At 63.9% G+C, this 114,918-nt stretch carries 94 protein-coding genes, 1 tRNA gene, 1 other RNA gene, 9 pseudogenes and 1 riboswitch (2 of these 106 only partly in view); of the genes and pseudogenes, 51 read left to right on the forward strand and 54 right to left on the reverse strand.

The annotated features are described in order from the left end of the window. The 6 genes from QNO18_RS14775 to QNO18_RS14800 all read left to right on the forward strand — a co-directional run. Positions 1–645, forward strand: partial view of a bifunctional sugar-binding transcriptional regulator/dihydroxyacetone kinase subunit DhaK gene (locus QNO18_RS14775; protein WP_283178284.1) — the end only. Its footprint begins 1,404 nt before the window's first position; 645 of the gene's 2,049 nt are visible here — the last part of the coding sequence; its start codon lies beyond the left edge, outside the window; it ends in the stop codon at positions 643–645. A gap of 166 nt (positions 646–811) precedes the next feature. Next, positions 812–1,795: an ABC transporter permease gene (locus QNO18_RS14780; RefSeq protein ID WP_092898255.1), complete on the forward strand. Its 984-nt coding sequence runs from the start codon at positions 812–814 to the stop codon at positions 1,793–1,795. A 77-nt stretch (positions 1,796–1,872) separates the two neighbouring features. Then, positions 1,873–2,874 (forward strand): substrate-binding domain-containing protein, encoded by a 1,002-nt coding sequence (locus QNO18_RS14785; RefSeq protein WP_283178285.1) that lies wholly within the window; start codon positions 1,873–1,875, stop codon positions 2,872–2,874. Positions 2,875–2,956: 82 nt separating this feature from the next. Then, the gene (locus QNO18_RS14790) at positions 2,957–4,549 is read left to right on the forward strand and encodes a sugar ABC transporter ATP-binding protein (RefSeq protein WP_283178286.1); all 1,593 of its coding nucleotides are present in this window, start codon (positions 2,957–2,959) and stop codon (positions 4,547–4,549) included. Beyond that, on the forward strand, positions 4,546–5,565 hold the full coding sequence (locus QNO18_RS14795) for an ABC transporter permease (RefSeq protein ID WP_283178287.1): 1,020 nt from the start codon (positions 4,546–4,548) through the stop codon (positions 5,563–5,565). The genes QNO18_RS14790 and QNO18_RS14795 overlap by 4 nt, the downstream gene beginning before the upstream one ends. Before the next feature lie 38 nt (positions 5,566–5,603). Beyond that, positions 5,604–6,548, forward strand: coding sequence for a sugar kinase (locus QNO18_RS14800; protein ID WP_283178288.1), 945 nt, complete (start codon positions 5,604–5,606; stop codon positions 6,546–6,548). An 81-nt stretch (positions 6,549–6,629) separates the two neighbouring features. Here QNO18_RS14800 and QNO18_RS14805 read toward each other — a convergent pair whose 3' ends face one another. Further along, positions 6,630–7,610, reverse strand: a complete 981-nt coding sequence (locus QNO18_RS14805) for a sugar-binding transcriptional regulator (RefSeq protein ID WP_283178289.1) — start codon at positions 7,608–7,610, stop codon at positions 6,630–6,632. 162 nt (positions 7,611–7,772) lie between these two features. Here QNO18_RS14805 and QNO18_RS14810 point away from each other — a divergent pair, with 162 nt between their 5' ends. Continuing rightward, positions 7,773–9,821: a bifunctional aldolase/short-chain dehydrogenase gene (locus QNO18_RS14810; RefSeq protein ID WP_283178290.1), complete on the forward strand. Its 2,049-nt coding sequence runs from the start codon at positions 7,773–7,775 to the stop codon at positions 9,819–9,821. Positions 9,822–10,140: 319 nt separating this feature from the next. Here the strand turns inward: QNO18_RS14810 and bluB are convergent, their stop codons facing one another. Then, positions 10,141–10,911: a 5,6-dimethylbenzimidazole synthase gene (gene bluB, locus QNO18_RS14815; protein WP_283178291.1), complete on the reverse strand. Its 771-nt coding sequence runs from the start codon at positions 10,909–10,911 to the stop codon at positions 10,141–10,143. A 49-nt stretch (positions 10,912–10,960) separates the two neighbouring features. Beyond that, positions 10,961–11,144, reverse strand: a riboswitch (cobalamin riboswitch). A gap of 351 nt (positions 11,145–11,495) precedes the next feature. Here bluB and QNO18_RS14820 point away from each other — a divergent pair. Further along, positions 11,496–11,897 (forward strand): polymer-forming cytoskeletal protein, encoded by a 402-nt coding sequence (locus tag QNO18_RS14820; protein ID WP_283178292.1) that lies wholly within the window; start codon positions 11,496–11,498, stop codon positions 11,895–11,897. Between the two features lie 89 nt (positions 11,898–11,986). On the opposite strand, the gene QNO18_RS14825 is transcribed toward QNO18_RS14820, so the two are convergent. Next, positions 11,987–12,415, reverse strand: a complete 429-nt coding sequence (locus tag QNO18_RS14825; protein ID WP_283178293.1) for a DUF1489 domain-containing protein — start codon at positions 12,413–12,415, stop codon at positions 11,987–11,989. A gap of 262 nt (positions 12,416–12,677) precedes the next feature. Between QNO18_RS14825 and QNO18_RS14830 the strand changes: the two are divergent. After that, a pseudogene (locus tag QNO18_RS14830) lies at positions 12,678–14,904 on the forward strand (adenosylcobalamin-dependent ribonucleoside-diphosphate reductase). Positions 14,905–14,913: 9 nt separating this feature from the next. Here the strand turns inward: QNO18_RS14830 and QNO18_RS14835 are convergent. Beyond that, complete coding sequence (locus QNO18_RS14835; RefSeq protein WP_283178294.1) at positions 14,914–15,771, reverse strand: YoaK family protein; 858 nt, start codon at positions 15,769–15,771, stop codon at positions 14,914–14,916. Between the two features lie 133 nt (positions 15,772–15,904). Then, positions 15,905–16,260, reverse strand: a transfer-messenger RNA (tmRNA) gene (gene ssrA / locus QNO18_RS14840). Between the two features lie 320 nt (positions 16,261–16,580). On the opposite strand from ssrA, the gene QNO18_RS14845 reads away from it, so the two are divergent. The 5 genes from QNO18_RS14845 (at position 16,581) to QNO18_RS14865 (ending at position 19,898) form a co-directional block, all read left to right on the forward strand. Beyond that, entirely contained in the window at positions 16,581–17,177 is a 597-nt protein-coding gene (locus QNO18_RS14845; RefSeq protein ID WP_283178295.1) for a TetR/AcrR family transcriptional regulator, read from the forward strand. Between the two features lie 100 nt (positions 17,178–17,277). Next, on the forward strand, positions 17,278–17,520 hold the full coding sequence (locus tag QNO18_RS14850) for an SMR family transporter (protein ID WP_349293865.1): 243 nt from the start codon (positions 17,278–17,280) through the stop codon (positions 17,518–17,520). 81 nt (positions 17,521–17,601) lie between these two features. After that, complete coding sequence (ppk2, locus tag QNO18_RS14855; RefSeq protein ID WP_283178296.1) at positions 17,602–18,510, forward strand: polyphosphate kinase 2; 909 nt, start codon at positions 17,602–17,604, stop codon at positions 18,508–18,510. Between the two features lie 243 nt (positions 18,511–18,753). Further along, the gene (locus QNO18_RS14860; RefSeq protein ID WP_283178297.1) at positions 18,754–19,131 is read left to right on the forward strand and encodes a DUF1428 domain-containing protein; all 378 of its coding nucleotides are present in this window, start codon (positions 18,754–18,756) and stop codon (positions 19,129–19,131) included. Between the two features lie 11 nt (positions 19,132–19,142). Continuing rightward, positions 19,143–19,898, forward strand: a complete 756-nt coding sequence (locus QNO18_RS14865) for a VOC family protein (RefSeq protein WP_283178298.1) — start codon at positions 19,143–19,145, stop codon at positions 19,896–19,898. Between the two features lie 4 nt (positions 19,899–19,902). On the opposite strand, the pseudogene QNO18_RS14870 reads toward QNO18_RS14865, so the two are convergent. From QNO18_RS14870 to QNO18_RS14890, 5 genes and pseudogenes are all read right to left on the reverse strand, one after another. Then, positions 19,903–20,475 (reverse strand): annotated as a pseudogene (locus tag QNO18_RS14870) (transposase); the annotation flags it as partial. Positions 20,476–20,746: 271 nt separating this feature from the next. Continuing rightward, positions 20,747–21,202, reverse strand: coding sequence for a transposase (locus tag QNO18_RS14875; RefSeq protein ID WP_283178299.1), 456 nt, complete (start codon positions 21,200–21,202; stop codon positions 20,747–20,749). 503 nt (positions 21,203–21,705) lie between these two features. After that, positions 21,706–21,986 (reverse strand): annotated as a pseudogene (locus QNO18_RS14880) (transposase); the annotation flags it as partial. A 338-nt stretch (positions 21,987–22,324) separates the two neighbouring features. Continuing rightward, complete coding sequence (locus QNO18_RS14885; RefSeq protein ID WP_283178300.1) at positions 22,325–24,313, reverse strand: OmpA family protein; 1,989 nt, start codon at positions 24,311–24,313, stop codon at positions 22,325–22,327. Between the two features lie 171 nt (positions 24,314–24,484). After that, positions 24,485–25,411, reverse strand: coding sequence for a LysR family transcriptional regulator (locus QNO18_RS14890; protein WP_283178301.1), 927 nt, complete (start codon positions 25,409–25,411; stop codon positions 24,485–24,487). A gap of 94 nt (positions 25,412–25,505) precedes the next feature. Here QNO18_RS14890 and QNO18_RS14895 point away from each other — a divergent pair. The 3 genes and pseudogenes from QNO18_RS14895 (at position 25,506) to QNO18_RS14905 (ending at position 27,992) form a co-directional block, all read left to right on the forward strand. Further along, positions 25,506–26,737: pseudogene (locus QNO18_RS14895) on the forward strand (acyl-CoA dehydrogenase). A 320-nt stretch (positions 26,738–27,057) separates the two neighbouring features. Then, positions 27,058–27,456: a hypothetical protein gene (locus tag QNO18_RS14900; RefSeq protein ID WP_283178302.1), complete on the forward strand. Its 399-nt coding sequence runs from the start codon at positions 27,058–27,060 to the stop codon at positions 27,454–27,456. Positions 27,457–27,479: 23 nt separating this feature from the next. After that, a complete protein-coding gene (locus tag QNO18_RS14905; protein ID WP_283178303.1) occupies positions 27,480–27,992 on the forward strand; it encodes a hypothetical protein in 513 nt (170 codons plus the stop codon). A gap of 67 nt (positions 27,993–28,059) precedes the next feature. Here QNO18_RS14905 and QNO18_RS14910 read toward each other — a convergent pair whose 3' ends face one another. Then, positions 28,060–28,467, reverse strand: coding sequence for a lysozyme inhibitor LprI family protein (locus QNO18_RS14910; protein WP_283178304.1), 408 nt, complete (start codon positions 28,465–28,467; stop codon positions 28,060–28,062). Beyond that, positions 28,464–28,784 (reverse strand): GFA family protein, encoded by a 321-nt coding sequence (locus QNO18_RS14915; protein ID WP_283178305.1) that lies wholly within the window; start codon positions 28,782–28,784, stop codon positions 28,464–28,466. Before QNO18_RS14915 ends, QNO18_RS14910 begins: the two co-directional genes overlap by 4 nt. 116 nt (positions 28,785–28,900) lie before the next feature. On the opposite strand from QNO18_RS14915, the gene pyrC reads away from it, so the two are divergent. The 14 genes from pyrC (at position 28,901) to QNO18_RS14985 (ending at position 42,842) form a co-directional block, all read left to right on the forward strand. Then, positions 28,901–29,944, forward strand: a complete 1,044-nt coding sequence (gene pyrC / locus QNO18_RS14920; RefSeq protein ID WP_283178306.1) for a dihydroorotase — start codon at positions 28,901–28,903, stop codon at positions 29,942–29,944. A 102-nt stretch (positions 29,945–30,046) separates the two neighbouring features. Further along, positions 30,047–30,724, forward strand: coding sequence for an orotate phosphoribosyltransferase (locus QNO18_RS14925; RefSeq protein ID WP_092898310.1), 678 nt, complete (start codon positions 30,047–30,049; stop codon positions 30,722–30,724). A gap of 264 nt (positions 30,725–30,988) precedes the next feature. After that, positions 30,989–32,494 carry a replicative DNA helicase gene (locus tag QNO18_RS14930; protein ID WP_198835610.1) on the forward strand — a complete coding sequence of 502 codons (1,506 nt, stop codon included), beginning with the start codon at positions 30,989–30,991 and terminating at the stop codon, positions 32,492–32,494. Between the two features lie 177 nt (positions 32,495–32,671). Further along, positions 32,672–33,721, forward strand: coding sequence for an alanine racemase (alr, locus tag QNO18_RS14935; protein ID WP_283178307.1), 1,050 nt, complete (start codon positions 32,672–32,674; stop codon positions 33,719–33,721). Positions 33,722–33,726: 5 nt separating this feature from the next. After that, positions 33,727–34,518 carry an ABC transporter permease gene (locus tag QNO18_RS14940; RefSeq protein ID WP_283178308.1) on the forward strand — a complete coding sequence of 264 codons (792 nt, stop codon included), beginning with the start codon at positions 33,727–33,729 and terminating at the stop codon, positions 34,516–34,518. Continuing rightward, positions 34,515–35,261, forward strand: a complete 747-nt coding sequence (locus QNO18_RS14945) for an ATP-binding cassette domain-containing protein (RefSeq protein ID WP_283178309.1) — start codon at positions 34,515–34,517, stop codon at positions 35,259–35,261. Before QNO18_RS14940 ends, QNO18_RS14945 begins: the two co-directional genes overlap by 4 nt. A gap of 7 nt (positions 35,262–35,268) precedes the next feature. Beyond that, entirely contained in the window at positions 35,269–35,646 is a 378-nt protein-coding gene (locus QNO18_RS14950) for a hypothetical protein (RefSeq protein ID WP_092898318.1), read from the forward strand. A gap of 156 nt (positions 35,647–35,802) precedes the next feature. Continuing rightward, positions 35,803–36,639 (forward strand): DNA repair protein, encoded by an 837-nt coding sequence (locus QNO18_RS14955; RefSeq protein ID WP_283178310.1) that lies wholly within the window; start codon positions 35,803–35,805, stop codon positions 36,637–36,639. A gap of 143 nt (positions 36,640–36,782) precedes the next feature. Further along, positions 36,783–37,232 carry a paraquat-inducible protein A gene (locus QNO18_RS14960; protein WP_283178311.1) on the forward strand — a complete coding sequence of 150 codons (450 nt, stop codon included), beginning with the start codon at positions 36,783–36,785 and terminating at the stop codon, positions 37,230–37,232. A gap of 81 nt (positions 37,233–37,313) precedes the next feature. Then, complete coding sequence (locus QNO18_RS14965; protein WP_283178813.1) at positions 37,314–38,225, forward strand: LLM class flavin-dependent oxidoreductase; 912 nt, start codon at positions 37,314–37,316, stop codon at positions 38,223–38,225. Positions 38,226–38,410: 185 nt separating this feature from the next. Continuing rightward, a complete protein-coding gene (radA, locus tag QNO18_RS14970; protein WP_283178312.1) occupies positions 38,411–39,769 on the forward strand; it encodes a DNA repair protein RadA in 1,359 nt (452 codons plus the stop codon). Between the two features lie 25 nt (positions 39,770–39,794). Next, positions 39,795–40,454 carry a CvpA family protein gene (locus tag QNO18_RS14975; RefSeq protein WP_283178313.1) on the forward strand — a complete coding sequence of 220 codons (660 nt, stop codon included), beginning with the start codon at positions 39,795–39,797 and terminating at the stop codon, positions 40,452–40,454. A gap of 121 nt (positions 40,455–40,575) precedes the next feature. Beyond that, positions 40,576–42,051, forward strand: a complete 1,476-nt coding sequence (gene purF, locus QNO18_RS14980; protein WP_283178314.1) for an amidophosphoribosyltransferase — start codon at positions 40,576–40,578, stop codon at positions 42,049–42,051. A 131-nt stretch (positions 42,052–42,182) separates the two neighbouring features. Further along, the gene (locus QNO18_RS14985; protein ID WP_283178315.1) at positions 42,183–42,842 is read left to right on the forward strand and encodes an SDR family oxidoreductase; all 660 of its coding nucleotides are present in this window, start codon (positions 42,183–42,185) and stop codon (positions 42,840–42,842) included. Here QNO18_RS14985 and QNO18_RS14990 read toward each other — a convergent pair. Continuing rightward, positions 42,835–44,324, reverse strand: a pseudogene (locus QNO18_RS14990) (PLP-dependent aminotransferase family protein). The gene QNO18_RS14985 and the pseudogene QNO18_RS14990 overlap by 8 nt on opposite strands. Before the next feature lie 2,480 nt (positions 44,325–46,804). Here QNO18_RS14990 and QNO18_RS14995 point away from each other — a divergent pair. Both QNO18_RS14995 and QNO18_RS15000 read left to right on the forward strand, forming a co-directional pair. After that, positions 46,805–48,025: pseudogene (locus QNO18_RS14995) on the forward strand (aldehyde dehydrogenase family protein). A gap of 47 nt (positions 48,026–48,072) precedes the next feature. After that, complete coding sequence (locus QNO18_RS15000) at positions 48,073–48,801, forward strand: GMC family oxidoreductase N-terminal domain-containing protein (RefSeq protein WP_283178316.1); 729 nt, start codon at positions 48,073–48,075, stop codon at positions 48,799–48,801. A 1,693-nt stretch (positions 48,802–50,494) separates the two neighbouring features. Here QNO18_RS15000 and QNO18_RS15005 read toward each other — a convergent pair. The 6 genes from QNO18_RS15005 to QNO18_RS15030 are packed head-to-tail and all read right to left on the reverse strand — an operon-like array spanning position 50,495 to position 55,955. Next, complete coding sequence (locus QNO18_RS15005) at positions 50,495–51,628, reverse strand: substrate-binding domain-containing protein (RefSeq protein ID WP_283178317.1); 1,134 nt, start codon at positions 51,626–51,628, stop codon at positions 50,495–50,497. 35 nt (positions 51,629–51,663) lie between these two features. Beyond that, positions 51,664–51,813: a hypothetical protein gene (locus QNO18_RS15010; protein ID WP_283178318.1), complete on the reverse strand. Its 150-nt coding sequence runs from the start codon at positions 51,811–51,813 to the stop codon at positions 51,664–51,666. Next, positions 51,765–52,640 carry an ABC transporter permease gene (locus QNO18_RS15015; RefSeq protein ID WP_283178319.1) on the reverse strand — a complete coding sequence of 292 codons (876 nt, stop codon included), beginning with the start codon at positions 52,638–52,640 and terminating at the stop codon, positions 51,765–51,767. The genes QNO18_RS15010 and QNO18_RS15015 overlap by 49 nt, the downstream gene beginning before the upstream one ends. Then, positions 52,637–53,593 (reverse strand): ABC transporter permease, encoded by a 957-nt coding sequence (locus QNO18_RS15020; RefSeq protein WP_283178320.1) that lies wholly within the window; start codon positions 53,591–53,593, stop codon positions 52,637–52,639. The genes QNO18_RS15015 and QNO18_RS15020 overlap by 4 nt, the downstream gene beginning before the upstream one ends. 2 nt (positions 53,594–53,595) lie before the next feature. After that, on the reverse strand, positions 53,596–55,095 hold the full coding sequence (locus QNO18_RS15025) for a sugar ABC transporter ATP-binding protein (RefSeq protein WP_283178321.1): 1,500 nt from the start codon (positions 55,093–55,095) through the stop codon (positions 53,596–53,598). Next, a complete protein-coding gene (locus QNO18_RS15030) occupies positions 55,092–55,955 on the reverse strand; it encodes a sugar phosphate isomerase/epimerase (protein ID WP_283178322.1) in 864 nt (287 codons plus the stop codon). Before QNO18_RS15030 ends, QNO18_RS15025 begins: the two co-directional genes overlap by 4 nt. Positions 55,956–56,066: 111 nt before the next feature. Here QNO18_RS15030 and QNO18_RS15035 point away from each other — a divergent pair, with 111 nt between their 5' ends. Beyond that, complete coding sequence (locus QNO18_RS15035; RefSeq protein WP_283178323.1) at positions 56,067–57,110, forward strand: AraC family transcriptional regulator; 1,044 nt, start codon at positions 56,067–56,069, stop codon at positions 57,108–57,110. 345 nt (positions 57,111–57,455) lie between these two features. Here the strand turns inward: QNO18_RS15035 and QNO18_RS15040 are convergent, their stop codons facing one another. Then, entirely contained in the window at positions 57,456–58,712 is a 1,257-nt protein-coding gene (locus tag QNO18_RS15040) for an MFS transporter (protein ID WP_283178324.1), read from the reverse strand. 207 nt (positions 58,713–58,919) lie between these two features. On the opposite strand from QNO18_RS15040, the gene QNO18_RS15045 reads away from it, so the two are divergent. Further along, entirely contained in the window at positions 58,920–59,393 is a 474-nt protein-coding gene (locus QNO18_RS15045; protein WP_283178325.1) for a carboxymuconolactone decarboxylase family protein, read from the forward strand. Next, positions 59,383–60,237, forward strand: coding sequence for a sigma-70 family RNA polymerase sigma factor (locus QNO18_RS15050; RefSeq protein ID WP_283178326.1), 855 nt, complete (start codon positions 59,383–59,385; stop codon positions 60,235–60,237). Before QNO18_RS15045 ends, QNO18_RS15050 begins: the two co-directional genes overlap by 11 nt. Before the next feature lie 30 nt (positions 60,238–60,267). Here the strand turns inward: QNO18_RS15050 and QNO18_RS15055 are convergent, their stop codons facing one another. Next, positions 60,268–61,275 (reverse strand): NAD(P)-dependent alcohol dehydrogenase, encoded by a 1,008-nt coding sequence (locus tag QNO18_RS15055; RefSeq protein ID WP_283178327.1) that lies wholly within the window; start codon positions 61,273–61,275, stop codon positions 60,268–60,270. A 139-nt stretch (positions 61,276–61,414) separates the two neighbouring features. Here QNO18_RS15055 and QNO18_RS15060 point away from each other — a divergent pair, with 139 nt between their 5' ends. After that, positions 61,415–61,765 carry a helix-turn-helix domain-containing protein gene (locus tag QNO18_RS15060; RefSeq protein WP_283178328.1) on the forward strand — a complete coding sequence of 117 codons (351 nt, stop codon included), beginning with the start codon at positions 61,415–61,417 and terminating at the stop codon, positions 61,763–61,765. Between the two features lie 43 nt (positions 61,766–61,808). Here the strand turns inward: QNO18_RS15060 and QNO18_RS15065 are convergent. The 6 genes and pseudogenes from QNO18_RS15065 to tam all read right to left on the reverse strand — a co-directional run. Beyond that, a pseudogene (locus QNO18_RS15065) lies at positions 61,809–62,906 on the reverse strand (IS3 family transposase); the annotation flags it as partial. A gap of 532 nt (positions 62,907–63,438) precedes the next feature. Further along, a complete protein-coding gene (locus QNO18_RS15070; RefSeq protein WP_198835528.1) occupies positions 63,439–64,098 on the reverse strand; it encodes a GntR family transcriptional regulator in 660 nt (219 codons plus the stop codon). Between the two features lie 210 nt (positions 64,099–64,308). After that, positions 64,309–65,232, reverse strand: coding sequence for an NUDIX domain-containing protein (locus QNO18_RS15075; RefSeq protein WP_283178329.1), 924 nt, complete (start codon positions 65,230–65,232; stop codon positions 64,309–64,311). Next, positions 65,208–65,654 carry a TrgA family protein gene (locus tag QNO18_RS15080; protein ID WP_283178330.1) on the reverse strand — a complete coding sequence of 149 codons (447 nt, stop codon included), beginning with the start codon at positions 65,652–65,654 and terminating at the stop codon, positions 65,208–65,210. Before QNO18_RS15080 ends, QNO18_RS15075 begins: the two co-directional genes overlap by 25 nt. 210 nt (positions 65,655–65,864) lie before the next feature. Beyond that, positions 65,865–67,097 (reverse strand): aminotransferase class V-fold PLP-dependent enzyme, encoded by a 1,233-nt coding sequence (locus QNO18_RS15085; protein WP_283178331.1) that lies wholly within the window; start codon positions 67,095–67,097, stop codon positions 65,865–65,867. 300 nt (positions 67,098–67,397) lie between these two features. Then, positions 67,398–68,195, reverse strand: coding sequence for a trans-aconitate 2-methyltransferase (tam, locus tag QNO18_RS15090; protein WP_283178332.1), 798 nt, complete (start codon positions 68,193–68,195; stop codon positions 67,398–67,400). A gap of 270 nt (positions 68,196–68,465) precedes the next feature. On the opposite strand from tam, the gene QNO18_RS15095 reads away from it, so the two are divergent. Continuing rightward, positions 68,466–69,518, forward strand: a complete 1,053-nt coding sequence (locus QNO18_RS15095; RefSeq protein WP_283178333.1) for an extracellular solute-binding protein — start codon at positions 68,466–68,468, stop codon at positions 69,516–69,518. 1,116 nt (positions 69,519–70,634) lie between these two features. Here QNO18_RS15095 and QNO18_RS15100 read toward each other — a convergent pair. Continuing rightward, on the reverse strand, positions 70,635–71,108 hold the full coding sequence (locus QNO18_RS15100; protein WP_283178334.1) for an Hsp20 family protein: 474 nt from the start codon (positions 71,106–71,108) through the stop codon (positions 70,635–70,637). A 202-nt stretch (positions 71,109–71,310) separates the two neighbouring features. Beyond that, positions 71,311–72,282, reverse strand: coding sequence for a trypsin-like serine protease (locus QNO18_RS15105; protein ID WP_283178335.1), 972 nt, complete (start codon positions 72,280–72,282; stop codon positions 71,311–71,313). A gap of 245 nt (positions 72,283–72,527) precedes the next feature. On the opposite strand from QNO18_RS15105, the gene QNO18_RS15110 reads away from it, so the two are divergent. The 6 genes and pseudogenes from QNO18_RS15110 (at position 72,528) to QNO18_RS15135 (ending at position 78,625) form a co-directional block, all read left to right on the forward strand. Next, complete coding sequence (locus QNO18_RS15110; RefSeq protein WP_198835536.1) at positions 72,528–73,415, forward strand: LysR family transcriptional regulator; 888 nt, start codon at positions 72,528–72,530, stop codon at positions 73,413–73,415. 230 nt (positions 73,416–73,645) lie between these two features. After that, positions 73,646–74,635 (forward strand): FAD-dependent oxidoreductase, encoded by a 990-nt coding sequence (locus tag QNO18_RS15115; protein ID WP_283178336.1) that lies wholly within the window; start codon positions 73,646–73,648, stop codon positions 74,633–74,635. 241 nt (positions 74,636–74,876) lie between these two features. After that, positions 74,877–75,356, forward strand: coding sequence for a YbaN family protein (locus QNO18_RS15120; protein ID WP_283178337.1), 480 nt, complete (start codon positions 74,877–74,879; stop codon positions 75,354–75,356). 96 nt (positions 75,357–75,452) lie between these two features. Further along, positions 75,453–76,658, forward strand: coding sequence for an efflux RND transporter periplasmic adaptor subunit (locus tag QNO18_RS15125; protein WP_283178338.1), 1,206 nt, complete (start codon positions 75,453–75,455; stop codon positions 76,656–76,658). 136 nt (positions 76,659–76,794) lie between these two features. Continuing rightward, positions 76,795–77,145 (forward strand): annotated as a pseudogene (locus QNO18_RS15130) (ATP-binding cassette domain-containing protein); the annotation flags it as partial. Between the two features lie 313 nt (positions 77,146–77,458). Beyond that, entirely contained in the window at positions 77,459–78,625 is a 1,167-nt protein-coding gene (locus QNO18_RS15135; protein WP_283178339.1) for an ABC transporter permease, read from the forward strand. A 210-nt stretch (positions 78,626–78,835) separates the two neighbouring features. Here QNO18_RS15135 and bfr read toward each other — a convergent pair whose 3' ends face one another. The 8 genes from bfr to QNO18_RS15175 form a co-directional block, all read right to left on the reverse strand. Continuing rightward, entirely contained in the window at positions 78,836–79,321 is a 486-nt protein-coding gene (gene bfr / locus QNO18_RS15140; RefSeq protein WP_283178340.1) for a bacterioferritin, read from the reverse strand. A 151-nt stretch (positions 79,322–79,472) separates the two neighbouring features. Continuing rightward, positions 79,473–79,730: a (2Fe-2S)-binding protein gene (locus QNO18_RS15145; RefSeq protein WP_198835542.1), complete on the reverse strand. Its 258-nt coding sequence runs from the start codon at positions 79,728–79,730 to the stop codon at positions 79,473–79,475. 18 nt (positions 79,731–79,748) lie between these two features. Further along, on the reverse strand, positions 79,749–80,990 hold the full coding sequence (locus QNO18_RS15150) for an imelysin family protein (protein WP_283178814.1): 1,242 nt from the start codon (positions 80,988–80,990) through the stop codon (positions 79,749–79,751). A 481-nt stretch (positions 80,991–81,471) separates the two neighbouring features. Beyond that, complete coding sequence (locus QNO18_RS15155) at positions 81,472–82,050, reverse strand: ATP-binding cassette domain-containing protein (protein WP_283178341.1); 579 nt, start codon at positions 82,048–82,050, stop codon at positions 81,472–81,474. After that, on the reverse strand, positions 82,044–83,054 hold the full coding sequence (locus QNO18_RS15160) for an ATP-binding cassette domain-containing protein (protein WP_283178342.1): 1,011 nt from the start codon (positions 83,052–83,054) through the stop codon (positions 82,044–82,046). Before QNO18_RS15160 ends, QNO18_RS15155 begins: the two co-directional genes overlap by 7 nt. Before the next feature lie 217 nt (positions 83,055–83,271). Next, on the reverse strand, positions 83,272–83,826 hold the full coding sequence (locus QNO18_RS15165; protein ID WP_198838873.1) for a hypothetical protein: 555 nt from the start codon (positions 83,824–83,826) through the stop codon (positions 83,272–83,274). Between the two features lie 109 nt (positions 83,827–83,935). Next, positions 83,936–85,864 (reverse strand): acyl-CoA synthetase, encoded by a 1,929-nt coding sequence (locus tag QNO18_RS15170; RefSeq protein WP_283178343.1) that lies wholly within the window; start codon positions 85,862–85,864, stop codon positions 83,936–83,938. 146 nt (positions 85,865–86,010) lie between these two features. Further along, positions 86,011–87,825, reverse strand: coding sequence for an ABC transporter transmembrane domain-containing protein (locus QNO18_RS15175; protein ID WP_283178344.1), 1,815 nt, complete (start codon positions 87,823–87,825; stop codon positions 86,011–86,013). A gap of 356 nt (positions 87,826–88,181) precedes the next feature. Here QNO18_RS15175 and QNO18_RS15180 point away from each other — a divergent pair, with 356 nt between their 5' ends. The 6 genes from QNO18_RS15180 (at position 88,182) to QNO18_RS15205 (ending at position 93,108) form a co-directional block, all read left to right on the forward strand. Then, positions 88,182–89,060 carry an alpha/beta hydrolase gene (locus QNO18_RS15180; protein ID WP_283178345.1) on the forward strand — a complete coding sequence of 293 codons (879 nt, stop codon included), beginning with the start codon at positions 88,182–88,184 and terminating at the stop codon, positions 89,058–89,060. Further along, a complete protein-coding gene (locus QNO18_RS15185; protein ID WP_283178346.1) occupies positions 89,057–90,016 on the forward strand; it encodes a threonine/serine dehydratase in 960 nt (319 codons plus the stop codon). The genes QNO18_RS15180 and QNO18_RS15185 overlap by 4 nt, the downstream gene beginning before the upstream one ends. Before the next feature lie 63 nt (positions 90,017–90,079). Beyond that, entirely contained in the window at positions 90,080–90,865 is a 786-nt protein-coding gene (locus QNO18_RS15190) for an alpha/beta fold hydrolase (protein WP_283178347.1), read from the forward strand. Next, positions 90,858–91,553: an alpha/beta fold hydrolase gene (locus QNO18_RS15195; protein WP_283178348.1), complete on the forward strand. Its 696-nt coding sequence runs from the start codon at positions 90,858–90,860 to the stop codon at positions 91,551–91,553. The genes QNO18_RS15190 and QNO18_RS15195 overlap by 8 nt, the downstream gene beginning before the upstream one ends. Positions 91,554–91,685: 132 nt before the next feature. Next, entirely contained in the window at positions 91,686–92,921 is a 1,236-nt protein-coding gene (locus QNO18_RS15200) for a mandelate racemase/muconate lactonizing enzyme family protein (protein WP_283178349.1), read from the forward strand. A 112-nt stretch (positions 92,922–93,033) separates the two neighbouring features. Further along, positions 93,034–93,108: transfer RNA gene (locus QNO18_RS15205), tRNA-Gly, on the forward strand. A gap of 164 nt (positions 93,109–93,272) precedes the next feature. Here QNO18_RS15205 and QNO18_RS15210 read toward each other — a convergent pair. The 3 genes from QNO18_RS15210 to QNO18_RS15220 all read right to left on the reverse strand — a co-directional run bounded on the left by QNO18_RS15210 (position 93,273) and on the right by QNO18_RS15220 (position 95,893). Continuing rightward, positions 93,273–93,926 carry a methionine ABC transporter permease gene (locus QNO18_RS15210; RefSeq protein WP_283178815.1) on the reverse strand — a complete coding sequence of 218 codons (654 nt, stop codon included), beginning with the start codon at positions 93,924–93,926 and terminating at the stop codon, positions 93,273–93,275. A 19-nt stretch (positions 93,927–93,945) separates the two neighbouring features. Beyond that, positions 93,946–95,007 carry an ATP-binding cassette domain-containing protein gene (locus QNO18_RS15215; protein ID WP_283178350.1) on the reverse strand — a complete coding sequence of 354 codons (1,062 nt, stop codon included), beginning with the start codon at positions 95,005–95,007 and terminating at the stop codon, positions 93,946–93,948. A gap of 76 nt (positions 95,008–95,083) precedes the next feature. Continuing rightward, positions 95,084–95,893 (reverse strand): MetQ/NlpA family ABC transporter substrate-binding protein, encoded by an 810-nt coding sequence (locus tag QNO18_RS15220; protein WP_283178351.1) that lies wholly within the window; start codon positions 95,891–95,893, stop codon positions 95,084–95,086. 277 nt (positions 95,894–96,170) lie between these two features. On the opposite strand from QNO18_RS15220, the gene QNO18_RS15225 reads away from it, so the two are divergent. After that, positions 96,171–96,524: a DMT family protein gene (locus tag QNO18_RS15225; protein ID WP_092898379.1), complete on the forward strand. Its 354-nt coding sequence runs from the start codon at positions 96,171–96,173 to the stop codon at positions 96,522–96,524. 106 nt (positions 96,525–96,630) lie between these two features. Here the strand turns inward: QNO18_RS15225 and QNO18_RS15230 are convergent, their stop codons facing one another. The 14 genes and pseudogenes from QNO18_RS15230 to QNO18_RS15295 form a co-directional block, all read right to left on the reverse strand. Continuing rightward, positions 96,631–99,645 (reverse strand): ribonuclease E/G, encoded by a 3,015-nt coding sequence (locus QNO18_RS15230; protein ID WP_283178352.1) that lies wholly within the window; start codon positions 99,643–99,645, stop codon positions 96,631–96,633. 569 nt (positions 99,646–100,214) lie between these two features. Then, positions 100,215–101,543: a sigma-54 dependent transcriptional regulator gene (locus QNO18_RS15235; protein WP_092901798.1), complete on the reverse strand. Its 1,329-nt coding sequence runs from the start codon at positions 101,541–101,543 to the stop codon at positions 100,215–100,217. A 7-nt stretch (positions 101,544–101,550) separates the two neighbouring features. Further along, positions 101,551–103,326 (reverse strand): ATP-binding protein, encoded by a 1,776-nt coding sequence (locus QNO18_RS15240; RefSeq protein WP_283178353.1) that lies wholly within the window; start codon positions 103,324–103,326, stop codon positions 101,551–101,553. Positions 103,327–103,372: 46 nt separating this feature from the next. Next, complete coding sequence (purQ, locus tag QNO18_RS15245; protein WP_283178354.1) at positions 103,373–104,041, reverse strand: phosphoribosylformylglycinamidine synthase subunit PurQ; 669 nt, start codon at positions 104,039–104,041, stop codon at positions 103,373–103,375. A gap of 360 nt (positions 104,042–104,401) precedes the next feature. Then, the gene (gene recN, locus QNO18_RS15250) at positions 104,402–106,045 is read right to left on the reverse strand and encodes a DNA repair protein RecN (protein ID WP_283178355.1); all 1,644 of its coding nucleotides are present in this window, start codon (positions 106,043–106,045) and stop codon (positions 104,402–104,404) included. Positions 106,046–106,110: 65 nt separating this feature from the next. Next, positions 106,111–106,971: an outer membrane protein assembly factor BamD gene (locus tag QNO18_RS15255; protein ID WP_198838888.1), complete on the reverse strand. Its 861-nt coding sequence runs from the start codon at positions 106,969–106,971 to the stop codon at positions 106,111–106,113. A gap of 245 nt (positions 106,972–107,216) precedes the next feature. Continuing rightward, on the reverse strand, positions 107,217–108,161 hold the full coding sequence (gene lpxC / locus QNO18_RS15260) for a UDP-3-O-acyl-N-acetylglucosamine deacetylase (RefSeq protein WP_283178356.1): 945 nt from the start codon (positions 108,159–108,161) through the stop codon (positions 107,217–107,219). A gap of 242 nt (positions 108,162–108,403) precedes the next feature. Then, positions 108,404–110,212 carry a cell division protein FtsZ gene (gene ftsZ / locus QNO18_RS15265; RefSeq protein WP_283178357.1) on the reverse strand — a complete coding sequence of 603 codons (1,809 nt, stop codon included), beginning with the start codon at positions 110,210–110,212 and terminating at the stop codon, positions 108,404–108,406. Between the two features lie 260 nt (positions 110,213–110,472). Then, positions 110,473–111,807, reverse strand: coding sequence for a cell division protein FtsA (gene ftsA / locus QNO18_RS15270; RefSeq protein WP_283178358.1), 1,335 nt, complete (start codon positions 111,805–111,807; stop codon positions 110,473–110,475). Further along, positions 111,804–112,289 (reverse strand): cell division protein FtsQ/DivIB, encoded by a 486-nt coding sequence (locus QNO18_RS15275; RefSeq protein ID WP_283178359.1) that lies wholly within the window; start codon positions 112,287–112,289, stop codon positions 111,804–111,806. Before QNO18_RS15275 ends, ftsA begins: the two co-directional genes overlap by 4 nt. Next, positions 112,274–112,768 (reverse strand): hypothetical protein, encoded by a 495-nt coding sequence (locus QNO18_RS15280; RefSeq protein WP_283178360.1) that lies wholly within the window; start codon positions 112,766–112,768, stop codon positions 112,274–112,276. The genes QNO18_RS15275 and QNO18_RS15280 overlap by 16 nt, the downstream gene beginning before the upstream one ends. Further along, a pseudogene (locus tag QNO18_RS15285) lies at positions 112,756–113,672 on the reverse strand (D-alanine--D-alanine ligase). The gene QNO18_RS15280 and the pseudogene QNO18_RS15285 overlap by 13 nt, the downstream one beginning before the upstream one ends. A gap of 102 nt (positions 113,673–113,774) precedes the next feature. Next, positions 113,775–114,707, reverse strand: a complete 933-nt coding sequence (murB, locus tag QNO18_RS15290; protein ID WP_283178361.1) for a UDP-N-acetylmuramate dehydrogenase — start codon at positions 114,705–114,707, stop codon at positions 113,775–113,777. A gap of 67 nt (positions 114,708–114,774) precedes the next feature. Continuing rightward, positions 114,775–114,918: the 3' portion of a hypothetical protein gene (locus QNO18_RS15295; protein ID WP_283178362.1), read on the reverse strand. Its footprint extends 234 nt past the window's final position; 144 of the gene's 378 nt are visible here — the last part of the coding sequence; the start codon falls outside the window, past its right edge — the gene reads right to left on this strand; it ends in the stop codon at positions 114,775–114,777.

The following is a 114,918-nucleotide window of genomic DNA, read 5'->3' on the forward strand; positions in this document are numbered from 1 at the left end:
GCCGGCGGCATCCCGGTGCGCCAGATCATCACCACCGATGACATCGCCTCGTCAGAACCCGACAGCCGTGGCTCGCGCCGGGGCGTTGCGGGCAATGTCTTTGTCTTCCGCATCGCGGGCGCTGCCGCCGATCTTGGCGCCTCGCTTGAGGCCTGCGAGGCGGTGACGCGGCGCGCGGCGCAGCGTGTCTATACGATGGGCCTCGCGCTGGAACCCGCCCGCCTGCCCGATACCGGTCGCCCCGGCTACGAGCTGGGCGCGGATGAGATGGAGATCGGCGTCGGTGTCCATGGCGAGCCCGGGGTGGAGCGGCAGCGGCTGGTCTCTGCCGATGATGCCGCCGATCTGCTGCTGGACCGGATCCTTGCCGAAATGGTGCCCGCGCGCGGTGACCGGGTGGCGGTGCTGGTCAATTCGCTGGGCGGGACGCCCGCGATGGAGCTTTACATTCTCACCCGCCGCATCCGGCAGCGCCTGACGGCGCATGGCATCACGGTCAGCCACATGCTGGTCGGCCCCTATTACACCTCGCTGGATATGGCGGGCGTCTCGCTCTCGGTCCTGCATCTCGATGATGAGCTGGCGGCGCTGATGGATCATCCCTGTGACGCGCCGGCGCTGATGAGCAAAGGGGGCCGCGCATGACCCGCTGCCCCGCCGGAAACCAGACCAGAAAACAGGCCACACAACAGGCCACACAACAGGCCCATGACATACGACAGCAAGCATTGACATTTGTCACGGGCCAGTGTCGATATACAGAACCGGATCAGGGCGCGCCGTCTGCCCCTGCCCCGGCGGGAGGAAGACTGTGATCAAGACCGCTGACCGCCAGACCGTGTTTCTGGCCCTGATCAATGTGATTGTGCTGGTGGCAGGCGCCCTGCTGGCCGGGGCGAATTTCGTTGACAGCTATAATCTGCAGGTGATGGCCGCGCAGGTGCCGGAACTGGGCCTGCTGGCGCTTGGCGTCGCGCTGGCGATGATTTCCGGCAATGGCGGCATCGACCTTTCCGGGATCGCACTGGCGAACCTTGCCGGCATCACCGCCTTTCTGGTCGCAAGCCGCATCCTGCCCCCGGGTGATGCGCCGATGGCCTTCTCCTGGACCTTCGCCGGGATCGCGCTTTGCGTGGGTCTGGCCGGTGGACTGATCAACGGGCTGATGATTGCCTATACCGGGCTCACGCCGCTGATCGCCACGCTCGGCACCCAGCTTCTGTTCACCGGGATCGCGGTCTGGCTGACCAATGGCTCTTCCGTCAGCCTTGGCTATATCCCGCCGCTGGATGATTTCGGCAATCTGCCGGTGCTGGGTGTGCCGCTGTGTTTCGCGCTGTTCGTGCTGATCGCCGGGCTGATCGGCTATCTGCTGCGCTTCACCCCCTTCGGCGTCAAGCTGATGCTGCTGGGATCGAACGAGAAAGCCGCGCGATATGGCGGTATCCCGGTGAAGCGGATGATCGTCATCACCTATGCGATCTGCGGCATCCTCGCCTCGGTTGCGGGCATCGTGATCGCCTCGCGCGCCGGTTCGGTAAAATGGGATTACGGCAGCTCTTACGTGCTGATCGCCATCCTGATCGCGGTCTTGGGCGGGGTTAAGCCCGAAGGCGGATATGGCCGCGTCCTGTGCGTGCTGCTCGCCGCCACCGCATTGCAGATGCTGTCGAGCCTTTTCAACTTCCTCGGCATCTCAAATTTTTTCCGCGATCTGGCCTGGGGGGTGCTGCTTCTGGCGCTGCTGGCCTCGGCGCGGGTGAATCTGTCGTACTGGTTCCGACCAGCGCGATAACGGATGCGGCGCCGGCCCCGCAGGGCAGGCCGGATCGCTGCAAGACAAATGCCCCTGAAAACCGGAGGAGGACTACCATGAAAACACTCGCGAAACTGGCCGGAAGCGCCATGATCGCCGGTGCGATGGTCGCAGGCGCGGCCATGGCCCAGGACAAGCAGTCGATCACCACCGTGGTCAAGATCACCGGCGAAGGCTGGTTCGTGCGGATGGATGAAGGTGTGAAAGCCTTTGCCGCCGATCACGCCGATATTGACGCGGTTCAGGTCGGACCGGCTCAGGCCGATGCCGCACAACAGGCCCGCATCATCGAAGATCTCGTGGCCAAAGGCGTCTCGGCCATCGCGGTCGTGCCGATGGACCCGGCCGCTCTTGAAGGCGTGCTGCGGCGTGCCCAGGCCCGTGGCATCAAAGTCATCGCGCATGAAGGCGACAGCATCGTCAGCGCCGATGCCGATATCGAAGCCTTCGACAACGCAGCCTTCGGCCGCAAGATCAATGACGGCCTTGCGGAATGCATGGGCGGTGAAGGCAAATGGACGAGCTTTGTCGGCTCGCTCGGCAGCCTGACCCATAATATCTGGGCCGATGCCGGTGCTGAAAGCGCCGCCGCAAACCACCCGGGCATGGAGCTGGTCGCCGCCAAGAACGAGTCGTTCAACGACGCGAACAAGGCCTATGACAAAGCAAAAGAAATCCTGCGCGCCTATCCGGATATCAAGGGCTTCCAGGGTTCTTCCGCCATCGACGTGATCGGCATCGGCCGCGCCGTCGAAGAGGCCGGCCTTGTCGGCAAGGTCTGCGTCTATGGCCTCGGCCTTCCGAAAGACACCGGCCCCTATCTCGAATCCGGTGCGGTCAACCGCATCTACTTCTGGGATCCGAAAGACGCGGGCTATGTCATGAATGTCGTCGCTGCCAAAGTGCTGGCAGGCGAGGAAATCGCGGATGGCGCCGATCTCGGCGTGCCTGGCTATAACGCCGTCACCGTGACGCAGGGCCCTGGCAAGGGCATCATCATCCAGGGCGCTGCCTGGGTCGATGTCGGCAAGGACGAATACAAGAACTACCCGTTCTGATCTGCCTTCCCTGACCGGACAACCAGGCGAAGGCGCGGCATTCTGCCCGCGCCTTCGCATCCACAAGCTGAGGACGACCGCGATGCAATCGCAGCCAGGCCAGACCAACCAATCCACCGGCCAGAAGCCCTTTCTGGAAATCCGCAACCTGCGGAAGTCCTTCGGCGGCGTGCAGGCGCTGAAAGATGTCAGCCTCACGCTGGAGGCGGGCCAGATCTATCATCTGATGGGCGAGAATGGCTGCGGCAAATCCACCCTGATCAAGATCGTCTCGGGCGCGCAGAACGCGACCTCGGGGCAGATTTTCATTGATGGCGAGGCCACCGGCCCGCTGGCAGGCGATATCGGTGCCATCGGCGCGCTGAAGGCAGGGATCGAGACCGTCTATCAGGATCTCTCCCTGCTGCCGAACCTGTCGGTGGCAGAAAATATCGCGCTGACCGGCCAGCTGGTCGCAGCAGGCGGGCGTCTGGCGCGGCGGCTGAAACGGGCAGAACTGTTCGCCACCGCCGCCAAAGCGCTGGCCGAGGTGCATCTGCCGACCGACGCCGCCTTCCTGACGCGCCGCACCGATACTTTGCCGCTCGCGACCCGCCAGCTCGTGGCCATTGCCCGCGCCATCGCGGCCTCGGCGCGGCTGGTCATCATGGACGAGCCGACCACCTCGCTGACCCGGCAAGAGGTCGAGAACCTGCTTTCCGTGGTGCGCCGCCTTCTTGACCAGGGCGTGACAGTGCTCTTCGTGACCCATAAGCTCGACGAGGTGAAATCGCTGGGCGGGCACGCGATCATCATGCGCGACGGCCTGAAAGTGGCGGAACGCGAGGTCGCCACCACCAATAAAGCCGAAATCAGTCAGCTGATGACCGGACGCGAGATTTCCGAGGCCCGCTACCGGACCGAACCGAAAATCGGCGAGGGGCTGCTGGAGGTCGAGAACCTCACACAGACAAACGCCTTCCGGAATCTGTCGCTGAGCCTGCGCAAGGGCGAGATCCTCGGCATCACCGGGCTTCTCGATTCCGGCCGCAATGAACTTGCGCTGGCGCTGTCGGGCGTGCGCCCGGCGAGCAGCGGCGCAATCCGGCTGGAAGGCAAATCCGTCTGGCCGAAAAACCCGGGCGAGGCGATCCGGGACGGCATCGGCTATGTTCCCGAAGACCGCCTGACCGAAGGGCTGTTTCTGGAAAAACCGATCCAGGACAATGTGACCCTGCCGGTTCTTGACCGGCTGAAAAACGCAATCGGCATGATCAGCCCGAAACGCGCGCGCAAACTGGCGGAAGACCAGATTGCCGACCTCCAGGTCGTGGCACCGAATGTCGCGGCCCCGGTGCAGTCGCTCTCGGGCGGCAATCAGCAGCGCGTGCTGATCGGGCGCTGGCTGACGATCGAACCTCGCCTTCTGATCCTCCACGGCCCGACCGTGGGCGTCGATGTCGGGTCGAAAGACACCATCTTCCGCATCATCCAGCGCCTTGCGGATGAGGGGATGGGCGTCATCATCATTTCGGATGACCTGCCCGAGCTTTTGCAGAATTGCGACCGGATCGCCGTGATGCGCCAGGGCGCGATTGCCGCAACCTATGACGCGGCGACCACCAGCGAAGATCGCCTCTATCAGACAATGGCCGGCGCAGCGCCCGCCGTCACAGACCTGGAAATGCCAGCATGACCGACGTCCCCGCTTCCGCCGCAACCCCGGGTCTGCCCGCGCGCATCTGGGATCTGATGGGCCGCCGGCCCGAGCTCTTCACCCTTGCCCTGATCGTGGTCACGGTGATCGGCGTGGCCATTGCAAACCCGAATTTCTTCGCGATGAACAATGTCTTCGACATCCTGCGTGCCTCGGTGGTGCGGGGGATCTTTGCGATGGGCGTCCTTGTGGTGCTGGCCGCAGGCGGCATTGACGTCTCCTTCACCGCCATCGCAGCCTTTGTAATGTATTCGCTGACCATGCTGGTCACGAATATCTTCCCGGGAATGCCGCTTTGGGTGATCCTGCCGCTGGCGGCCCTGGGCGGCGCGGTCTTTGGCGTGATCAACGGGCTTTTGGTGCATTCCCTGCGCGCGCCCTCGCTGATCGTCACCATCGGCACGCAATATATCATCCGCTCGGCGCTGCTGACCTTTGTCGGGACGGCCCTGTTCATGAACCTGCCCGCCTCGATGGAGGCCTTCGGCAAGGCCTCCCTCATCACCTGGACCGGCGGGACCGGGGTGATCTCGACCCTGCCTGCGACCGTGCTGGTGCTGGTCGTGGTCGCTTTCGCCACCTGGTTCATCCTTGAGCGCACCCTGATGGGCCGCGCGATCTTTGCCTCGGGCGGCAATCCGGGGATTGCGGAACGCCTTGGCTTCAATCTCTTCCATATCCGGCTGTTTGTTTTCGGCTGGGCGGGGCTGCTGGCTGGTATCGCGGGCATCGTGCATGTCGCCTCGAACCGTCTTGCAAATCCTTTTGACCTGGCCGGGATGGAGCTTGAAATCATCGCGGCCGTGGTGCTTGGCGGCGCGCGGATCACCGGCGGCTCGGGCACCGTGATCGGCACGCTGCTCGGTGTGCTCCTGATCACGCTGGTGAGCAATGTTCTGGTCTTCGTGGGCATCCCCTCGACGCTGCAGCTTGCCATTGTCGGCATCTTCATCCTGATCGCCGGCACCATTTTCGCGCTGCGCCAACGCAACTGAGCAAGGCGCGGCTGATTAACCTTCCGGGAGGAACCACCATGAGCCATGATGTTTCGGTCATCGGCCTTTATATCCTTGACGTGCTGGGGCGGCCGGTCGATGCGATCCCGCCGGGCGGCTCTGTCGCCTTTATCGACGAAATCCGCCTGACCGTGGCCGGTACCGCCGGCGGTACCGTGGTCGATCTGGCGAAACACGGGCTGAACTGCCTTGCGGTTGGTGCGGTTGGTGATGACGAAAAGGCCGATTTCGTGCTGGCGACGCTGGCGCGGTTCGGGGTCGACACGAGCCAGATGCAGCGCCTTGCGGACGTCCCGACCTCGGCCTCGATCCTGAACATCCGCCGGAATGGCGAGCGCCCTGCCCTGCATCAGCGCGGTGCGTCAGATCATTTCGACATCATCCCCGAAACGCTGGATGCGGTGCTGGCAGCCCCGATCATCCATCTCGGCGGCACCGGTCTTCTGGCGAAACTCGATGGGGAGCCGAGCGCGAAGCTTCTGGCTGAGGCCAAGCGGCGCGGGCGGACGACCACCTTTGACCTCCTTGGCGCCGATGAGAATACGATCAACCTCGTCGCGCCGCTCTTCCCGCATATCGACTATTTCATGCCCTCGGTCGAAGAGGCCCAGGCGATTTCCGGCGCGACGACGGTCGAGGCCGCGGGGCGCTTCTTCCTCGATCGCGGGGTGAAACAATGCGTCTTTACGCTTGGCGGGGATGGCGTCTGTTTCATGGATAACAAGGGCGCCGTCGTACGCCAGCCGGCATTTGAGATCGAAGTGGTCGATACCACCGGCTGCGGCGATGCCTTCGACGCGGGCTTCATCACGGCACTGCATCATAAAATGGATCTGAAAACCGCGCTCAATTTCGCCCAGGCGACGGCGGCGCTGGTGGCGACCGGGCTCGGGTCAGATGCGGGTGTGCAGTCGTTCGACCATACGCTTGAGTTCATGAATACAGCGAAGATCAAAGGCTGAATGCCCTTTGCCGAACCGCCGGAGGGGTGTTGCATCCCTCCGGACCTCTCCTTGTGTGATTTTATCGGGCGAAAGAAAGCGTCAGGGGGTCTGTGCCAGCAGGCCCGCGGCTGTTTCGGTATCGGTTACCAGATGGCTGACATAGCCGCCCTTCAAAGTGGCGCGCAGCGCGGCGATCTTTCCCGGGCCACCTGCGACGCAGACCCGGCGGGGGATGGCGCGCAGCTCTTCAAGTTCGATCCCCATCATACGGCTGTCAAAATCACGGCGGATCTGCTGCCCTTCGGCATCGAGGAAACGGCAGATCAGCACCGCTTCGGCGCCATCTGCGGCATAGGCGTCGATCTCATCCGTGCCGGCGATGCCGGCAACCCGCATCGTGCTGTCCGGCCCGAGAGCGCCGAGACCGAAGACGATGGTGCGCGCTTTGCGGATCAGCGCGAATTGCTCGGAAAGTGCCGGCTCCTCCCGCAAGGCGGTGCAGAGCGCGGCGCTCGACAGCACCGCCGGTGCATGCATCACCATGCTCAGCGCGCCGAGATTGCGCGCCATGATCGCCGTGCAGAGCTCGGCCGAGAAATCACGCCGCCCCATGGCCGCGCCGGTGACCTGGACCACGCTCAGCCCCTCGACGGGCTGCGAGATCGCATCGGCCACCGCCAGCACCGTGCGACCCCAGGAGATGCAAAGCGTCTCACCCGGGGTCAGCATCCGCTCAAGCTGCCGCGCCCCGGCGGCGCCAAGGGCTGCAAGTCGCGTCGCCGCATCGTCTCCGGGCTGCACCGGCACCACCAGCGCCTCTTCGAGGCCAAAGCGCGCGGCGAGGGCCAGCGACAGCGAATGCCGCGCCATAACGCCCGCATCCATGCTGATCCGCACCGCGCCGCGTTCGCGCGCTTCCTGGAGATAATTGACCACGCTGGCACGCGAGACGCCGAGCCGCGCGGCGATATCGCTCTGGTTCAGGCTTTCCTCATAATAGAGCCAGGCCGCCCAGATCACGATATCGTCGAATTCTGCCGGCACGGCCCCCCGCCCGCGTATCTGCGCCTCTGCCGACATCAGTCCCCCTGCCCGTCACGCCCAGTCATGCCATCAGCTTTGCCACGAAACCCAGGCCTTGGCGAGGCTTTCACCGATCTCTTTCGTACTCGCATTGACATTTGACACCAATAACTGTCATTTGACATCAACTCAGACCTGAATGTCCAAGGAGAAGATCCGATGCAATCCCTGTGGTCCGATGCGGATTTCGAGAAAACCGTTGCCGCCTATGTCGCGGCCGGCGTGAACCGCGATGTGGCGATCCGCACCTGGACGACGCGGCTGCTGGGCCAGGTGCCGCAGCTGGTGCTGCATGGCGGCGGCAATACATCGGTGAAAACCGTGATCAATGACCATGACGGCACGCCGGTCGAGGTGCTCTGCGTCAAGGGGTCGGGCTGGGATATGGGCCAGATCGAACCGGCAGGCCTGCCGGCGCTGCGTCTGGCCGAGCTGAAGGCGATGGTGAATTACGAGACGCTGTCGGATGACGATATGGTCATGCTGCAGCGCCGCCTGTTGCTGGATCCGGCCTCGCCCAACCCTTCGGTCGAGGCGATCCTGCATGCGATCCTGCCCTTCCGCCATGTCGATCACACCCATGCCAATGCGATCGTCGCGCTGACCAATCAGCCGAATGGCGAGGCACTGATCCGCGCGCTTTACCCCGAATATATCGTCATTCCCTATGTGATGCCGGGCTTTGACCTCTCGAAGGTCTGCCTCAGGGCCTTTAATGAACGCCCCGATGCGCCCGGGATGATCCTGATCAAACACGGGATCTTCACCTGGTCCGACGATCCGCGTGTCGCCTATGAGGCGATGATCGAGGCGATCACCCGCGCCGAAAACCGCATCGCAGAGGGCAATCCGAAACCCTTCGGCACCGCGCCGGTGCTGGGCGGGCTTGCAGACGCGGCAGAGATCGCGCCGATCCTGCGCGGCGCCATCGCATTGCCGGGCGCGCAGGAAGGCCTGCCCCGCCGCTTTGTGATCGAACATCGCGTGACCCAGGATATCCTGGACTTCTGCGGCGCGGAGAATGTCGAAAGCCTGACCCGGCGTGGCAATGCGACACCGGAACATGTCATCCATATCAAGCGCTTCGGCCTGGCACTGCCCGCGCCAAAAGCGGGTGATCTGAAGGCCTGGGCGGCGCTGGTCCGCGAGAAGATCGCGGGCTATATCGCGGATTACACCGATTATTTCACCCGCAACAATGCGCGCGCGGGCGGCATCAAGACCATGCTCGACCCGATGCCCCGCGTCTTCTACGTCGAAGGCGTCGGTGTCTTTGCCGCTGGTCCGACTGCGAAAGCCGCCCGGATCGGGGCCGATGTCGCCGAGGCGACGATCCAGGTGATCCGGGGTGCCGAAGGGATCGACGCTTTCGAGGCTCTGCCCGAGGAAGACCTTTTTGATCTGGAATACTGGTCGCTGGAACAGGTGAAGCTGAAAAAAGTCGCCGAAAAGCCGCTGACCCGCCAGGTTGCGGTGATCACGGGGGGCGCCGGTGGTCTGGGCCTTGCCATGGCCGAGGCCCTGCGCGCGGAAGGCGCCGAGATTGCGCTGCTTGATATCGACGGCGCGAAGGCCTCCGAAGCGGCAAAACGGCTGGGCGGCATCGGCATCGGTTGCGATCTGACCGATGCGACGGCGGTGGATGCGGCGATTGCGCAGGTGTCGCTGCGCTTTGGCGGCGTTGATATCCTCGTCTCGAATGCCGGGGCGGCCTGGCAGGGCGCGCTTCTCGACGTGTCGGATGCCGATTTCCGCGCTGCCTTCGAGCTGAATTTCTGGGGTCACCACTATGTTGCCCGCGCGGTGGTGCGGGTGATGCAGGCCCAGGGCACCGGCGGCGCGCTCTTGTTCAACGTCTCGAAACAGGCGGTGAACCCGGGTCCGGACTTCGGCCCCTATGGCACGTCGAAAGCCGCCCTGATGGCCTTGATGAAGCAATATGCGGTGGAACATGCGGCGGATGGCATCACCTCGAATGCGGTCAATCCGGACCGGATCCGCACCGGGCTGATGACCGACCAGATGATCGAAGAGCGCGCCCGCGCCCGGGGCGTCACGCCCGAGGTCTATATGCGCGGCAACCTGCTGCATCGCGAAGTCACGGCAGAAGATGTGGCCCAGGCCGCGCTAGCATTGATCCGGGCGCGCACCTCGACCGGGGCAGTGTTCACCGTCGATGGCGGCAATACCGCCGCGATGCTGCGCTGAGCCAGCCCGACCTGCCCTTTGGCCTGACGCCGGCGGCACGATGTCGCCGGCGCCTTCGTCTGTGCCACACCTGCGGTCCCCCGGGCCGCAGGACAAGCACCGCCGGGACAGGCCGTCCCTCAGCTGCTGCCTGAACCGGATCAAGTCCGGTCGCAGACCGGGCCACTGTGCGGGAAGCAATGTTATCCTTTTTATCCTTCTGTGGCTGACGGGCCGTCATTCTCCCGATCACTGGTCATTGCCAGCCTTCGCCGCGACAACGGCTCTGCCCGTGGCGGCGGCCTGTTCCGGCCTTGCGCGGGACGGCAGCGGCAGATCCTCAGCGGCCCTGCCAGCGGTCGGCGAAGACCATGTCTTCCAGCCGGTGACGCTGCCCCCAGCCCCGGACCTCGAGCTCAGGCCGGTCATAGAGGTCGCGCACATGACCAAGGCACAGGAGCGCCACCGGCACCACATCATCGGGCAGATGCAGGATGCGCTTCAGATCACTTTCGCGGAAGATGCTGACCCAGCCGACGCCGATCCCCTCGGCCCGCGCGGCGAGCCAGAGGTTCTGCACCGCGCAAACTGTGGAATAGAGGTCGGTCGCGGCATCATGGGTGCGCCCCAGCACCACCGGACCGCCACGTGTGCGATCACAGGTGACGCAGAGGCAAAGCGGCGCCTCAGAGATCCCCTGGAGCTTGAGCTGCGAATAAAGCGCGCGCCGCCCCTCGCCGAACATCGCCGCCGCCTCGGCATTGGCGGCCTCGAAAGCGGCACGGATATCGCTGCGTACACCAGGATCGCGGATCAGGATAAAATTCCACGGCTGAGAGAGCCCGACGGAAGGCGCGGCATGGGCCGCCGCCAGGAGGCGGAGCAGCAGATCCTCGCTGAGCGGATCGGGCAGGAACTGGCCCCGCACATCGCGCCGCTCAAAGATCGCGCGGTAGACGGCGGCGCGTTCCTCTGCCGAAAAGGCAGCGGCGGTGCCGGGCGCGCGCAGGTCAGGCCCGGAAGTGCCCGGATCTGAGCCAAGTGGACCGGAAGGGAGCTGTTCGGCAGGAGCGTGATCGCAACGGGCCGCGAGCGGCAGTTCTATCGGCATGACATTTCCCCTGTCAGGCAAACCGGCGCCCCTGCTGCCGTCCGCGCAGCCGGGGCCGTTCTGGTCTGGCCGGTCTTCTGGCTCGGTTTCATCCCGAAACGGCGCCTTCCCGGCCAAAGCCAGTGGCATCTGCCGCCCGGTCCGCAAAAGCGGTCCACCTTACAGCGTTGGGCACGCGGCGGATTTGCACCGCCTTCCCGATTATCCCTCCGGCCAGGGGCGGCACAGGGTCAGCGCCCTTGCCCGGGCCGGAGAGCACCAGACAGCGTCACTATCAGAGAAGTCCGGCCAGAACGCAACCGCGCCGCCCCCTGATTCGCAGCGACAGGATGCGCCTTGCGATCCGCCCCCGGCCGGCATCGCCGCCCGCACCAGACAGGAGGCCCCGCCCCCAAAGAGCGCGTCTCTCTGTTTCATGCGCCTTTTCACCGGCTTTAGGATGCCGGACGCCGCCCCGTCCCGTCGTGATCATTAAGTTTCGGCAGAAAACCGGCTTTCCCCGGCCTCTGCGGTCGCAGTCCACTTGACCCTCGCGCCGCAATTCCGCCTTATCGCCCTCGAGACGCTTTCAGAAAGATCCCCCAATGTTCTCGAAAACTGCCGCTCCGAATGGCGAGCCCGGACAGGCTGGCTCCCAGGCGACCACGCCTTCATCCGGCGCCAGCCGCAGCAATGCGACCCGTTCTGTGCTGGGCTCTGACCTGAAGATCACCGGCGAGATCAGCTCGACCGGCGCGCTTGAGGTTCTGGGCGAGGTCGATGGCAATATCACCGCCGACGCGCTGGCGGTCGGGCAGCATGGCCGCATCTCCGGCTCGGTCAGCGCGAAATCGGTCGAGGTGCATGGCCGTCTCGACGGCAAGGTCGACAGCCAGCATTTCATCATGCGCGCCACCGCCCAGGTGACCGCCGATATCACTTACGACACCCTGGTGATCGAGAGCGGTGCCACCATCGAAGGCCGCTTCACCCGCGGTCGCGGCTGATCACCCGCATCTGAAATGGCCGATCTGAACCGGCACCGGTCGGCAGTTCAGAGCGGGGAGTTCAGATCGGGCCAGATGCGCAAAACGCGTCAGCGCAGGCCGATCTCGGCCAAAGCGCGTTCCAGGTCCGGCGGCAGGCTGTCATCGCCGTCCCGGCCCAGCGTCAGGTCGCGCGGCACGTCCTCCGGGCCGATATAGCGCCAGCCCTGAAACGGGCGGCGCGGCGCGGATTCGGTGCGGATGATCTCGCGGTCCATCACGATGGCGCAGCGGCTGATGCCATCACCGGTCTCGACCCGTTCCAGCGCGGTGATGCGCTGCCGGCAGAGGATCACCCCCTTGATCACCCAGTAAAGCGAGCCGCCCGCCAGCACCTCGGCCTCGCGTTTGGGCCACATGCGGGTGACATGCACCGCCTGCCCCGACGGCCAGCGTGCCGCATTTTCTTCTTGCCAGGTCGCAAGATCCCCGATGCTTTCGGCACCGACACAAAGCTTGAGTATATTCACGAATCCCATGGCCGGATCATAGGCGCCTGCCCCGCCGCCGCAAGATTGACCGATGGCCTCCGCCTCCCTATCCTGTGGCTCTGGCCGGATCCGGCGCAAATGCTGGCCCAGTCCTCGCGCCGCTGACGGCCCTCTTTGCCGGAGGGTCTGCACCTTGCCCGATACTGCACCCGATGCTGACGCCGCCGACCGCCTGACCGGCCCCGCTGCTCAGGACGGGTCTGTCGCGCAGGATGGGTTTGCCACCCCCATCGCGGCCCGGATCTGGGATATGAAATACCGGCTGAAGAACGCGGATGGCACACCCATTGACCTGACCGTCGCCGACAGCTGGCGCCGTGTCGCCCGCGCCCTTGCGGTGGACGAGCCTGACCCTGCCGCTGCTGAGGCCCGGTTCATGGCGGCGCTGGAAGGCTTCCGCTTTCTGCCCGCCGGTCGCATCCTGGCCGGGGCCGGCACCGGTCGCGCCGTCACGCTGTTCAACTGTTTCGTCATGGGCACGATCCCCGATTCGATGGAGGGGATTTTTCAGGCCCTGAAAGAGGCCGCACTGACGCTGCAACAGGGCGGCGGCATCGGCTATGATTTCTCGACCATCCGGCCGAAAGGCGCATTGGTGGCGTCTGTGGCGGCGGATGCTTCGGGGCCTTTGTCTTTCATGGATGTCTGGGATGCGATGTGCCGCACCATCATGTCCGCCGGCGCGCGGCGCGGCGCGATGATGGCGACATTGCGCTGCGATCACCCTGATATCCTTGACTTTATCAGTGCCAAACAGGATGCGGCGCGGCTGAGGATGTTCAATCTCTCGGTGCTGATCACCGATGCTTTCATGGCAGCGGTGAACGCGGATCAGAGCTGGGATCTGGTCTTTGGCGGCAGGGTTTATCACAGCCTGCCCGCCCGCGCGCTCTGGGACCGGATCATGCGCGCGACCTATGATTATGCCGAGCCGGGCGTGATCTTCATCGACCGCATCAACCGGATGAACAACCTCCATTATGCCGAGGTGATCAGCGCCACCAACCCTTGCGGCGAACAGCCGCTGCCGCCCTATGGCGCCTGCCTGCTCGGGTCGGTCAACCTCGCAGCCCTGGTGCGGGACCCTTTCACCGAAGCGGCCCGGATCGCGGGTGATGAGCTTGCCGATCTTGTCGCGACCGCCGTGCGGATGCTGGATAATGTGATCGACCAGTCGCGTTTTCCCCTGCCTGAACAAGAGGCCGAGGCGCGGGCCAAGCGGCGGATCGGCCTTGGTGTCACCGGGCTTGCCGATGCGCTTTTGATGTGCGGGCTGCGCTATGGCGCGGATGCGGCGGTGGCCCAGACCGATGCCTGGCTCAAGGCGCTGTCGCGGGCGGCTTACCTCGCCTCGGTCGATCTTGCGAAAGAACGCGGCCCCTTCCCGCTGTTCGAGGCTGAGGCCTTTCTCAGAGGCGGCACCATGGCGGCAATGGACGGGGATATCCTCGACGCCATCCGCAGCCATGGCATCCGCAATGCGCTGGTGACCTCCATCGCGCCCACGGGGACAATCTCGCTTTATGCAGGCAATGTGTCTTCGGGGATCGAGCCGGTCTTTGCCTGGAGCACAAGGCGCAGGGTATTGCAAAAGGATGGCAGCGCGCGCGAGGAGGAGGTCGGGGATTACGCCCTGATGCGCTGGCGCGCGCTCCATGCTGACGCGCCCCTGCCCGCGCATTTCGTGACCGCGCAGGAGCTGGCACCGATGGATCATCTGCGGATGCAGGCGGCGGCGCAGCGCCATATCGACAGCTCGATCTCGAAGACAATCAACTGCCCGGCGGATATCCCGTTCGAGGCCTTCCGCGATGTCTATCTCGCCGCCTGGGATATGGGCTGCAAGGGCTGTACCACTTACCGGCCCAATGCGGTCACAGGATCGGTGCTGAGCGTCGCCCCCGCCCCCGGGGACAGCGAAACGCCCCGGGACGCGCCGCTGCCGCGCCCCGCCACGCTTTCGGGCGAGACCTATAAGATCCGCTGGCCGGGCTCGGAACACGCGCTTTACATCACCGTCAATGATATCGTCTCGGGCGGGCGCCGCCGCCCCTTCGAGGTCTTCATCAACTCGAAAAACATGGAGCATTTCGCCTGGACGGTGGCGCTGACGCGGATGATCTCGGCGGTGTTCCGGCGGGGCGGCGATGTGTCTTTCGTGGTGGGCGAGCTGAAGGCGGTGTTCGACCCGAGGGGGGGCCTGGATTGACGGGCGCTATATCCCCTCGATCCTCGCGGCGATCGGCGGTGTGATCGAACGCCACCTGATTGCGACCGGCTTCATCGCGGGCGAAGGCATGGGGCTGCAATCCGACCCCGGCGCCCTGCCGCCGGCCGAGGCCCCCGGGAGCGGGATGGGAACCAGGGCCGGAGAGCCCGGACTTCAGGCCATCTGCCCCAGTTGCGGATCCTTTGATCTGCGCAGGGAAGAGGGCTGCCTGATATGCCCCAGTTGCGGCTTTTCGCAATGCAGCTGAGGCCCGTCCTCAGCTGCGCCGGCAGCTCCAGAGTGCCGGCAGCGCCATCGCCAGCAACAGGCATCCCAACGGCAGTGAGAACCCGAACCCGATCCGCGCATAACCAAGCGCCCCGGTCACCCCACCCAGAAAGAAGGTGAGAACCAGCTGCGCCATCATCCGCATCCGGTGCCAGTCAACCCTATGGACTGCGTCGGGCGAATGGCGGCGATACAGCGCGCGACCGAGGCCGATGCCGATATCGGTGATCATCGCCGTGGCATGGGTGGCCCGCAGCCTGCCGCCCGAGATCTTGGTCACGGTGGCGTTCTGCATTCCCATGGTGAAACAGAGGCACGCCATGCACCAGAGCCGCCAGGCCGCGCTTTCAAACCAGCCGCCGGTGGCAAACAGCATCAGGCAAACGCCCTGCACCGCCACGCTCACCGCATATTGGCGCCCCGGCAGATGCAGCCGCGCCCAGTGGATCAGGGCCGAACAAAAGGCGGCACCACTGACAAAGGCGCCGATGGCGATCAATGCGACCAGGCAGATCCACCATTCGGCCACCACCAGGTGATCGGCAAGCTGCGACATGTAGCCGGTCACATGCGAGGTATATTGGCCAAGCGCGAAGAACCCGCCCGCATTGGCGGCGCCGGCGGTGAAGGCGATGACCGTGGCCAGCAGCAGATCCGCCCCGGCAGATCGCCGATGCCCAGAATGACCCGCGCCGATTGCAGCGGATGCAGAATATGACGGTGCCGTTTCACAGCAATGCCTTTCGGGAATGCCACACTGGCAATTTGCCCGCCGGGACCGGATCAGGCGCCGGGGCGAGGCCTCATTGCCATAGCGCGGCTGCTCTGGCGGGAAAAGCCTTAGCAATACCGTAACGGATACCGGCGGCCCATGTATGGCGGTATCCGAACGGCGATGATGGTGAAAGCCACCATAATCGCGGTCGCGATGCAGGTCCTTGCGACCTGAGGCACAGGTGATCGGGCCGAAACGGGGGGAAGGTGCAGGTTTCTGTTGCCAGGTACCTGCGAACCCCGCCTTACGCGGCTAAGCGCAAGGACTTAGGTTTGGTATTGAGAGCTGCTTACGCAGCCATCGCCACCGGAGCACTGTTGTCATTGGCAACTGTGATCATGGACCGATAACGGTGGTACCTTACCGAGCGAAAGCTGGCCTCTTTGAACGTCCGTCGATCCTGTTTCGGCCCCACACGCCCGCAATGAACGGGAGATTTGGTGGAGCCGCCGGGTACCGCCCCCGGGTCCGAGCCGCCTATTACAGGTGCGTTTATCGCCATAGTCCGGGTTGCCCCGGACAAGAAGGAATATAGGACCACACCTGACCGGGCGCAAGCGGCGGCAGAGACCGGCGCCATTAAATCCCTAAACCCATCGCTTATGGCCCGGACCTGTTTACGATCCGGACCTTATGCTCCGACATGCGATGACCCGAACTGGCATTCCGGATCTGCCCGACAGCGGTGCCCCGTCCGGCACAGGTGACCGATACTGCAATACAGGGCTTTGCCGGGCGCGCGACAGCGAGCCGCCTGCCTTGCAGCGCGGGCCTGGAGCTTTTCCCGTCTTTTTCAGCCCCGGGTAAAGGCCGAAGACTGCAATGTCGGCAGGCAAGAAACCTGTTGCCGATTACATACCAAGCGGTATGTAATTGCCGGTATGACCGCAGCCCCGCCCTCGCTTCCGCCGCCCTCGCTTTCCCCGGCGTCGTCGCCCCGTCGCCGCCAGCCCGAGATTTTGCGGCGCCGGCTGCTTGATGCGGCGGCGGCGCTGGCGGTCGCAGGCGGGCTCCAGGCGATGACCATCGCGGCGGTGGCCCGGGCCGCCGGGGTGACCAAGGGCGGGCTTTTTCACCATTTCCCCGACAAAGAGGCGCTGATCACCGCGCTGTTGCGCGATCTCCTCGATCATTTCGATGCGGCCATCGACCTCAGTATGGCGGCTGATCCCGAGCCCCAGGGCAGCTTTACCCGCGCCTGGATAGCCGCCACGCTTGACCCGGGGCTGGCGGCTTCGGCGCCGCTGAACGCGGTCCTGCTGATGAATCCCGGGATGCGCAGCCTCTGGTCCGACTGGCTGCGTGCCCGGCTTACGCGCCATGCCGCAACCGATTCCGGCCCCTGGTACGAGATCCTGCGCCACGCGGCGGATGGCTTCTGGCTTGCCGATCTCTGGCAGGTCGAACCCGATCTGCGCCAGCCGATGGCAGACTTATGCGCAAAATTGCTTGACCTGACCCGAAGGAATCCCGGCTGATGAACCCTACGCTGACAACCTATGTCACGCTCCTCCTCGCGGTCTCGCTGGAGGTGATGGCGACCTCGCTTCTGCCCAGACACGGCAATTCACCAAAGCGGTGCCGACCATCCTCATGCTCTGCCTTTATGGCGGCGCCTTTTTCTTCCTGTCGCAGGCGCTCAAGACCCTGCCGGTGGGGATCGCCTATGCGATCTGGTCAGGATTTGGCATCGTACTGATCTCGATGATCGGCTGGATCTGGCTGAAACAGTCGCTTGATCTCGCGGCGGTGATCGGGATTGGGCTTATCCTTGCCGGTGTGCTGGTGATCAACCTGTTTTCCCAGGCCGCTCCGCATTGATTTCCGTCACCAGACCGTCATGCTTCCGTTACGCTGTACTGCCATTGAGATCCCGAACTCCCCTCACGCGCGACGGATGCCATGAACGAACAGACCCCGATGGACTGGCTGGAAGCCGAACTCTCGGATTCCTTCGATGAGGATTATGAGCTTGAGCTGGAAGATGCCGAGTTGTCCGAAGAAATCGCGAAGATCTACAAGAAACGCCACGGGCCGGGGATGGAGCGCAAGGATTACCTGCGCGCGCTGATCCGCCTTCAGGCCGAACTGATCCGACTGCAATCCTGGGTGCAATATCACAAGGAACGCGTGGTCGTGATCTTCGAGGGCCGCGATTCCGCCGGCAAGGGCGGCGCGATCAAGCGGATCACCCAGCGGCTGAACCCGCGCGTGGCGCGCACCGTGGCGCTTCCGGCGCCGTCGGACCGTGAAAAGACCCAATGGTATTTCCAGCGCTATGTGCCGCATCTGCCGGCGGGCGGTGAAATGGTGCTGTTTGACCGATCCTGGTACAACCGTGCCGGGGTCGAGCGGGTGATGGGCTTTGCCTCGGAAGACCAGGTGGAACAGTTCTTCCAGGACGTGCCGGAATTTGAACGGATGCTGGTGCGCTCGGGCATCAAAGTGGTGAAATACTGGTTCTCGATCACCGATGAAGAACAGCAGATGCGCTTTCTGATGCGGATCCATGATCCGATGAAACAATGGAAGCTTTCGCCGATGGATCTGCAAAGCCGCGTGCGGTGGGAGCAATATACCAAGGCGAAGGAAGAAATGCTGGCGCGCACCAATATCCCCGAGGCGCCCTGGTATATTGTCGAGGGCACCGACAAGAAACGCGCGCGGCTGAACTGCATCGACCATCTCCTCGGCCTCTTCCCCTATGAGGATGTGCCGCATGAGGACATCCAGCTGCCCGAACGCGTCTTCAACCCCGATTATGAACGCGCTGTCCTGCCGCCCGAACTCTACGTTCCGCTGAAATACTGAGGCATCTGTTGTTCCGGCGTCTTGCGACGCCGGAATGCCTCCGGCGGGGATATTTAAGGACCGAAAATGCTGGGACATGATGGGGAGCCGCTGAGCCGGGATGATCGGCTGGCGACCAGAGGCGCCCTGCGCGGCGGTCATTTCCCGCCGCTTCTGGCTGCTGTTCGATATTCCATTTGCCTTTCGGGAGGATCAGCCGGAGCATGGTCGGTGACCGCAACCTGAGATCCGGAGGAGCAGATCATGGCAAAGCAGTCTCCCGGCTATATTGATGGCTTTCTGATCCCGGTCCGCAATGAGGATCGCGAGACCTACCGCGCGCATGAGGCGAAATGGTGGGGCGCGTTCAGGGCGCTCGGGGCGCTGACGCTTGTGGCGGGCTGGGGCGATGACGTGCCGCCCGGAAAGCAGACCGACTTTTTGCGCGCTGTAGATCTGCAGGACGGCGAGAGCGTGGTGTTTTGCTGGATGACCTGGCCCGACAAGGCGACCCGTGACAAGGCCTATGCTGCCATGGAGGCGCGGTCAGAAAGCGATCCCGACATGAAGCCCGAAGCCATGCCCTTTGACGGCAAGCGCATGATCTATGGCGGCTTCGTGCCCCTTTTGGTCGAAGAATGAGGATCTGAGCCATGACATTGCAAGGAACCCCCTGCTGGTACGAGCTCTGCACCATGGATACCGGGGCGGCGCGCGGCTTTTATGGCCCGCTGCTGGGCTGGACCTTCCAGGATGCCGGAATGGAGGGGTTTGACTATGGCCTTGCCACCAAAGACGGGGCGATGATTGCCGGGCTGATGACGCCCGACAGCCCGATGCCGGAATTCTGGATGGTCTATTTCGCGGTTGACCACTGCGATCACGTGGTCGCCAAAGCCAAGGCGCTCGGGGCCAATGTGCATCGCGCGCCCGAGGACATCCCCGGCACCGGCCGTTTCGCGATTCTGGCCGATCCTCAGGGCGCCGCCTTTGGCCTGTTGCAGCCCGAAGACGGCACGCCGGGCCATGCCTTTGATCAGGCCAGAACCGGTCATGGCAACTGGCTTGAACTGCATTCTTCGGACCCCGAGGCCGGGTTCCAGTTCTACGCCGCCCTGTTTGGCTGGAGCGCGACCGATGCGATGGATATGGGGCCGGATGGCAAATACCAGCTTTTTGCCCATGATGGTCGTGATATCGGTGGAATGATGGGAATGCTGGGCGTGGAAGGCGCGCCGCCGCACTGGCTGCCCTATTTCGGGGTGCCCGGGATTGATGCGGCAACGGCCGGGGTCACTTCGCTGGGGGGCAAGGTGCTTCATGGCCCTGTCGAAGTGCCGGGCGGTGCCTGGATCACTATGGCAAGCGACCCGCGCGGGGCGGGTTTTGCAGTGGTCGGGCCGCGATGAGGCGTTAGCTCTGCCCTGGCACCGCCTTGGCGGCATAGTTCCACGGCAGGAGATCTTCGACCCGACCTCTGCTTTTGGCGATTGACGATCGCGGTGAGCGTGCCGGCCTGCGAGGCGTATGGATCGACGCCGTTCCTCTTACAGGTGTCGGTCAGCGAGACGCTGACCACCCGGTTTTCGGCGCCGGAGTCGTGACCGGCGAAGTGGGCGTTTTGCGGTGCAGGGCGATGGGGCGGATAGCGCCTTCGAAAGAATTGCTGTCACTCCCTACGCGGCCGTCCTACGCGGCCGTCGGTCAGGAAGCGCCCCCGGCCGTCACGGCACCTGGCGATAGAGGCCAGTGCCACACCGAGGGGCGTTGTGGCAAAAGCGCGGGCGAGGTAATGGCGCAGCCCTGCTTCAGGACGGAGCAGGATCGGGGCGGTGGATCCTGGCGTGCGGTACGGCGGGTGGGGGGATCGCAGCCGCAGTTCGCAGTCTTAATACGGCGCAGAGGTCGCGGATGAGGAGGACATCTTCCTCGGCAATCGGCTCGGGTGCGTGTGAACTAAATCAGCTTTCGCCGGGGCTGGGCCCATGTTCAGATGCCTCAATGAATGTAAGTGATCTTTGATGCCAGAGCATGTGATCGCTTGCCTCGGTGTCTCAGGCCTTCAGATGTGGCTTCAAGTCTCACCGGTCGGCATGGATAGACGCGGGTCTGGTCTAAATCAACAATCAAAACTGTCCGGCTCTCTGGGGAGATGAGGTTAACGGATCCGGATCTTTACGATCATTTACCCTTAGTTTTTATCGATCTTCTCACTGTCTCTGAAGCCCCTTGGCCACTTCCGGCGCCTATGTTATTGCTAGGGGTGCATCACAGGGTTCCGGAAATCCTGCTGCCGCGTCAGCCTGACCCGAGCAGCTCTGGCCATTTTACTGGCGGGCGCTCTGCCGCCCAACAGTTCGGGTTTTCTCTCAAACATGGCCATGAGCCATTTGGTTGTTGTTTTCCTGTATCGCATGGCGGCAGTCACATCGGCCATCTCGCTGATGATCCGCAGCCGTCGAATGTCACGCTGTCCCATGTGCGATATGCGGCCCATGACCTGTTTGCCGCCGGACGACTGCTGTCGAGGCATCATGCCAAAACATGCTGCAAAGTCGCGGCCGCACCGAAAACACTGAGTGTTCGGTGCCAGGGTTTCGATCGCCATGGCAGTGATAGGCCCGATTCCTGCCATTGTCTTAAAACGACGCGCTACGTCCGATTGGTCCGAAACTGATTTCAAACGATGTTCGAAGCCTTCGATCCAGGTCACCAGCTGCTAGATCTGTTCGCGACAGTGGGCTCCTAATCCTCTGATATCCCGAGCCAGGCCCGGGCTTTCATCGCTCGGTGCGTCCTGGAGACACTTCGGATGGTCTGGTGAGGTCGCTGCGACAATGCCGAACACCGCAACATGCGCGCAGGCCACTGATCAGATGTGTGTGCTGGCCGATGATCCATTCGCATGTGCAGAATACCACGGCACGAGTCTGCTGCTCCTGCGTTTTGACCGAAACGGAGCGCAGTGTCGGTCGAGAGGCCGCCGCCACAATGGCATGCGTCATGGGCGTCGTTCCTCTGCCCATTCGCGAACGGGTTCAAATAGATCTGCCCTCTTTTTTCTATCTCGCGAGCCCGGCCATCGGCTGTTGCACAAGGCTCCTTCGCGACAGAGCATTCCGGCTGTTGGGCCAAAAAATGTAAGAGTTGCGAAGGAGATAGCTTTTTGGGTAAGCAACCGATCCGTCCGCGCGTGCATCCGCGCGTCATGGAAGGGGCGCAGGTCGGGCTCTCGGGCTCAATCACTTCTTTGATGCGCGGGCTGAGGCATTGGCGTGGATCGCGGCCATGGCCGGTTCCAGATCTTCGGGAGACAGTTCGAACTGGTCGGGATCGCTCTTCTCCGTCCGACGCCCAAAGGCCGCCCTCCTGAAGGCCGCGACCAGGTTTTCCAAGCGCTCGTTCCGTTCTTCCTTGCGAAGGTTGCGCGCCTCCCTGGCGATCAGCATCGCCTTAAGCGCAGTAATTTCTTCGGGCAGATCAGCGGTCTTCGGCATGGCGCGGGTTCAATCATAGCGGCACTGCCGATGCCCGCCGAAGGCACCGGCCGGGTCATCCTGCCGCAGCCTGCACCGTTCACTTAACGGCTTCGAGAGCCGTGGTCCCGATGGCCTCCCCCTCACACTGTCCATGTAAATCTCCTCAAAGAACGGATTCGCAACGTAGAGATTCAGCCGGAAGACAGGCGCAGAACAGCGTTTACGGTGAGACAGATTTCCAAATCCCTTTTGCGGATCGGATGTAACAAAGACCAAAGCCGCGCTTTCTGTGCGGCTTTGTCATTCAGATCAGGTCTTTATCAGGGCAAGTCAGACCTTTGACCTGCTCGGGCGCCTCAGCCCGCATTGCGCAGCAGCGGTGTGATCAGCCGCACGAGAACCCGGCGATTTGCGCGCTCTGCCGCTTCGGTCCGGATCTTCAGCTCGGCCTCGCCATAGCCCTGCACCACGAGGTTTTCCGGCGGAACGCCGAAATATTCCGTCAGTGCCAGCGCGAGGCTCTCTGCCCGCCGGTCCGACAACAGCAGATTAGAGCTCGCCGAGCCCACTGCGTCGGTATGACCTTCGATCAGGAAGACATGGCCCGGGTTCGATGCCAGCAACTGCTGCATCAGCCGGCCAAGATCGGCAAGCTTCTTCGCCTCGGTCGCATTGATCACCGATGAGCCGGTGTCAAAGGTAATGCTGTCCACCTCGACCGTGGCCGCCAGGGCCCGCACCTGGGGAATGTCACGCACCTGGCGCAGACTGAATTTGCGGCCAAGGCCTTCAACCTCCAGCGCTGCCATTTCCGCCTTCAGCGCCGCGTTCTGGTCCGAGGTCGAGATCACGACCCGGTCCGGGCGCGGCTTGGGCAGCTGCGTCACGATGATCGGCTGTTCCGGCTCCAGATCGTTGATCAGAAGCATCTCCTGGCCATATTGATCATAGGCGGCACGGCGCAGCACCCTGCCCGACGCGTCGCGGATCGTCACCACCTGGGTGCCATCGGCGCGGCTGACCACCGTGCGGGTCGAGCCGTCATTAAAGCTCTCGGTCTGGGTGCGCACGCCGGGACGGCGCAGCACGGCATCGTCATCCTTATAGACCACGTAAGAGCCATCCGCATTCTCGACCACCACCCGGTCGCCGGAATTGCTGACAACGCGGCGTTCATCCTTCTTGCCGCCATTTATGATCGTGCCTACCGCCAGGGCGCCCAGCGCCAGCAACCCGACTTTCTCGAGGTCAGAGAGGCCGGATTTCTTGCCTTTGCCGACCGCGACCGGGGCCGCGGCAAATTCATTGACCGAAGTCCGGGTATTGGCCTCGGTGATGATCGTATCAATCACCGAAACCGGTGCAACACCCGTCCCCGTCGTGGCCCCTTCCCCTGCGCCCGTCGTACCAGTCGCGGTCTCCGTACCTGTTGCCACGCCGGGGACATCGACCCCGCCCGGGACGCCTTCAAGGAAGGAGGCCGCCGCGACGGCGGGCACCGCGAGGACTGTCGCATCCGCGACCGTGCCGGCCCCGGCTTCCGCATCGGTACCCTCACCCGCATCGGCCTGTGCGTCCGGCATTCCAAGAATATCCGCGAGGCTGCTGACCGCCTTCTCTTCCGGCACCGGGGCGTCGATCGCATTGGCGAGGGCTTCGGGCGAGACTTCTGCCGCACCGGCTTCGGTCGGCTCAATCGCATCCGCAACATCCGCCGGCACAGCAGGTTCAGCCGTTTCGCTATCCGAGGTCGCAGCTTCCGATGCTTCGGCTTTCGCTGCCGCAGCGCTGGCGGCTGCGGCTTCGGCCGCTGCCTTGGCTTCCGCCGCCGCCTGAGCTTCCGCCGCTGCCTGAGCCTCCGCTGCCGCCTGAGCTTCCGCCGCTGCCTGAGCCTCCGCTGCCGCCTGAGCTTCCGCCGCTGCCTGAGCCTCCGCTGCCGCCTGAGCTTCCGCCGCTGCCTGAGCTTCCGCCGCTGCCTGAGCCTCCGCTGCCGCCTGAGCCTCCGCCGCTGCCTGAGCCTCCGCTGCTGTCTGAGCTTCCGCCGCTGCCTGAGCTTCCGCTGCCGCCTGAGCCTCCGCTGCTGCCTGAGCTTCCGCCGCTGCCTGAGCTTCCGCCGCTGCCTGAGCTTCCGCCGCTGCCTGCGCCTCCGCTGCCGCCTGAGCTTCCGCCGCTGCCTGAGCCTCCGCTGCTGCCTGAGCCTCCGCTGCTGCCTGAGCTTCCGCTGCGGCCTGAGCTTCTATCTCAGCCTGTGTCTCTGTCTCATTTTCCTGCGCATAGACCGGCAGCGTATGAAACGAGCTCAGCGCGACCGAGAGTGCGGTCGAGGAGATGAGTAATTTGCGCATTGGTCTTCCTCTGAGATCCTGGCCGTGATGCTGACGCCGCGTCCCGGGGTGTTTGCGGGCCTTTTTGCCGGCGCAAGATCCGGGAATCGCGGTGTCTTCAGCCCCTGACCCTGCACCGGACAGGGCGTGCTATGCGATAGCAACGCAGATCCCGGAGCGGGGTTCCGCCTGTCATCGGATATCAGTCGCCCCGGCAACGGCTCCCGGCCCCTCTCCCGCGCCGCCCCCCGCAGCCAGCCAGCGGCGAAACGAGGTGAGCGGCGCGCGTTCCGGGCGCGTGGCGGGCCAGACGAGGTAATAGGCGCCCGAGGCCGCGACCGCGCCACCCCAGGCTGGCACAAGCCGCCCGGAGGCGAGATCCCCCGCCGCAAGAAAGGTCGGCAACAGCGCCACCCCCATGCCATGCACGGCCGCCTGGGCCATGGTGGCGAACTGGTCGAACAGCATCGCGGGCGGGCGCTGACCCGGCAGATCATGGCTGGCGAACCAGCGCCCCCAGTCGCCCATCCGGCTTTCCAGCTGCAAAAGCGGCAGCGCCAGCAGATCCGCCGCCCCGGTCAGCGGGCGTGTGAGCAGCGCAGGCGCCGCAAGCGCAATAACCTCTTCTTCCATGAGTTTCATGTAAGTGACCCCGGGCCAGTCCTCGCGGCCATAGTGGATGGCGGCATCGAAAGAGGTGCCGTCGAAATCAAAGGGCCGGAGCCGGGTCGAGAGGTTCACTGTCACCTCCGGATGCCCCGCCGCAAACCCCGCGAGGCGCGGCGCCAGCCAATGCATGCCAAAGGCCGGCAGGATCGACAGATGCAGCGTGCCGCCCGATGGGTTTGCCCGGAGCGCCAGCGAGGCATCTGACAGCAATTTCATAGCTTTGCGCACCTCTGCCACATAATCTCGCGCGGCCGGTGTCAGAACCAGCCGCTGACGTTCGCGCGCGACAAGGGGGGCGCCCAGCTGCCCTTCAAGCAGCTGGATCTGCCGCGAGACCGCGCCCTGGGTCAACGACAGCTCTGCCGCCGCCGCCGAGGCGGTGCCGAGCCGCTCCAGCGCCTCTAGCGCGGTAAGCGACGCGATGGACGGCAGATAGCGACGCGGCAGCATATGAGTTTTCCTCATGATCCGGTGACAGAGTTTCGATACCCTGGCCGCGCCCTTCCATGCAATATGGCGGCAGATGATTCCGGAGGATCACCCCATGTCAGATGCCAGCAGCACCCGCCCGAAACTGAAAGCCAAGGACGCCCCCGACCTTTCGCGCTTTGACTGGGAGGATCCCTTCCGCCTGGAAGACCAGCTTTCGGAGGAAGAACGCGCCATTCGCGATGCGGCGCGCGCCTATGCCGAAGGCAAGCTGCAGCCCCGCGTGATTGAAGCCTTCCGCAATGAGGAAACCGACCCGTCGATCTTCCGCGAGATGGGCGGGATGGGGCTTCTGGGTGTGACCATCCCCGAGGAATATGGCGGGCTTGGCGCCTCTTACGTATCCTATGGTCTGGTCGCGCGCGAAGTCGAGCGCGTCGACAGCGGCTATCGTTCGATGATGTCAGTGCAGTCGAGCCTCGTCATGTACCGATCTACGCTTACGGGTCGGAAGAGCAGCGCCGGAAATATCTGCCGAAACTGGCCTCGGGTGAATGGATCGGCTGTTTCGGCCTGACCGAACCCGATGCCGGGTCTGACCCCGCAGGGATGAAGACCACCGCGAAGAAAACCGCGAATGGCTATGTCCTCAACGGGTCCAAAATGTGGATCTCGAACGCGCCGATCGCTGATGTTTTCGTGGTCTGGGCGAAATCCGAAGCGCATGGCGGCAAGATCCGCGGCTTCGTGCTCGACAAAGGCAGCAAAGGCCTGACGGCGCCGAAAGTCGGCGGCAAGATCAGCCTTCGCGCCTCGATCACCGGCGAGATCGTGATGGATCAGGTCGAGGTCGGCGAGGATGCGCTGCTGCCGCATGTCGAAGGTCTGAAAGGGCCATTCGGCTGCCTTAACCGCGCGCGCTACGGCATTTCCTGGGGCGTGCTGGGGGCTGCGGAATTCTGCCTCCATGCCTCGCGCCAATATGGGCTGGACCGCAAGCAATTCGGCAAACCCCTTGCCCAGACGCAGCTTTACCAGCTGAAACTGGCGAATATGCTGACGCAGATCAGCCTTGGCCTTCAGGCCAGCCTTCGCGTCGGACGGCTCCTGGATGAGGCCAATGCTGCGCCCGAGATGATCTCGCTGATCAAGCGCAACAATTGCGGCATCGCGCTGGAGGCCGCCCGCCACGCCCGCGACATGCATGGCGGCAATGGCATTTCCGAGGAATTCCAGGTCATCCGCCATATGGTGAACCTTGAAACCGTCAATACATATGAGGGCACGCATGACATCCATGCGCTGATCCTTGGCCGCGCCATCACTGGACTGCAGGCGTTTTTCTGATCCCGGCGCTGCCGCGTCGGTGACATCAAAGGGCGGATCCTGATGGATCTGCCCTTTTCATTTGCCTTTTCCGGCGCGACAGGACCTGCCCTGCGACCTGCGCGCCACATTGCGCATCCGTCCGACAACAGATTGTTCACGAATGCAGAGTTCACATTCCGGCGTGATCCCTTGCAGCAACCGTACCGACTGCCGATACTGGACAGCACGTGGTTCGCTGTGATGCCTGCGGCGTCGCAAGGGCCTGACCCTTCGCCAGACCTGAGCCAGATATCCCGGCCAGACCGGACAAAACACAGTTTAATGCTACAGGAGTGACGATGTCCTTCCCCGACAGTGCCGACAACCTTCCGGCACATCCCGGCACTGAATGGCTGGCTGCGATGGAAAGCGTCGCCGACGAGGATGGCTATCTTGACCCGCTTGGCCCGAACCACTGGGCGTTTTTTGCCGAAACCGGCACGACATTACTGGTCACCTTTGAGCGTGCCGAACAGATCGAGGCCAATGACGGCAATATGCCCGCGGCATGGGATCTCGCGAAACGCAATGGCTGGTCGCTGCTGTGTCTGATCGCGCGCGGCGAGACCTTCTGGCGCGCGCCCGAGGTCTGGGGCTATTTCGACCGCCTCGTCGATGACGCCTTTTTTGACGATTTCGACCAGGTGCTGTTTTACGGCTCGGGCCCGCAGGCTATGCCGCCGCCTCTTATGTCGTAGCGGCCCCCGGGGCCCGGGCGCTTTTGCTGGCGCCGCGCGCCACGCTCGCGCCCGCCATCGCCGGCTGGGACCGCCGTCACCTGGCACAGCGGCGGCTCGATTTCTCCAGCCGCTACGGCTACGCCCCCGACATGACCGAGGGCGCCGACCATGTCTGGCTGATCCATGACCCGCTTTCGCCCGGCGATAACGCCCATGCGGCGCTGTTCCGGCGCAATTGGACAACTATGCTGCACACCCGCTGGGGCGGCGAGCAGCCCGAGCGCAGCATGCCCGCCGGCGTCCTTGATCAGGTGATCCAGGCGGCGATGGCCGGCACCCTGACCCCTGCCGGTTTCGCCGCCCTGTGGCGCGCGCGCCGCCGGTCGCCGGCCTGGGTGCGCTCCCTCCTGACCGCCATTTCGGCCAAGGGCAATCGTCAGCGTCAGATCCGCGTGTTGCGTCAGGTGCTGTCCGAACAGCAGATCCCGCGATTCGAGCGGCGCCTCGCCGCGCTCCTCGCACAGAACGAGCCAGAGGGCACGGCCGAAGACTGAACCACAGACCTCAGAACGGGCAGCTCAGACCGGGCCACCGCATACCCCGGACCACTGCCAAACCCGGTCAGTGCTCGCCATATTCGATCAGCCCTTCGAGGTCTTCGGTCCTCGCCTCGGTCAGCCGCGCCTTGCAGCCATAGACGAGCAGCGGCTCTGCACTGCCGCCGCGCATCGCGTAGCCCTCGGCGGAACAGGCGGCATCGCGATAGGTGATCCAGGCGCGCTGCGCCGCGCGCAGCTCCGCCGGACCGCCCTTCAGCGCCGCAGGCAGATCCGCGTCCCACGCCTGCAACAGCGTCATCGCCTCTTTATAGCGCTGGTTCAGCAGCTCATCCGCCGCCTGCCATTCCGCAGCGGCGCATTCGTTCAGATCCGCCTGCACCATGGCATTCGCGCAATCGGCATCCTGCGCCGCCGCCTGCCCGGCCTGCCCCGCCAGAGCCATCAGAACAATCAGTGCAAATCGTGTCATCGTGAAGCTCCATCCACCAGTTTCGCCCGCGCCGCCAGCGCATGGCCATCTACCCCGTCGAGGCAGCGCGCATTGACCGCCACAATCTCGCTGCCATCCGGCATCGCGCCGAGGGAATAGCTCTGCACCCCGCAGGTCTTACAAAAGTAATGCCGGATGACATGATCATGGAAAAGATATTCCGTGCTGGCACCGGCGCCCTTTTCCAGCGTGAATCCGGCCGCCGAAGCGAACACCAGCACCGCCCCGATCCGGCTGCATCGCGAGCAATTGCAGATCACCGGCGCCTCCAGCGAGACGTCGACACTGTAGCGCACAGCTCCACACTGACATCCGCCCCTATGGCTGGCCATCGGATTCTCTCCTTTACGATCCGTCCCGATCCTGGCGGAAGTCTCTGGCAAAGACACGCGGTTTCGGCTAGCTGCGGGGTATGGAAAACAGCTTTGAGATCCGCCGCCCCGATGACTGGCATCTGCATCTGCGCGATGGCGCGATGCTGGAAGGCGTATTGCCCGAATCTGCGCGCGATTTTGCCCGCGCGATCATCATGCCCAACCTGGTGCCGCCGGTTGTGACCGCGAAAGACGCGCGCGCTTACCGCGACCGCATTCTGAGCGCCCTGCCCGAAGGCATGGCGTTCGAGCCGCTGATGACCCTTTACCTGACCGAGGAAACCGACCCCGCCGATGTGGCGCAGGCGGCGGCTTCGGGGCTGATCAAGGCGGTCAAGCTCTACCCTGCGGGTGCCACGACCAATTCTCACTCCGGCGTGCGGAATTTCGATAAGGTCATGCCAGTGCTTGAGAAAATGGCCGGGATCGGCCTGCCGCTCTGCACCCATGGCGAGGTGACGACGGCCGAGGTCGATATCTTCGACCGCGAGGCGGCATTCATCGACACGGTGCTCGATCCGCTGCGCAGGCGCCTGCCCGGGCTGCGGGTGGTGATGGAACATATCACCACCGAAGAAGGTGTCGCCTATGCGGCAGAGGGCGGAGAGACGCTGGCGGCGACGATCACCACGCATCACCTGATCATCAATCGCAACCATATCCTCGTGGGCGGCATCAAACCGCATTACTATTGCCTGCCGGTCGCCAAGCGCGAGAAACACCGCCAGGCTTTGCGCCGCGCCGCCACTTCGGGCAGCCCGCGCTATTTCCTTGGCACCGATTCCGCGCCACATACCGACGCGCTGAAAGAACATGCCTGCGGCTGCGCCGGCTGCTTCACCGCGACGAATACGATGCCGCTCCTGGCGCATGTCTTCGAAGAAGAAAACGCGCTCGACCGGCTCGAGGCCTTCACCTCGCTGAATGGCCCCGCCTTTTACCGGCTGCCGGTCAATGAGGCGAAACTGCGCCTCGTCAAAGGCGCAGCGCCCACCGCTTTCCCGGAAAAAATCGAGACCGGCGCTGGCCCGGTCACCGTCTTCAACCCCGGCTTTCCCGTCCTTTGGTCGGTCGAAAGCTGATTTCCTCTTGACTTAAATACTCCCGCCGGAGGCGCCTTTCGCCAGCCGGGGAAGCCTCCGGCGGGTGTATTTTCTCAAGAGGACACTGCAAAGGAGCACTGAATGATCCCCGCTGCCTTCCCCTCGAAAGAAGAGATCGCCCGTCTGACCGCCCGCGCCTTCCTTGAGATTGGCGCGGTGCATTTCAACGCGCGCGAACCTTTCACGCTGGCCTCTGGTCTGCCGTCGCCGACCTATATCGATTGCCGCAAGCTGATCTCCTATCCGCGCATCCGCTCGATGCTGATGGATTTCATGGCGGTGACCGTGATGCGCGAGGCCGGGTTCGAGGCCTTCGACAATATCGCAGGCGGCGAGACGGCGGGTATCCCCTTCGCGGCACTGGTGGCCGAGCGGCTCGCCTTGCCGATGACCTATGTGCGCAAGAAGCCGAAAGGCTATGGCCGCAATGCCCGGATTGAAGGCACCATGACCGAGGGGCAGCGCGTGCTGCTGGTCGAAGATCTGACCACCGATGGCGGCTCGAAACTCAGTTTTGTCGATGCAATCCGCGAGACAGGTGCCACCTGTAACCATACGACCGTGATCTTCTATTACGGCATTTTCAAAGAGACCGAGGCGCGGCTGGCCGAACATGGCGTAAGCCTGTCCTGGCTCTGCACCTGGTGGGATATGCTGGCCGAGGCGAAAGCTCAGGGCTCCTTCGACCAGGAAACGCTGGAGGGTGTCGAAGACTTCCTCAACGACCCGCGTGGCTGGCAGGCGGCCCGCGCGAAGTAGAGCGGGAAACCGCCGGGCTGGCCGGGAACCCGGATAATCTTTCGGTATTCCGCCCCCTCGGCCCCGCCGAGGCCCGCATACGAATCGCGAAACCCGTCTTTCCTCCAGACAGGATACGCAAGATATGGTATGCTCAGGCTCAGATACCCCAGGCCACTCTGCCAGAGCCGGCTTATCCTGTCACTTTTCCACAGACCTGTGCAGCGGTTGCTCTGACGCGCCCTGACAGGCTAAAGCTGATCCCTTAATGGGGCGCAGGTGATCATGAACGAAGTCGCGAAAATCCGCAGCGATCTGCCGGCGCCGGCCGTGACCGAGGCGCTGCCGCAGAATATCGAGGCCGAGCAGCAGCTGCTCGGCGCGATCCTCGTCAATAATGACATCTATGACCGCATCGCCAGTGTGGTGAAGACCGAGCATTTCTACGACCCGGTGCATCGCCGGATCTTTGATATCGCCGCCTCGCGGATCCAGAGGAATGCGTTGGCCTCTCCGGTGACCCTGAAGGCGTTTCTCGAAGAGGATGAGGGGCTGAAAGAGCTCGGCGGCGCCGCCTATCTGGTGCGTCTGGCGGGGGCTGCGATCTCGGCTTTTGCCGCCCGCGACTATGCGCAGATGATCTATGATCTGGCGGTGCGGCGTGAGCTGATCCAGCTGGGCAAAGACATCGCCGACCGCGCCGGCAAGGTCGATATCGACTCCGAGCCGCGCGCCCAGATCACCGAGGCCGAACAGAGGCTTTACAAACTGGGCGAGCAGGGCGTGGCCGAGCGCGGCTTTCAGAGCTTCCTCAAGGCCGCAACCGATGCGGTCAATGTGGCGAATGCCGCCTATCAGCGTGGCGGCGGTCTGGCAGGGATTTCGACCGGGCTGGTCGATCTCGACAAGAAGATGGGCGGGCTGCATGAGAGCGACCTGATCATCCTCGCCGGGCGCCCCTCGATGGGAAAAACCTCGCTTGCGACCAATATCGCCTTCAACGTGGCCAAGGCCTATAAGCGCGGCCGCAAGCCCGACGGGCATGAGGGGGCGGTCGAGGGCGGTGTGGTCGGCTTCTTCTCGCTCGAGATGTCGGCCGAGCAGTTGGCGGCGCGGATCCTCTCCGAGGCCTCCGAGGTGCCGTCGGAACAGATCCGGCGCGGCGATATGACCGAGCCCGAGTTCCGCCGCTTTGTCGATGCCGCGAAATCGCTGGAAAGCTGCCCGCTCTACATCGACGACACGCCGGCTTTGCCGATCAGCCAGGTCGCAGCGCGGGCGCGGCGGCTGAAGCGGACGCATGGGCTGGATGTGCTGATGATCGACTACCTGCAGCTTCTGAAGGGCTCGTCGAAAAGCTCAGAGGCGAACCGGGTGCAGGAGGTCTCCGAAATCACGCAAGGCCTGAAAGCCATCGCCAAAGAACTGAACGTGCCGGTGATCGCGCTGTCACAGCTGTCTCGCCAGGTGGAGAGCCGGGAAGACAAGCGGCCGCAGCTCTCTGATCTGCGCGAATCCGGCTCGATCGAGCAGGACGCGGATGTGGTGATGTTCGTCTATCGTGAGGAATATTACAAAGAACGCGAAAAGCCCGGCGATCATGAGCTGGAGAAAATGGCGGCCTGGCAGCAGATCATGGAACAATGCCATGGCAAGGCAGAAGTCATCCTCGGCAAGCAGCGCCACGGGCCGATCGGTTCGGTGGAACTGTCCTTTGAGGGCCGTTTCACCCGCTTTGGCAACCTCGCCCGACCCTGGGATGGCGGCGCCGGCCCGGATGGGGGCTTTTGATGGCTGAGGGCGCAGAGGGGGCTCTGCCCCCTCACCCCCGGGATATTTAAGGACAGATGAAAGACAATGCCGATTTCATCTGTCCTTAAATATCCCCGCCGGAGGCTCCCTGCCTGACCAGAGGCGCCGCGATTTCCCCCTTGACCCCAGATTTCCAGATGCCAGGAAGTTATCCTCATGGCCACATCGTCCCTCACCGTTGATCTCGACGCCATCGCCGCCAACTGGCGCGCGCTGGACCGTCTTTCCGCGCCCGAAGTGCAGACCGCTGCGGTGGTCAAAGCCGATGCTTACGGTCTGGGCGCCGGCAAGGTGGCGCGGGCTTTGGCCTGGGCCGGGGCGCGGCGCTTTTTTGTCGCAGCCGCCGAAGAAGGCGCGGCGGTGCGTCAGGCGCTTGGGCCCGGGCCGCAGATCAACATCCTTTCGGGCCATATGGCCGGCGACACTGAGATGCTCAATGATCTTGAGCTGACACCGATGCTCAACAGCCTTGAGCAGATCACCCGCCATCTGGAGGCGCTGCCGGGCCATCCGTTCGGGGTCCAGCTCGACAGCGGGATGAACCGGCTCGGCGTTGAGCCGGTGGAATGGCAGGCGGTGGCGCCGATCATCATCGAGGCCGGCCCGGCGATGCTGATGAGCCATCTCGCCTGTGCCGATGAGCCGGACCATCCCATGAACCAGGCGCAGCTGGAAGCCTTCCATGAGATGACCGATGGCACCGGCCTGCCGCGCAGCTTTGCCGCCACGGGGGGCATCCTGCTGGGGCCGAAATATCATTTCGACCTGACCCGCGCCGGGATCGGGCTTTATGGCGGGCGGCCGTTCGAAATGGCCGAGCGCGTTGTCACCCTGTCTTTGCCGGTGATCCAGACCCGCGATGTAATGCCCGGCGAAGCGGTTGGCTATGCCGCGTCATGGGAGCCGGAAGTGCCCTCGGTCATCGCCACGGTGGCTGCCGGCTATGCCGACGGCCTGCCGCGCACCCTTTCGAACAATGCGGTCTTGTGGGATGGCGACACGCCCTGCCCGCTGATCGGCCGGGTTTCGATGGATCTGATCACCGTCGATGTCACCCATCTGAAAGAGATCCCGAAAAGCCTCGATATTCTCGGGCCGCATCAGTCGGTGGATGATCTGGCCGATGCGGCCGGCACCATCGGCTATGAGATCCTCACCGGGCTCGGCAAGCGCTACAGCCGCCGTTATCTCGAGACGCGCGGGTGACGGGGATGCTGAACGGACGGCCAGCGGGTTTCCTGGCGGCACTCGGGCGGCCGGTGCTGGAGCTGCTTGCAGCGATCGGGCGGGTGGCGCTATTCGCGATGGTGGCGGTGAGCCATATCTTCCGGCCGCCGTTTTACTGGCGCGAATTCGGCCAGGCGGTGATGCAGATCGGCTGGTTCTCGCTGCCGGTTGTGGGCATGACCGCGATTTTCACCGGCGGCGCTCTGGCGCTTCAGATCTATGCCGGCGGCAACCGTTTCGGGGCCGAGGCCGTGGTGCCGCAAATCGTCGCCATCGGCATGGCGCGCGAGCTTGGCCCGGTCTTAGGCGGGCTGATGGTGGCGGCGCGGGTGGCCTCTTCTATTGCCGCCGAGATCGGGACGATGAAAGTCACCGAACAGATCGATGCGCTGACCACGCTTTCGACCGATCCGATGAAATATCTGACCGTGCCGCGCCTGCTGGCGGCGGTGCTGACGTTGCCGGTGCTGGTCGCGGTCGGCGATTCCATCGGGATCATGGGCGGCTGGCTTGTGGGGGTGACGCGGCTTGATTTCAACTCGGCCACCTATATCAGGAACACCGTCGATTTCCTGCAGGTCTGGGACATCGGCTCGGGCCTTGTGAAGGGCGCGGTCTTTGGCTTCATCGTGGCGCTGATGGGCTGCTGGCATGGGATGAATTCGGGGCGTGGCGCCCAGGGCGTGGGGGCGGCGACCAAATCTGCCGTTGTCTCGGCCTCGGTGCTGATCCTCGCCGCCAATTATCTGCTTACGGAGGCCTTCTTCTCGGCATGATAGAGCTCAGCGGCGTATATAAGGCCTTTGGCAGCAATCAGGTGCTGAACGGCGTCGATCTGAGCATCGCGCGCGGCGAGAGCATGGTGATCATCGGGGGCTCGGGCACCGGCAAATCGGTGATGCTGAAATCGGTGCTGGGGCTGGTGACGCCGGATCGCGGCACGATCACGCTTGACGGCCAGGATGTGGCGCGTCACGAGCGTGACGCCTTTCTGGCGCGGTTCGGGATGCTGTTCCAGGGCGCGGCTTTGTTCGATTCGATGCCGGTCTGGGAGAATGTCGCCTTCCGTCTGCTGCGCGGCAGCCTGAAACGCCCCAAACGCGAGGCACGGGAAATTGCGGTCGAGAAACTGCGCCGCGTGGGCCTCGGACCCCAGGTCGCCGACCTCTTCCCGGCCGAGCTCTCGGGCGGCATGCAAAAGCGCGTCGGCCTCGCCCGCGCCATTGCCGCCAATCCGGAGATCATCTTCTTCGATGAGCCGACCACTGGTCTCGACCCGATCATGTCGGGGGTGATCAATGAGCTGATCCGCGAGATCGTGCGTGAGATGGGCGCGACCGCAATGACAATCACCCATGACATGACCAGCGTGCGCGCCATTGCCGACAAGGTCGCGATGCTGCATGGAGGCATCGTACGCTGGACAGGGTCTGTCACTGAAATGGACCAGACATCAGACCCTTACGTGCAACAGTTCATTCATGGTCGCGCCGAAGGCCCGATCCCTTCCCTGCGCTGAGGCTGTGATGGAAAGCGACTTTCTCAACCGGCTCCTGACGCCGTCGCCAGTGATGCAATGGCTCTTGCTGCTTTTCCCGGCGGTGGTTCTGGTGGCCGGGCTGACGGGGATACGGCGGCGCCATAACGGCGCGTTCCGCCTGACGGGTCTTGCGCTGATCACGCTGGTCTGGCTGGCGCTGCCGCTGCATTTCGCCGATCCGTCGGGCCATGCTGTATCGGTGCTGGTCTCGACCCTGCTATGGGTCTCGGTGCTGGCCGCCTGGGGCGCCCATGTCTGGAACCGCTGGCCCAGCCCGGTCTGGGCACATGGCTGGGTGGTGTCACACCTGGTGACCATCGTGATCGCCTGTCTGGTGGCGCTGGTGCGCGCGCTGTCGCACTGAGCCAAGCACAACCACACCGCGCAGAACGTTGACAGGATGGAAACAGTCCCGGATTTCCACAGGATTCAGTTTCTCACTCACCCGTAAATTCTGGTTTTTCCTTGCAAATTTAAGATGTTCAGCCTTTGCCTGAAAAGGCCGTAACGGGGGTTGGGCATGTTTTCAGATGATCGCGCAGCTTTGCGCAGGGTTTTAGCTGCCGGCCAGGTCTGTGCCCATGCCGCGATTTTCGGGGCCTGCCTGATCCTTATAGGGGCCAGCCTTTTCGCAGCCCTCGGCTGGAGCGCCTGGCCGGAAGTCGCATTGTCGCTGGGTGGCGCGCCGGTTGCCAATGCAGGCATGTGGCTGCAGATCGGCCTGACCGCGCTGTTGGCAATGCTGGTCTTCTGGTTGCCCGCAAACAGCCGCATGGCGCGGCTCGAGGCCGGGCATCGCAGCTTTGCGATGGGCGTCTCAGATGTCGCCCGCGCCTATCGGATGTCGCATGAGACCGACCGCCGCGGGCTCTTCGGTCTGTCTGCGGAATTCGACTCGATCCGCGCGCGGATGGAAGAGCTGCGCCGACACCCCGATTTCGCCGGGCTGGAGCCGGAGCTGCTGCAGCTCGCGGCACAGATGAGCCATGAGACCCGCGCCCTGGCCCAGACCTACTCCGACGCAAAAGTGGCGCGGGCAAAAGGCTTCCTGGAACAGCGCCAGCAGGAAATCGATGCGCTGAACGAGCGGCTGCGGCTCGCGCGCGGCATCTGCGACGAAATGCGCCGCTGGCTTGCCGCTATTGAGGCCGAGGAACACCAGGCCCGGATCCAGCTGAAACGGCTTGAGGCCGATCTGCGCGAGATCCTGCCCGGGCTCGGCTATGCCGTCGATATCGAAGACCGCAACGAGCCCGAAGGCAATGTCGTTCCCCTGCCGAAACCCGGCGCCCTCCGGCCAGATCCCGCAGCCAGACGCCCCTGGCTGATTGAGGAAGCCTCCGGCGGGGATATTTAAGAGACAGATGAAATCAGGGCCGCGCAGTTCCTTTCATCTGTCTCTTAAATATCCCGGGGGGGACCGGCGGAGCCGGGCCGGGGGCAGCGCCCCCTCTTCCGCGCTTCCCTTGACCTCGCGCTGAGCGGATGCAAGCTGCCGCCATGCGTTGGCTCAATCTCTCGCTTCTGGTTCTCTTCCCCATCGCCTGGTTCGCACCGCTGATGCGCGCGGCCCTGCTGCCGCTGTTCGGCATGGATGAGATATCCGTCATCACCGGGCTGCAAACGCTCTGGGGCACGGATCCCGCCCTTGCCTTGCTGGTGACCTTTCTCGCGGTGTTTGCGCCCTATCTCAAAACCATCGGCCTTGCGCTTTTACAGTTTGGCCTGCTTTCCCGCGCCGTGTTGCCGGTGCTGCAGTTCCTTGGCAAGCTGGCCATGGCAGATGTTTTCCTGATCGCGCTCTATATCCTTGTCGCCAAAGGCGCCGGCTGGGTCACGATAGAAACCGCCTGGGGCCTCTGGCTTTTCACCCTTTGCGTGCTTACCTCGATCCTGATCGCCTGGAATGCCGGGCGCATTCCCGGCAAGGAGCGACCTTCAAATGACTGATAATATTCCACTTTCTCTTCTTGATCTCGTCCGGGTGCGCGAGGGTTTGATGCAGCCAATGCGCTGTCCGAGGCCCAGAGTATTGCGACGGTTGCCGACCGCCTGGGCTATAACCGCTACTGGGTGGCCGAGCATCACAATATGGAAAGCATCGCCTCGGCCGCGACCGCAGTGGTGCTGGCCCATGCCGGGCAGCACACAAAGCGGATCCGGATCGGATCGGGCGGCATCATGTTGCCCAATCACTCGCCCTATATCATCGCCGAGCAATTCGGCACGCTGGCCTCGCTTTTCCCCGGCCGCGTCGATCTGGGCCTTGGCCGCGCGCCGGGAACCGATCAGGCGACCTTGCGCGCCATCCGCACCCCGGTCGGAGCCGCAGAGCGCTTCCCACAAGAGGTGATGGAGCTGATGCACTGGTTCGCGCCCGCGGATGAGCCGGGCTATATCCGCGCCTGGCCCGCCGCCGGAACCGAGGTGGATTTCTGGATCCTCGGCTCGTCGGAATTCGGGGCCATGCTCGCGGCAGAGCTGGGCTTGCCCTATGGCTTCGCCTCGCATTTCGCGCCTGATTACCTTGATGAGGCGCTGCATATCTACCGCTCGCGTTTCAAACCCTCGGCGCAACGGAACACGCCCTGGGCCATGGTCGGTGTCAATGTGATCTGCGCCGAGACCTCCGCCGAAGCCCGCCGCCTCTTCACCACCGCTCAGATGAGCTTTACCGGCATCTTCCGCGGCGCACGCGGCCTGTCCCAGCCGCCGATCGACGATATTTCAACCTATTGGAACATCCGCGAGGAAAGCCAGGTCTCCCGTATGCTTGGCTGCGCTGTCGTCGGCACTCCAGATGAGGTCAAAGCCGGGCTGAAGGCCTTGCAACTGCGGACACAGGCCGATGAATTCGTCATCGTCTCCGATATCTGGGACCCTGCGGCCCGCCGGCGCTCGCTGGAACTGACCGCTCAGGCCTGGGGGCTGTCTGCGGCCTGACCGGTCAGCCCGTCTCCTCTGGCACCCCGGCGGAAGCCTCCGGCGGGGATATTTCAGAGACAGAAAATGAGCCTCTCTTCTGCTTTCATTTTCTGTCCCTGAATATCCCGGGGGTGAGGCCCTGAAAGGGCCGAGGGGGCTGGCCCCCTCTTGCCCCCGCCTGCCCCGCCATGCGAGGTCAGAGCATGAGCAAATCCGCCCCCTCTTTCACCTGCACCGCCTGCGGCGCGAGTTCGCGCAAATGGGCCGGACGCTGCGATGCCTGTGGCGCCTGGAATTCGATCATCGAAGAGGCGCCGCTCTCCTCAGGTCCGAAACCGCTGGGCCCCAGGGGCAAGCAGGTCGCGCTGACGGATCTCGCGACAGAAGAAGCACCGCCGCCCCGCGCCACCTCGGGCATATCCGAGCTGGATCTCGTGCTGGGGGGCGGCCTCGTGCCGGCCTCGGCCATTCTGGTCGGCGGCGATCCGGGGATCGGGAAATCGACCCTTCTGTTACAGGCCGCCGCCAGCTTCGCAAAGACCGGGCTGAAATGCATTTATATCTCCGGCGAGGAGGCGGCAGCCCAGGTCCGGATGCGGGCACAGCGCCTTGGCCTTACCGATGCGCCGGTCATGCTTGGCACCGAGACCAGTCTGAGGGACATCCTCACCACGCTGGATGCCGAACGCCCGGGCCTTGCCATCATCGATTCGATCCAGACCATGTGGCTCGACACGGTCGCAGCGGCGCCAGGCTCGGTCTCGCAGGTCCGTGCCGCCGCGCATGAGCTGGTGAACTTCGCAAAACGGTGCGGCGTCGCCATCATCATCGTGGGCCATGTCACCAAAGAGGGCCAGATTGCCGGCCCGCGTGTGGTCGAGCATATGGTTGATACCGTGCTGTATTTCGAAGGCGAGCGCGGCCATCAGTTCCGTATTTTACGCGCCGTCAAGAACCGCTTTGGCGCCTCGGACGAGATCGGCGTTTTCGAGATGACCGGCCGGGGGCTTGCCGAGGTCACCAACCCTTCGGCGCTGTTTCTCGCGAACCGCGATGCGCCCGCACCCGGCTCTGCCGTTTTTGCAGGTATTGAGGGCACAAGGCCGGTCCTGACCGAAATACAGGCCCTTGTCGCGCCCTCGCCTCTGGGCACGCCGCGCCGCACGGTGGTCGGACTTGATTCGGGCAGGCTCTCGACCATCCTCGCCGTGCTGGAGGCGCGCGTCGGTATTCCTTTCACCGGGCTTGATGTTTTCCTCAATGTCGCAGGCGGCATGCGCGTGACCGAGCCCGCCGCCGATCTGGCCGTTGCCGCCGCGCTTTTGTCGGCGCGCGAAGATGTGGCGATCCCGCGTGACATGGTGCTTTTCGGGGAAATCTCGCTCTCGGGCGCGCTGCGCCCGGTATCCCAGACCGAAAACAGGTTGAAAGAAGCGGCGAAACTTGGTTTCACACAGGCGGCACTGCCCAAGGGATCGAAACCCGGCGCGCAGGGTGGGTTGAAACTGCGCGAAATGGCCGATCTCACGGCCTTTACGGGCGAGATGTTCGGGGCGGGCTGAGGCGCGTCCGGCAGGAGAGAGCGGAATGGACAATTTCACCTGGGTCGATGGCGGCGCGGCCCTGATCATCCTGCTCTCGGCGGTTCTCGCCTATTCGCGCGGCCTTGTCCGCGAAGGCATGGCGATTGTCGGCTGGATCGGCGCGGCCATCGTGGCCTTCATCTTCGCGCCCTCGGCCATGCCCATCGTGCGCGAGATCCCGATGGTCGGCCAGTTCCTCGCCGACAGCTGCGAGCTTTCGGTCGTCGCCTCCTTCGCAGCGGTCTTTGCCATAGGGCTGATCGTCGCGGCTTTGTTCACGCCCCTGTTCTCGTCGATTGTGCAGCGCTCGGCGCTTGGCGGCATCGACCAGGCGCTTGGTTTCGTCTTTGGTGTGGCACGCGGCGTGCTGCTCATCGCAGTCGCCTTCATCGTCTATGACCGCGCCCTGGCGAATCATTCGATCACCGCGATCGACAATTCCCGCACCGCCAAGGTCTTCGCAAATTTCCAGGCCTCGATCGACAATGCGATCCCCACCGATGCACCTGGCTGGATCGTGGCACGCTATAATGACCTGACCAATGTATGTTCGGCCGAAACCGCCCAGCCGGTGAGCCCGCCGCCCGCAAATGGTGAAACCGCGCCCGCACAAGACCCGGCAGCGGCGCCCATTCCGGCCCCGGTTCCGGCGCCGGCGCCCTGATCCGCGCCGGCTGTGCATTTGCGCAGCGCCCGACCTGCAACATATGCATGACAACGGGGGGTGACTCTGGCACTCTCAGCGACTACATCAGCCGCGAAGAAGCAGCCGGATCGGAGGCCACATGCGCCGTTTTCCCGCCCACCCGTTTGAACCCCTGAATGACGGGGACAAGCTGAAGGAAGAATGCGGGATTTTCGGGGTCATTGGCCTCGCCGATGCCGCGAATTTCGTGGCGCTCGGGCTGCATGCCCTGCAGCACCGCGGCCAGGAGGCCGGTGGCATCGTCACCTATGAGGCCGAAACCGGGTTCCATTCCGAGCGCCGTTTCGGCTATGTGCGCGACAAATTCACCTCTTCCGCCGTGATGAACCTGCTGCCCGGCGATCTGGGCATCGGCCATGTGCGCTATTCCACCGCCGGATCGAAAGGCACTGCCCAGATTCGTGATGTGCAGCCCTTCTTCGGCGAATTCGCCATTGGAGGCTGCGCCATTGCACATAACGGCAACCTGACCAATGCGGCGCGGCTGAGAAAAGACCTGATCGCGCGCGGCGCCATCTTCCAGTCTTCCTCTGATTCGGAATGCATCATCCATCTGATGGCGCGGTCCCTGCAGAAAACCCAGGCCGAACGTCTGAAAGACGCGCTGCGTCTGGTCGAAGGCGCGTTTTCCGTCATCGCCATGACCCGCACGAAACTGATGGGCGTGCGCGACGCACTTGGCGTGCGCCCGCTGGTGCTTGGCCGCCTGGGCGAGGGCTATGTGCTGGCCTCGGAAACCTGTGCGCTCGACATTATCGGCGCCGAGTTCATCCGCGAGATCGAACCGGGCGAGATGGTCGTGATCGAGAATGGCAAGATCGAAAGCTCGCGCCCCTTCCCGCATGCCAAGGGTCGCTCCTGCATCTTCGAACAGGTCTACTTCTCGCGCCCCGACTCGATCGTCGGCGGCCGATCGGTCTATGAGACCCGCCGCCAGATCGGCGTGGAACTCGCGCTGGAATCTCCGGTAGATGCCGATCTCGTCTGCCCGGTCCCGGATTCAGGCACCCCCGCCGCCATCGGCTTTGCCGCGCAATCGGGCATTCCCTTCGGCCTCGGCATCACCCGCAACCAGTATATGGGCCGCACGTTCATCGAGCCGACCGAGCAGATCCGCAATATGGGTGTGCGCCTCAAGCTCAATGTGAACCGTGCCCTTATCCGCGGCAAACGCGTGATCCTTGTCGACGATTCGGTCGTGCGCGGCACCACCTCGCGCAAGATCAAAGACATGATCATTGACGCAGGCGCGGCCGAAGTTCACTTCCGCATCGCGTCCCCCCCCACCGCCTGGCCCTGTTTCTACGGCGTAGACACGCCCGAGCGCTCGAAGCTTCTCGCCGCCACCATGACCGAAGACGAGATGCGCGACTGGATCGGCGTCGACAGTCTGAAATTCATCTCGCTGGACGGGCTCTACCGCGCGGCAGGCGAGGCCAAAGGCCGCAACAACCGCAGCCCGCAATATTGCGATGCCTGCTTCTCGGGCGAATATCCTGTCATCCCCGCCGACAAGCTGGATGAAGGTTTCGAGATGAAAACCGCCGCCGAATAACGCAGGCAGGACAGAGGCGCGGCCCCCGGCCGCATCCTCGCTGCCCTTTTTCATCTGTCCAGAAATATCCTCTGGGGGTCCGGGGGGCGAAGCGCCCCCGGCTTTCCAGCACCAGCTATCGGAGCCAGCTCATGTCCAGAACAGCCCTTGTGACAGGTGCCTCCCGCGGTCTTGGTGCCGGCCTCGCCGAACAGCTGGCGCTGCGGGGCTGGCATGTCATCGCGGTCGCGCGCACCACCGGCGGGCTGGAAGATCTCGATGACCGGGTCAAAGCCCAGGGCCTGCCCGGTGCGGGCAGCCTGACGCTGGCGCCGATGGACATCACCAATGAAGACGCCATGCGCCACCTGACCGACTCGATCGCCGCCCGCTGGGGCAGCCTCGGCTTCTGGGCCCATACCGCGATCCATGCGACCGCCCTTGCCCCGGCCTCCTCGGTCGATCTGAAAGACCTCGATAAATCCATCGCCACCAATCTGCGCGCGACCTCGCAGCTGATCACCCTGGTCGAGCCGCTGTTGCGCGCGGGCAAGGGCACCGCCCTGATCCCCGATGACCCCTTCCCCGGCACGGCCAATTCCGCCGCTTACGGCGCCACCAAAGCCGCACAGCTGGCGCTCGCCCGTGCCTGGGCGGCCGAGACACAGCGCATCGGCCCGAAAGTCGTGATCGCCGCCCCTGCCCCGATGCCGACCGCGCTTCGTGCCCGCTTCCATCCCGGCGAAGATCGCGCGCCCCTTGCCGACCCGAAGGCCGAGGCCGCGCGCCTCCTCGATCTCGCGCTCAGCTGACCGAAGCCATAGCCCGCGCGATCTTCTGGATCCCTTCGGGGATCCGCGCCGGCTGGATCGAGGAATAAGCCAGCCGGTAGTAATTCCGTGCCACACGTTCCGGGTCGAAAAAGCTCTGCCCCGGCTCGATCAGCACGCCCTCCTTGCGCAGATCCTGCGCCACCCGGGCAGTGTCCACATCCGCGCCCGCGCGCATCCAGAACGAAGATCCGCCATAGCCGCCCTGGCCCGCAATGGTCAGCCCCTCGGCCTGGATCGCCTCTTCCATCCCCTGGCGGCGGCGCCGGAACGCAGACCGCATCCGGTTGATCAGCGCATCATAATGGCCCTCGGCCAGGAAATAGGCGACGGTGCGCTGAATGTGACCCGGCGGATGTTTCAGCGCCATCGACCGCAAAGCCCGCGCCTCGGCGATAAACCCCGGCGGTGCCACCAGATATCCCAGCCGCATCCCCGGGAAGATCGATTTGGAAAACGAGCCCGCATAGATCACCCGCCCCGCCTTGTCCAAAGACTTGAGCGCCGGTGAGACTGGTTTCAGAAAGCTCATCTCGAATTCGTAATCATCTTCGATGATGATGAAATCCTCGCGGCTTGCAGCCTCCAGCAGCTTCAGCCGCCGCTCCAGCGCCATGGTCGCATTGGTCGGCGCCTGATGGGACGGCGTGACATAGACCACATCACCGCGCCGCACCTGACCACCGGGCGCAAAGCCCGCCAAAGGCAACCCGCCCTCATCAACGTCAAGCGAGACCACCTCGGCGCCCGAGACCTCCAGCACCCGGCGGATCCCCTGATAACACGGGTTCTCGATCACCGCGCGATGGCCGCGCGCGGGCTCGCCCAGCAAGATCTCGGTCGCGATCCAGAGCGCGTTCTGCGCCCCCATTGTCAGCAGCACCTCATCCGGCCCCGCTGCGATGCCACGCCGTGGCAGGATCACCCGCAGGACCTGTTCGATCAGCGCAGGATCGTCACGCTCATAGAAATCCGAGGTGAGGGTCGAAAAATCCCGCCGCCCCAGAGCCCGTAACGCGCAGGCCCGCCAGTTCTGATGGTCAAACAGCGTGGGATCGGTCTGGCCATAGATAAAGGGCCAGGGATAGCACTCCCAGTCATCCGGGCGCTCGACACCCTGCATCGCGCGGGTAAAGCGCCCGCCCGAAAACGCATGATAATCAACCTCTTCGGCAGGGCGGGCGGGGCTTGGAAAATCCGGCGCGCGGGGGCATTGTCCGAAACATAATAGCCCGAGCGCCCGCGCGACGTGAGATAATCGGAGGATACCAGGTCGCCATAGGCCAGCGTGACGGTGATGCGCGAGATCCCCAGATGTGCCGCAAGCCCGCGCGAAGAAGGCATCTTCTGCCCCGGCCGGAAACGCCCCGAAAGGATCCCCTCAGTCACCATGGCCCGGATCCGGCTTTGCAGCGTCCCCGCCGCGCCGGACGCCAGAAAGAATGCCTCGACTGGAATCGCCATCTGCCGCCCCTCCGACTGGACCGAAACCCACGACAAGACTGGCCATATACGACACCGGTTACAATGAAAAGCGGCTTGCCCCAGGGGCCAGGGGTGCGAGCGCGCGCGGCCCCCGTCCGCCCGTCCGGCGGCCTCGCCCGGGATGTTCAAGAACAGAAGAAAGGTGCAGCTGATTTGATCGTCGTTAATTTCTGCCGGCGAAGAAGGAATCGGATCGTCTGTAAGCTATTGAAATCACGTCTCCCAGTTCGGCGCATTCAGCCGTTGCGTCATGGCTGCCTGCGTCAGGTGACACAAGGCAGGCATCGCCAGCGGCCATCGCTTCGGCAGTTGCCGATCTGGCCTGGATCGGACGGCTCTCTGCATTCCTCACCCAGACGGAAGCCGCGATCTGCAGAGCCGTACCTCCGATCCATCATAGCGCATCGGCCAGAGCAACCGCCCGCCGGCGTGGATGCGGGTTGGAGGGAAGGACTACCTGCTGACGGACGGCATGGCACATAACCGCCGGCGACCATCGGCCCATCTGACCTCATGGTTGCTGAACAGATCGTTGCGTGGGTCCTCTGACCAAACCAATAGTCACCAAGGGCCGAACAACGTCGAGAGACTGTGTTCTCCGACACAGGTCACGGCGAGGCCGATCTCGGAAATGACATGGCAAGCCTCGTCCACCGGCACGCAGGTTCTCCGGCTGCTGCAATGATGCCCGCCATGATGCCCTGCCACGATTTCAGCGAGGCCCGCGCGCGCGCCGATCCACATCAGTCCCCGGGAAGCCCGCTGCAGCCTGACAACTCGGCCCGCTGGTGGCGCCACAAATGCAGGCACCGGCAGGTTCAGACCAGGGGCGCAGATCAGGGCGTTGGCTTCGCGCCCCCCGCGCCAGGGCCGGTCGCGGCGCTGAAATTCGCAGGATCGCTGTTGGTCCTCAGCGCAGCGCCCCGGTGCCAGGAGATAAGATCGCTCTACTCAGATCGCAAGCAATGCGCCCTGTCAGAAAGCCGGCGAACATGGTGGCCGCAAGGAAGACCAAATCCGTCATATCATCCCTGACCATGATTGCGCCGCGCAGCTCCGGTCCACCGTCTTGCCTGCACTGACCTTAAGGGTGAACCGGATGCCGGGGGGCGCCACCATTTCGGCACCCGCGCAGCTTCGGGGCCGACAGGGGTCGCCCAGATCCACGACGCGGCGCCTGGGGTCCTAAGCAAGGATCAAAACGCCTTCGGCCCGCTTCAGATCCGGTTCGGCGCGGATGACCCTGACACCCCTGTCACCCGCGCGATGGTGAATGCTCCGGGGCCTCATAAAAGATGGTTACAGGGGCACCTTTCCAGGATCCCGGACACGGCATTCAATCATTTCCGTGCAGCCGCGCGGCGCAATTGTGTGGAGATCAGCACAGGCCGCAAGCGCCGCGCTCTCTCCATCATAGGCCTCGTTCCTGCAGCGGCGGTTTTGGTTATCAGGTTTGTCGGCGCGGTCACTTCTAACCCCTCGACACCTGCAACCTGCAGGTTGCGCAGAAGCCCGGCACCATGGATTTCCGAGCACTTTACCCTTACACGGCGCAGATCGCCGAAGGACCCTATCGACGTCTGCATGGAAGGATCACCTTGCCGCCTGTTCGGGAAGATCTCCGTGCTGAGAACGCGGCAACTTGTGGTCGTCGACGGCCGCGCCATGCAAATCCTTGTGCGTATCGACACCACCGATGACGTGAGTTTCTTCAGAATAGGGAGAATGGGCCGCGCAGGCGCAGACCGGACCGCCCGCCCGCTTTGCCGTGCAGCATCTGCGCTCTTTCCGTGACACACCCGACGCATTTCCCGATGCCGCGGCACGCGACCGACCGGCTTCATCGAGGTGCATCTGGCCCGTCCGATCGGGTCGGCCTTTGGCCGCCCGCTGATGGCGGTCTTACGTCGGATGCGGTTACAGACGGCACCACGGAAGCTGGAGGAGAGGCTGCATCATAACCAGTCCCGGCCGACGCTGCGTCACGGGTTCGAACATCAGGTCCGCTTTAGCAATAGTTGCGCGAGGCGTTCGGAACTGTTCCACGCCAGATGCGCAGCGTTCTGCATCAGTTCGATCTGCAAAAGGCTGATGAGCGCCAGAGCGATAGGCTGCGGGGCGATAAGGATACCGGTTAGACCGGAAAATCCCTGCTGCCGTGCCGATAATTGCGGATATTTCTGCCTTAAGACATGTCACATGCTGATCCCGAAGCCCCTGGCATCGCCTGCCTGCGGGAAAAAAGACCAGGAAGACGTAAAAGCCCTGTCAGATGCCTACAAGCAAAGCGCGCTGCGAGAACTCTGTCCGCCGTGGCCGGATCACAACAGCTGAGGTCAGGTATCGCGAAGACCGCTCGCCCCTCGTCGGCGGTCTGATCCCTGAATTGGGCCCCCGGCGCCCGCCGATACGGATCTGGCTTTTACGGCGCCCTGGAAAGCCGCGCCCGGCCGGGAGCTATATCGGCGCAGCCACGCCCGAACAAGCTGCTGAAGATGGTAGACCGGGGAGAGCCCCATGACCCGGAGCTCGCGCTGGTCAAATGCCGGGGCAACGGCTCGCCGTTCCGCGAATGTGTCCATGCCAGTTTGTCGAAAAGGCTGGACCAGATCCGCTATTTCGCCGCCGCGCTGCGGGCCAATAGCGGGAAGTCCTCGGATATAGATGCCACCACGATCGATCCTGGGCTGCATGAACCCGACGGCGTCGCGGGCCGCCTCATTCCCTGGAATGCACCGCGCCTGATGGCCTTAATGAAACTGCGGCCTGCCTGAGAAGTGCGCAATTCCATGATCCTGAAAACAGCAAAAGAGACGCCCTGCGCGATCACCCGTCTGGCCGAGCTGATCGCCACCCTGCCGCCGCCCGCTGTGCTGAACATGGCACAGGACTTTAGGGCCGAGGCAGGGCATGCCCAGGTAATGCATCCGGGCTCAAAGATGTGCCTTCACCACAAGGCCTCGACTGGCAAGACCCTCATGCGCAATGCCGCTGACAACCGGCCCGTGCGGCCCGACCCTGGCGGCAAATCGCCCAATATCTTCATGCCCTCAACCAGGGACAAGGATAACGACCTGCTGCCGAAAGCCGTCGAGGGCTTTCTGATCTACCTCTGCTATCTGGGCGAGGTCTGTGCCTCGCCCGCACGCGCGCTGGTGCATGAGGACATTTATGATGCCTCCATGGCCGAGGTCCGCAAACTGATTGCGCAGATTGGTCCTGGACACCCGTTGGAGATGAGCACCGGCATGGGGGCGATGACCTCGAAAGAGCAATTCGACACGGTTATGGGCTATTTCAGGATCGGCCGGGCCGAAGGCGCTACGGTCGCCCATGACGACGGGATCTACACCATGCCGGGCTGCGAAACCGCTGATTGTATCCAGCCTGCATCCATTAGGGCACTAATGATTAAGCACCTCGCGCGGGGAACTCCTCGGCCCGGTGACCACCGCGATCGCTTCAAGCCTGAGGCCGAGGCGCTGGCCATTGCAAGTGACACCGAACTCGGCCTGACAGCGGGTATCTGGAGCGGCAATTACGACGAGTTCCAGCGCTTCTCCAAAGCCATGCAGGAGGGCAGGATCTGGTGCAACGGCTATTTCCTCAGGCCTGGCCATAGCTCTTTCAGCGGCCACAATCATCGGGCTTCAGCCGCGAGATGCACTAGGTTGCGCTGAGCGGGGCGCGCGGCTGGGATACAGCGCCCCGGCCCCAGACAATGGTGATGGACCCTGGCACCGGCCACAAGCGGGACGACATCGCGTGGTTTATAGGCCATGCCGTTGGGGAGGGCGGGACAACAATCAGCACGACGATCTGGGTCCGACCGCCCCTCTCCGATTTCGATGGCCGGGCCAAGCCCTCGGGTGACGCCGCCCGGTGCTATGACGCCGCGCTGAAAATCTTCCGTGATAAGATCCGAGAACCGGCAGGGCGCGGACAGCCCGTATCGCAGCAAGGGCGGCAGTGCCCTAGGCAGGAAGCAGCGAACCCGCCCACGATTGCTTCTGCATTGCCCGTGGCCGCCGCGAAGCCCGGCCTGCCCGCCATGGTGGATCTGAATGGCGCGCATGAGGTAGGTATCGGCGGCTTTGCCCGTCTGAACCAGATCATCGGCGAAGGACGTTGGGTGAACATTGCGCGGGCCTATCTTTACCGGGTAATCGACCGACCACATATCACCGTGCTGGGAACGCTTCTTGTAACGGGGCTAGTGATCAAGGGCGGCAAGGTCACCGGTATCAGGGCGCTGCGCGATGGCGCGCCCCTCACACGTCGCGCCGCGCGCGAGCTGGTGCTGTCGGCGGGCGCCATCCGCACTCCACAAATCCTGAGGCTGTCCGGGATCGGTGGTCGTGATCATCTGCCGGAAAACGGGAACGGATCTGTCCTGGATGCGCCCGACATGGGCATGAATGTCCACGACCATCTCCTGCATGGCGGCAGTATCTGAGAAAGCTCCGATGCGATGGAGATTGCGAATTCGATCGCCAATGTCTCGGGGTTTTGGAACTTCGATCCGCGCGCCGACCGGCCCGACAAAAACATCGTGCAAAGCGAACGTCCTGTCTGAACCGCATGGAAGGGAATCGAGGGGCTGCGCTTAACACCCGGGCCATCATGGCCACCTGCGTTGTGCCCGGTTAGAGTCGTGCGGCGCTGATCCTGCTCCGCCGACCAATTGCGCGGCGGCATTGCACCTGATGTCCTTACCGCCAGTGACCATATGTGAATCCGGTCGCCCGTTACGGCGAACCTGAGATCTGCCGCGCAGCCCCATGATGGGCCACCTGACACGCCCGTGCCGTCCCACTGTCTTGGCCAGGCGGCATTGACCAGACCCGCCGCCGCCGCCGCAATGGGGCGGCTCTTTGCGCCTGCGATGACCTGACCCGTCCGTCAGGTCGCAGAGACCCACGGGCCCCACGTGAGGCGACAAAGAACCCGTTCCATATTTGGGGATGACGCAGGAACAACCGGAGAAATCTGCTGCAGACGCCCGACATTACCCGCCATGACGGCAATTAATATGCTCAAGGGTCGCAGCATGGCTGAAATCACGATGAAACAGAGCCAGGGACCCGCAGAGAGTATCCACGTCATCCTCTCCTCTGGGCTGATACAGAGATCCCCATGCCGTAAGACTTGTCCAGGGCATCACGACGTGACGCATAGCCCGACGGCAGGCCGGCGGCATCATCAGGCGTCTCTGCCCCCCACTTCCAGGAATGGCGGAAACGGCCCGTGTCCATCGCCGCAACCGAAAAGGAATGGCCCTCTTGCAGGACCTTGTCGCCGAAATGGGTGCCAGAGACCCGGCGCCGGCTCTGCGTCCGGATACCAAGGAACTTTCGGGGCCGCGACGGTTCCAAAACGACTGGCGGGTCCGAAAATCTTGCGGGAAGTCAGACTGACGCCAGAAGCTTGCGACTGCAAATACCGTCCGCGTCCCGGCTGCTATCTCGGCATCTGTAACGGCGTGGCCCACAGTTTTGCCAGACAAAAACGGGCCCATGCTGCGATATCTCACAGGCCGAAATGCGGTCTAGATGTAATCAGTATGAAAGTGGCGTGACGTATGCTGCGGCCAGCCGCGTGGCTTATCGCCGGGGATCAGGCCGGGGATCAGGCCGGACTGATGCTGCATGTGCATGACCCTGACATTCTGTCTCACCCAGCCGGAGAGCTCGTTTTGCCTCTGCACCCGGCGGGATGCGGAACTGCGTGTGATCACGCTGAGACCCCATGCCTGCCTCTGGCGCTGCACTCAGGCCGGTCAGACGCGGGCGCCGGTCCTTCGGAGAGGGACTGTGACGGGGCAAACCATTGCCAGACCAGCGCTTGGGAAAACGCGTTCAGGCCGCTTCGAGCCGCGCTGACACCCGGACCCGAGATCTCTGGCCGGTCACAAACGGCGCCCGCGTGGCGACAGAGCCTTCTGCGGCTCCAGACCAATCGGGGCCGCGGGCTTTTTTGCGGCACTCTTCCAGGCTGGGGTGACCGGCCTGCTCAGGGCCAGTCATGCGCGGGCGCGCGCCTGAGCACCGGAGCCCCCGGCCCCGAGCCGCAATCCGCAGCCCGAGCCGCAGCCGTACGACACTGCCATCCTGGTCCGGAAGGCAGTGTCGCCTGATCAACAGCTTATATCAGTCGCTGCCGCCCCAGCGTGCGGGATAGCCGGGCAGATCCTGGCAGCCGCAGAGGCTGTAATGCAGCGGCGGGAGCTTCTCGTCGATATAGCCATCGCGGGTTTCGGCGGTGATCGCGGGCTGCGGCAGCACCCATTCCGGGCCAGGAACCGGCTTGCCATCAAGAATCTCAAGCGCGGCGATGATCGGGGTCCGCCACTGATACGTCGGATAGGACGGCGCGATCGCGGTCAGATTCTCATCGCGCCATTTGCGCAGGAAATCCTGCTGATCCTCGCCCGAGATCACCGGATAGGGCAGACCGGCATCCTCGAAAGCCTCAAGTGCAGCGGTTGCGGTATCGCCCGCATCCATCCAGATCGCATCGATCTGAATGCCACGGTTCAGATAATCCTCGACCACGGATTTCGTCTTTGCCCGGTCGGAGCCGGTGAATTCAGACCCGACCACATTGAGGCCGGCCTCATCAAAGATGTTCTTTGCCGCCGAATAGCGGGTCTCGAGCACATCGACGCCTGGCACGATGCGGAGCGCCAGAACATTGGCGCCTTTTTCCAGACTGGCCGCGATGAACTCGCCCGAGGAAATCCCGAAACCATAGCCGCCGACCGGGTGGATATAGGTCACCGGCGCGGTGGTATTGACGCCCCGGTCAAAGACCACGACCGGCAGCTTCGTTGCCGCCGCTTCGACCGCCGGGGTCAGGGCCGCGGTCGTATTCGGCGAGACGATCAGCACATCGCATTTGCCGCCCGCCACCAGCGCCTCGATATCGGCGATCTGCTTTTCATCCTTACCCTCGGCATCGACGACGATCAGTTCTTTGATCCTGTCGCCCTGCGCCTCGGCTTCGGCCTGGAAGTTGTGCATCCCCACCACGCGCCAGGGATTGAAGATCCCGGCATTCGAGAAACAGATCGTGGCCGGGCCGTCCTTTTTCCATTTGGCGGTATCGACCATGCTGTCGCCCAGATGCTGGGCCCAGGGCTGGCCTTCGGGGCCTTGCGGGGTCATCGAGAGCTGCGCGCGCTGTCTGGCGAATTCTGCCGGATCGTTGAACTCCTGGGCGCCTGCAGCACTGGCCAGGGCAAACAGCGCCACGGTGGTGGCAAGCATTGCTTTCTTCTGCATTATGTCTCTCCTCCTCATTGGTCCGAAATAAGAACTCAGCTGCGGCGACGGGTTCGCCATGCGGTCAGGCCGACCGCCAGGATCAGGATCAGCCCCTGGATGCTGTCGCGCAGCGCCTGCGGCAGCCCCATCAGGTTCAAAAGCGTGAACAGCGCGAACAGCGACAGCGCCCCCAGATCGCGCACCAGATCGTGCCGCGTCCGCCCAGGAGCATAGCGCCACCGATCACGCAGGCCGCAATCGACTGCAGCTCCAGCCCGGTACCGGCATTGACCGAGACGCCCGAAAAACCACCCAGCAGGATCCCCGCCGTCACCGCCGCCAGCGACGAGATGACAAAGGCGGTGATCCGGGTGCGGGCGACGGGGATGCCCGCCAGTTCGGCCGCGCGCGGGTTGTCGCCCACCGCCAGCGCGCGCTTGCCATATCCCATGCCATGCAGGCCCCACCACAAAAGCGCGCAGACCACGACCAGCACCAGCGCCGCCATCGGCAGCGTGCCGATCAGCGGCACGTCACGCCATTGGAACCGCCCCGGATCACGGAAATTTTCGGGCAGATCACCGCGGGCAGCCCCTCCGGACCAGGCAAGCGCCAGCCCGTTCAGCCAGAGCATCGTGCCAAGCGTCGCGATGATCGAAGGCACTTTCAGATATGCGACAACCAGCCCGTTAAAGAGCCCGATCGCCGCGCCCATCAGGTATAAAAGTGCGATCACACCCCAGGTCGCTCCCGGATCTCCGTTGATCAAAAGCGCCGCCGCCGTGACGGTAAAGGTGACCACCGCCCCCACCGAGAGGTCAAACCCGCCGGTCAGGATCACGTAAATCTGCCCCGAGGCGAGGATCACCAGCGGTGCCGCCCGGCGCAGGAAATTCATGAAAAGCCCGGGTTCCAGATAATTCGGCTGGATCAGCACAATCACCGCATAGAGCCCGAAGAACAGGACAAGGCCTGCATTCACGGCAATCCGTGCCGCCTCTACGCGGGGGGTGTTCGGGGTCTCGCTCATGCCACATGCCCCCTGCCGCGTATTGCATGGACCGCGACCGCCGCGATGATGATAAAGCCGCGCAGCACCTGTTTCAGGAAGGCGTCGATCCCCAGCATGTTGAAGCTCGCGTCGAGGCTGGCGAAGAGAAACACGCCGGCAAGGGTTCCCGCGATACCGCCTTTGCCTCCGGCCAGCAGGGTGCCGCCGATCACCGTCACCGCGATGGATTCGAGATCATAAATGCCGTCGCGGCCCAGCCAGGGCGTGCCCGCCTGCACCCGTGCCGCGAGGTAAAGCCCGGCGAGACCCGCGAAAAGGCTGCAGATCACATGGGCGGTCAGGATGACCCAGCCGGTTCGGATACCTGCCAGCCGCGCGCCTTCGGGGTTGCCGCCCACGGCAAAGATCCGCGCGCCAAGGACCGTGCGGTTCAGCACGAAGGCCATGGCCAGACCAAGACCGAACAGCGCCAGCACCGACCAGGGAATGCCGAAAAGGCTGCCATAGGCAAGGTGCTGAAACGCCGGCGCGACCGAGCCGCCGAGGAGTCCGTAGCCGGCCGAGAGCACGCCTTGCAGGATCAGCCCGGTGCCCAGAGTCGCGATCAGCGGATTGATGCCCCCGAACGCCACCAGCGCGCCATTGACCAGCCCGACCGCCAGCGCAAACCCCAGGCACAGCAGAACCGCAGGTACGATCATCGCCGGATCGCCGCCCATCATCCAGGACGCCAGCACCGCCGTGCCGGAAATCACCGCCGCGACCGACAGGTCGATCGAAGCCACCAGGATCACGAAGGTCTGGCCGATTGCCACCAGCCCGAGCGCCACCATGCGCTGCAAAAGCCCGGTGATCCCCTGAAGGGAAAACTGCGCCATCTCGCCGGTCGCGACAGCCGTTACGACGAAAATCACCAGTGAGATCAGCAAAAGCACCGCAGCCACCGAAAATTGTGGCCTGATCTTCCCCATCTTCATGCCGCCACCCCCAGCGAGAGACGCATGATCTCCTGCTCGCTGGCGCCGCGGGGCAATTCCCCCTGGATCGTGCCGCGATGCATCACGAGAATGCGGTCGGAAATCCCGATCAGCTCGGGCAGATCAGAGGAGACCACGATGATGCCGCGCCCCTGATCGGCGGTGTCGCGCATGGTCTGATAGATCGCCGCCTTGGCCGCGATGTCGATGCCCCGCGTCGGCTCGACGAATAAAAGCACCGCCGGGTCCAGCGCCAGCCAGCGGGCGATGATCGCCTTTTGCTGATTGCCGCCGGACAGCGCGCCGATGTCCTGGCCGTAATGGGCCGCGCGCACATCCATCCGCGAAAGCCCCGCGTCGAGTGCCTCTTTAGCAAAGACCCCTGCCCCGGGCCGGGCCCAGGCGGGCCGCATGGCGCGCAGCGCAAGGGCCGCATTATCGCGCACCGACTGGCGCAGCGTCAGCCCCTCGCGCTTGCGGTCCGCCGGCAGATAGCCCAGCCCCGCCGCAATCACCCGGCGCGGATTGCCCAGCGGCATCGGCTCGCCCGCCAGCCGGGCGGTACCCCCTTCGGGGCGCAGATCGCCTGCAAGCAGCCGCGCCAGCTGGCCCTTGCCGGAATCCTCCAGCCCGGCCACGCCGAGGATCTCGCCCCGCCGCAGGCTCAGGCTGATGCCGGGCAGACCGGCGGCCCGCACATCCTGCAGCTGCAAGACGGTCTCCCCCGGTGCGCTGACCGGGGCGGCAGGGTAAAAGTCCTTCAGATCGCGCCCGACCATGGCCGAAACAATGGCTGGGATCGTGGCCTCCGCCTGCGGACGGGTCCAGACCAGGCGGCCGTCTTTCAGCACCGTCACCCGGTCGCCAATCGCCGCAACCTCAGGCATCCGGTGGGAGATATAGACCAGTGCCACCCCCTGCTCCCGCAGCGCGCGGATCAGATCCAGCAAATGCCGCGCATCGCGGTCGTCCAGCGCGGCGGTCGGCTCGTCCAGCACCAGAATCCGCGCGTCAAGCAGCAGCGCCTTGGCAATCTCGACCAGCTGCTGTTCCGCGATGGAAAGCTCTGCCACGATATCATCCGGGCTGATCCGCGCGCCCACACGCTGCAGCAAAGCCACGGCCCTCCCCCGCATCGCGGCACGGTCAAGCAGCATCCCGGCAAAGCCCTTCCGCACCAGCTCATGCCCCATGAAGATATTCTCGGTCACCGAGCGATGCGGCAGCAGGCTGAGTTCCTGATGGATGATCGCGATCCCGGCCTGCGCCGCCTCACGCGGATGGGCGAGGAGCATCACCGAACCGCCGATACGGATCTCGCCCGCATCGGGACGGTAGCTGCCGCCCAGCACTTTCATCAGCGTGGATTTCCCGGCGCCATTTTCGCCGCAGATCGCATGAACCTCGCCGGGCAGACAGTCGAAGCTCACCGCATCCAGCGCCCTGACGCCGGGGAATTCCTTCGAGATTTCGCGCATTTCAAGGACCGGATTCATGCCGTGAGGCCCTCCCCGGCAAGCGCCCATTCGCGACGGATGAAAGCCGCACTATCGGCAAAAAGCGTATCGAGATCGTCAAACAGATCGCGCCAGACCCGGGTCGCTCCGGCCAGTTCCGGCAAAGCGCGGCCAAAGGCCTCGACCGTCAGCCAGCCGTCATAGTTGCAGCGGCGCAGGGCCTGGAAATGCGCCCGGAACGGCACATGTCCGGTGCCAGGCACGCCGCGGTCATTTTCCGAGACATGGAAGTGGTTGATTTCGCGGTGATACCGCTCATAGGTCGCGGGCGCGTCCTTTTCCTCGATATTGGCGTGGAAGGTGTCGAACATATAGCCGTAATTCGGGTGATCCACCTCGTGGAAGATACGCGAGGCCTCGGCCATGGTGGACATCATATAGCATTCAAAGCGGTTCACCGCCTCGGCGGACACCCTGATGCCGGCGTCGCCCGCATAATCGGCCAGCGCCCGCATGGCGTCCACACAATGGCCGCGCTCGGTGTCGGTCGGGCCAAGGCCGGTAAAGACCCCGACCGGCGAATGCAGCGGGCCTGCGATGATCTCGCCGCCCATCGCATGGGTGCAATCAACGATCCAGCGGTGATGATCGCGGGCCCTGGCGCGAATGGCGGGATCGGGGCTGACCGGGTTCGCCTCGGGCGTGGCCACGGCGGCGGCCCCGGGCGTGATGCCGAGATCGGCAAGGATGCGCCCGATGTCACGATACTGCGCCGGATTTCCCGAAAAAACCGGGATCTCCAGCGCGTCATAGCCATGCGCCTTCAGCCGCGCCAGCTGCGGCGCATGGGCCGGGGTGATCCCGGCCCCGATCACCAGCAGATTGAAGGCAAGCTTCATCGTCAACTCCTCTTCCCGGCAGCCAAGGTGACAGACTTGACAGAAGCTGACTTGCACGGATGATCACTGGTAAAAATCTTAAGTCATATTTCTGCGGGGAGGCGGAACGCCATGAATGAGATCAGCCCGTTCCGGGAGGTGCCGCTTTGCGAAAACCGCCGTCCAACCGTGTTTCGCCAGCCGGATTCGATGATGTATGCCGATAATTGCCGCGAATTGCAGGCCGCCGCGCGCCGGGGCGAATGCGAGCTGCATGCCTGGACCCGTGGCAGCTATCCCGGCACGGGGCTCGGGGATCTTCTGCCCGGGATCTGCACGGTCGGCTTCTGGGATGCCAGGCACAATCAGACCTGGGGCCTCGCGCGGCATTGCAATGAAGGGTTCAAGATTGCCTGGCTGGCCCGCGGGCGGCTGGATCTGGTGGTCGACGACAGAAGTTACGATCTGCGGCAAGGCCAGTTCATCGTGATCCGGCCCTGGCAGCAGCACGCCATCGGCGCGCCGCAAGTCGGTGCCAGTCGCCTCGTATGGATCCTGCTGGATGCCGGTTTGCGCCGCCCGTCCGAGCAATGGCACTGGCCGGGCTGGATGCTGTTTTCCGACGCAGAAGCCCATCACCTTGGCCAGCTTCTGACCCAGAACATGCGGCCGGTCTGGGATGGCAATCCCGACCTCGCGCGCGGGTTTGAGGCCCTGCCGCAGATCCTGACCACCCGCAGCCCCGAAGAAGGCGAAAGCCGGCTGAAGCTTGCGATCAACGCCGTGATGCTGTCCCTGATCGAGCGGATGGCCGCGCAATCTCCGGAACTGGACCCGCAGCTTTCCACATCACAGCATACGGTGGCGATCTTTTTGCGCCGCCTGCCCGATGCTCTGGCCGAAGACTGGACGCTGGATGGCATGGCCGAGGAATGCGGCCTGTCGCGCACCCGCTTTGCCGATCTGTGCCGCCAGCTGACCAACAGGACCCCGCGCCAGTATCTGCAGCATCTGCGGCTGGACCATGCGCGGGGCCTCTTGTCCGGGAACTATCCCGCCAGCGTCACCGATATCGCCTTTGCCTGCGGGTTCAATTCCAGCCAGTATTTCTCGAACGCCTATCGCAAGCGGTTTGGCGAGGCGCCCCGGAATACCGGGCAGGTGGCGGCGCAATGAGGCCGGCCATGTACGCCCGTGTAAGTCCATGTAGACCACGCCTTTGCCGCAATTCTTTTGAAAGGGTCGGCGAGCATTTGCGATGAGCGCTGGTATCTGCCCGTCAGACCAGCCACCGCTGATGTGAGGTCAGGACGGTGACTTTCGCGGCGTCACCACCGATCAGCCTCATGCGGCGACACCCCCTGCAAAGCGTCGCTGTAACGACCAACGGCGCCGGGCCATCGCATCACGCGGTGCCTTCCTTCTGGGGGCGCCGGTCACTTCGTCGGCGAGCCTGCCCCTCCCTTGGGCGCAGATATAGCAGCTGACTGCGGCAAATGGGGCAAATGGGGCAACGGGCCGTCAGCGCCTGCCGGGCTCTGGCGGGACGGCTTTCGCCAGCAGCACGGGTGACAGAAAACCCGCCAGTGCCACCAGTCCGCTGACCACGCCCATCGCCACAAAAAGCCAGCGGATGCCGATCATCTCACCCACCGGCGTGGCGATGGCAAGGCCGACCGGGGCGGCAAGCCCCATCATCGTCGCCATCAGCGACAGGGCGCGGCCCTGCAGATGGTTCGGGACCCGGGTCTGGATCAGGACGGTCAGCGGCGCATTCCCCAGAATGAAGGCCAGGCTGCTGACGACCCAGAACACCACTGCCAGCCAGAGCATCGTCCCCGGCATAAGCGCGGCCAGCGCGAAGGCAAAGCAGGACAGCGCAAACCCCCAGAGGATCCACAGCACCAGCCGTTTCGGAGCCAGCGCGGTTACGATGATGCCGCCAAGGATCATGCCCGCACCGCCCAGACCCTCGATCACCGCGACCTCTGTCGGGCCGCCGCCGAAATGCTCTTTCACCAGCAAGGGCACCAGCGTGAAGGAGGGCATCAGCACCAGAACCACCGCCGTCAGCAAAAGATAGACCCGCCACAACACGGCATCACCCCTCACCAGCGTCACGCCCTCACGGAACTCCGCCCAGAGGCTGCTGCGCTGGTCTTTCCGCATACGGGCCTGCGGGATCGCATAGATCAGCAGCGGCACAATGCCCAGAACGGCGGTGACAACGTCGATGGACAGCGCATAACCGATAGGCATGACGCTGATCGCCAGCGCTCCCAAAGGCGCGGCGGCGATGGTGATGATCCCCATCAGCGTCTGGTTCAGCCCCGCCGCGCGCGGCAAAAAACTGACCGGAACCAGCATTGCCGTGCTCGCCGCCGCCGCCGGCTGCTGAAAGGCCTGCATCGCACTGCGGATGAACATCATGGTGTAGATGTGCCAGAGCTCGATCCGCGCGCTCAGGAACAATGCGATCAGCACCAGCATGCACAGGGCACTGACCAGATCGGCGACGATCATGATCAGGCGGCGACTGTAGCGATCCGCGAGCGTTCCGCCCAGCGGCCCCAGCAATGCCTGCGGCAACAGCGCGACCAACCCCGCCAGGGCCAGCGCCGAGACAGAGCCCGTGCTGTCGGTGATCCACCAGATCAGCACAAATTGCGTCATGGCAGAGCCGATCAGCGAGGCTGCCTGCCCGCCGAAGATCGCCCAGAACCGCCATTCCCAGCCGGGGCCGGGATCGCGGGCGGCGCTCAGACCTGTATCCGTCATGGCTGCGCCCCGCCTGGTCCCGACATAAGCAAACTCCCTCACGGCATTTAGTCAGCAACCCACCGTCGCTGACGCATAACGATGGCTGGGATATCCCGCAGGCGCATCAGGTACCGAAAACCTGATCTCCGGAAAAAATCCTCACTCCATGTCACATTCCGCTATGCTGCCTCGTCATGCAGGTATCTGATCAAAAAGGAGAGACCGATGATACCCCGCATGACCGATTACTTCAAACGCGCCGAAGCCGGGTTCAGGCCGCTCTACGCGCTGGAAGCCGCGCTGAAGTCCGGCCCGCTGGAGGCGCCGCTCCTGCATCTGATCAAACTGCGCGCCAGCCAGATCAACGGCTGCGCCTTTTGCATCCACATGCACACGGCCGAGGCGCTGAGAGACGGCGAGACGTCGCTGCGCCTGCATATGCTGGTCGCATGGCGCGAAAGCCCGCTCTATTCTCCGCGCGAACGCGCAGCCCTCGCCTGGACCGAAGCGCTGACGCTGCTGGCTGAAACCGGGGCGCCGGATGCCGACTGGGAGGCGGTGAAGGCCGCTTTCAACGAAGATGAGCGCGCCTGGCTGTCGATGGCCGTCGCCGCGATCAATATGTGGAACCGGGTGCAGGTCGGCTTCCGCGCCGCCCATCCGACTGAACTGCCCGGCGAACAGAGCCATGCCGCCTGATCGCCACACCGAAATCTTCGAGACGCAGTGGCCCCGGCTGCTGCGTCTTGGCTACCGTATGCTCGGCTCGCGCCATGATGCCGAGGATGTGGTGCAGGAAGCATATCTGCGCTGGCACCACAGCGATCAGGGGGCAGTGCTTGAACCCGCTGCCTGGCTGACCCGGGTGGTGTCGCGCCTCTGCCTTGACCAGATGAAATCCGCCCGCGCCCGGCGCGAGGCCTATCCAGGCACCTGGCTGCCGGAGCCGCTGATCGAGCCGGAGGAGGACGCGATGCGCCCCGACAATCTGACGCTGACCCTGATGATGGCGCTGGAGCGGCTCTCCCCGCTGGAGCGCGCGGCGTTCCTGCTGCATGACGTCTTTGGCCAGCCCCTCGAAGAGATCGCCACCACAATCGGGCGCAGCCCCGCCGCCACGCGCCAGCTGGCAAGCCGGGCACGGGCGCATGTGAAACTCGACCGGCCCCGACAGGAGATCCCACGCGAAAGGCGCGATAGCCTGGCCCGCGCCTTCTTTGACGCCTGCCTGTCGGGCGATGCCGAAAGACTTGGCGCGATGCTGGCAAGCGATGTCAGCGTGCAATCCGACGGCGGCGGCAAGATCCGCGCCTTCGACATCATCCGGGGCAGCGACCGGGTCAGACGGCTGTTCCAGGGCATCACGCGAAAGTTCGGCCCGATCGAGCTGTTGCGGATGGTCAGCATCGACGGATTGCCGGGCTACCTCACCCGCGTCGGCGGCATCTTGCAGACCACCGCGCTGGAATTCGACGGCGAGCGTATCGCCAATATCTATATCACCCGCAACCCCGACAAACTCGACGGGATTGCGCTGCACTGACGGGATACGGCTCCGGTCTCCGGATCTGTCTCACCAGGTCAGGCAGATCTTGCCAAAATGCCGGCCCGCCTGCTGCCAGGCGAAGGCCCCGGCGATCTCTTCCAGCTTCAGGCTGCGGTCAATCACCGGCCGCCAGCTGAACGCCTCCAGCGCGCGGACCATGTCGCGCTGGTCTTCGCGGCTGCCGACGATCAGGCCTTGCAGCTTTTGCTGCCGCGCCATCAGTTCCACCGTCGCCACTTCGCCGGAATACCCGGTCAGCACGCCGATCAGGGCAATATGGCCGCCCACCCGACAGGACCGGATCGACTGGGTCAATGTGGCCGGGCCGCCGACCTCGATCACGATATCCGCGCCGCGCCCGGCTGTGGCTTCCATCACCGCCACGCTCCAGTCGGGGTTTGCGACATAGTCAATGACCGCATCGGCCCCGAGATCGCGCAGACGTTCCGCCTTGGCAGCGTCTGAGGTGGTGGCGATCACCCGTGCGCCCATCGATCTGGCCATTTGCAGCGCGAGGATCGAAACGCCGCCGCTGCCCAAAACCAGCACGGTATCGCCCGCTTTGATCCGGCCATCGACCACCAGCGCCCGCCAGGCGGTCAGGCCCGCCGTGGTCAGCGTCGCCGCTTCGGCATGGCTGTAGCCTTTGGGGGCATGGGTGAAGGCGCTTGCCGGCAGCGTCACGCTTTCGCGGGCAAAGCCATCAATACCATCCCCGGGGACCGTGGCAAAGCTGCCGGGCATGTCACGGCCCGATTGCCACTCGGGAAAGAAGCAGGAGACCACCGCATCGCCCGGCGCGAATTCGGTGACATCTGCGCCAATGGCCGTCACGACGCCCGCGCCATCCGCCATCGGGATCAGGGCGCCATCTGCCTTGCGCGGCCGGGTCACCACCAACAGATCATGGTAATTGAGCGAGCTCGCATGCAGGCGCACGGTGATCTCGCCGACACCCGGCGCGGCAGGTTCGGGCAGATCGACCAGCCGCAGATTCTCAAGGCCGCCCGGAAAGGCAAGCTGTATCGCTTTCATAAAACTCACTCCGGTTTGGGGCGGCCTTTGTGACCCTGCCATTGCCCGACAGACTAAAGCGTTGTAGTCAATTCTCGCAAGAACGCACAAATTTCGCATATACTTACAAAAATGTAAGTTATGGACGACTGAGGGAAAGATGCGCAGGCTGAACAGCAAAAGCGGTTGTGCGGTTGAGGTGACGCTTTCTGTTATGGGCGGCACCTGGAAGCCGATCATCCTGTTCCATCTCTTGCGCGGCCGCATGCGCTTCAGCGATCTGGGGCGGGCGATCCCGTCTGTCACCCAGCGGATGCTGACCCTGCAGCTGCGCGAGCTGGAAGAGGCTGCGATCATCACCCGCACCGTCTATCCCGAGGTACCGCCACGGGTGGAATACGACCTCACGCCCCTTGGCCAGACGCTGGAGCCGATCCTTGTCTCGATGCGGGACTGGGGGCAGACCTACACCGGCGCGGCGCCGGTGTCAGACCCATGCACGACCGCCTGAAAGGTCGGCAGATCCGGGTTTCCTGGCCGCCTGCGCGCCTCATCTTCTGCTGCCGTTTGAACCCGGTGGGCGACAGCATTCCGTTCCTAGCATGCCTGCGCTTTGGTTTGCAGAACATCGCGATGCAATCGAACACGTCCTGGCTGACGTTTTCTGTGGTCCGCTGGGTTCTGCGTCTGATCCGCTCTCGCCTGCGGGATTGAAAAAGCTCCCGGCGACGGCGTTGACGTGACAATTACCGCGGCGGCTCCTGAAAGGCTTGGGATCGTGGGCGCGCTGGAGCGCAGCCAACTCCATGCTGGTGAACTGGCTGCTCTGATCGGACTGGACCTGCACGTTTCCTTGCGGCTTGCGCCGGCAGATGGCCATGAGCAGGGCCTGCAAGACCACATCCGTTGTCTGTCGGCTTGGCATCGAGCAGCCGATCACTCGCCGGGAACAGCAGTCGATGACTACGACAGGGCAGGCAAAGCCCTCCTGAGTTCGGATGCAGGTAATGTCGGTCACGCATGCCCTCTCTGGCGCATCGACATCGAACCTCCGGTCCAGAGTGTTATCGACCACGACCGATGGTTTGCCGCCATACCTGCCGGGACGCCGCTTACAACCGATTTTCGCCTCGATCCCTGCAATCTGTACCAGCCGGGCAACCTGGTTCGGGCAAGTGCTTTCGCCTGCTCAATCAGGGCATTATGAAGCTTGCGATAGCCGTAAACCTTGCCACTCTCGGCCCAAACCTTGTGCAGCAGTTCAGGCTGGCGCCTGTCTTCTCGGGCTCCCACCCTTATCGGAGCCTGTAGCCACGCATAGAACCCGAACATGGCGCGAGCGGAAAACTGCACCCGATGCTCGGCCACAAACGCGTGTCTCACTTTGCATCCCGCGCGAAATACGCGGTGGCTGTTTTTAAGATGTCACGTTCCTCCGACACCCGAACCAGCGCGCGCTTCGGCCGCCTGATCTCAGCGTCTTTCTCTGTCTCGCCCGATGCCGCCTTCGTGAAATTGCGCTTCCATGCACAGAGCGAGTACTTGCTCACCCCAAGCCGCTCTGAGACCTCGCTGACCGGATAGCCCCGCTCGGTGATCTGTACGACCGTATCGGGCTTGAAGTCGTCGCTGAAAGCGCCTGTGCCCGTCATGAGCTCCTTGCCTCAGAAATAGCAAAGAAGGCGTCCACCAACATGGGGCGATTCACATGTTTCCACCTGTGCGGGTCGGGGGGATGCAGATGCACGGGACAAACGCTCCGGGCGGTTCGCTTTTCAGCTATGCATGACGCGCGCCAGTGTCGATATCGAGGCGCTTTATCTCGACTCCGGCCACTCTCCGGGTTCGCCCAGGCCGTCCGCCGCCCCAGGCCTGTGTCACACAGCATGGCGCGCAGACCGTCTGTCGCGGCCTCGAGAATCTGCTATCCCGCGTCGTCTTCGCCTTCGCGGCCCCCACTTCCACCCGACTGCCGAGGCTGCTCGCCGCCTGAGCCTGGCGCGCGGGAAACGGCATATCGCCCATTGAAGCAGCAGAGCGCCATAATCCAGCGGAAGGCGAGGCGAGGAAAACAGTCCGACCGCGGGACTGTTTCAGCGACCGCATAAATTTAAACCCAGGCACACCCACTCCCGACCAGTCCCGGCAGTGACCGCCGCGCAACACCTGGCAAGGCCGCAGGCCTCAGAATGCCCCTTCAGCAAGCGCCAGCCGCACCTGATCCATGCCCTGGCCGATATCCTGCGCAATCGCGGCGGCAAGGGCCTCGGCATTGCCCGCCTCCATCGCCGCCAGCGCCTCGACATGCTGATCCGGCAGCCCTGCCCCTCCAAGCCGCCCCATCACGAGACGCAGGGACGGCCCGGCCCGCAGCCACAGGGATTGCGCGATATCCAGCAGCACCGGCGCATCCGCCGCCTCGTAAAGCGCGAAATGGAAGGCATGGTTGAACCGCAGATAGGCGGCGATATCGCCCTCGCTGATCGCGGTGTTGATGCGGTCGTCCAAAAGCCGCAACCGCCGGATCAGCGCCGGTTCCATCGCCCGCATCGCAAGCCGCGCCAGCTGCGGCTCAATCGCAAAACGCGCCCAGCCCAGCTGATCAAGCACCGATTCCGTCATCTGCGGCACCGAGACCCGACGATTGCCCTGGGGCATCAGCGCGCCTTCGGCCGCGAGCCGCCGGATCGCCTCGCGCACCGGTGTCATGCCGGCGTCAAGTTCGCCGATCAGCCCCTGGATTGTCACCGGCTGCCCCGGCGCCAGCGCGCCAAAGAGGATCATGTCGCGCAGCCGCGAATAGGTGACCTCATGGGTCGGGATCTTGCGGCTATCTGCATCCATCTCGGTCAATCCGGCCCTGAAATCCCCGGCATTGCACCGGAGCCGCACCCATCAACCCACCCCATGGCGGCCTCCCCGGCGACTGAGGCAGAGTTATGACCAGCCGCCAGGCCCGGATCAAGTGTAACAGGCATGAAACCTGAGCCTGCGTGACAAAACACGCAGCTTTCCCGCCCCGGGCGCGGCCCAGATGCCGCCTCGGGCCTCTGGTCAGCCCGCGCCCGCAGCTGCGCGCAAGGCAGGCCGCTGCCGCGCCAGCCAGAGCAGCGACAGGATCAGCGGCGCATTAGCAAGCCGGCCCTCGGTGAGCCAGGCCATCGCGGTGTCAAAGGGGATCACATGGGTGCGGATATCCTCGCCCTCGGTCGCGAGGCCAAAGAGCCCGCCGCTCTCTTCGGGCAGATCCGCAAGCCCCACCAGTGACCAGATATATTCGGTCAGCGCGCCGGGCGACGGGTAATAATCGCTGACATGCAAAAGCTGGCCGATGGTCAGGCCGGCCTCTTCCTGCGCCTCGCGCCGCGCGGCCTCTTCCGGGGTCTCGCCGGCGTCGATGCGGCCCGCGACCGCCTCGATCAGCCATGGTCGCGCCTCGCCTCTGATCCAGGGGCCCATGCGAAACTGTTCCACCAGCAGAACATGATCGCGCAGCGGGTCATAGGGCAGCACCGTCACCGCATCGGTCGCGACAAAGGCCTCGCGGATAAGCCCCCCACTCATGCCCCCGGCAAATTGCCGGTGCCTGAGCCCGGCCCGCGCCACCGCAAAGAAGCTGCGAAACGGGTGGTCCATGCTGTCGGTCTCGACCCGGGCATCTTCGGGGCCATTGGCGCGGGTTTGCCCGGCCGCGCGCAAAGCAGAGGCCGCACAGGACAGCATCGGCCCGCGCAAGGCATAAAGCCGCTCTGCTGACGCGGCCCCCTGCTGCGCCAGGATATCCTGGGCAAGCCGCAGCTCCAGCGCCGGATCGCCGGCCTCTGCGCCGCGGGTGGCCGCCTGCCAGAAGGCGAGACGCGCCTCCCCTGCGGCACCGCCGGGCCCGGCGATCAGATCGCGCAGCCCCGGGCATTTCGCAAAACGGGGATCCCCGCCCGGCAGATCCGCCGCGCTCACCGCCAGCGCCGCCTGGTCCATTCGGCAAGCGGCCCGCCAAAGACCCCCGCCACGATCAGCACGCCCAGCACGCCGACCGTCACCATATCCCGGCCGTTTTCCATCATTTTGGTGAACCAGCCCAGCATGGCATCCATCGGCCCTTCATAGCGCATCTTCATCGAATCGGCGACCATCTGCCGCCCCGAAAACACCATAAGCGCGAAAAACGCCATTACAATCGAGGTCTTGAGCCCCGTGCCGAGAGAATCGGCATAGCTGGACCCAACGCCATTTCCCATGATCTTCCAGCCGCAAATCAGGCCGATCGCTGCCGAAACCCCGCGAAAGACCATGGTGCCGCCAGCCCCTGCATCGGGAAGCGCGGGAATATGAGCATTGGCCGCAAGCCAGCCCATCAGGGCAAACCAGACTGCGGCCACCAGTTTTGCGGATGTCGGCATGTCACTCCTCAGACCCCGGAAGGCCCATCCAGACTGTTTCACTACAGCTGCAAACTCACGCAGAATTTTGTCAATTTGCGGGACGAGTTAAGACAATCTGCGTCAGATCAGCATGCTGCGCGCGAAAAACATCACCGCACAACCGCCCTCTTCCTCATGACCCAAATACTCCGGGGGTCCGGGGGCTGCCCCCCGGCGACCCCGGCTGTCTCAAAGCACCTGATCCAGCGCCCGGATCAGCCGCGCCACATCATCGGCGCTGGTGTAATGCGCCGCTGACAGCCGCAGCACCCCCTTCTCGCGCGCAATCCCAAGCGCCTCCAGCGGCCTGACGGCGTAGAAATCCCCGGCCCAGCAGGCGATCCCGTGTCGGCCAAGCTCTTCCGAGACCGGCTCTGCCGCAGCTGACAGCTCCACCGCCACCGTCGGCGCGCGCCGCGCCGCGTCACGGGGGCCGATCAGCCGCAGGTCGTTGCGCGCGGCAAGATAGTCCAGCAAGGGCTGGATCACCTTTATTTCCTGGGCGCGCATCAGATCATGGACAGCGCGCCCCCGCGCGCCCGCATCGCCGGTGATGCCGTGATGCGCCGCCAGGGCGTCGACATAATCCGCCATGCCCGCACAGGCCGCGACCTGGGCATGGTCTGGCCCGGCGGGCGTATGCCGCTTGTAAAGCGAGCCATGATTGAAGAAATGCCCCTGCCCCGGCAGATCCATCCCGAAAGCCTCGTCCAGCACCATGATCCCCTGATGCGGGCCATAGGTTTTATAGGCGGAAAACAGATAGGCGTCGCAGCCAAGCGCCGGGAAATCCGGGAAACCATGCGGCGCGTAAGACACGCCATCGACCACCACCTTCGCCCCCGCCGCATGGGCCAGCGCAGAGATCGCCGCCACATCATTCACTTCGGCAATCACATTTGAGCAATGCGGAAACGCGACCAGGCGCACCTGCCCATCCGCCAGCAGCGCGCTCAGATCCGCCGGGTCGAGCGAACCGGTTTCCGGATCGAGCCGCCATTCCCGAACCTCGATCCCCTCATCGGCCAGACGCCGCCAGACGCCGCTATTGGCCTCGTGATCCTGGTTCGTCACCACGATCGCGGCCTTCGCATCCCCCTTCAGCCAGGCCCGCACCGCCTGGGCCAGCACATAGGTATTGGCGCTGGTTGACGGGCCGAACGAGACCTGCGCCGGCTTTACCGCCATCATCGCGGCCAGCTTTTCCCGCGCCTCATCCATCTCGGCGCCCGCCGCCTGCCCGCCCGGATAGGGCCCGTAAGGCTGCACCTTGCGGTCATGGTAGAACCGCGTCAGCCGGTCGATCACCTGGATACAGGGATAGCTGCCGCCGGCATTCTCGAAAAACGCATGTGAGGACAGGACCGGCGAGGCAAAGGCCGGAAACTGTTTGCGGGTAAAGTCCAGATCAAGTGCGGTCATCCCATTTCCCCAGTCATTATAATCTCTGTCATTCTGAGCCCGGTCATTCTGGGCCCGGTCGTTATGGGCCCGGTCTTCAGATCTGCGGGAAAAGGGGGCGGCATAAACCTGCGGCCCAGGGCGCGTCCGGTCTCCCGGCCCCCTTTTTCGCAGCAGGTCTTCCAGCCAGAGCCGGCGATGTCTCCCGCCGGCCCAGATCCCGTGTCAGCACATGTTTGCCTCCGGGGGATCGCTGCCGAGATTTATCCGGCGCCTCCTGAAAGACAAGCCCCCTCTTGCGACGGGGGGGAGGAAAGGCGCTCAGGCCCGGGTCGCGACAAAGAAGGCGCGCGGGAAGGGCAAGAGCACACGCCCGCCCCGTTCGGGATAGAACGGCGCAATCCGCGCGCGGAAGGCGTCGAGGAATTCCGCGCGTTCGGCTTCGCTCAATGGCGCGAGCAATGGTCGCAGCGCCGAGCCGAGGAACCATTGCGTCACCGCATCCGTGCCGGTCAGCTCCACCTGGTAGACTGTCCGCCAGATATCAAGCTGCCGGCAGTCCGCGCGCAAAAGCGCGTGCAGCTCCGGGGGGGTCAGAAGCGGCACGCGCCGCGCCCGTGCCGCCGTCAGCCGGTCGGCCCAGCGGGGATCGGCCGAGATTTCGCGCATGGCGATATGGGTCGGCTCGTCAAGATTATCGGGCATCTGCACCGCAAGCACGCCGCCCGGGCTCAGCTGTGCCAGAAGCCGGGGAAAGAGCTGCCGGTGATCCGGGATCCATTGCAGCGACGCATTGGCATAGACCAGATCCTGCGGCCGCGCCGCCGCCCAGGTCGCAATATCCGCCGCCTCGAAATGGCAGTCCGGCAGCGCCGCGCGCGCGGTTCGCAGCATATCCGCATCGGTATCGGTCCCGGTGATCCGCGCCGCGCCGAACCGCGCGCGCAAAAGCGCCGTGGAATTCCCCGGGCCAGAGCCAAGATCGGTCACCTCCTGCGCCGTCTCCAGCGGGACCGCCGCCAGCAGATCGCGGGCCGGGCGCGTGCGCGCATCAAGGAATTTCGAATATTGGCCCGCAGACCATCCGCCTTCCATCGGTTCTGCCCCGGTCACTGCCATTGTCGCCCCCGTTTCTTTTCAGCTCTGGCCCCGTCTCATCGCACGGGGGCCCTCACGCCTGTCTCACGCGGCTACAAATCAGCCGCCCGGAAATCAGCCAGCGGAATTCTTTCCCATATCCGGGACGGCGGAAAGCCGGTTTTGGGTGTCAAAGATGCTTGTGAGAGAATTTCACCTGTCATAGCCTCACAGAGATCACCGGTGCCCGGATCTGCCCCAGGGGGCCAGACTGACGGCACCTGCCTGATATCAACCGCCAGAGGAGTCACGATGACCCGTTGCCTTTCTTACCTTGCCGGAGCCGCTTCGGCCATCGCGATTGCCACCGCAGCGCAGGCCGCCGACCCCGAGCTGACCGTTTTCGACTGGGCTGGCTGGGAAATCGATGGCGCGCTCGCCCCCTATGTCGCGAAAAACGGCCAGAAGCCGACCTACGCGTTCTATGCCGATGACGATGAGGCGTTCCAGAAAGTCTCTTCCGGGTTCAAGGCCGATGTTGTCCACCCCTGCCCCGGCGCCGTGCCGAATTACCGCGAAGCCGGGCTGATCGAGCCCTGGGATACGTCGAAAATCGAGGCTTTCGCCAATATCGACCCGGAATTGCTGGAATCGCATCACATCAAAGATGATGAGGGCGTCTGGTTCATCCCCTATGACTTTGCCTATACGGCCATCGCCTATAACAAAGACAAGGTCTCCGAGGACAAGGTCGCCTCGCTGAATGTTTTCCTCAACCCCGACTTCAAGGGCAAGATCGCGATTTCGGACAATTCCGATGACGCCTGGGCGCTTGGTTTCCTCGCCACCGGCACCGACTCCTGGGATGAGGTGACCGATGAACAGATCGAGAAAGCCGCCGCCTGGCTGCGCGAAGCCGCGCCGAATGTGCGCTCCTGGTGGTCGGATCCGTCGGAACTGGCGCAGCTGATGGCGAGCGGTGAGGTCGAGGTCGCCTGGTCCTGGAATGACCCGGTTGCCATTTTGCAGGCCGATGGTTTCCCGGTGGGCTTCAATCGCGCACCGGCCGAGGGCTCGACCACCTTCTTCTGCGGTTTCGTCAATATGAAGAACGGCCCCGGCAAGGAAGACAAAGTCTATGACTGGGTGAATTCGATGTTCGCGGTCGAAAGCCTGCCGTCGATCATCGAGGCGATCGGCTATGCCAATACCAACAAAGCCGCGACCGATGCCATCGATCCCGAAAGGCTGAAATCCGCCTTCCTCGACCCGGTCGAAACCACGCTGTTCCGCCAGACACCGATGGACCCGGATCTGCGCGCGCGCCTGCTGGAAGAGTTCGAACTGATCAAGATGGGGCTCTGATCTCATACTGACCCGAAAAGCCCCCCCGGCGGAGCGTTCCGCCGGGGGTTTTTCTGTGAGTGGCGGCGTCGCAGGCCAGGGGCCGACCACATCTCCTGCACCCCCGCGCGCCTGCCGCAGACAGCTGTGACAGAGTTTGCGCGGCCCGGGCGGCGTGTTCGCTCTCCCAAAGGCACCGCAAGCTTCCCGGCTCGTTCCGCCCCTGCATTTCCACGGGGCCGCGAAATCGCCGACCTGCCGGTTTCCCCGGATTGCTGCCCTTGTGATGTCTGACCCTCCCGTCTTATGCTCAGACCTATGGGGACGGTCATCGTAAACATTGCCCTGGCCGCCGCGGGCATTGCGCTGGTCATTGCCTGTATTGCGGTGCCCAACCTGATCGTTCTTTGGGCGGCGCTTTATGTGGCGCTTTGGGCAGTTACCCTCTGGATACGCAGGAAGAGATAGGTCCAGCCACCGCAAGAGCACCTTTGCCGGCGCCACGACCTGTCCGGCCTGCGCTTCGGACAGGTGTTGCCTGGCTGCGAGAGCCTTCGTTTTTCGGCCTTCAGGGGCAGGCCAGCCGGAGGCAGGGATTTCCGTAATACCAGCACAGATCCTGAAAGATGCCGGCGCGAAACCGGAGGCCCAACAGGGAGCCTGGACAATCGCTTTGCCTGGAACCCGATTACGAAGGCAGGCATCGAAAAATCTGCCTCGGCAAGCGTCGCCGGTTGAGCGACTTCTTTTGAGCCGCTGACACGCAGCGGGCCAGAAGCTCAAATTTCCGCCATTTCTATTTTATATCAAATAATTACGCATAAATCTCAGTGCTGAAGATAGCGGGTTGTGGCTCTTCGGCCTCTGTCGGTTTCCCAGAGCTGGACCAGGCAAGGTACGGGCTGCGAGACAACTGCGCCTGAACCACCCTGGTGGTGCTGTCCTTGATCTATCATGCGTGGCCGGCGGCACATGCGGCGCCGACAAGAGATTTCAGCCGTCTGCTCTGGCCGTGATACCGACTGTGGCACTCAGATCATCCCTCGCTGTCGTGGGAACCGTATCAGACGAGAAAAGGCGCATCGGTTGCCCGATGCGCCTCTGTCTCTGCCGCATAGTCTCAGGCAGACCGTTGCCTCAGTTCACCTGTTCTGCCCGGGCCTCAAGCGCGGGGGCCTCTGCGCTGACTGGCCCGGCAATCTCGATCCGGCGCGGCTTCATTGCCTCGGGGATCTCGCGCGCGAGGTCGATATGCAGCATGCCAAGCTCATGCGACGCGCCGGTGACGCGGACATGATCGGCCAGCGCGAAGCGGCGCTCAAAAGCGCGGGTCGCGATGCCACGATGCAGGAAGCTGCGGGGGGCCTCATCGGCGGCCTTGCGGGCGGTCACAAACAGGCTGCCGTCGCGCACTTCGACCGTAAGATCCTCGGGGCCGAAACCGGCAACGGCGACCGAGATGCGGTAAGCATCTTCGGCGGTTTTTTCGATATTATAGGGCGGGTAGCCCGGCTGAGCGACATCGGATGTCAGAACCCGGTCCATCAGATCGGCCACACGGTCAAAGCCGACAGTGGCACGGTAAAGCGGTGCGAAATCATAGCTGCGCATGATCATCCTCCTTGGGAAGCGATGCTCTTCGGATCAAACCCTCCCCTCACGGGGCCGGGCATTGGCGCCGGACCCATCATGGCGTCCGGCATGACCCTGATCTGGGAAGCCTGCCCCCCTGCGTCAAGGGGCGCGCTACAGCCGGGCAGAGGTCACATCCGCGTGAGCGCGTAGCTGTGCCGGGAAGGCGCCGCGAGACGCGTTACGGCCGGATGAATTTGGCGCCGCCCTGCCCCATGGTAGTAGCCTGGCCGCCACTGCTGGCCGGGTCCGCAGCTTCCGCCGCAGTCTCTGCCGCCGCCCCGCCACCGCGATTGGCGCCACCGCCTGAGATCACCCGTACCCCCGCCGCCCCGCGCCCGGGCAAATCGAGCCCGAGTTCATCGCGCAGCCGTTGCAGCGGCGCGTCTACCGCGACGGCGAGCGCGACTTTCTCGCCGTTGTAATCCGCCTTGGCCGAGATCACCGCCACGACCTCGGGCCGCCCGTCGCGCAGCGCGAAAACCGGTGCACCCGAGGAGCCGAAATCGATGTCACAGGTCAGGACCAGCGCCGATGTCTCCAGCGCCAGCACGGCACAGTCGCGCTCGATCGAGGGCACTTCCGCGCGGTCCTTCGCATAGGAAACCACGCTGACGGCGGCGTCACGCATCGGGCGCGGGCCGGTGGGGAAAGGCTCAATCTGCGGCAACATGATCGGCTTGTCGAGTTCCAGAAGCGCCAGATCCCAGGCAACGCGGCCCAGATTGTCACTGCCGGAATAAACGTAATCCGGATGTGCGACCGAACGGCGGACGCCGCGATAGGCCTCGGCCCGGCCATTGCGCCAGCCCGCCTGAAAGGTGATCATTTCATCCCTGAGCCTGGCGCCGGTATCTTTGTCAAAGAGGCAATGCGCCGCTGTCAGCACCAGCTGCCGCTCGATCAGCACCCCGGTGCAAAACCCGCGATCCCCCAGCACCAGCTTGCCTACCGGCTGCCAGCCCCGTGCTTCATCGGCCGTCTGCATCCCGATCACTGCCTTCGGATCAGCCGCAGCCGGCGCCGGCAGCAGGATCGGCGCCAGTGCGGCCCCGGCCAAGGCGATAGCGGTCAGTGAAATTCTGGGCTGCGAGAGCGCCAGTCTGCCCGCACCCACCGCCATTGCGACAAAGAAATTCGGCAAACTGATCATTGCTGGTGCAATCGCCCTTTGTATCCATCCGGATCGGCGCGCAGCCGAAGGTGGCGCGCATACTCACCCGGGCAAGCTCCCGCATCATTCTGGTGAATTTGCGGCAAAAGCAACCCAAACTCACGCCCCTCATTGGGCAGGGGAAGATTTCCCTGCATCCTGGCATGTTTACCCCGGAGCCCCCTTGCCTCTTGCGCCAATCCGTAATCATCTGTGCGCTGACGCACAGCCAGCCGGGGAACTTCATGGAAAACTGGGACGAGATCCGCACCGCCTTTCAGGTCGCCCGCCTTGGCACCGTCTCGGGTGCGGCTGAAGTTCTGGGCGTGCATCATGCCACTGTGATCCGCCATATTGATGCGCTGGAAAAACGGCTCGGCACGCGGCTTTTTCAGCGCCATACCCGCGGCTATACGCCGACCGAGGCCGGGCGCGACCTGCTGACCGTCGCCCAGACCACCGAAGAGCAATTTGCCCAGCTCGGCTCGCGCATCAAGGGCCATGGCGAGACGGTGCAGGGCGAGTTCATCATCACCTCGATCGCCGGGCTTTCGGGCCTGCTGGTCCCGGTACTGGCCGATTTCCAGCGCCAGCATCCGGCGGTGATCGTGCGGCTTCTGACCGATATGCGCATCTTCCGGCTGGATTATGGCGAGGCGCATGTGGCGATCCGCGCCGGCGCAGCCCCCGAAGAGCCCGACAATGTCGTCCAGCCGCTGATCCGGATCCGCTACGGGCTTTACGCGTCGAAATCCTATGTCGAGGCCTGGGGCAAACCGGAATCGGAACATGATTTCGCCGGCCACCGCTTTGTCATCGCCGAAAGCGAAGGCAGCCGCGCCGCGTTTTTCCGCTGGCTGCGCGACAAGGTGTCGAACGAACAGCTCACCTTCCGCTCGACCGAGCCGGCGGCCTGGGATGCGGCGCTGGAAGCTGGAATGGGCATCGGGTTCCTGCCCGCCTGGGAGGCCGCAACCCGCCCCGACCTCGTCGAAGTGCTGGCGCCCCGCCCGGAATGGGATTCGCCTTTGTGGATCGTCACCCATGTCGACCTGCACCGCACCCGCAAGGTCCAGGCCTTTGTCGGGCTTTTGAAGGAAAAGGCCCGCAACTGGCCGCAATGCGCCGGGTAATCCGCCTGCCCTGACCCTTGCGGGCCCGGACACGCTTGCGTGACGCAGGCCCGGGCGGCGGGGAGGATCTGGAAACCCGCCCGCCCACATGCGAAGATAGGCGCATGCGTTCAGCCAGTCAGGGCCGCCACAAGCCGCGCGCCCCGCTTTCGCCAGAACGGCAGCGCCGGTCTGCCCCCGAAGGCAGAGCGGAGGCGGCTCAGGGATGGGCCAGAGGCGGGGACAGGACGATGCCGGAACAGGATCAGGACTGCGTGATCGCGGGCGGAGGCCCGGCGGGCATGATGGCGGGGCTCTTGCTGGCCCGCGCCGGTCTGCGGGTGACGGTGATCGAGAAACACCCTGATTTCCTGCATGATTTTCGCGGTGACACCATCCATCCCTCGACCCTGCAAGTGATCGCCGATCTGGGCTGGCTCGAGGAATTTCTGGCTCTGCCGCATCAGAAGGCCCCCGATCTCCATGCTGAGATCGGCGGGCGTCAGGTGACCATCGCCGATTTCCGCAGCCTGAAGACAGATTGCCGTTACATCGCCTTCATGCCGCAATGGAATTTCCTGAATTTCCTCGCCGGAAAAGCCGCCGCCATGCCCGGGTTCACCCTTCGAATGGGGCATTCGGTCACCGGTCTTTTGCGCGACGGCGATAAACCCGGCGATAAAACCTGTGGCCTTACCTGGCAATCGGACAGCGGGACGGGCGAGATCCGCGCGCCGCTCGTGATCGGCGCCGATGGCCGACATTCGGTGATACGGCGCGAGGCGGGGTTTATCGTCACCGATTTCGGCTCGCCGGTGGATGTGGTCTGGCTAAGGCTCTCGCGTCGGGCCGGTGATCCCGCGCCCGCGATGAGCCATGCCGGCCCGGGCCAGGGCCTCGTGCTGATCGACCGTGGCGAATACTGGCAATGCGGCTATGTGATCCGCAAAGGGTCTTATGATGATCTGCAGGCTGCGGGCCTGCCGGCATTTCGTGCGGCACTGGCAGCACTTGCGCGGCTACCGGCCGGGCGGTTTGACGAGATCACCTCCTGGGATCAGATCCATCTTCTGTCGATCCGGATGGACCGCCTGACGCGCTGGTGGGCGCCGGGCGTGCTTTGCATCGGCGACGCCGCGCATGCGATGTCGCCGGTTGGCGGTTTTGGCGTCAATCTCGCGATCCAGGACGCCGTGGCGACAGCGAATATCCTCGCGGCCCCCTGCGCGAGGGGAGGCTGAGCCCGCGCGACCTGGCTCGGGTAGAGGCGCGGCGCCTTTTCCCCACCCGCGCGACGCAAGGCCTGCAAAAGATGATGCGCCGCAAACGACGCCCCGATGGCGCAGCCGTCCCCCGTCCGCCGGGTTTTATCCGCATGATCGCGCGGTGGCCGGTGCTGGCGCGGCTGATGGGGCGCCAGCACCGGCCTCGGTTTCCGTCCGGAACGGATCGCGCCCCTTCCCCTGAAGCCCGGGAGTGCCCATGACCGATAAAAGCCCGCAATCCGGCGAAACCGGCAATCCCCCTGACACCAATGGGTTCAGCAGCGAGAGATTCAGCAGCGAGGCCGGCACCGGCAGCCCGGCCGCCACCAAATCAGTCATCGCCCGCACGCTTTTCCTGGCCCTCGGTCTGTTTCTCACCGGCCTCGGCTTTGTCGGGATCTTTCTGCCGGTGGTGCCGACCGTGCCTTTCCTGATCCTCGCTGCCGCCTGTTTCACCCGCTCTTCGCCCCGGCTGGAGCGCTGGCTGCTGGATCACCGGCATTTCGGCCCGCTTTTGCGCGACTGGCGCGACAAGGGCGCAATCCCGCGCCGCGCGAAATGGATGGCAGCAGGCGGCTGCAGCCTTGGATTCGCCGTGTTCGTCTGGGGCAGCAGCCCCGGCTGGCCGCTGACCCTCGCGGTTGCCGCAATCATGGCTTTGGGCGTGATCTTTGTCTTCACCAGACCCGATGCCTGAACAATAAATCCCGGGCCGGGCCGCGACGGAAGCTTGCGGTGCAAGCGTATAATCCGGCAACAGACGAGCAGCACAAGCAAGCCGGATCACAGCCAGATGCGCAAAATCCTTTGGACCACCCTTATCCTCGCACTTGCCGGCGGCGCGGGCTTTGGCCTGTGGCGGATGCAGGTGAACGAGGGCGCCGCCCAGGCCGCGCCGGTCTCGGAGGCGGTGATCCGCGGCACCTTCCGCAAGACCGTGCTGGCAACCGGCGTGATCGAGGCCGCAAGCCTTGTCTCGGTCGGCGCCCAGGTCGGTGGTCAGATCCAGTCCCTGCCGGTTGAGCTGGGGCAGAAACTCGCCGCCGGAGACCTTGTGGCGCAGATCGATCCTGAGGATCAGAAGACCGACCAGCTGCGCGCCCAGGCCTCGCTGGCGCAGATCCGTGCCCAGATCGCGGCCCAGGAGGCCAGTATCGAAGAGGCCCGCCTCGCGCTCGACCGTCAGCGCGAGCTGAACAGCCGCAAGCTCGCCACCACCCAGACGCTTGAGGCCAGCGAGGCGCAGTTCAAGGTCGCCGAAGCCAATCTCGCGGCGCTGAAAGCCAGCGAATCCCAGGCCGAACTTGCCGTTCAGGCCGCGAATATAGCGCTGGAACGCACAAGGATCACCGCGCCCTCTGACGGTACGGTCGTGGCCCTGGTCGCGCGCGAAGGGCAGACGATCAACGCCAACCAATCCAGCCCGACGCTGATTAAACTGGCCGAACTCGACCGCATGATCATCAAGGTCGATATTTCCGAGGCCGACGTGATCGCGGTTCATGCCGGCCAAAAGGCAAGTTTCACCCTGTCGGGCGCGCCCGATATGCGCTTTGACGCGGTCCTGCGCGATATCGAGCCGGCGCCGGCCTCGATTGCAACCTCCGATGAGGTCGATACCAGCTCGGCGATCTATTACCGCGCCATTCTCGAAGTGCCGAATCCGAAAGGCATCCTCAGGATCGGCATGACCGCCGAAGTGGTGATCGTGATGGAAGAGATCCCCGATGCGCTGATCGTGCCGACCGCCGCGGTGATCTCGGGGCGGAGCAGCGGGAGTAAGCTGCGGGTGCTGGACCCGGCCACCGGCGCGGTCGAGATCCGCGATGTCGAGACCGGGGCCGCCACCGCCAGCCAGACCGTGATCCTCTCCGGGATCGGCGAAGGCGAGCGCATCGTGACCGCCGGTCCTGGCGCCATGCCGCGTGGGGCGGGCCAGCAACCGGGTCAGACCGGCCGGATGCCGGGGACACCGAGGCCCTCGGGCGGGCTGTTCTGAGGCCGGGCAGATGAGTGATCCCGTCAAAAGCGGCCCGCCGCTGATTGAATTGCGCGGCATCAGCCGCAGCTTCACCAGCGGCGGCGAGAGCCTCACCGTGCTGCAAGATGTCAGCCTGACCATCCATGCCGGCGAGATGGTGGCGATTGTCGGCACCTCCGGTTCGGGAAAGTCGACGCTGATGAACGTCATCGGCTGTCTCGACCGGCCAAATACAGGCAGCTACCACTATAACGGCATCGATGTGACTGCCCTGCCCGAAGAAGGCCGCGCCCGGCTGCGCCGTCTGCATTTCGGATTTATATTCCAGCGCTATCAGTTGCTTGCTGACCTCGATGCCAGCGGCAATGTCGAAGTTCCCTCGATCTATGCCGGCCGCCCTGCCCGTGAGCGGTCCCATCGCGCGAAAGAACTGCTCACGCGGCTTGGCCTTGGCGAGCGCAGCGACCACCGCCCGTCAGAGCTTTCGGGCGGCCAGCAGCAACGCGTCTCGGTCGCGCGCGCGCTGATGAATGGCGGCGAGGTGATACTCGCGGATGAGCCGACCGGCGCGCTCGACAACCGCTCCGGCAAGGATCTGCTGGCGCTGCTCGATGAGCTGAATGCGCGCGGCCATACGATCATCATCGTCACCCATGACCGCGATGTCGCCGCCCGCGCCGGGCGGGTGATCGAGATCTCGGATGGCACGATCCTCTCGGACAGCGGCCCCGCCCCTGTGACCGGCACCACGCCCGACCCGCGCCGCCCGAGAAAACCGGCCCCTCGCCCGGGCCGGCCGGCTGCGCGATGCTTTCACCATGGCACTGCGCTCGCTCAATGCGCATCGGCTGCGCAGCTTTCTGACCATGCTCGGCATCATCATCGGCATCGCTTCGGTCGTGTCGGTGGTGGCGCTTGGCACCGGATCGCGCGAACAGGTGCTGGAAAATATCGCCTCGCTCGGCACTTCGACCATCACCGTGCGCCCCGGCACCGGTTTTGGCGACCGCAATGCGAGGCGGATCAACACGCTGATCGACACTGATGCGACGGTGCTGGCTGGCGAACCCTATACCGCCTCGGCCTCACCCGAGATCTCCACCACGGAAAATGTGACGCGCAGCGCGGTAACAGCGAGCCTCTCCGTGCGCGGTGTCGGTGCGGGGTATTTCGATGTCGGCGGGTTTTCGGTGGCCAGCGGGCAGCTTCTGACCCAGATTGCGATAGACAGCCGCGCTCAGGTCGGCGTGCTCGACAGTGATGCGCGCAACGCCTTCTTTGCCGCAAGCGAGGATCCGATCGGCAAAGTCCTGTTGATCGGACGGGTGCCGATTGAGGTGATCGGTGTGGTCAGCGCCTCCGGCCAGAGCTTTGGCCCCTCAACGCCGCGGATTTTCCTGCCCTATACGACGGTCAGCCAGCGCATCACCGGCCAGAACCGGGTGGATTCGATCACTGTCCGCGTGCACGACGATGCAGATATGGCCGAGGCCGAAGCGGGGATCACCCGGCTCCTGACCCAGCGCCATGGCAAGGAAGATTTCTTCCTCACCAATTCCGATACGATCCGCGAGAATCTGACCGCCACCAACCGGACACTGACGCTCCTGATCTCGTCGATCGCCGTGATCTCGCTGATCGTCGGCGGCATTGGCGTGATGAACATCATGCTGGTCTCGGTGACCGAACGAACCCGCGAGATCGGCGTCCGCCTCGCAGTGGGGGCAAGGCGCTCCGACATCATCGCGCAGTTCCTGATCGAAGCGGTGCTGGTCTGCTTCATCGGCGGCGTGCTGGGCGTCGCCCTCGCCCTTGGTGGCGGCTGGCTTGCGGGCCAGATCGGCCAGGAAATCCGGCTGAGCTATTCCACGCTCACCATCATCGCAGCCTTTCTGTCCTCAACGACGATCGGCATCGTTTTTGGCTATCTGCCGGCGCGCGCGGCTTCGAAACTCGACCCGGTGGTGGCGCTGGCACGGGAATGATCCGCGCGCCGCTCCCTGCCCGGCTGCAGAAGCCTCCGGCGGGGATATTTAAGGACAGAAAATAATCCTCTCTCTCATTTTCTGTCTCAAAATATCCCGGGGGTGAGCGGCAAAGCCGCGAGGGGGCTGGCCCCCTCCTTCCCCAAAACCAAAAGAGCCGCAGCAGATTTCCCCGCCACGGCACTTCAAAGTCACAGTTTCAAGCCGCGCTTATTCGGCTTCATTCGCCGGCGAGGCGTTCAGCAGGCCGTAATTCTTGTCGCCCAGTTCTTTGAACAGACCCAGCTGGGTTTCGATGAAGTCGATATGGCCTTCCTCATCCTGGATCAACTCGTCAAACAGCGCGCGGCTGACATAATCACCGGCTTCGTCGCAATAGCGGCGCGCCTCGATATAGAGATCGCGGGCGCCATGTTCTGCGGCAAGGTCCGCCTCGAGGATCTCTTTCACATTCTGGCCGATCCGCAGGCTGTCAAGCTTTTGCAGATTCGGGTGGCCTTCGAGAAAGATGATGCGGGTGATGAACTTATCCGCATGTTGCATCTCTTCGATCGACTCGGCCCGCGCCTTGGCGGCCAGTTTGCCATAGCCCCAGTCGTCGAGCAGGCGGTAATGCAGCCAGTACTGGCTCACCGCGGTCAGCTCGGAGCGCAGGCCGGCATTGAGATATTCGATGACTTTCTTGTCGCCCTTCATGGCAAACCCCAATCGTTGCGCGGGCGCAGGGCCCGGCTTGCTACGGATGGGCAGAAGGTAAATCGACCCGACGCCGCTGTCTATGGGGGAGAGAAACTTTTTAGAATAATTCTAAATCTGACAAAAACGCCCGGAAAAATTCTGGTTTTTCTCAGCCGAGGCGGCGCGCGCGCATCGGTTTCAGCATTGGAACGGCCGGTCTCGCCGGATCTCCGGCCACACCAAAGCTCTCGCAGCTGCGCATCGTATCAAGGAAGACCGGCATGCAACCGCCACAATCCGCCTTCTTGCCAAGCGCGTGATAGACCTTGCCCGGGGTGATGATGGTCGAAGGATCCGCCGCCCGCATCCAGTCCACGGCGGCGCGGATCTCATGGTCGGAGATGCTCATGCAATGACAGACGATCATGGCGGCGGTTCTCTCAGCTTACTGGAAGACGGCGTTGGGGTTGTCGAGGCTGTCGGACCCCTCGAAATCGATCTTCGATAGGCCCAGCACGGAAACTGCGCGTTCGATCGAGGCGGTCTGGGTCACCAGCGCATTGACCGCGCCCATGATCAGTTTCTCGCCCTTTTCATTGCCGGCCTCCAGCATCTGGTCATAGGCGAAGCCTTCCTCGGCGGCGGTTTTGATCGCATTCAGCGCCGCGACCGAGCTGTCCAGTTCGGCCTTCAGCTGGGTATCGACGGCCGCATCCCTCGCTGCCAGCAGTTCCGACACGGACGGGCCGGTCAGTTTCGTGCCATCAATGCGGGTATATTCGCCGAGATAGACATTCCTGATGCCCAGCCCGTCATAATAATGGCTGTTATGGGTATTGTCGGAGAAGCAATCATGCTCCTCTTCCGGATCCGAGAGCATCAGGCCAAGCTTCATCCGCTCACCCGCCAGTTCACCATATGACAGTGAGCCCATGCCGGTCAGGATCGCCATAAGCCCGGCCGACGGGTCCTGGACAACCGCTTTGCGCGCCTCGCCCTCAGCCCCCCAGTCACCGGTCATCTCTTCGAGATCCGAGACCAAAAGGTCGGAGGCCGCGATCAGATAGGCGGCGCGGCGGTCGCAATTGCCGCCGGTGCAGGCGTCACCCGTGGCATAATCGGTCCAGGGGCGGTTGCCCGCGCCCGGGCCGGTGCCGTTCAGATCCTGACCCCAGAGCAGGAATTCAATTGCGTGATAGCCCGAGGCGACATTGGCCTCGATCCCGTCGGCCTCCTGCAACACATCTGCGATCAGCGCGGGCGTGATGGTGGTGGCGTCGATCTCATTGCCGGACAATGTGAATTTCGGATTCGCGATCACATTCAGCGTGGCCAGCGGGTTCTCCTCGCTCTCGCCGTAGCTGGCGGCGTCGACATAATCGATCAGCCCCTCATCCAGCGGCCAGGCGTTCACCTTGCCTTCCCAGTCATCAACCAGCGCATTTCCGAAGCGGAAGGCCTCGGTCTGCTGATAGGGCACGCGCGCGGCAAGCCAGGCGCTGCGCGCCGCATCCAGCGTTTCCTGCGACGGCTGCGCCACCAGGTTGCCAAGTGATTCCCGCAGCACCCGCGCGGTGGCGAGGCTGTCGCCGTAAGAGGCTTCGGCGATATCGGCATAATGTGCCACCACGCCGGCAGGGTCTGCCGCGAGCGCCGGCGCCGGCGCCGCGAGCGTGGTGCTCAGCAAAGCCGCGAGAACAAGGCGGGAATTTTTCACAAGACGCGGATTTTTCAAGACTTAACTCCGGCGGGATGAGGGAAACCGGCCAGCAGGTCAGCGCAGGGTGCGACACGTGGTGCCACGCAGAACGAGCGGGCGGACCTGGCAGGGAAACTGAACGAACCGGTCATATGGCCTCGCGACGGCAAAGGGATGGATTGGAACCATTGCCTGGCTGCCGGAATGGATGACAAGTTTTATCAGAAAAGTAAAGCCGAGAGTTTTAGTTGGTTAGGATCCGCTGGCCGGTCAGCCAGCCTGGCAAGGCGGCCGCGTGACCTCCGATGCAGCACGGTCTGGCACCCAAACCTGCGCCGTTCGAGCTTTGAACAGCCAACCCTGAGCCCCCGCCCGCCCCCCGGTTAAACGCTCTCTTAAAGCTCTGCTGCGAGACGCCCGCCGCCGGCTTCACGGATCACCCGAACGCCTGCGATGCGGGACGAAACGGTCATAGCCCAAGATGAATCGCTCTGTCCCAGGCGAGCGATTCAAGGAATTCCGTGTCGTGGCTGATCACCAACACCGCACCATCATAAGCGGCCAGCGCGGCCTCCAATGCAGCGAGCCCGTCCAGATCGAGGTGATTGGTCGGTTCGTCCAGGATCAGCAACATCGGCGGCGGCATCGACCCAAGGGCACAGGCCAGTCCGGCGCGAAGGCGCTCGCCGCCACTCAATTCGCGCGTATAACGCAAGGCATCCGAGGCTCGGAACCCAAATCGGGCCAGTGCGGCATGGGCCTTATGGGGATCTGCCACGGGGTTCAGGTGCAGGAAGTTATCGCGAAGGCTGCGGGCGGGATCGAGCAATCCGACATGCTGATCCAGCAGCGCGAAGGGCACCATCACCTCCGCCCGCCCGGATTGCGGCATGATCTGACTGGTGATGATCTTCAGCAGAGTGGTCTTACCGCTGCCATTCGGCCCGGCAATGACGATCCGTTCGGGGCCGGTGACGGTCAGCGACAGATCGCGGATCACAGGGCGGGCAGGATCATATCCGCCGGTCACCCCGTCCAGTGTCAGCACCGTCTTGCCGGGGCAAGGCCGGTCGGAGGAATGTCCATACGGAGCGGTTGCAGGATTTCGACCTTTTCGCGCGCGGCGGACATTGCCTCATCCGCCGCTTCGCGCCGGGCATCCCGCAGACGCGCCCCGGCGCCGCCCGAGGCTTCCGCCCGCCCCCTGGCGAAATCCAGCAGGATTTTTGGCTGATCCCCTCTGGCGCGCGCCCGATGCCCGGCACTGTCCTTGCGCGCCTTACGCTCGGCCACCTGCTGCGCGCGACGCGCAGCATCCGAGAGGGCTTTTTCCGCGTCGGCAAGACCACGGGACGCAGCATTCAGCTCCGCATCCTTCCGCTGCCGGAAGGCACTGTAATTCCCGCCATATCGGGTTGCCCCAAGCGAGGTCAGTTCAACGATGGCGTCCATTTCTTCCAGAAGTTCGCGATCATGGCTGACGATAATCGCCCCGCCCGTCCATCCCCGGATGAGGTCGATGACCGCCCTGCGCCCATCACGGTCAAGATTGTTGGTCGGCTCATCCAGAAACAGGAAATCCGGCTCTGCAAGGATCAGGGCGGCAAGGGCGGCGCGACTGCGCTGTCCACCGGAAAGTGTCGCAAGCGGTGTATGCGCCGCGGCGGAGAGGCCACAGCGCAAAAGCGCGGCCTCGATCCGGGCTGGCAATGTCCAGTCCGCATCCGCCAGTTCATCGGCCTGTGCAAGCCCCGCCTCGGCCCGGTCCAGCAAATCAAGCGCGGGCCGGATACCGAACAGGTCGGCTATGGTGTCGTCAGGATGCTCCATCGCCTCCTGTCGCATCATCGCTATGGCACCGGAAATCTGCACCTGACCGGAAGCCGGTGGTAAATCACCAGAAATCAGGCGCAGAAGCGTGCTCTTGCCGGAACCATTGCGGCCAACGACGCCGGTCCGTTCAGGGCCGAAGGCCAGGCTGAGATCAGTGAAAAGCGGTGTTCCGTCAGGCGTGGACCAAGACAGATCGGACAGAAAAACGGATGCGGGCATGGGTCTGAACTTCTCGTAGCGAAACCGGGAGGGTGGTGGCGGCGAGGTTCAGACGCATAGGGACAGCTTCTCCGGAAGGTATATGACTGACAGGTAAGGGTCGCACGGCAATTTTACAAGCCAGCGCCAAAGGGGGCTTTCGGCGCAAACCGGACCGCCGCCCCTTCGGGCCGGGACAGCAGCCTGCCTTGCTAGCGCCGCTCTCCCTGTAGCTGCATCACTGGAACGGGTTTGACGGTGCCGGTGGCGCGCTTTTGCCGGTGATCGCATCGCCGCATTCAAGCAGGGACGTGATCGAGGCTTTCGACCCCGAAAGCGAGTAATTCTGCACCTCTTTGCCGTCTTTCGAGCGCAGGAACAGCTTGTTGCCTCCGGCGATCTCCATCACGAAACTCACCGCCGCATCGCTGTCGGGCAGGTTGAAGCTTACCGAATTCTGCTTGAGGCTGGCGGCGGTCAGATCCCAGCCCTCGCGCTTGTCGATCTGGACCCGCAGATCCGCGACCTGGCCTTCGGTGCCGAAATCCCAGGAGGTGGAAAAGAACTGCAGCTGGATCATCGCATCCTGAAAAATCCAGATCGCAAAGCTTTCCTTGTCGTCGCCGACAACGGCACGACAGCCGACCTCACCATCATCCCAGCCATGGATATCCACCTTCCAGTGCTTGTGCTGGAACAGGATCTCGCTGGAATAGGCCAGCGCCGGCACAACCTGAGCCAGCGCAAGCAAAGCGGAAAGCGCGATACCGGAAACACCCCTGGCCAGTTTCATTCTGTGATGTCCTTCAACTGTCGTTCAACTGCCGTTCACAGGGGTGAGAGTGCTGCGAAAGCCGGGAATCATCAAATGAAAACTCCTGTCATATAGCCGGGAAACCCCGTCAGTCGGCCCATTCCCAGGGGCTGGTAAAGCCGCCAAGCACCGCGTCGACCTGCGCCTCGGTAGCACCGTCCACCTTATCGACCCGGGCGACGAGGCCGCGTTTCTTGTCCTCGATCACCGTCGTGACCCGCACCGCGAGTCCCGCCTTATCGAGGGCTGCGTTGAAACAGCGGATGATCGCCAGCCTTCGCAGATCGGGCTTAAAGACCTTGCCGACAGCGGTTTTCGGCAATTCGTGCAGGATCTCGATATATTTCGGCACTGCCGCGCGCTCGGAGATATGGCTTTCGGCATAAGTCATCAGCTCAGACACCGTCACCGTGGCCCCTTTGACCAGCTCGACATAGGCTGCGGGCAATTCCCCCGCATGCAGATCGGGCTGGCCGATGGCGCCGACAATAGCGACTGCCGGATGGCCGCTCAGCGCCTCTTCGATCACTGCCGGGTCGATATTATGGCCGCCGCGAATGATCAGATCCTTGGCGCGGCCGGTGATGAAGAGATAGCCGTCCACGTCGATCCGGCCCAGATCGCCGGTGCGCAGGAACCGGCCTTCGGCGAAGAGATCCCTGTTCTTGTCGTCCTCGGTATAGGTCGAGCCCTCATAGACCCCAGGCGAGCCGACGCAGATCTCGCCGACCTCATCGGTGCCGGCCTCGGTAAAGCCGCCCTCTCCGTCGCGGTTCAGGATCCGAACATGGCTATAGGGAAAGATCAGCCCGACCGAGCCATTTTTCTTTACCCCTGCCGGTGGGTTCACCGCCACCAGACAGGTGCATTCGGTCAGGCCGTAGCCCTCGACAATCTCGACGCCGGTTTCCTTTTTGAACCGGTTATACAGCTCTATCGGCAAGGGCGCCGACCCCGAGAACCCGGCGCGCAGGCTTGAGATATCGGCATTGACCGGGCGCTGCATCAGTGCGGCCAGGGCGGTCGGCACAGTGATCAGATAGGTACAGCGGTAGCGCGCGATCAGCTTCCACAGATTGTCGAAAACACCCTCTCCCCGGTATCCGGCCGGGGTGGGGAAAACGACCTGCGCGCCCGATGAGATCATCGACATCAGGATCGGATAGACGGCAAACACATGGAACAAAGGCAGCGGGCACATGACCACATCGGTCTCGCGGAACAAAAGCGTGCCGCCGATCCAGCCGTTATAGATCATCCCCGAGACTTTGTGCTGCGCGACCTTGGGCATCCCCGTGGTACCGCCGGTGTGGAAATAGGCGGCAACGCGGTCGGCGGGACTATCCGGGAAGGTCAGCCGGTCGCCAGGCTGACGCGCCAGCGCGGTGTGGAAACTTTGCACATCCGCCGTATGCGCGACCGGGTTTTTCGGCCGGACCAGCGGCACGATGAATTTCTTCACCCCGGTCAGATAGGTGAGGAGATCAATTTCCAGCACATGTTTCACATTGGGCGCATGGCGCACGGCCTCGGCCACTTTTTGCGCGATATCTGTCTTGGGAAAGGCACGCAGCGTCACCACCACCTTCGCCTTCGTCTCACGCAGGATCGAGGAAATCTGCGACGGCTCCAGCAGCGGGTTGATCGGATTGGCGATCCCCGCAACCATGCCGCCCAAAAGCGTCACCGCCGTCTCAAGTGTATTGGGCAGCACATAGGCCACGACATCGCTCGGCCCGACCCCGAGCGCGCGAAAGAGATTCGCCGCCCGCGTCACCTGGTCATGCAACCCGGCCCAGGTCAGGGTCGCATTTGCCGCCCCGGGATCCGAGAGCAACTGATAGCTGATCGCCGGTCGCGCGCCATGGGCCCCTTTCACCCGGCTCAGCGCCTCATAGATGGTGCGGGGAACATCGCGGTCCGCCCAGGGCATCTCGGCTTCAAGCGCCCTGAAATCGTCTTTCGTGGCGTAGACCTTCTGCCCTGCAGCTGCAGCGCCTGTCGCGGTTCCTGCCATGCCGTTCTCCCCTTCAGCGCCCCGTCTCCCGCGCGGCTCATCACCGGAATGTGGCAACGGGGGCGAGGCTTGCCAACCTTTTTCGCCGCTTTTCAACGCAAGGTCAAAGCAACAGCCGGGTCATGCATGGCGGAATACCTGACCTGTCAGGCCGCCAGCCCGTCGGTGAACTGCAGTTTTGCCAGCCGCGCATAAAGCCCGCCTTCGCGCACCAGCGCGTCATGCGTGCCTTCGGCCACGATCCGCCCCCCCTCGAAGACGAGGATCCGGTCAGCGCTTTTGACGGTGGCAAGGCGATGCGCCACAACCAGCGTGCTGCGCCCTTCCGACAGGCGGCTGAACGCGGTCTGGACCGCATGTTCCGATTCCGAATCCAGCGCGGAAGTCGCCTCATCCAGCAGCAGGACCGGCGCATCGCGCAGGATCGCCCGCGCGATGGAAATGCGCTGGCGCTGGCCGCCTGACAGCATCACGCCGCGCTCGCCCAGCCGGCTGTCATAGCCGCCGGGAAGCCCCATGATGAAGTCATGCGCCTGCGCGGTGCGGGCCGCAGCCTCGACCTCGGCATCGGTCGCATCGGGGCGGCCAAAGCGGATATTGTCACGCGCCGTCATCGCGAAAATCACCGGATCCTGCGGCACCAGCGCAATTTCGCGGCGGAAATCTTCGCGCGAAAGGCTGTCCAGTGCGATCCCGTCCAGCGTGATCCGTCCCGATTGCGGGTCATAGAACCGTTCGATCAGTTGCAAAACGGTGGACTTCCCGGCGCCAGACGGGCCGACCAGCGCCACGGTCTCGCCCGGATTCACTGTGAAGGACACCCCGTCCAGCGCCAGCTGGCCCGGGCGTGTGGGATAGGAGAAGCCGACAGTCTCGAAGGCAATCGCACCTTTCACCGGGCGCGGCAGCGCCAGGGGCGTCGCAGGATCGCGGATCTCATCTTCGGTGTTCAAAAGCTCGACCAGCCGCTCGGTCGCGCCGGCGGCGCGCTGCAATTCGCCCCAGATTTCCGACAGCGAGCCGACCGAGCCCGCCACCAGCACCGCATAGATCACGAACTGGATCAGTTCTCCAACACTCATCGTACCGCCACGCACATCGCGCGCACCGATCCAGAGCACGCCGACAATCCCTGCGAATACAAGGAAAATCACGATCACCGTCATCACCGCGCGGGTGCCGATCCGGGTCTTTGCCGAAATGAAGCTTTCTTCCGTCACCCGGGCAAATCTGGCGCGGGTGGCCTCTTCATGGGTAAAGGCCTGGACGGTCTGAATGGCGCCAAGCGCCTCAGACGCCATGCCCGAGCTTTCCGCGATCCAGTCCTGGTTCTCGCGCGACAGCCGCCGCAGACGCCGCCCCATCACCACAATCGGCGCCACCACAGCGGGCACGATCAGCAAGACCAGCCCGGTGAGCTTGGCCGAAGTCAGAAGCAGCATCGCCATGCCGCCGATCAGCATAAGCAGATTGCGCAGCGCGACCGAAACCGACGAGCCGATCACCGACAGGATCAGCGTGGTATCGGTGGTGATGCGCGAAACCACCTCGCCGGTCATGGTCTTCTCGAAAAACGACGGCGAAAGGCGGGTCACCCGGGCGAACACCGCCTTGCGGATATCTGCGACGACCCGCTCTCCCAGCCGGGTCACGACATAGTAGCGCAGCCCCGTCCCCAGAGCGAGCAGCGCTGCGATCAGCAGAAAGGCCGAGAAATAGGTGTCCAGAAGTTCGAGGTGATTGCCAAAGCCATCAACCACCCGGCGCACCGCCAGCGGCAGCACAAGCGTGACCCCCGCCGTCAGCACCAGCGCAAACAGCGCCAGCAGCAGCATAAGACGGTAAGGCCGCAGGAAAGGTCGCAAGCCCCCAAGCGCCGAAACCTTGCGCGACGCACGCTCCTCTCCATTGGCGGCTGAGCTTGTGGCAGCCGCGCGGGCATTTGCTGGCTTACGGGCCATGGGGGCTCCTGTGGCTGGTCGGGCGGTGTCAGGCCGGTGACCCCGGATCCCCGGGGCGGGCGCAAACCGCCCCGGCTGGGGTTTCGGCAAGGAGTGCGATGAGAAAATGGCGACAGGTGTAGCAACGGTTTGGGGGGATTTACGGCTGAACCCCCTGCGCGGCAAGCGGCGTGATGCCGCGCTTGCGGTTTTTGCGCGGCCCCGGGCCCGTGAAAGCCCGGCATTCCAGGTCAAACCCGAACCGCCCCCCTTCCCCCTGCGCCCCGCAGCGGGCAATCTGGGCCGAGGCCACCGGCCTCTGCCGCCCTATATCCCTGCCCCATCCGCAGCCAATGCAGACCCAGGAAGGAGATGCCATGCCAGACCAGGACAGGCTCAGTGCCGAAGATCCGACGGGCGAGACCCTGTTCTTCACCAGCCCCGACGGCGCCCGGCTGGCCTACTGCCTTGACGGGCCAGAGGATGGCCTGCCGGTCCTGTGCCTCGCCGGTCTGACCCGCACGAAAGAGGATTTCATCCCCGCGCTGCCGGCACTGGCAGGCTGCCGCGTGATCCGGATGGATTACCGCGGCCGCGGCGAGAGCGATTTCACCGGCGCCGCGACCTATACGATTGCGCAGGAAGGCGCCGATGCGCTGGCGCTGCTGGATCATCTGGGGGTCGGGCGCGCGGCGCTTCTTGGCACCTCGCGCGGCGGGCTGATCGGCATGGTGCTGGCCCAGCTGGTACGGGAGCGGCTGATCGGGCTTTGCCTCAACGATATCGGCCCCGAAATCGCGCCCGCAGGGCTGTCGGGCATCGCGGCCCGTATCGGCCGTACTCCCCAGGCCCGCAGCCTTGCCGAAGTGGCGCTGCAAATGGCCGCCAACAGCCCGGGCTTTACCGGGCTCAGCGCAACGGACTGGCTCGCTTACGCGGCGCGGCTGTTTCGCGAAGTGCCCGGCGGGCTGGCCCTGCGCTACGACCCGGCGCTGCACGACGCGTTTCTCGCGGGCTATGACCCGACCCAGCCGCTCCCCGATCTCTGGCCGCAATGGGAGGCAAGCCGGGGCCTGCCGGTTGCGCTGATCCGGGGCGTGAATTCCGACCTGCTTTCGCCCGCGACAGTCGCGCGGATGCTGCGGATCCGGCCCGACCTCGCTGTCACTGAAATCCCCGGGCGCGGCCATGTGCCCTTCCTCGATGAGCCAGAGGCGCTTGCCGCATTGACCTCCTGGACCGGAGCCCTTGCATGAACATCACGATGATCGAAGCCGCCGCCACGCGCCTGCGGGGCCATGTGCTGCGCACGCCGCTGCTGAACGCGCCGCTCCTGGACCGGATCGCCGGCCGCCAGGTGTTTGTGAAAGCGGAATCGCTCCAGGTCACCGGCAGTTTCAAGGCGCGCGGCGGCTGGGCGGCGGTCTCGGCCTTGCCGCCCGGAACGCCGGGCGTGATCGCGATGTCTTCGGGCAATCACGCCCAGGGCGTGGCGCGCGCGGCCTCGGGCCAGGGGATCGCGAGCGTGATCCTGATGCCTGAGGATGCGCCGCAGGTGAAGATCGCCAATACCCGCGCCTGGGGGGGCGAGGTCGTGCTTTATAACCGGGCGACCGAGGATCGCGATGCCATCGCCACCCGGATCGCGACAGAGCGCGGCTATGCCCTGATCCCGCCTTATGATCATGCCGAGGTGATCGCAGGTCAGGGTACCGTCGGGCTGGAGATCGCAGAACAGGCGCAGGAGGCCGGCCTAGCCCGCGCCGATGTGCTGGTGCCCTGCGGCGGCGGCGGGCTGTCCTCAGGTGTTGCGCTGGCTTTGCAGGCACGCGCGCCCGGACTGCGCCTGCGCACCGCCGAGCCCGAGGGCTTTGACGATATGGCGCGCTCGCTTGCCGCCGGCGAACGGCTGCGCAACCCTGCCCTGACCGGATCGGTCTGCGATGCGATCCTGACGCCCATACCCGGAAAAATGACCTTCCCGCTCCTCTCCGCCCTGGCCGGTCCGGGGCTTGTGGTCAGTGATTCAGAGGCGCTGGAGGCCGTGACGCTCGCCTTCCGCCATCTGCGTCTGGTGCTGGAACCCGGCGGCGCAGTGGCGCTTGCGGCGGCCCTCTTCCGCCCCGGTCTGCCTGATCAGGTGATCTGTATCGCCTCGGGTGGCAATGTGTCAGAAGACCTGTTCCGCAAATGCCTCACAAAGGCCTCGTGACAAGATCGAACATTTTCTGCCGACGACCGCCGGATTTCCGGAAAATAATTACAGATATCGAACATGCCCCTCATCTACCTGCCCGATCTGCGTCTCAATGCCAGCCTCACCGGCCCCGAGGACGGCCCGCCTCTGGTGCTGCTCCACGCGCTTGGCCTCAGCAATGAGATCTGGCAACCGCTGATCGACCGCCTGCCCCGGCACCGCATTCTAAGTTTCGATCTGCGCGGCCATGGCGCCAGCGACTGCCCGCCCGCGCCCTATAAGATGGGCGCGCTGATCCAGGACACTGAACGGCTGATCGGGCATTGCGGTCTGAAAGACTGCGTGGTGATCGGCCTTTCGATCGGGGGCCTGATCGCCCAGGGCCTGGCGGTGAAACGGCTCGATCTCGTGCGGGGCCTCGTGCTGTCGAACACCGCCGCCCGTATCGGTATCGCCTCGCAATGGCAGGACCGTATCGCGCTGGTGCGCCGCGCAGGGCTCGCCGCCCTGCATGACGCCACGATGGAACGCTGGCTGGGCCGCAACTGGCGCGAAAGCCCGGCCCTTGCCGGTCTCAGCACCCGCTTCCTCGCGACATCCCCTGAGGGCTGGGCCGGCTGCGCCAGCGCCATTGCCGGCACCGATTTCTACGAGACCACCGCGACGCTGCGGCTCCCGACCCTGGTGATCGCCGGCAGCCATGACGGCGCCACCCCCGTCGATCTGGTGCGCGAGACCGCCGATCTGATCCCCGGTCACCAGTTCCGTCTGATCCGGGGCGCCGGCCATATTCCCCTGGCCGAAAAGCCCGATGACTATGCCGATGCGATCCGCGATTTCCTGACCCGGATCGGGCATGGCTGACTTTCTGCTGGTCCACGGCTCGGGCTTTGGTGCCTGGTGCTGGCCCTGGCTGACCGAAGCCCTGGCCGGTTACGGCCACAGCGCCCGCGCAATCGACCTGCCGCGCGGCCCAGGGACCAGCCTCAGCGACCAGGCGCGGGCGATCTGCGACAGCCTCACCGGACCCACTCTCCTCGTAGGCCATTCCGCCGGCGGCTTTCCGATCACCGCCGCGGCCGAAACCGATCCGGCCAAAATCCAGGCCCTCATCTGGCTCTGCGCCTATATCCCCGGGAACGGCAGTTCCGTCGCCTCACGCCGCCGCAGCCAGAGCGAACAACCACTGCGCCCCGCCCTCAGAATCGATCACGGCACCGGCAGCTACAGCTTCGCCCCCGAAAGCCTGACGCCCCTGTTCTTCCACGACTGCCCGCCAGAGACCCAGGCTCTTGCCGCCCGCCATATGGCGCCCGAATCCATTGCGCCGCAGGAAACCCCGATCCGTCTCACCGCGCGCTCACAAAGCCTGCCGCGCTTCGCCATCACCTGCGAAAACGACCGCGCCATCCCACCCGCCTTCCAGCACACCATGGCCGGTGCTGTCCCGCCCGATCACCGTTTCTCCCTCGCCTGCGGTCTTGCCCCGTTCTTCGCCAGACCGAAAGAGACCGCCGACCTCCTGCACCGGATCACCGCCCTCATCCCCTGATCCCGACGCCCCCTCGTCGCAAACCATCAAACCTCCTGAAGAAATCCCTGCTACCTTCCTCCTGATCCAGATACTCCACGGGGGTCCGGGGGCGTAAAACCCCTGGCGCTCCCCAACCAGGAGACACCAGTGATGATCCTGCAAGACCTGGAAATTTTCGTTGTCGCCCCGCCCGCCCCCGGCTGGGGCGGCCGCTACTGGATCTTTCCGAAACTCACCACGCGCTGCGGCATCACCGGATATGGCGAATGCTACGCCTCGAGCGTCGGTCCCAAAGCGATGAAGGCCGTCATCGAAGACGTCTTCACCCGCCATATGCAGGGCGAAAACCCCGAAAATATCGAGCTGATGTATCGCCGCGCCTATTCCTCGGGCTTCACACAGCGCCCCGATCTCACCGTCATGGGCGCCTTTTCAGGGCTTGAGATCGCCTGCTGGGACATTATCGGCAAGGCGCGCAACCGCCCGGTCTGGGCGCTGAATGGCGGGCGAATGAATGATCGCCTGCGCTCTTACACCTATATCTACCCCGGTTCAGGCCAGGACCCGACCGAATTCTGGGCCAGTCCCGACCAGCAGGCCGAGGCGGCTTTGCACTATGTCGAGCAGGGCTTCACCGCGCTGAAATTCGACCCCGCCGGCCCCTATACGATCCGCGGCGGCCATCAACCCGCTCTGTCCGACATCTCGCGCTCGGTCGCTTTTTGCAAAACCATCCGCGAAGCGGTTGGCGACCGCGCCGATCTGCTGTTCGGAACCCATGGCCAGTTCACCACCGAAGGCGCCATCCGCCTTGGCCGCGAGCTCGAGCCCTGGAACCCGCTCTGGTATGAGGAGCCGATCCCGCCCGACAATCTTCTGGAATTCGCCGAGGTCGCGAAGCAGGTCCGCATTCCGCTTGCCACCGGCGAGCGGCTGACCACCAAGACCGAATTCGCCACGCTTTTACGCGCCGGCGGTGTGCGGATCCTGCAACCGGCGCTTGGCCGGCTTGGCGGTATATCCGAGGGCCGAAAAGTCGCAGCCATTGCCGAGGTCTATAATGCCGAAATCGCGCCGCATCTCTATGCCGGGCCGGTGGAATGGGCGGCGAATATCCATCTCGGCGTCACCATTCCCAATCTTTTGCTGGTTGAGACCATCGAGACCGGCGGCGCCTTCCATCAGCGCCTGATCAAAAACACCATCCGCTGGGAAAATGGCTATATCCTGCCCCCAGAAGGCCCCGGCCTCGGCATTGATTTCGACGAGGATCTTGCCCGCGCCCATCCCTATAACGGCGAGAAACTGCATCTCCAGATGCAGGAGGCGCCCTGTTCCTACCAGGCCGAGAACCGGTTCGAAGGCGGCGCGCCCTCCGAGGTTTAACCTGCCTTCGCAACGGCTTAGCCGCTGTTTTTGCGCAAGGTCACAGATTTTTACATTTCCCCTCTTGCGCCCCGGCGCAGGCAAGGTTAGATCACCGCCATCCGGACCGGTTGCGGGCGTAGCTCAGGGGTAGAGCATAACCTTGCCAAGGTTAGGGTCGGGCGTTCGAATCGCCTCGCCCGCTCCAGTCCAGGATCATCCTCTAAGATGTGATGTGAGAAAGCGGCCAGAGGCCGCTGTTTTCATTTGTATATCCGCGCCATTTCAATCTGCCGCACCGGTCATCTGCAGTCATCTGCAAGCGCCGTTTCTGATGCGCTGTTCAAAGCGCATCAGCCTGTAAGCTCTCACTCAGCGGTGGTCGATGCGCCGTGCCAGCGCATCTCCGGCCCATTGCATGATCGACACCATCACGATCAGGATGATCACGACCGCGACCATAATCGCCGTCTCGAACCGCTGATAGCCATAGCGGATCGCGATATCGCCAAGCCCGCCGGCCCCGACGGCCCCCGCCATTGCAGAGGCGCCGATCAGCGTCACCATGGTCACGGTAAAGCCCGAAACAATGCCAGGCAGCGCCTCGGGGATCAGCACATCGCGCAGGATCGTCATCCGCGTCGCCCCCATCGCGCGGGCGGCGTCGATCAAAGCGCGGTCGACCTCGCGCAGGGACACTTCGGCCACACGTGCGAAATAGGGCGCCGCCGCCAGTGTCAGCGGCACAATCGCCGCGCTGATCCCGATGGCGGTGCCCACGATCAGCCGCGTCAGCGGGATCGCCGCCACCAGCAGGATGATGAACGGCACCGAGCGCAGCGCATTGACCAGCCAGCCAAGGCTCCGGTTGATCAGCAGGTTCTGAAAGATACCGCCCTTGTCGGTCGTCACGAGGATCAGTGCCAGAGGCAGGCCGATCACGAAAGACAGCGCGCCAGAGACGCCGGTCATCACCACCGTCTCCCACATGCCCTTGACCAGCAGGTCGAACATCGGCCGCGTCATCGCCCAGCCCAGCAGCGTCTCAAACAGTTGCGGGGACATAGCCGAGCACCTCAATTGCGGTCGTTTCCGGTTTCAGCTTTGCCACCACTGCGGCCAGCTTGTCCTGATCATTGGTCCCAAGTGCGAGAAAAAGCCTGCCATAAGGCTCGCCCTGAACATCATTCAACCCGCCATGCAGCAGCCGCGCGGGCTGTCCCGTGATCGCCTCGACCCCGGCCAGAAGCGGGCGGCGGGCATCGGGCCCGTAGACATCAACGCGGATCAGCGCCTGATCCCCTTCGGGTGCGATCTGCGCCACCAGATCCGCCGGCAAGACCGGCGAGAGGCCACGCAAAAGGCTGCGGGTGGTGTCGGTCTGAGGACTGGCGAGCACCCTGGCCACCGGGCCTTCCTCGACGATCCGGCCCGCATCCAGCACGAGGACGCGATGGGCGATCTGGCGCACCACCTCCATCTCATGGGTGATCATCAGGATCGTCAGTCCGAGCTGGCGGTTCACATCTTTCAAAAGCGTCAGGATCTGTTGCGTGGTCTCGGGATCGAGCGCCGAGGTCGCCTCATCCGACAAAAGCAAAAGCGGCTCGGGCGCCAGCGCCCGCGCGATGCCGATCCGCTGCTTCTGCCCGCCCGAAAGCTGCGCCGGATAGGCGTTAGCCTTGTCGGCCAGGCCCACAAGATCCAGCAATTCCATAACGCGTTTCATCCGGGCGGCGCGGGCCACGCCGGCGATCTTCAGCGGCAGCGCGACATTCTCGGCAACAGTTTTCGCAGATAACAAATTGAAATGCTGGAAAATCATCCCGATGCGGCGACGCACCGGGTTCAGCGCCTGCTCCGACAGCGTCGAGATATCGGTGCCATCGATCACAACGCGCCCCGCCTGCGGCCGGTCAAGCCCGTTCAGGCAGCGGATCAGCGTCGACTTCCCCGCGCCTGAGCGCCCGATCAGCCCGACGATCTCGCCCCGTCCCAGCGTCAGCGATATATCATCCAGCGCCGGCCGGTCATTGAACCGCCTGACCACATGGTCAAGCTGCACCGCCGGTACATCCGCGCCCGCCACTTTCCCCGCCTGCCCCATCGGCACCGCTCCTTCAATCAGTCAGGGCGCCCGGAGCTGATCCGGGCGCCCTGATCGGTGTCACATAACCCAATTCTTACCAGGCGGGAACTGCCGCGCCCTTATAAGCATCGGCATAAGCCGCTTTGACCGCGTCGGACTGGAAGGCTTCGCGCAGTTTCGCAACCCATTCTGCATCTTTGTCAGCGGTGCGGATCGCGATGAAATTGGTATAGGGGTTGTTTACACCCGATTCCTCGGCGATCCGGTTGTCGAGCAGGTCAGCCTTGGCCGCCCAGTCGGTATTGACCACCGCCGCGTCAAGGTCGTCAATCGCGCGCCCGACCACACCGGCATCCAGCTCGCGCAGGTCGAGGTTTTTCGAGTTCTCGGTCACGTCGATCACAGTGGCCAGAATACCGGCTTCCGGGTTGACCTTGATCAGGCCCAGCTGCTCCAGCACCTTGAGCGCGCGACCGCCATTCGACGGGTCGTTCGGCACGCCGATCACTGCGCCGTCCGGCAGCTCTGCCAGCGAGCCATGTTTCTTCGAATAGACGCCGATCGGGAAGATCGCGGTGTCGATCTCCGGGATGATCTCATAGCCATGTGCGGCGATCTGCGCTTCGAGATAGGGCAGATGCTGGAAGGCATTGGCGTCGATCTCATTGCGGGCCAGCGCCTCATTCGGCTGGGTATAATCGTTGAAGATCACCGTCGAGATATCGAGGCCCAGCGGCTTCGCCTGTTCCGCGACCACGGCCCAGACCGCTTCATCCTCGCCCCCCATAATCCCCACCTTCAGCGCGGCATTATCCGCGAAAGCCGCCGGAGAAAGCGCGGGGGACATAAGAGCGGCAGCGGCAAGCGTAAGGGCCGCACGGCGGGACAGGGAAAACAACGACATGGGGTCAGCCTTCAGAAAATGAAACACGGCGCGAAAAGCCCGCCGCGAGCTGAACGGAATATCATTCCTGCCGCAAAAAGGTGCAACCCCTTCGAAGAGAACATTATTTTGATCTGAGCCGCATTCGCAAGACAGAGTTGTCGCTTTCCCGCTTGCCGCAGGAGTTTTCGCCAGCCCGCGATTTTGCCCGGCGAAGGCCCGCGCGAATCCCCCTTCCGATGCCTCGGGCCGAGCAATAGGGTCAGCCGGAACCTCCTCCGCATCTCCGGTGTCAGACATGCTCAATCTTCCCGTTCCCCTGGTGACGGTCCTTTTGCTGATCGCCTCGAATATCTTCATGACCTACGCCTGGTATGGCCATCTGAAAGACGGCGCCTCAATGCCGATGTTCAAGGTCATTCTTATCTCCTGGGGCGTCGCCTTCTTTGAATACTGCCTGATGGTTCCGGCGAACCGCATTGGCTACACCTATTTCAACGCAGCCCAGCTCAAGACCATCCAGGAGGTGATCACCCTCGCGGTTTTTGCGGCGTTTTCGGTGCTCTATCTCAAGGAATCCCTTGGCTGGAACCATCTGATCGGCTTCAGCCTGATCGCTCTTGGCGCGTTCTTCATCTTCCAGAAATGGTGACGCCCCCCCCCGCAGATAAAGACTGGATGGCAAAGACCGGGCAGCAAAGACCGGGCGGCAAAGAAAAAGGGGGCCTGGCGGCCCCCTTTTTTAATCTCTGCGCGGATCAGCGGCCCTGCGACCACCAGCCCTTTTTGCGCGGGCGGTCATCATCGCCATCCGCGTCATCGGCCAGACCGGACTGACCCGCATCAGCGACCGGGGCCTCACCCGCATCCGCCACACCGGCAATACCAGGATCTGCCGCCATCCTCGCCGGGACCGGTGCCGGAGAAGCCTCAGCCGGGCCACCTGCGGGCGCCTCGGGCGTGGCTTCCGCCGGTGCGGCCTCAACCGCTGCAACCTGAGCCCCCGCAACGTCAACCACTGCGACCTCGGCCTCATCGGCCTTCTTCGACCGCGAACGGCTGCTTGCGGCTTTCGGCTTCGCCGCTGCGCGGCTGCGCGCGGGCTTCTTCGCGGCGGCCGGCTCAGAAGCGACAGCCTCAGGCGCGGCTTCTTCCCCGACAACCGCTGTGCTGGCTTTCGCCCGGCTGCGGCGCTTTGGTGCCGGGGCGGTGGCAGGAGCCTCTGCCTCAGACGCCACAGCTTCGCCAGCCACGACCGGATCAGTCACAGCGGTTTCAGCCACAACCGTGTCGGACACAGCCTTATCAGCCACAACTACCACAGTCTCTGCCGCATCGGCCGCCGCTGCAGCTGCCTTTGCCGCCGCAGATTTCGACCGCGACCGCGTCGCCCGCTTCGGTTTCGCCGGCGCTGCGGCTTCTGGCGCCACTGCCTCGCTCACGTCACCGGCTGCAACCTCTGCATCGGTGCCGTCAGCGTCATCCTCATCCGAGCCTTCTTCATCCGACTCGTCGCCCGCATCAGAGCTGCCCTCGGCGCCCTGACCATCACGGCCACCCCGACGACGGCGACGACGACGGCGCTTCTTCTTGCCGCCCCCTTCTCCGCCTTCCGCCGCAGGCTCGGCCCGGACTGGCGCTGCAACCGCAACTGCCTCTTCCGCGACCTCTTCTTCCTCGTCCAGGATCTCGTCGACCAGATCCTCATCTTCTTCCTCGACCAGATCGCCCATCAACCCGGCATGGCCAGAGATGACCTGGCTCGGCTCGGGCAGGCTGCGGGTCGCGGTCTTGAACTTCTCCAGCTCGAAATCGGGCGAGACGAGCGCCGGATCGGCCTCCATCCGCACCGCCATACCGTAGCGGGATTCGATCAGCCCGATATGTTCGCGCTTATGGTTAAAGAGGTAGTTGACGATGCCAATCGGCGCCTTCAGCAGCACCTCTTTCGAGCGCTTGCGCGTGCCCTCTTCTTCCAGCGCGCGCAGGATCGTCAGGGCCATGCTGTCATCCGAACGGATCAGCCCGGTGCCATGGCAATGCGAGCAGGGCTGCGTGGTCGATTCCAGCATCCCCGGACGCAGCCGCTGGCGCGACATTTCCATCAGGCCAAAGCCCGAGATCCGGCCAACCTGGATCCGCGCACGGTCGGTTTTCAGCCGGTCTTTCAGCCGCTTCTCGACCGAGGCGTTGTTGCGACGCTCTTCCATGTCGATGAAGTCGATCACGATCAGCCCGGCCAGATCGCGCAGACGCAGCTGGCGGGCGACCTCGTCACAGGCCTCAAGGTTGGTCTTGAGCGCGGTATCCTCGATGGATCCCTCTTTCGTCGCGCGGCCCGAGTTCACGTCGATGGCGACCAGCGCCTCGGTGATGCCGATGACGATGTAGCCGCCGGATTTCAGCTGCACGACCGGATTGAACATGCCGCCGAGATAGCTCTCGACCTGGAAGCGCGCGAAAAGCGGCATCGGCTCGTTATAGAGCTTCACCTGTTTCGCATGCGCCGGCATGATCATCCGCATGAAGTCTTTGGCGGAACGGTAGCCCGCCTCACCCTCAACCAGCACCTCGTCGATCTCGCGGCTATAGAGATCGCGGATGGTGCGCTTGATCAGATCGCCTTCCTCATAGATCGCGGCAGGCGCAACCGAGCGCAAAGTCAGATCGCGGATCTGTTCCCAGAGCCGCATCAGATATTCATAATCGCGCCGGATTTCCGGCTTGGTGCGCTTGGCCCCGGCGGTGCGGATGATCAGGCCCGCGCCTTCCGGCACCTCCAGCTCGCCCGCGATTTCCTTCAGCTTCTTACGGTCGGCCGCCTGGGTGATCTTGCGCGAGATGCCACCGCCACGCGCAGTATTCGGCATCAGCACGCAGTAACGCCCGGCAAGCGAGAGATAGGTGGTCAGAGCAGCACCCTTGTTGCCGCGCTCTTCCTTGACGACCTGGACCAGCATGATCTGCCGGACCTTGACCACTTCCTGGATCTTGTATTTGCGCAGGCGCGACCGGCGCGGGGCGGCGATCTCTTCCGAGACATCCTCTTCCGCAATGGTCTCGATCTCATCTGCACTGGCAGCGGCGTGATGGTCATGATCGCCATGATCATGGTCGCTGTGATCATGATCTTCATGACCATCCGCAGGCGCGTCATCGCCACGGGCCTCGTCGCCCGCATCGTCTTCGCCCGCATCAGCTTCACCGGCATCACTTTCACCGGCAGCCTGTTCGACCGCAGCCCGTTCGGACGGCGCGACAGCATCGGGCCCGGTCGAGGCCAGGCCCTCAGCAACCGCAAGAGCGGAAGCGCCCTCCTCGCCCTCACCGGCCGAGAGATCGATCACATCCATCTCGCTGTGCGAGGCCGCAGCCTCACCTGCCACCGGCGCCGAAACGCTGGGATCGGCGGGCGCGCGTTCAGCCCGCGGTGCCGGCTTGCGGCGGCGGGCACGACGATTGTCCTCTTCCTCTTCCTCACGCGCCATAGCGCGTTCTTCGGCGAGGAGCGCCTGGCGGTCCGCAACCGGGATCTGATAGTAATCCGGATGGATCTCGGCAAAAGCGAGGAAGCCGTGGCGGTTTCCACCATAATCCACAAAGGCCGCCTGGAGCGAAGGCTCCACCCGCGTCACCTTGGCGAGGTAGATATTCCCCGCGAGCTGGCGCTTGTTTATTGTTTCAAAGTCAAATTCTTCAACTTTGTTTCCGTCCACCACAACAACCCGGGTCTCCTCGGGATGGGTGGCGTCGATAAGCATCTTCTTAGCCATGTTTTTCCATTGCGCCCCGGTGGCATAAAGGCCCCCGGCGGCCCTGAGACAGGGCCGGAGAGCAGATCATACGGTTCGGGGCGGCTTGTCTGAGCGCAGACGGCGGGCGCGAACGGGCTCAGCCGGCAACAGGTGCCGGTATCGCCAATCGTTACACTGCTCACGCGCCTCATCGCGGTTACGTCCTGGGGGTTCAGGCCCCCACCTTACTGGCCAGACAGGCACTTCATGGGGAAGCGCTGGTCCATCTGGCAATGTGCACAGCCTTACGGCCGATCCGGCTCCCGGTCATGAGGCGGCGCGGAACGCCGCGCCATGCCCCGCAAAGGGGAGAGAATTTCTTTGACCGTTACAAAACGGCCATAGCGGGCAACTTACGATCAAAGCTGACTGAAGGGCAATGAAAATCTCTCGCCCGGCATATGACACCTGCCCAAAGAGAGGGGGCAGAGCCCCCGTCGCGCGTGCCTGGCGCCTCCCCCGGGGTATTTAAATCAAGAGGAAGTTTGCATTCCCCAGATCCAAATACCTCCGCCAGAGGCATCCGCAGCCGGTAAAGCGCGCGGCGTTCAGGTATAATCCGAACGCTGCAGGTTATACTTCGCCATTTTCTCATTCAGCGTGCGGCGCGGCAGGCACAGCTCTTCCATCACGGCCACGATCGAGCCCTTATGGCGGCGCATCGTATTGTCGATCAGCATCCGCTCAAACGCTTCAACATATTCCTTCAGCGGCTTGCCTTCGGTGGTCATCGCCGGGCCCGAGGCTTCGTTATCGGCCATCAGCAGGGATGCAATCGAGCCGGAGCCGCGACGGTTCTGCAAGACCGCGCGTTCCGCGATATTCACCAGCTGGCGCACATTGCCCGGCCAGGGCGCCTGCAACAGCTGCGCGGCCTCCTGCGCGGTGACCTGGGGCGCGTCGCAGCCATATTCTTCGGAAAACTGCTCCGAAAGCCGGGTGAAGAGCTGAAGGATATCCTCGCCGCGCGCCCGCAAAGGCGGCAATACGATGGTCATTGCGCCGAGCCGGTAAAAGAGATCGGGGCGCAAAGCCTGTTCCAGCGTCAGATCCTGCGCCTGCTGGTTGCGGATCGCAATGATCCGGGTTTCGGGCGGCAGGCCCTGATCGTTGATGAAGGTCAGAAGCCGCGCCTGCAGCCCCTGGCTCAGTGCCTCGATATCTTCCAGCAGCAATGTGCCGCCCCGTGCCTCTTCGACCAGCGGGATCGCGCCATCCTCGCCCGGACCAAAGAGTTTGGCGGAAAGCTGATCCTCGGACCAGGCCGCGCAGGAGATCGTCACGAATTTCTTCGACGCGCGCGGCCCCACCGCATGCAGCGCATGGGCGACAAGGGTTTTGCCGGTGCCGGTCTCGCCATCGATCAGCACATGGCTGTCGGCCTGGCCGAGATCGAGGATATCCTCGCGCAGCCGCTCCATCGCGGGCGAGGTACCGACCAGCTTTTGCATGATCGTGGTACCATCGGCCAGCTCGCGGCGCAGCGCCCGGCTGTCCAGCGTCATCCGCCGTGCATGGGTCGCCTTCTTCGCCAGTTCCGTCATCCGGTCCGGGTTGAACGGCTTTTCCAGGAAATCGAAGGCGCCGACCCGCATCGCCTCCACCGCCATCGGCACATCGCCATGCCCGGTGATCATGATCACCGGCAAACCGGAATCGAGGCTCATCAGTTTCTTCAGAAACGCCATCCCATCCATGCCGGGCATCTTGATATCCGACACCACGACGCCGGAAAAATCCGCGCCGATGGATTTCAGCGCATCTTCCGCCGAAGGATAGGTCTCGGTGTCAAAGCCCGAGAGCGCCAGCCATTGGCTGATCGAGGCGCGCATATCCGCCTCGTCATCCACGATCGCCACTTTCATCGCGCGTGCCATATTGACCTCATTCTGCTGCTTGTCTTGCGTCGCCAAGGATCGGGAGCTGCATCTCGAAGACAGCGCCTCCCTGCGCCCCATCCTGCGCTTCGCCATTATGGGCGGTCAGCCGGCCGCCCAGATCGGTCACAATCCCGGACGAGATCGCGAGGCCCAGCCCCACGCCCTCACCGGGTTTCTTCGTCGTGTAGAAAGGCTCGAACAGATTATCGAGATCGATGATCCCCGGCCCATTGTCGCGCACCGTCAGTGTCGCCGTCTCGCCTGCGGCGAGCAGAAGTTCGATCTGCGGCTTTTCGACTTCGCGCAGCGCGTCGAGCGCGTTGCGGAGGAGATTGATGATCACCTGTTCCAGCCGGATCCGGTCAGCCATCACCATGACGGGCTGGCGCGGCATGCCGCGCACGATCTTGACGACGCGGCTTTTCAGCTGCGGCTCCATCATCGCCAGCGCCGAGGAGACACAGGCGCGCAGGTCCACCGGCTCGAAAGCCTCGCCGCCTTTGCGGGCATAGGATTTCAGCTGGCGGGTGATAGATCCCATCCGGTCGATCAGATCATCGATCCGCTGGAACGACGACAGCGCCTCTTCCGGCCGTTTGCGCTGCAACAAAAGCCGCGCGCCCGCGAGATAGGTCTTCATCGCGGCCAGAGGCTGGTTCAGCTCATGGCTGACTGCGGCAGACATCTCGCCCAGAACCGCCAGTTTCGACGATTGCTCCAGCGTCTGCTCGGCAACCTGGAGGTTCGCCTCGACCTTTTCGCGCTCGGCGATCTCGCGTTGCAGCCGTACATTCAGCGCCCGCAGTTCCGCCGATTCGCGGGCCAGCGACCAGGAGCGCGACCAGGCCCGCCGCGTCAGGAAATAAAACGCAATCGACATCAGGATCGCGAACCCCATGATCTCAAGCGCGAGAATGCCGTTCACCCTTTCGCGGACCTGGGTGTAATCGGTGAAGGTCACGATGCGCCAGCCGCGGAACGGAATACGCGCCTCGGTCTTCATCACCGGATCGCCCTGCATCCAGGCGTCGGTGCGCGGCCGCGCCCAGTCAGTCGAGGCCTGGATCGCGCGTTCAAGCGCGCTGAGCGGCTCGCCGCGCGCCATGGCCTCATTCAGCGGGCGGCCGCGCCAGGAGGGCACCGTGGTCAGAATGACGGTGCCTTCGGAATTCGTGACCACCACCGCATCATTCAGCCCCGACCAGGCGCGCTCATATTTCAGGAGATCGACCGAGACGACGATGACGCCGAGGATCTTGCCATCCGAGCGGATCGCCCGGCTGTAGCTGAAATCATAGCCGCCCGATTCACGCGGGCTTGAGGTAAAGATCGTCTCATTGGTGCGTTGCGCATCAACGAAATAACCTTCCTGACGGAAGTTCGCCCCCAGGATATTGCGGTTGGTCGCCCCCACCACGCGGCCATCGATATCGAGAAGCCGGATCGCCGCCACACCGATTTCAGCCTGGAGCGCGATCAGTTTCGCAGAGGTACGCGAGAAGTTCCCATCTTTCAGTGCCGCGATCAGATCGGGGTCGCGCGCCAGCAGCAAAGGCACCACAGAGGTGCGCTGCAATTCCGAGACAAGGTTGCCGGAATAAAGCGCGAGGCGCACATCGGAACGGTTGCGGTTGGTTTCGGTAAACCGCTCGGTCAGCCAGCGATTCGAGACCAGCACCACGCCAATGGCCGCCACAACCAGCGCCAGAATGACAAGCTTTACCCGCCAGGGAAGACCCTGTGGCTTGTCATTCGGCTGTGTGCTCTCGCTGCGAAACATTCCGGTAAAATAGGCTCCGCGCGGGGTTGCCTCAAGGCGATGGGGGTCAGGCCAGCGCCAACCCGCCCATGAGCGAGGCGAAAAGCGCCGCGCCGTCTTTCGACCCGTGCAGCGGCTCGAAAGCGCGTTCAGGATGCGGCATCATGCCCAGCACGCGGCGGTTCTCTGACAGGACACCGGCGATATCGCCCATCGCGCCATTCGGATTGTCGCCATAGGTAAAGGCGATACGGTCCTCGGCCTTCAGCGCCGCCAGCGTCGCGTCATCCACGGTGTAATTGCCGTCGTGATGCGCGATCGGGACCCGGATTTCATCGCCTTTCCGGTAATTTGCGGTAAAGGCCGACTGTGTGGTCGCGACCTTCAGAGTGATGGTGCGGCAGATATATTGCAGGCCCTTGTTGCGCATCAGCACACCGGGCAAAAGCCGCATCTCGGTCAGGATCTGGAAACCGTTGCAGATGCCGATGGCGTAACCGCCGCGCTCGGTATGGGTTTTGACCGCCGCCGAGATCGGCGATTGCGCCGCGATGGCGCCGCAGCGCAGGTAATCGCCGTATGAGAACCCACCCGGGATGCCGACAATATCGGTGCCCGCCGGAAGATCGCTGTCCTTGTGCCAGACGCGGGTGACATCGAAGCCGGCCTTTTCAAAAGCAACGGCAAGGTCACGGTCGCAATTCGAGCCAGGGAAGGTGATGACGGCGGCTTTCATGGGCGCACTCCGATGGGCACAGGGTTGGCGGCGGTGCCCTTCCTTACTGCGAGCCCGGGCCTTACTGCAAGCCCGCGCCTTACCGGAGCCCCATGCTTCACTGCAAGCCGATGGCCGGTTCCGGCCTCAGCCAGGCGGCTCAGCCCCGCGGGCGCAACCGGCGCTCGAAAACCTCTTGCGAGGGCAAGATCACCGGCAGGCGCCAGGCGGTCAGGATGGATTTCAGGGCAGTCATGTCTTGGCTCCGAAGGATATAGGCCTCCCGGTGGTAAGATAGCAGCGCGGCACTGCGGCGAGAAGCCTCAGCCCGGCAAAGCCGTTGGTTGCGGGCTGCATGTCTGACCTCGCGTCAGGGGGAGGTCAGGCGCTGATCAGGCTGCGCGCGGCCTCGCGGGCGGCGTCAGAAATAGTATCACCCGAGATCATGCGGGCGATTTCCTCGACGCGCTCGGTGTCGGAAAGCGCCACCACCGTCGAGAGGGTGACGTTATTTTCGACCCGCTTTTCCACCCGCCAGTGATGTGCGCCAAGGGCCGCGACCTGGGGCGAATGGGTGACGACCAGAACCTGAGCCTCATCTGCCAGAGCGCGCAGGCGCCGGCCGACCGCATCGGCGGTGGCACCGCCGACACCGCGGTCGATCTCGTCAAAGATCAGCGTGAGGCCGGTGGCGCCGCCGGTCAGGCAGACTTTCAGCGCGAGGAGGAAGCGCGACAGCTCGCCCCCGGAGGCGATTTTGTTCAGGGGGCCGGGCGGCGCGCCCGGGTTGGTTGCCACGGTAAAGGTGACCTGATCCTGGCCATCGGGGCCAGGATCTGCGCCGGTGATCACGCTGCGAAACACCGCGCGCTCCATCTTCAGCGGCGCGAGTTCGGCGGCCATCGCGGCATCGAGCCGCTCGGCCGCCCGCTGCCGCAGGCCTGTGATCCGGACGGCCTCGGCCTGATAATCTGCATCGGCTTTGGCCAGCGCAGCAGCGAGGCGGCCCAGCCCGGCCTCGCCCGCATCAAGCGCCGCGAGACGGGCGGAGAGATCGACAGCATGGCGCGCCAGATCATCCGCCGGGATACCATATTTGCGTGACGCGGCGCGGATCGCGAAGAGCCGCTCTTCGGCAGATTCGAGCGCCGCCGGGTCGAAATCCAGCGCCTGAAGCGCAGCCTCCACCCCGGATTGCGCCTCGGAAAGCTCGATCATCGCGCGGGACAATGCGGCCAGCGCCTCGTCGAGACGGCCCGCCGCCTTGTCAGCCGCCGCCTCGAGCCAGCGGGTGGCATCGCGCATCCGGCCCTCGGCGCCCTCTTCCGACAGCGCCCCAAGCGCCTTGGCGACATCTTCGCGGATACGGCCCGCAGCCTGCATCAGCCGCCGCTTCGCATCCAGTGCTGCTTCTTCGCCCGGTTCGGGCGCGAGCTTTTCCAGCTCGGCCACCGCATGGCGCAGAAAATCCTCTTCGGTCTTGGCCCGGGCAATCTGCGCCTCAGCCGCCGCGATCGCCTCGCGCGCGCTGCGGCGCGCCGTCCAGAGCGCGCGCAGGGTTGCGAGATCAAGGCTGCCAAAGAGATCGAGCAAGGCCCGGTGTCCGCGCGGGTTCAGGAGCCCGCGATCGTCATGCTGACCGTGCAGTTCAACGAGCGTTTCCGACAGGCCCCGCAGCACCTCGGCCGAGACGCGGCGGTCATTGGCCCAGGCCTGGCGGCGACCATCGGCATGGGCCAGACGACGGAGAATAAGCTCGCCCTCGGTTTCCACGCCGGCCTCTTCAAGGATCGCATGGGCCGGATGCCCGGCGGGCAGATCGAAAATGGCCGTGACCTCGCCCCGGTCGGCGCCCTGCCGCACCAGATCGGCGCGGCCCTTCCAGCCCAGCACCATGCCAAGCGCATCAAGCAGGATCGACTTGCCCGCCCCGGTCTCGCCGGTCAGCACATTGAGCCCCGCGCCGAGATCCAGCGTGAGGCGGTCAATGATCAGAATGTCGCGAATGTCGAGCGAGATCAGCATGAGAGGATCAGCATTTGAGGACTGGCCTTGATCGGAGGGGACGCATCACGCCCCCTGCCCGACCGTTACAGCCACTCACCACGGACCATCTGACGATAAGCCTTCGACAGCCAGCTGTCGCCTTTGACCTCGGGCGAGAGGCCTTTGCCTTTCAGCAGATCATAGCCGTCCTGGTAGAAGGGCGAGGACTGGTAGTTATAGCCGAGTATCGCACCGGCAGTCTGTGCCTCGGCTTCGAACCCAAGCGCCAGATAGCATTCGATCAGACGATAGAGCGCCTCGGCGGTATGCGTCGTGGTCTGGTAATCCTGCACCACGGTGCGGAAGCGGTTCAGCGCGGCGGTGTAGTGACGGCGCTTGAGATAATAGCGCCCGATCTCCATTTCCTTCGCCGCGAGATGGTCGAAGGCGAGATCGAATTTCATGATCGCCGAAGTGCTGTATTCGCTGTCCGGATAGCGTTCGATCACATCGCGCAAGGAGACCAGCGCCTGATAGGTCAGGCCCTGGTCGCGGCCGACATCCTCGATCTGATCATAATAGCTGAGCGCCATCAGATAGGCCGCATAGGGCGCATCTTCATCATCTGGGTAGAAATCGAGGAAGCGTTGCGCCGCGGCGCGTGCCTCTTCGTATTTCTTCGTCTTGTGATTGACGAAAGCCTGCATGATCAGGGCGCGTCGGGCGAATTCCGAATAGGGATAAAGCCGTTCAACTTCCTGGAAATACATCAGGGAATCACCGGCACGGCGGGCTGTTTCCAGCTCCAGCTCGCCCTTGCGGTAGATTTCCTCGGCATTGAGGGCCTCGAGCGACTCGGTCTTTGAAGCTTTGCCGCCACCGCAGGCCGAAAGCGACACCGTGAGCAGCAAGACTGCCCCGATCTTCAGCGCCGGAATGCCTGATCCCGGTCCCTTGCCTGCCATCTTCCGCTTATCCAAACCTGACTTCCTTGCCCGGATCCGCCACGTCGCGACCGGGATACACCCCTGCCCCAGACCGATGGACCCGGTTTACCCGGGGCTCATCCTGGCGATTTGCCTGTGTCCTAGCACAGAAAAATCGGTTGCGCAAAATGCCTTTCTTATCCGCCATAAAGCCGCCTGCCTGTGGGGTGAGGGTCGCCGAACTGCCACTTTGCAAGGCCGGCCCGCCCCTCTGCGGCGCGCAATCAGGCAGCGCGGCGGCGCGAGGACGGCAGATCTCCGCGATGAACGCCGATTCCAGGCAGTTTCCCGCCGATGCCGCTGCTGCATTCCTCGATCCGGAAATTGGCCGGGTCGGCGAACAACGCGCGCAGGAGGCGGTTGGTCAGCGCGTGACCCGCACGAATGCCGGTGTAACGCCCGAGAATCGGACCGCCGGCAAGCGACAGATCGCCCACAGCATCGAGCATCTTATGGCGCACCGGCTCGTCCTCATGGCGCAGACCGCCGGGCGAAACCACACGGTCACCGTCAAACACAACGGCATTGTCCAGCGTGCCACCAAGCGCGAGGCCACGCTCACGCATCGCATCGACATCGGCCTGACGGCAGAAGGTGCGGCTGTCGGACAATTCGCGCACGAAAGCGCCGTTCGACATGCGCAGATGGCGTTCCTGGGTGCCGATTGCGGCCTCAGCGAACTCGATGCGGAAGTCGATTTCCAGCATATCGGCGGGCTCAAGACGGGCAATCGCCTCGCCTTCGCGCACTTCAACCGGTTTCAGCACGCGGATGGCGCGGATTTCCGACGCCTGTTCGCGAATGCCGGCCGCCAGAAAACCCTGCACAAAAGGCTCGGCCGAGCCGTCAAGGATCGGCACTTCGCCGCCATCAATCTCGATCAGCGCGTTATGGATCGCGCAGCCGGCAAGGGCCGCGGTCAGATGTTCGATGGTCGAGACCGAAACCCCATCGGCATTCTCGACAAAGGTGCAAAGCCGCGATGGCGTCACCGCCGACCAGATCGCCGGGATATCGGCGCGCTGCCCGCTGGTTCCGGCCAGAATATCGGTGCGGCGAAACCAGATGCCGTGATCGGCCGGAGCCGGGCGCACCGTCATGCGCGCAGACTGCCCGGTGTGGAGACCCACGCCGCTGAAGCTGACTGCCGTGTTCAGTGTGTTTTGCACCCTGGTGCCTCTTTCTCTCGCCGTCTGGTCCTGCATCAGGACAATCAGAACGGGTCCGCCGCATTCCGGGCTCTGGGAGAACCCCCACGCCTTCGTTAAGATTAGTTAGTAAATGGTGAGGGGGATCACAATTCACCTTTTGCAACGGTTTGTGACACTGTTTGCGACTGCGGCAAGACGATGATTTCAAAAGAAAAAGGGCCGGTTTCCCGGCCCCTTTGTAACATAGGATTCTGCTCGTTTCAGTTGGCCTGTCTTCTGAGGAATGCAGGAATCTCGATCTTGTCCTGATCGTTGCCGGTCTCGCCTTCGTCATCATAGGCGGTGACCGGAGGTTGTTGACGATGCGACTGTGCGGGGCTGCGCTCGGCCTGGGTGCCACTTTCGAGATGGCCGGCCATGCGGTTGATCAGCGAGCCGATGCCAAAGCGCGGGCGCGCGGCCTGCGCAGGTTCCTGGGCAAGCGGCTGTTGTTGCGGCTGCGCCTGACGCGGGTTTTTCTGCACCGCATTGGCCAGACGGGCCAGCGCGGCCGGGGTCGGCGTGCCGGGCACATGCGGGCGCGGTGCGACGAAGGAGCCGGCTTCGGCCTCAATCGAAGCGGGCGTCGGACGGGCCGAAGTCATGCCGGCCTGGCCAGCGGCCGGACGCGGGCGATAGACCGGCGGCGGCACGTCGTTCACGTGGCCGTGGTGGTCTTCGTTCTCATAGCGCGGCTGAAAATCATGTCCATGGGTCTCGCCGGCACCGAAAAGATCTTCGGTATGCGCGGCGCGCGGCGCCGCAGCAGGCTGGGCGGGCGCGTAGGACGGAGCGGGCGCGTAAGCCTGGGGCGGTGCCGGGGCATAGGCCGCAGGCTGCGGAGCCGGCTGGTGCGCAACGGGTTGCGGTGCTGCCGGAGCGTGCGACATCGGCTGCATCGGGGGTTGCGCGGCGGGCTGCCAGTTCTGCTGCGGGGCGGCGGCGGCCGGCACGAAGGCCACATCCGGCACATCGCTGTGTCCGGCGCCATGGCCCGGCTGCAGTTGCAGCGGCTGCGCCATCGGGCGACGCGTCAGGGGTTGTTCGGGCTTCAGCTGCTGGCCCGCGTCGATTCCGGTGGCCACGACCGAGACGCGGATGCGCCCTTCCATCGTATTGTCCAGCGTCGAACCGACGATGATATTCGCTTCCGGATCGACTTTCTCGCGGATGATATTCGCGGCTTCGTCCAGTTCGAACAGGGTCAGATCATGGCCGCCGGTGATCGAGATCAGCACGCCTTTGGCGCCATTGAGGCTGATTTCATCGAGGAGCGGGTTGGCAATCGCCTTTTCGGCTGCCTGAACAGCGCGGTCATCGCCATCAGCCTCACCCGTCCCCATCATCGCCTTGCCCATCTCATCCATCACCGAACGGACATCGGCGAAGTCGAGATTGATGATGCCCGGGCGGACCATCAGATCGGTCACACCTTTGACGCCCTGATAGAGAACGTCATCGGCCATCGCGAAGGCTTCGGTAAAGGTGGTACGGTCATTCGCCAGACGGAACAGGTTCTGGTTCGGAATGATGATCAGCGTATCGACGACCTTTTGCAGCGCCTCGATACCCTCTTCGGCCTGACGCATGCGCTTGCCGCCTTCAAACGAGAAGGGCTTGGTCACGACACCGACGGTCAGAACGCCCAGCTCACGCGCGGCCTGCGCGATGATCGGCGCGGCGCCCGTGCCGGTGCCGCCGCCCATGCCGGCGGTGATGAAGCACATATGCGCGCCGGCCAGATGGTCGACAATCTCTTCGATGGTTTCTTCGGCGGCGGCAGCCCCAACCGACGGACGCGCCCCTGCGCCAAGCCCCTCGGTCACCTTCAGACCCATCTGGATCCGGGCATGCGCCATGGACTGCTGAAGCGCCTGGGCATCGGTATTCGCCACGACGAATTCGACGCCTTCAAGCTGCTTGTCGATCATATTATTGACCGCATTACCGCCTGCCCCGCCCACACCAAACACGGTAATGCGCGGCTTCAGCTCTTCCCGCTGGTTCGCCATCGTCAGATTGAGTGCCATGGTTCCGCCTGTCCGTTTTTTCCCAGGTCAACATCAAGGTTATCGCCCGTAAACCTTAATGAGCCGTTTTTGTGATCGTTACGCGCGAGGTATTCTTTTCAGCTCTGTCTCATCCGTCCCGGGGCGAGACACACCGATTTGCCTCCGAGTCTATCGACATCGGCCAGGGAGGTCACGGAAAAAATAACTTACTCCCACAAAATATGGGGTATTCGTCGCCCCGATCGGCGGGATTTCGCGAGTGACGCTGTATCCTGGGGTTACCAGTTGTCCTTGAACCATCTGAATGCCCTGCGCAAAGATCTCGCCGGATAGCGTTCGGCGGGAACTTCAAAATCCCACCACTCATCCTGAGGATGTGCCGCAAAGAGACAGAGCCCCACCGCCGAGGCAAAAGCCGGCCCGGTCGCAGCCTGCGGCAGACCCTGGACCCGCAGCGGGCGGCCCAGCCGGACGCGCTGCCCGAGGATCCGGTTCGCGAGCATATCGAGCCCCGGGATCTGGCTGCCGCCCCCCGTCAGCACGATCTGCTGCGACGGCAGATGGTCGAACCCGGCGGCATCCAGCACCGTGCGCGCCTCTTCGAGGATCTCCTCGACCCGGGGGCGCATGATGCCGATCAGTTCGGTGCGGGAAATTCGGCGGCGGTCTTTCTCCCAGTCGCCGCTTTCGCCGCCGAGTTCAATCATCTCACGGTCGTCCATGCCGGTCGCAAAAAGGCCGCCATGCCGGGTCTTGATCTTCTCGGCATCCGCCGTCGGAATATAGAGCCCTTTGGAAATATCCGCCGTCACGTGATCGCCGCCCATCCGCACAGAATCGGCATAGATCATGTGCTTTTTCATGAAGATCGAGACGCCGGTCGCGCCGCCACCCAGATCGATACAGGCGGCACCCAGCTCCTGCTCGTCCTCAACAAGGCTCGAGATTGCCGAGACATAGGCCGAAGACGCGATCCCCGCCAGTTCCAGATCACAGCGCTGGATGCAGTAAAGCAGATTCTGAATCGCGGAATCTTCCACCGAAAGCAGGTGCATGTCACAAGCCAGCCGGTTGCCGATCTGGCCGCGCGGGTCGGCAAGACCCGAGCGGTGATCCAGCGCGAAATTCACCGGCTGTGCATGCAGCACTTCACGACCCGGCCCGATATCGGGCACATCACAGGAGGCCAGCACGCGGGCAATGTCATGTTCGGTGACGACATTGTCTTCAAGATCGATCTCGCCCGCCAGCCCATAAGAGCGCGGCTCGGCGCCCGAGAAACAGGCGATCACGTGATCGACACGGACATTCGCCATTTTCTGCGCCGCCTGGACGGCGGTGCGGATGGCGCGCTCGGTCTCGTTCATCACCGAGATCTCGCCGAAACGCACCCCGCGCGAGCGGGTGGTGGCGGCGCCGATGATGCGGAATTTCGACTGGCCGGCCATCGGGCCAACGCCCTCGACCTCGCGCAGACGGGCTTCGCCGTCGAATTTCAGGATGAGGCAGGCAATTTTCGAAGTGCCCACATCAAGAATGGCAATCACGCCCCGCTGCATGGCAGCCCGGCGCATGTTCCGCATGACGCGTTGGGTCTGGTAGAGGTCGGTCACAATTCGGTCTCCACGGTTTCGGGCAGGGGCTGAAGGCCTTTGGCGCGACGAAGCTCGTTCATCGCATAGGTGGTGAGGCGCAGGGTCGGACGGTTCGGCAGCCGCAGATCGACCGCCGCCAGATCGCGGGCGAGCATGTCCTGGGCCTGATCCAGGGCCAGCAGACGTTCCAGCGCGCGCACCGGACGGTCTTCGGGCAGAAGAATGCGCTGGCCGCGATCCAGCACGATGTCCCAGCGGCGCTCGCCCATGCGGACAAGGCCCCGGATCCGGGGCGCAATCGGCCCGGCGGCGGCAAGGATCTCCAGCGCCTCAGGGGCTGCGGCATCCGCCCCCTCGCCCGCGATCAGCGACAGGTCGTCGCGGTCGGCCCGTTCAAAAAGGCCTGCGACGCGGTGACCGGTCTCGTCAACCAGCGAGAGCCCGGAGGCCTGACGCCAGACGAGGACAGGCTGGCGTTCGGTGATCAGGACCGAAAGCACGCCCCCGACCGCACCCTCAATTCGGCCCCCTTGACGGCGTCCAGTTCTTCCACCCGGGCACGGGCGGCTTCGAGATCCAGGTCAAACGAGCTTTGCGGCAGGTTCAGATCCAGCCGCGCGCGCACGGCATCCGCCAGCTCGACCGAGGAGCCCTCGATCGAGACCAGCGTCACCATAAACTCCGGGCGGCTCTGGAATTTCTCTCGCAGGTCGGTAAAGACTTGGACCACGCTGTTGCGGCGCTCTTCGCCCGACATATAGACGCCGGCCATCGCCGCCACTGCAAGCACCGGCAGCCCGACCCGCAGGAAAGCGCGCAGGTAAGGCGTCAGCATCACCCGCTGCATCCGATAGGCCCAGAGCGAGGGCGACGGATCATGCGCGACCTTCTGGCGCGTCAGCGGCGGCTCGGCGCGACCAAACCCCGGCTGGCGGCCATGGCGCGCAGGGCGCAGGCGAAAGGGGATCAGCGATCGCATGACGCATCCTCGACCAGCCAGGAGCAGAGCTCGGGGAAGGAAATCCCCTGATACGCCGCCTGTTCGGGCGCGAGCGAGGTCGGTGTCATGCCAGGCTGGGTATTGACCTCCAGCAGGATCAGCCCCGCAAGGCCGCGGCTTTCATCCCAGCGGTAATCGGCGCGCGACAGGCCACGACAGCCAAGCGCCCGATGCGCCTTCACTGCAATGTCGAGGCAGGCGTCAGAGATTTCTTGCGGCAGATCCGCCGGGATCACGTGGCGCGATCCACCCGCCTTGTATTTCGCATCGTAATCATACCAGCCATCGGTGACAATATCGGTCACACCAAGTGCGCGGCCCCCATCACGGCAACCGTCATCTCGCGGCCCGGCACATAGGTCTCGACCATCACCATCTCGGGCATGGTCTCTGCGAGGCGCGGCGCATTCGAGCCGGGATGGACCAGATAGACCCCGACCGAGGAACCCTCATTGTTCGGCTTCACAACATAGGGCGGCGGCAGAACATGATCGGCCTCGACCTCGTCGCGCGAAGCGATCACGCTTTCAACCACTGGCAGGCCGGCGGCGCGAAACACTTCTTTCGAGCGGGTCTTGTCCATCGCCAGCGACGAGGCCAGCAGGCCGGAATGGGTATAGGGGATACGCAGCCATTCAAGAATGCCCTGGACGCAGCCATCCTCACCCCAGCGGCCATGAAGCGCATTGAACACGGCATCCGGGCGCAGCTCGGTCAGGCGCGCGGCCAGATCGCGGCCGGCATCGACCTCGATCACCTCATAACCCGCCTCACGCAGCGCCGTCGCACATTCCGCACCCGAGGAGAGGGAAACCTCTCTCTCGGCAGACATGCCACCTTTCAGAACCGCCACGCGGGGAAATCTGCCCGATCCCGCCGCCATTTACTGCCTCTCGGGGTCTTGTTGACCCCTTTTTGTTATTCCCGGCTTTATCGCCGCTTTATCACCCGGATCCCATCCCTGGATCCAGGGCCTTGACTCTTGTCAGCGACCTGGCTCGCCAACCCGCATGATTTCCCATTCTAGCGTGATCCCGCTGGATTGGAACACCTTTTTTCGCACTTCTTCCCCAAGTGATTCGAGATCCGTGGCCGTAGCGCCACCGGTATTGATCATGAAATTGGCATGCATCGGCGACATCTGCGCCGCGCCGACCGATGCGCCGCGCATTCCGGCGTCATCAATCAGCTTCCATGCCTTCAGCTCATGGCTGTCATCCGCCCGGCCCGTCGAGGAAAACCCGGCCGGATTGCGGAAGGTCGAGCCTGCCGTGCGCTCTTTCGTGGGCTGCGAAGCGTCGCGTTTCGCGAGTTGCTCTGCCATGCGCGCGGCCAGCGCCCCGGGGTCGCCTTCGGGTGCGCGGAAGGTGGCCGAGATCAGCACGGCGCCCTCCGGCAGGTCCGACTGGCGGTAGCGCAGGTTCAGCACCGCCGCTGGCAGAATCTTTGTCTCGCCCTGGCGGGTGATGATCTTCACTTCCTCCAGATGGTCGGCGACATATAGCCCGTAACAGCCCGCATTCATCCTGACCGCGCCACCGATACTGCCCGGGATGGTGCGCAGAAAGGTCAGATCCCGCCCGACCTCGGCCGCCTTTTTCGCGACATGCGCGTCAAGCGCTGCGGCACCGGCAATCACCCGGTCGCCCTCGACTTCAATCCCGTTGAACCCGCGTCCGAGCCGGATCACCACAGCACGCAGCCCACCATCGCGGATGATCAGGTTTGAGCCGACCCCCATCGGGAAAACCGCGATCTCCGGAGGCAACGCGCGCAGAAATTCGGCCAGGTCCGCCTCATCCGCCGGCTGGAAGAACCAGTCCGCCGGGCCGCCAACCCGAAGCCAGGTCAGATCGGCAAGCGGGCGATCAGCGGTCAGCGGGCCGCGCGGGGTGGGAAGTGCCAGAGCATGTGTCATGGGCCTCAGCTATCCGCGAAGCCCGGCTTTGTGCAAGGGGGGGCCATGGATCAGCGCCGCCTGCAGATCACCCCTGGCGGCGTTTTGCCCGGATCTGCAGGACTTTCAGCACCAGCACTGTGAACACGACCAGTCCAGGCACCACCAGGGGCAGCCATGGCAGGATCTGGACAAGCACGCCCTCTCCGGTGCCGCTGCCGCCCCTGCCCCC

The organism is Gemmobacter sp. 24YEA27 (genome assembly GCF_030052995.1).
Taxonomy (GTDB): Bacteria; Pseudomonadota; Alphaproteobacteria; order Rhodobacterales; family Rhodobacteraceae; genus Pseudogemmobacter.

Excerpts from the sequence above, each read along its gene's own strand:
- QNO18_RS15215 (WP_283178350.1), bottom strand. The coding sequence starts at position 95,007 with ATGGGGCAGGCGGGGAAAGTGGCGGGCGCGGATGTACCGGCGGTGCAG.
- QNO18_RS14790 (WP_283178286.1), top strand. The coding sequence starts at position 2,957 with ATGCAATCGCAGCCAGGCCAGACCAACCAATCCACCGGCCAGAAGCCC.
- QNO18_RS14865 (WP_283178298.1), top strand. The coding sequence starts at position 19,143 with ATGACATTGCAAGGAACCCCCTGCTGGTACGAGCTCTGCACCATGGAT.
- QNO18_RS15050 (WP_283178326.1), top strand. The coding sequence starts at position 59,383 with ATGCCGCCTGATCGCCACACCGAAATCTTCGAGACGCAGTGGCCCCGG.
- QNO18_RS14825 (WP_283178293.1), bottom strand. The coding sequence starts at position 12,415 with ATGGGATTCGTGAATATACTCAAGCTTTGTGTCGGTGCCGAAAGCATC.
- QNO18_RS14795 (WP_283178287.1), top strand. The coding sequence starts at position 4,546 with ATGACCGACGTCCCCGCTTCCGCCGCAACCCCGGGTCTGCCCGCGCGC.
- QNO18_RS15060 (WP_283178328.1), top strand. The coding sequence starts at position 61,415 with ATGCGCAGGCTGAACAGCAAAAGCGGTTGTGCGGTTGAGGTGACGCTT.
- QNO18_RS15105 (WP_283178335.1), bottom strand. The coding sequence starts at position 72,282 with ATGATCAGTTTGCCGAATTTCTTTGTCGCAATGGCGGTGGGTGCGGGC.
- QNO18_RS15210 (WP_283178815.1), bottom strand. The coding sequence starts at position 93,926 with ATGACGCGGCCGATGTTCGACCTGCTGGTCAAGGGCATGTGGGAGACG.
- alr (WP_283178307.1), top strand. The coding sequence starts at position 32,672 with ATGGCCACATCGTCCCTCACCGTTGATCTCGACGCCATCGCCGCCAAC.
- QNO18_RS15135 (WP_283178339.1), top strand. The coding sequence starts at position 77,459 with ATGGCACTGCGCTCGCTCAATGCGCATCGGCTGCGCAGCTTTCTGACC.
- QNO18_RS15030 (WP_283178322.1), bottom strand. The coding sequence starts at position 55,955 with ATGAAGCTTGCCTTCAATCTGCTGGTGATCGGGGCCGGGATCACCCCG.
- QNO18_RS14890 (WP_283178301.1), bottom strand. The coding sequence starts at position 25,411 with ATGCTGCCGCGTCGCTATCTGCCGTCCATCGCGTCGCTTACCGCGCTA.
- QNO18_RS15075 (WP_283178329.1), bottom strand. The coding sequence starts at position 65,232 with ATGGACCAGGCGGCGCTGGCGGTGAGCGCGGCGGATCTGCCGGGCGGG.
- QNO18_RS15185 (WP_283178346.1), top strand. The coding sequence starts at position 89,057 with ATGAACATCACGATGATCGAAGCCGCCGCCACGCGCCTGCGGGGCCAT.
- QNO18_RS15190 (WP_283178347.1), top strand. The coding sequence starts at position 90,080 with ATGCCCCTCATCTACCTGCCCGATCTGCGTCTCAATGCCAGCCTCACC.
- recN (WP_283178355.1), bottom strand. The coding sequence starts at position 106,045 with ATGCTGATCTCGCTCGACATTCGCGACATTCTGATCATTGACCGCCTC.
- QNO18_RS14860 (WP_283178297.1), top strand. The coding sequence starts at position 18,754 with ATGGCAAAGCAGTCTCCCGGCTATATTGATGGCTTTCTGATCCCGGTC.
- tam (WP_283178332.1), bottom strand. The coding sequence starts at position 68,195 with ATGGCAGTGACCGGGGCAGAACCGATGGAAGGCGGATGGTCTGCGGGC.
- QNO18_RS14985 (WP_283178315.1), top strand. The coding sequence starts at position 42,183 with ATGTCCAGAACAGCCCTTGTGACAGGTGCCTCCCGCGGTCTTGGTGCC.
- QNO18_RS14960 (WP_283178311.1), top strand. The coding sequence starts at position 36,783 with ATGCGTTGGCTCAATCTCTCGCTTCTGGTTCTCTTCCCCATCGCCTGG.
- QNO18_RS14805 (WP_283178289.1), bottom strand. The coding sequence starts at position 7,610 with ATGTCGGCAGAGGCGCAGATACGCGGGCGGGGGGCCGTGCCGGCAGAA.
- QNO18_RS15035 (WP_283178323.1), top strand. The coding sequence starts at position 56,067 with ATGAATGAGATCAGCCCGTTCCGGGAGGTGCCGCTTTGCGAAAACCGC.
- pyrC (WP_283178306.1), top strand. The coding sequence starts at position 28,901 with ATGGAAAACAGCTTTGAGATCCGCCGCCCCGATGACTGGCATCTGCAT.
- murB (WP_283178361.1), bottom strand. The coding sequence starts at position 114,707 with ATGACACATGCTCTGGCACTTCCCACCCCGCGCGGCCCGCTGACCGCT.
- purQ (WP_283178354.1), bottom strand. The coding sequence starts at position 104,041 with ATGAAAGCCGCCGTCATCACCTTCCCTGGCTCGAATTGCGACCGTGAC.
- radA (WP_283178312.1), top strand. The coding sequence starts at position 38,411 with ATGAGCAAATCCGCCCCCTCTTTCACCTGCACCGCCTGCGGCGCGAGT.
- QNO18_RS15045 (WP_283178325.1), top strand. The coding sequence starts at position 58,920 with ATGATACCCCGCATGACCGATTACTTCAAACGCGCCGAAGCCGGGTTC.
- QNO18_RS15195 (WP_283178348.1), top strand. The coding sequence starts at position 90,858 with ATGGCTGACTTTCTGCTGGTCCACGGCTCGGGCTTTGGTGCCTGGTGC.
- QNO18_RS15125 (WP_283178338.1), top strand. The coding sequence starts at position 75,453 with ATGCGCAAAATCCTTTGGACCACCCTTATCCTCGCACTTGCCGGCGGC.
- bfr (WP_283178340.1), bottom strand. The coding sequence starts at position 79,321 with ATGAAGGGCGACAAGAAAGTCATCGAATATCTCAATGCCGGCCTGCGC.
- QNO18_RS14800 (WP_283178288.1), top strand. The coding sequence starts at position 5,604 with ATGAGCCATGATGTTTCGGTCATCGGCCTTTATATCCTTGACGTGCTG.
- QNO18_RS15240 (WP_283178353.1), bottom strand. The coding sequence starts at position 103,326 with ATGTTTCGCAGCGAGAGCACACAGCCGAATGACAAGCCACAGGGTCTT.
- ppk2 (WP_283178296.1), top strand. The coding sequence starts at position 17,602 with ATGAACGAACAGACCCCGATGGACTGGCTGGAAGCCGAACTCTCGGAT.
- purF (WP_283178314.1), top strand. The coding sequence starts at position 40,576 with ATGCGCCGTTTTCCCGCCCACCCGTTTGAACCCCTGAATGACGGGGAC.
- QNO18_RS14950 (WP_092898318.1), top strand. The coding sequence starts at position 35,269 with ATGGAAAGCGACTTTCTCAACCGGCTCCTGACGCCGTCGCCAGTGATG.
- QNO18_RS14955 (WP_283178310.1), top strand. The coding sequence starts at position 35,803 with ATGTTTTCAGATGATCGCGCAGCTTTGCGCAGGGTTTTAGCTGCCGGC.
- QNO18_RS15040 (WP_283178324.1), bottom strand. The coding sequence starts at position 58,712 with ATGACGGATACAGGTCTGAGCGCCGCCCGCGATCCCGGCCCCGGCTGG.
- QNO18_RS15165 (WP_198838873.1), bottom strand. The coding sequence starts at position 83,826 with ATGAAACTGGCCAGGGGTGTTTCCGGTATCGCGCTTTCCGCTTTGCTT.
- QNO18_RS15145 (WP_198835542.1), bottom strand. The coding sequence starts at position 79,730 with ATGATCGTCTGTCATTGCATGAGCATCTCCGACCATGAGATCCGCGCC.
- QNO18_RS15170 (WP_283178343.1), bottom strand. The coding sequence starts at position 85,864 with ATGGCAGGAACCGCGACAGGCGCTGCAGCTGCAGGGCAGAAGGTCTAC.
- QNO18_RS14945 (WP_283178309.1), top strand. The coding sequence starts at position 34,515 with ATGATAGAGCTCAGCGGCGTATATAAGGCCTTTGGCAGCAATCAGGTG.
- QNO18_RS15160 (WP_283178342.1), bottom strand. The coding sequence starts at position 83,054 with ATGCCCGCATCCGTTTTTCTGTCCGATCTGTCTTGGTCCACGCCTGAC.
- QNO18_RS15225 (WP_092898379.1), top strand. The coding sequence starts at position 96,171 with ATGCTCAATCTTCCCGTTCCCCTGGTGACGGTCCTTTTGCTGATCGCC.
- QNO18_RS14785 (WP_283178285.1), top strand. The coding sequence starts at position 1,873 with ATGAAAACACTCGCGAAACTGGCCGGAAGCGCCATGATCGCCGGTGCG.
- QNO18_RS15280 (WP_283178360.1), bottom strand. The coding sequence starts at position 112,768 with ATGCGATCGCTGATCCCCTTTCGCCTGCGCCCTGCGCGCCATGGCCGC.
- QNO18_RS14975 (WP_283178313.1), top strand. The coding sequence starts at position 39,795 with ATGGACAATTTCACCTGGGTCGATGGCGGCGCGGCCCTGATCATCCTG.
- QNO18_RS15200 (WP_283178349.1), top strand. The coding sequence starts at position 91,686 with ATGATCCTGCAAGACCTGGAAATTTTCGTTGTCGCCCCGCCCGCCCCC.
- QNO18_RS14845 (WP_283178295.1), top strand. The coding sequence starts at position 16,581 with ATGACCGCAGCCCCGCCCTCGCTTCCGCCGCCCTCGCTTTCCCCGGCG.
- QNO18_RS15235 (WP_092901798.1), bottom strand. The coding sequence starts at position 101,543 with ATGGCACGCGCGATGAAAGTGGCGATCGTGGATGACGAGGCGGATATG.
- QNO18_RS15025 (WP_283178321.1), bottom strand. The coding sequence starts at position 55,095 with ATGAATCCGGTCCTTGAAATGCGCGAAATCTCGAAGGAATTCCCCGGC.
- QNO18_RS15005 (WP_283178317.1), bottom strand. The coding sequence starts at position 51,628 with ATGCAGAAGAAAGCAATGCTTGCCACCACCGTGGCGCTGTTTGCCCTG.
- QNO18_RS14925 (WP_092898310.1), top strand. The coding sequence starts at position 30,047 with ATGATCCCCGCTGCCTTCCCCTCGAAAGAAGAGATCGCCCGTCTGACC.
- QNO18_RS15255 (WP_198838888.1), bottom strand. The coding sequence starts at position 106,971 with ATGGCAGGCAAGGGACCGGGATCAGGCATTCCGGCGCTGAAGATCGGG.
- QNO18_RS15100 (WP_283178334.1), bottom strand. The coding sequence starts at position 71,108 with ATGCGCAGCTATGATTTCGCACCGCTTTACCGTGCCACTGTCGGCTTT.
- QNO18_RS15080 (WP_283178330.1), bottom strand. The coding sequence starts at position 65,654 with ATGCCGACATCCGCAAAACTGGTGGCCGCAGTCTGGTTTGCCCTGATG.
- QNO18_RS15115 (WP_283178336.1), top strand. The coding sequence starts at position 73,646 with ATGCCGGAACAGGATCAGGACTGCGTGATCGCGGGCGGAGGCCCGGCG.
- QNO18_RS15020 (WP_283178320.1), bottom strand. The coding sequence starts at position 53,593 with ATGGGGAAGATCAGGCCACAATTTTCGGTGGCTGCGGTGCTTTTGCTG.
- QNO18_RS15110 (WP_198835536.1), top strand. The coding sequence starts at position 72,528 with ATGGAAAACTGGGACGAGATCCGCACCGCCTTTCAGGTCGCCCGCCTT.
- QNO18_RS14810 (WP_283178290.1), top strand. The coding sequence starts at position 7,773 with ATGCAATCCCTGTGGTCCGATGCGGATTTCGAGAAAACCGTTGCCGCC.
- QNO18_RS14930 (WP_198835610.1), top strand. The coding sequence starts at position 30,989 with ATGAACGAAGTCGCGAAAATCCGCAGCGATCTGCCGGCGCCGGCCGTG.
- QNO18_RS14900 (WP_283178302.1), top strand. The coding sequence starts at position 27,058 with ATGTCCTTCCCCGACAGTGCCGACAACCTTCCGGCACATCCCGGCACT.
- QNO18_RS15085 (WP_283178331.1), bottom strand. The coding sequence starts at position 67,097 with ATGACCGCACTTGATCTGGACTTTACCCGCAAACAGTTTCCGGCCTTT.
- QNO18_RS15095 (WP_283178333.1), top strand. The coding sequence starts at position 68,466 with ATGACCCGTTGCCTTTCTTACCTTGCCGGAGCCGCTTCGGCCATCGCG.
- QNO18_RS15220 (WP_283178351.1), bottom strand. The coding sequence starts at position 95,893 with ATGTCGTTGTTTTCCCTGTCCCGCCGTGCGGCCCTTACGCTTGCCGCT.
- QNO18_RS14910 (WP_283178304.1), bottom strand. The coding sequence starts at position 28,467 with ATGACACGATTTGCACTGATTGTTCTGATGGCTCTGGCGGGGCAGGCC.
- QNO18_RS15180 (WP_283178345.1), top strand. The coding sequence starts at position 88,182 with ATGCCAGACCAGGACAGGCTCAGTGCCGAAGATCCGACGGGCGAGACC.
- QNO18_RS15230 (WP_283178352.1), bottom strand. The coding sequence starts at position 99,645 with ATGGCTAAGAAGATGCTTATCGACGCCACCCATCCCGAGGAGACCCGG.
- QNO18_RS14820 (WP_283178292.1), top strand. The coding sequence starts at position 11,496 with ATGTTCTCGAAAACTGCCGCTCCGAATGGCGAGCCCGGACAGGCTGGC.
- QNO18_RS15120 (WP_283178337.1), top strand. The coding sequence starts at position 74,877 with ATGACCGATAAAAGCCCGCAATCCGGCGAAACCGGCAATCCCCCTGAC.
- ftsZ (WP_283178357.1), bottom strand. The coding sequence starts at position 110,212 with ATGGCACTCAATCTGACGATGGCGAACCAGCGGGAAGAGCTGAAGCCG.
- bluB (WP_283178291.1), bottom strand. The coding sequence starts at position 10,911 with ATGCCGATAGAACTGCCGCTCGCGGCCCGTTGCGATCACGCTCCTGCC.
- QNO18_RS14940 (WP_283178308.1), top strand. The coding sequence starts at position 33,727 with ATGCTGAACGGACGGCCAGCGGGTTTCCTGGCGGCACTCGGGCGGCCG.
- QNO18_RS15175 (WP_283178344.1), bottom strand. The coding sequence starts at position 87,825 with ATGGCCCGTAAGCCAGCAAATGCCCGCGCGGCTGCCACAAGCTCAGCC.
- QNO18_RS15000 (WP_283178316.1), top strand. The coding sequence starts at position 48,073 with ATGGACCCTGGCACCGGCCACAAGCGGGACGACATCGCGTGGTTTATA.
- QNO18_RS15015 (WP_283178319.1), bottom strand. The coding sequence starts at position 52,640 with ATGAGCGAGACCCCGAACACCCCCCGCGTAGAGGCGGCACGGATTGCC.
- QNO18_RS14885 (WP_283178300.1), bottom strand. The coding sequence starts at position 24,313 with ATGCGCAAATTACTCATCTCCTCGACCGCACTCTCGGTCGCGCTGAGC.
- QNO18_RS15070 (WP_198835528.1), bottom strand. The coding sequence starts at position 64,098 with ATGGATGCAGATAGCCGCAAGATCCCGACCCATGAGGTCACCTATTCG.
- QNO18_RS15055 (WP_283178327.1), bottom strand. The coding sequence starts at position 61,275 with ATGAAAGCGATACAGCTTGCCTTTCCGGGCGGCCTTGAGAATCTGCGG.